At 63.2% G+C, this 109,862-nt stretch carries 118 protein-coding genes and 1 tRNA gene (2 of these 119 only partly in view); 53 read left to right on the forward strand and 66 right to left on the reverse strand.

Features of this window, described 5'->3' with window-relative positions; translation table 11 throughout:
- Together msrA and G6N73_RS01400 are read right to left on the reverse strand one after the other, a co-directional pair.
- Positions 1–75, reverse strand: partial view of a peptide-methionine (S)-S-oxide reductase MsrA gene (msrA, locus tag G6N73_RS01395; protein WP_165022198.1) — the 5' end (the start) only. 534 nt of this gene lie to the left of the window's left edge; only the first 75 of its 609 coding nucleotides appear in the window; the start codon lies at positions 73–75; its stop codon lies off the left edge, out of view.
- A gap of 99 nt (positions 76–174) precedes the next feature.
- Positions 175–1,161 carry an aldo/keto reductase gene (locus G6N73_RS01400; RefSeq protein ID WP_165022201.1) on the reverse strand — a complete coding sequence of 329 codons (987 nt, stop codon included), beginning with the start codon at positions 1,159–1,161 and terminating at the stop codon, positions 175–177.
- Between the two features lie 160 nt (positions 1,162–1,321).
- Here G6N73_RS01400 and G6N73_RS01405 point away from each other — a divergent pair, with 160 nt between their 5' ends.
- Positions 1,322–2,212 (forward strand): GntR family transcriptional regulator, encoded by an 891-nt coding sequence (locus G6N73_RS01405; RefSeq protein WP_165022205.1) that lies wholly within the window; start codon positions 1,322–1,324, stop codon positions 2,210–2,212.
- A 9-nt stretch (positions 2,213–2,221) separates the two neighbouring features.
- Here G6N73_RS01405 and G6N73_RS01410 read toward each other — a convergent pair whose 3' ends face one another.
- Complete coding sequence (locus tag G6N73_RS01410; RefSeq protein ID WP_165022207.1) at positions 2,222–3,754, reverse strand: UxaA family hydrolase; 1,533 nt, start codon at positions 3,752–3,754, stop codon at positions 2,222–2,224.
- Between the two features lie 107 nt (positions 3,755–3,861).
- On the opposite strand from G6N73_RS01410, the gene G6N73_RS01415 reads away from it, so the two are divergent.
- Together G6N73_RS01415 and G6N73_RS01420 are read left to right on the forward strand one after the other, a co-directional pair.
- Entirely contained in the window at positions 3,862–4,602 is a 741-nt protein-coding gene (locus G6N73_RS01415) for a GntR family transcriptional regulator (protein WP_165022210.1), read from the forward strand.
- Between the two features lie 17 nt (positions 4,603–4,619).
- Complete coding sequence (locus tag G6N73_RS01420; protein WP_165022212.1) at positions 4,620–5,156, forward strand: DedA family protein; 537 nt, start codon at positions 4,620–4,622, stop codon at positions 5,154–5,156.
- An 83-nt stretch (positions 5,157–5,239) separates the two neighbouring features.
- On the opposite strand, the gene G6N73_RS01425 is transcribed toward G6N73_RS01420, so the two are convergent.
- The 6 genes from G6N73_RS01425 to G6N73_RS01450 form a co-directional block, all read right to left on the reverse strand.
- Positions 5,240–6,019, reverse strand: coding sequence for a succinate dehydrogenase iron-sulfur subunit (locus tag G6N73_RS01425; protein WP_165022215.1), 780 nt, complete (start codon positions 6,017–6,019; stop codon positions 5,240–5,242).
- Between the two features lie 3 nt (positions 6,020–6,022).
- On the reverse strand, positions 6,023–6,841 hold the full coding sequence (locus tag G6N73_RS01430; RefSeq protein WP_165022218.1) for a glycosyltransferase family 25 protein: 819 nt from the start codon (positions 6,839–6,841) through the stop codon (positions 6,023–6,025).
- A gap of 9 nt (positions 6,842–6,850) precedes the next feature.
- Positions 6,851–8,698, reverse strand: coding sequence for a succinate dehydrogenase flavoprotein subunit (gene sdhA, locus G6N73_RS01435; protein WP_165022221.1), 1,848 nt, complete (start codon positions 8,696–8,698; stop codon positions 6,851–6,853).
- 3 nt (positions 8,699–8,701) lie between these two features.
- The gene (sdhD, locus tag G6N73_RS01440) at positions 8,702–9,085 is read right to left on the reverse strand and encodes a succinate dehydrogenase, hydrophobic membrane anchor protein (protein WP_165022224.1); all 384 of its coding nucleotides are present in this window, start codon (positions 9,083–9,085) and stop codon (positions 8,702–8,704) included.
- A gap of 9 nt (positions 9,086–9,094) precedes the next feature.
- Positions 9,095–9,502 (reverse strand): succinate dehydrogenase, cytochrome b556 subunit, encoded by a 408-nt coding sequence (gene sdhC, locus G6N73_RS01445; RefSeq protein ID WP_165022227.1) that lies wholly within the window; start codon positions 9,500–9,502, stop codon positions 9,095–9,097.
- A gap of 234 nt (positions 9,503–9,736) precedes the next feature.
- A complete protein-coding gene (locus tag G6N73_RS01450; RefSeq protein ID WP_165022230.1) occupies positions 9,737–10,105 on the reverse strand; it encodes a hypothetical protein in 369 nt (122 codons plus the stop codon).
- 188 nt (positions 10,106–10,293) lie between these two features.
- On the opposite strand from G6N73_RS01450, the gene G6N73_RS01455 reads away from it, so the two are divergent.
- The 3 genes from G6N73_RS01455 to G6N73_RS01465 all read left to right on the forward strand — a co-directional run bounded on the left by G6N73_RS01455 (position 10,294) and on the right by G6N73_RS01465 (position 12,871).
- The gene (locus G6N73_RS01455) at positions 10,294–10,647 is read left to right on the forward strand and encodes a hypothetical protein (RefSeq protein ID WP_165022233.1); all 354 of its coding nucleotides are present in this window, start codon (positions 10,294–10,296) and stop codon (positions 10,645–10,647) included.
- 86 nt (positions 10,648–10,733) lie between these two features.
- Positions 10,734–12,047, forward strand: coding sequence for a hypothetical protein (locus G6N73_RS01460; protein WP_165022237.1), 1,314 nt, complete (start codon positions 10,734–10,736; stop codon positions 12,045–12,047).
- A complete protein-coding gene (locus G6N73_RS01465) occupies positions 12,044–12,871 on the forward strand; it encodes a COG3904 family protein (protein ID WP_246251559.1) in 828 nt (275 codons plus the stop codon). The genes G6N73_RS01460 and G6N73_RS01465 overlap by 4 nt, the downstream gene beginning before the upstream one ends.
- Positions 12,872–12,884: 13 nt before the next feature.
- Here G6N73_RS01465 and G6N73_RS01470 read toward each other — a convergent pair whose 3' ends face one another.
- Positions 12,885–14,072: a GGDEF domain-containing protein gene (locus G6N73_RS01470; protein ID WP_165022240.1), complete on the reverse strand. Its 1,188-nt coding sequence runs from the start codon at positions 14,070–14,072 to the stop codon at positions 12,885–12,887.
- 190 nt (positions 14,073–14,262) lie between these two features.
- Between G6N73_RS01470 and G6N73_RS01475 the strand changes: the two genes are divergently transcribed.
- On the forward strand, positions 14,263–14,583 hold the full coding sequence (locus tag G6N73_RS01475; RefSeq protein WP_165022243.1) for a hypothetical protein: 321 nt from the start codon (positions 14,263–14,265) through the stop codon (positions 14,581–14,583).
- A 12-nt stretch (positions 14,584–14,595) separates the two neighbouring features.
- Here the strand turns inward: G6N73_RS01475 and G6N73_RS01480 are convergent, their stop codons facing one another.
- From G6N73_RS01480 to rimM, 11 genes are all read right to left on the reverse strand, one after another.
- Positions 14,596–15,789 carry a GGDEF domain-containing protein gene (locus G6N73_RS01480; RefSeq protein WP_165022246.1) on the reverse strand — a complete coding sequence of 398 codons (1,194 nt, stop codon included), beginning with the start codon at positions 15,787–15,789 and terminating at the stop codon, positions 14,596–14,598.
- Between the two features lie 120 nt (positions 15,790–15,909).
- Positions 15,910–17,319 carry a 3-isopropylmalate dehydratase large subunit gene (gene leuC / locus G6N73_RS01485; protein ID WP_165022249.1) on the reverse strand — a complete coding sequence of 470 codons (1,410 nt, stop codon included), beginning with the start codon at positions 17,317–17,319 and terminating at the stop codon, positions 15,910–15,912.
- 277 nt (positions 17,320–17,596) lie between these two features.
- Positions 17,597–18,175, reverse strand: coding sequence for an MgtC/SapB family protein (locus G6N73_RS01490; RefSeq protein WP_165022251.1), 579 nt, complete (start codon positions 18,173–18,175; stop codon positions 17,597–17,599).
- 59 nt (positions 18,176–18,234) lie between these two features.
- Positions 18,235–18,870, reverse strand: a complete 636-nt coding sequence (locus G6N73_RS01495) for a class I SAM-dependent DNA methyltransferase (protein ID WP_165022253.1) — start codon at positions 18,868–18,870, stop codon at positions 18,235–18,237.
- Positions 18,867–19,676 carry an amino acid ABC transporter permease gene (locus G6N73_RS01500; protein ID WP_165022256.1) on the reverse strand — a complete coding sequence of 270 codons (810 nt, stop codon included), beginning with the start codon at positions 19,674–19,676 and terminating at the stop codon, positions 18,867–18,869. Before G6N73_RS01500 ends, G6N73_RS01495 begins: the two co-directional genes overlap by 4 nt.
- A 93-nt stretch (positions 19,677–19,769) precedes the next feature.
- Positions 19,770–20,564 carry a transporter substrate-binding domain-containing protein gene (locus tag G6N73_RS01505; protein WP_165022258.1) on the reverse strand — a complete coding sequence of 265 codons (795 nt, stop codon included), beginning with the start codon at positions 20,562–20,564 and terminating at the stop codon, positions 19,770–19,772.
- Between the two features lie 83 nt (positions 20,565–20,647).
- Complete coding sequence (locus G6N73_RS01510) at positions 20,648–21,178, reverse strand: GNAT family N-acetyltransferase (RefSeq protein ID WP_165022262.1); 531 nt, start codon at positions 21,176–21,178, stop codon at positions 20,648–20,650.
- A gap of 6 nt (positions 21,179–21,184) precedes the next feature.
- The gene (locus G6N73_RS01515; RefSeq protein ID WP_165022265.1) at positions 21,185–22,000 is read right to left on the reverse strand and encodes a class I SAM-dependent methyltransferase; all 816 of its coding nucleotides are present in this window, start codon (positions 21,998–22,000) and stop codon (positions 21,185–21,187) included.
- Positions 22,001–22,057: 57 nt separating this feature from the next.
- Complete coding sequence (rplS, locus tag G6N73_RS01520) at positions 22,058–22,612, reverse strand: 50S ribosomal protein L19 (RefSeq protein ID WP_165022786.1); 555 nt, start codon at positions 22,610–22,612, stop codon at positions 22,058–22,060.
- A gap of 257 nt (positions 22,613–22,869) precedes the next feature.
- Entirely contained in the window at positions 22,870–23,574 is a 705-nt protein-coding gene (trmD, locus tag G6N73_RS01525) for a tRNA (guanosine(37)-N1)-methyltransferase TrmD (protein ID WP_165022268.1), read from the reverse strand.
- Positions 23,571–24,167, reverse strand: a complete 597-nt coding sequence (gene rimM / locus G6N73_RS01530; RefSeq protein WP_165022271.1) for a ribosome maturation factor RimM — start codon at positions 24,165–24,167, stop codon at positions 23,571–23,573. The genes trmD and rimM overlap by 4 nt, the downstream gene beginning before the upstream one ends.
- A 102-nt stretch (positions 24,168–24,269) precedes the next feature.
- On the opposite strand from rimM, the gene G6N73_RS01535 reads away from it, so the two are divergent.
- From G6N73_RS01535 to G6N73_RS36270, 4 genes are all read left to right on the forward strand, one after another.
- Positions 24,270–25,208, forward strand: a complete 939-nt coding sequence (locus G6N73_RS01535; protein ID WP_165022274.1) for a tyrosine recombinase XerC — start codon at positions 24,270–24,272, stop codon at positions 25,206–25,208.
- A 74-nt stretch (positions 25,209–25,282) separates the two neighbouring features.
- Positions 25,283–26,350: a TraB/GumN family protein gene (locus G6N73_RS01540; protein ID WP_165022279.1), complete on the forward strand. Its 1,068-nt coding sequence runs from the start codon at positions 25,283–25,285 to the stop codon at positions 26,348–26,350.
- Positions 26,351–26,435: 85 nt separating this feature from the next.
- Positions 26,436–26,633, forward strand: coding sequence for a hypothetical protein (locus tag G6N73_RS01545; protein ID WP_165022282.1), 198 nt, complete (start codon positions 26,436–26,438; stop codon positions 26,631–26,633).
- 140 nt (positions 26,634–26,773) lie between these two features.
- Positions 26,774–27,226: a hypothetical protein gene (locus tag G6N73_RS36270; RefSeq protein ID WP_206078590.1), complete on the forward strand. Its 453-nt coding sequence runs from the start codon at positions 26,774–26,776 to the stop codon at positions 27,224–27,226.
- A gap of 79 nt (positions 27,227–27,305) precedes the next feature.
- Here the strand turns inward: G6N73_RS36270 and lpdA are convergent, their stop codons facing one another.
- From lpdA to G6N73_RS01600, 10 genes are all read right to left on the reverse strand, one after another.
- Positions 27,306–28,712 (reverse strand): dihydrolipoyl dehydrogenase, encoded by a 1,407-nt coding sequence (gene lpdA / locus G6N73_RS01555; protein ID WP_165022286.1) that lies wholly within the window; start codon positions 28,710–28,712, stop codon positions 27,306–27,308.
- Between the two features lie 83 nt (positions 28,713–28,795).
- A complete protein-coding gene (locus G6N73_RS01560; RefSeq protein WP_246251571.1) occupies positions 28,796–29,215 on the reverse strand; it encodes a hypothetical protein in 420 nt (139 codons plus the stop codon).
- Between the two features lie 275 nt (positions 29,216–29,490).
- Positions 29,491–30,792, reverse strand: coding sequence for a 2-oxoglutarate dehydrogenase complex dihydrolipoyllysine-residue succinyltransferase (gene odhB, locus G6N73_RS01565; RefSeq protein ID WP_165022289.1), 1,302 nt, complete (start codon positions 30,790–30,792; stop codon positions 29,491–29,493).
- A gap of 57 nt (positions 30,793–30,849) precedes the next feature.
- A complete protein-coding gene (locus G6N73_RS01570) occupies positions 30,850–33,837 on the reverse strand; it encodes a 2-oxoglutarate dehydrogenase E1 component (protein ID WP_165022293.1) in 2,988 nt (995 codons plus the stop codon).
- A 115-nt stretch (positions 33,838–33,952) separates the two neighbouring features.
- Entirely contained in the window at positions 33,953–34,858 is a 906-nt protein-coding gene (gene sucD, locus G6N73_RS01575) for a succinate--CoA ligase subunit alpha (RefSeq protein WP_165022297.1), read from the reverse strand.
- Positions 34,858–35,052, reverse strand: a complete 195-nt coding sequence (locus tag G6N73_RS01580) for a hypothetical protein (RefSeq protein WP_165022300.1) — start codon at positions 35,050–35,052, stop codon at positions 34,858–34,860. The genes sucD and G6N73_RS01580 overlap by 1 nt, the downstream gene beginning before the upstream one ends.
- Positions 35,053–35,058: 6 nt before the next feature.
- On the reverse strand, positions 35,059–36,252 hold the full coding sequence (gene sucC, locus G6N73_RS01585) for an ADP-forming succinate--CoA ligase subunit beta (RefSeq protein ID WP_165022303.1): 1,194 nt from the start codon (positions 36,250–36,252) through the stop codon (positions 35,059–35,061).
- A gap of 9 nt (positions 36,253–36,261) precedes the next feature.
- On the reverse strand, positions 36,262–37,230 hold the full coding sequence (gene mdh / locus G6N73_RS01590) for a malate dehydrogenase (RefSeq protein ID WP_165022306.1): 969 nt from the start codon (positions 37,228–37,230) through the stop codon (positions 36,262–36,264).
- Positions 37,231–37,433: 203 nt separating this feature from the next.
- On the reverse strand, positions 37,434–38,633 hold the full coding sequence (zapE, locus tag G6N73_RS01595) for a cell division protein ZapE (RefSeq protein ID WP_165022309.1): 1,200 nt from the start codon (positions 38,631–38,633) through the stop codon (positions 37,434–37,436).
- Between the two features lie 21 nt (positions 38,634–38,654).
- Positions 38,655–39,188, reverse strand: coding sequence for an AprI/Inh family metalloprotease inhibitor (locus tag G6N73_RS01600; RefSeq protein WP_165022312.1), 534 nt, complete (start codon positions 39,186–39,188; stop codon positions 38,655–38,657).
- 236 nt (positions 39,189–39,424) lie between these two features.
- Here G6N73_RS01600 and dapF point away from each other — a divergent pair, with 236 nt between their 5' ends.
- The 6 genes from dapF (at position 39,425) to G6N73_RS01630 (ending at position 44,944) form a co-directional block, all read left to right on the forward strand.
- Complete coding sequence (gene dapF, locus G6N73_RS01605) at positions 39,425–40,306, forward strand: diaminopimelate epimerase (RefSeq protein WP_165022315.1); 882 nt, start codon at positions 39,425–39,427, stop codon at positions 40,304–40,306.
- Positions 40,306–41,589, forward strand: a complete 1,284-nt coding sequence (gene mtaB, locus G6N73_RS01610) for a tRNA (N(6)-L-threonylcarbamoyladenosine(37)-C(2))-methylthiotransferase MtaB (protein WP_165022318.1) — start codon at positions 40,306–40,308, stop codon at positions 41,587–41,589. The genes dapF and mtaB overlap by 1 nt, the downstream gene beginning before the upstream one ends.
- Before the next feature lie 12 nt (positions 41,590–41,601).
- On the forward strand, positions 41,602–43,251 hold the full coding sequence (ftsY, locus tag G6N73_RS01615) for a signal recognition particle-docking protein FtsY (protein WP_165022321.1): 1,650 nt from the start codon (positions 41,602–41,604) through the stop codon (positions 43,249–43,251).
- Between the two features lie 55 nt (positions 43,252–43,306).
- On the forward strand, positions 43,307–43,954 hold the full coding sequence (locus G6N73_RS01620; protein ID WP_165022323.1) for a septation protein A: 648 nt from the start codon (positions 43,307–43,309) through the stop codon (positions 43,952–43,954).
- A 22-nt stretch (positions 43,955–43,976) separates the two neighbouring features.
- A complete protein-coding gene (locus G6N73_RS01625; RefSeq protein ID WP_165022327.1) occupies positions 43,977–44,591 on the forward strand; it encodes a pyridoxamine 5'-phosphate oxidase family protein in 615 nt (204 codons plus the stop codon).
- Between the two features lie 185 nt (positions 44,592–44,776).
- Entirely contained in the window at positions 44,777–44,944 is a 168-nt protein-coding gene (locus G6N73_RS01630) for a hypothetical protein (protein WP_165022330.1), read from the forward strand.
- A 10-nt stretch (positions 44,945–44,954) separates the two neighbouring features.
- Here G6N73_RS01630 and G6N73_RS01635 read toward each other — a convergent pair whose 3' ends face one another.
- From G6N73_RS01635 to ccmA, 5 genes are all read right to left on the reverse strand, one after another.
- Positions 44,955–46,022 (reverse strand): DUF2332 domain-containing protein, encoded by a 1,068-nt coding sequence (locus G6N73_RS01635; protein ID WP_165022334.1) that lies wholly within the window; start codon positions 46,020–46,022, stop codon positions 44,955–44,957.
- Between the two features lie 27 nt (positions 46,023–46,049).
- Complete coding sequence (locus G6N73_RS01640; protein WP_165022337.1) at positions 46,050–46,631, reverse strand: DsbE family thiol:disulfide interchange protein; 582 nt, start codon at positions 46,629–46,631, stop codon at positions 46,050–46,052.
- Positions 46,628–46,798 carry a heme exporter protein CcmD gene (gene ccmD, locus G6N73_RS01645; protein ID WP_165022340.1) on the reverse strand — a complete coding sequence of 57 codons (171 nt, stop codon included), beginning with the start codon at positions 46,796–46,798 and terminating at the stop codon, positions 46,628–46,630. Before ccmD ends, G6N73_RS01640 begins: the two co-directional genes overlap by 4 nt.
- A 138-nt stretch (positions 46,799–46,936) precedes the next feature.
- Positions 46,937–47,602 carry a heme exporter protein CcmB gene (gene ccmB, locus G6N73_RS01650; protein ID WP_165022343.1) on the reverse strand — a complete coding sequence of 222 codons (666 nt, stop codon included), beginning with the start codon at positions 47,600–47,602 and terminating at the stop codon, positions 46,937–46,939.
- A gap of 34 nt (positions 47,603–47,636) precedes the next feature.
- Positions 47,637–48,242: a heme ABC exporter ATP-binding protein CcmA gene (gene ccmA, locus G6N73_RS01655; protein WP_165022346.1), complete on the reverse strand. Its 606-nt coding sequence runs from the start codon at positions 48,240–48,242 to the stop codon at positions 47,637–47,639.
- A gap of 264 nt (positions 48,243–48,506) precedes the next feature.
- Between ccmA and acnA the strand changes: the two genes are divergently transcribed.
- The gene (gene acnA, locus G6N73_RS01660; protein WP_206078615.1) at positions 48,507–51,212 is read left to right on the forward strand and encodes an aconitate hydratase AcnA; all 2,706 of its coding nucleotides are present in this window, start codon (positions 48,507–48,509) and stop codon (positions 51,210–51,212) included.
- Between the two features lie 17 nt (positions 51,213–51,229).
- On the opposite strand, the gene G6N73_RS01665 is transcribed toward acnA, so the two are convergent.
- Positions 51,230–51,940 (reverse strand): ceramidase domain-containing protein, encoded by a 711-nt coding sequence (locus G6N73_RS01665; RefSeq protein WP_165022352.1) that lies wholly within the window; start codon positions 51,938–51,940, stop codon positions 51,230–51,232.
- Between the two features lie 124 nt (positions 51,941–52,064).
- Between G6N73_RS01665 and G6N73_RS01670 the strand changes: the two genes are divergently transcribed.
- The 4 genes from G6N73_RS01670 to G6N73_RS01685 all read left to right on the forward strand — a co-directional run bounded on the left by G6N73_RS01670 (position 52,065) and on the right by G6N73_RS01685 (position 54,847).
- Positions 52,065–52,820: a DUF1223 domain-containing protein gene (locus G6N73_RS01670; RefSeq protein ID WP_165022355.1), complete on the forward strand. Its 756-nt coding sequence runs from the start codon at positions 52,065–52,067 to the stop codon at positions 52,818–52,820.
- A gap of 404 nt (positions 52,821–53,224) precedes the next feature.
- The gene (locus G6N73_RS01675) at positions 53,225–53,611 is read left to right on the forward strand and encodes a DUF2794 domain-containing protein (RefSeq protein WP_165022358.1); all 387 of its coding nucleotides are present in this window, start codon (positions 53,225–53,227) and stop codon (positions 53,609–53,611) included.
- Between the two features lie 113 nt (positions 53,612–53,724).
- Positions 53,725–54,381 (forward strand): TetR/AcrR family transcriptional regulator, encoded by a 657-nt coding sequence (locus G6N73_RS01680; protein WP_165022361.1) that lies wholly within the window; start codon positions 53,725–53,727, stop codon positions 54,379–54,381.
- A 193-nt stretch (positions 54,382–54,574) separates the two neighbouring features.
- Positions 54,575–54,847 (forward strand): hypothetical protein, encoded by a 273-nt coding sequence (locus G6N73_RS01685; protein WP_165022364.1) that lies wholly within the window; start codon positions 54,575–54,577, stop codon positions 54,845–54,847.
- A gap of 101 nt (positions 54,848–54,948) precedes the next feature.
- Here G6N73_RS01685 and rpsP read toward each other — a convergent pair whose 3' ends face one another.
- The 5 genes from rpsP to G6N73_RS01710 all read right to left on the reverse strand — a co-directional run bounded on the left by rpsP (position 54,949) and on the right by G6N73_RS01710 (position 59,794).
- Positions 54,949–55,341, reverse strand: coding sequence for a 30S ribosomal protein S16 (rpsP, locus tag G6N73_RS01690; protein ID WP_165022367.1), 393 nt, complete (start codon positions 55,339–55,341; stop codon positions 54,949–54,951).
- Positions 55,342–55,387: 46 nt separating this feature from the next.
- Positions 55,388–55,726 carry a chorismate mutase gene (locus tag G6N73_RS01695; RefSeq protein ID WP_165022370.1) on the reverse strand — a complete coding sequence of 113 codons (339 nt, stop codon included), beginning with the start codon at positions 55,724–55,726 and terminating at the stop codon, positions 55,388–55,390.
- Positions 55,723–57,312 (reverse strand): signal recognition particle protein, encoded by a 1,590-nt coding sequence (gene ffh / locus G6N73_RS01700; protein ID WP_165022373.1) that lies wholly within the window; start codon positions 57,310–57,312, stop codon positions 55,723–55,725. Before ffh ends, G6N73_RS01695 begins: the two co-directional genes overlap by 4 nt.
- A 322-nt stretch (positions 57,313–57,634) precedes the next feature.
- On the reverse strand, positions 57,635–58,309 hold the full coding sequence (locus G6N73_RS01705) for a DUF1236 domain-containing protein (protein ID WP_165022376.1): 675 nt from the start codon (positions 58,307–58,309) through the stop codon (positions 57,635–57,637).
- Positions 58,310–58,555: 246 nt separating this feature from the next.
- Entirely contained in the window at positions 58,556–59,794 is a 1,239-nt protein-coding gene (locus tag G6N73_RS01710; protein ID WP_165022379.1) for a flavin monoamine oxidase family protein, read from the reverse strand.
- 168 nt (positions 59,795–59,962) lie between these two features.
- Here G6N73_RS01710 and G6N73_RS01715 point away from each other — a divergent pair, with 168 nt between their 5' ends.
- Positions 59,963–60,784 (forward strand): lytic murein transglycosylase, encoded by an 822-nt coding sequence (locus G6N73_RS01715; RefSeq protein ID WP_165022382.1) that lies wholly within the window; start codon positions 59,963–59,965, stop codon positions 60,782–60,784.
- Positions 60,785–60,866: 82 nt separating this feature from the next.
- On the opposite strand, the gene G6N73_RS01720 is transcribed toward G6N73_RS01715, so the two are convergent.
- Positions 60,867–61,385 carry a hypothetical protein gene (locus tag G6N73_RS01720; RefSeq protein WP_165022385.1) on the reverse strand — a complete coding sequence of 173 codons (519 nt, stop codon included), beginning with the start codon at positions 61,383–61,385 and terminating at the stop codon, positions 60,867–60,869.
- 5 nt (positions 61,386–61,390) lie between these two features.
- Positions 61,391–62,614 carry an argininosuccinate synthase gene (locus G6N73_RS01725; protein WP_165022388.1) on the reverse strand — a complete coding sequence of 408 codons (1,224 nt, stop codon included), beginning with the start codon at positions 62,612–62,614 and terminating at the stop codon, positions 61,391–61,393.
- A 156-nt stretch (positions 62,615–62,770) separates the two neighbouring features.
- On the opposite strand from G6N73_RS01725, the gene G6N73_RS01730 reads away from it, so the two are divergent.
- Both G6N73_RS01730 and G6N73_RS01735 read left to right on the forward strand, forming a co-directional pair.
- Positions 62,771–63,718, forward strand: coding sequence for a hypothetical protein (locus G6N73_RS01730; RefSeq protein WP_165022391.1), 948 nt, complete (start codon positions 62,771–62,773; stop codon positions 63,716–63,718).
- A gap of 77 nt (positions 63,719–63,795) precedes the next feature.
- The gene (locus G6N73_RS01735) at positions 63,796–64,437 is read left to right on the forward strand and encodes a LysE family translocator (protein ID WP_165022394.1); all 642 of its coding nucleotides are present in this window, start codon (positions 63,796–63,798) and stop codon (positions 64,435–64,437) included.
- 16 nt (positions 64,438–64,453) lie between these two features.
- Here the strand turns inward: G6N73_RS01735 and rlmN are convergent, their stop codons facing one another.
- From rlmN to G6N73_RS01750, 3 genes are all read right to left on the reverse strand, one after another.
- Positions 64,454–65,686: a dual-specificity RNA methyltransferase RlmN gene (gene rlmN, locus G6N73_RS01740; RefSeq protein ID WP_165022396.1), complete on the reverse strand. Its 1,233-nt coding sequence runs from the start codon at positions 65,684–65,686 to the stop codon at positions 64,454–64,456.
- A 141-nt stretch (positions 65,687–65,827) separates the two neighbouring features.
- A complete protein-coding gene (locus G6N73_RS01745; protein ID WP_165022399.1) occupies positions 65,828–66,331 on the reverse strand; it encodes an invasion associated locus B family protein in 504 nt (167 codons plus the stop codon).
- A 282-nt stretch (positions 66,332–66,613) separates the two neighbouring features.
- Positions 66,614–66,979 (reverse strand): YkvA family protein, encoded by a 366-nt coding sequence (locus G6N73_RS01750; protein WP_425484032.1) that lies wholly within the window; start codon positions 66,977–66,979, stop codon positions 66,614–66,616.
- A gap of 171 nt (positions 66,980–67,150) precedes the next feature.
- Between G6N73_RS01750 and G6N73_RS01755 the strand changes: the two genes are divergently transcribed.
- Entirely contained in the window at positions 67,151–67,666 is a 516-nt protein-coding gene (locus G6N73_RS01755) for a low molecular weight protein-tyrosine-phosphatase (protein ID WP_165022402.1), read from the forward strand.
- On the opposite strand, the gene thpR is transcribed toward G6N73_RS01755, so the two are convergent.
- Together thpR and G6N73_RS01765 are read right to left on the reverse strand one after the other, a co-directional pair.
- The gene (gene thpR, locus G6N73_RS01760) at positions 67,573–68,166 is read right to left on the reverse strand and encodes an RNA 2',3'-cyclic phosphodiesterase (protein ID WP_165022405.1); all 594 of its coding nucleotides are present in this window, start codon (positions 68,164–68,166) and stop codon (positions 67,573–67,575) included. The two genes, G6N73_RS01755 and thpR, sit on opposite strands and share 94 nt — an antisense overlap.
- 127 nt (positions 68,167–68,293) lie before the next feature.
- Positions 68,294–68,938, reverse strand: coding sequence for an arylesterase (locus G6N73_RS01765; protein ID WP_246251560.1), 645 nt, complete (start codon positions 68,936–68,938; stop codon positions 68,294–68,296).
- Between the two features lie 64 nt (positions 68,939–69,002).
- On the opposite strand from G6N73_RS01765, the gene G6N73_RS01770 reads away from it, so the two are divergent.
- From G6N73_RS01770 to G6N73_RS01785, 4 genes are all read left to right on the forward strand, one after another.
- Entirely contained in the window at positions 69,003–69,698 is a 696-nt protein-coding gene (locus G6N73_RS01770) for an ATP-binding cassette domain-containing protein (protein ID WP_165022411.1), read from the forward strand.
- Positions 69,698–72,247 carry an ABC transporter permease gene (locus G6N73_RS01775; RefSeq protein ID WP_165022414.1) on the forward strand — a complete coding sequence of 850 codons (2,550 nt, stop codon included), beginning with the start codon at positions 69,698–69,700 and terminating at the stop codon, positions 72,245–72,247. The genes G6N73_RS01770 and G6N73_RS01775 overlap by 1 nt, the downstream gene beginning before the upstream one ends.
- Before the next feature lie 213 nt (positions 72,248–72,460).
- Positions 72,461–73,240 carry a Bax inhibitor-1/YccA family protein gene (locus G6N73_RS01780; protein ID WP_165022417.1) on the forward strand — a complete coding sequence of 260 codons (780 nt, stop codon included), beginning with the start codon at positions 72,461–72,463 and terminating at the stop codon, positions 73,238–73,240.
- Positions 73,241–73,345: 105 nt separating this feature from the next.
- Positions 73,346–73,915 carry a GNAT family N-acetyltransferase gene (locus tag G6N73_RS01785; protein WP_165022420.1) on the forward strand — a complete coding sequence of 190 codons (570 nt, stop codon included), beginning with the start codon at positions 73,346–73,348 and terminating at the stop codon, positions 73,913–73,915.
- 163 nt (positions 73,916–74,078) lie between these two features.
- On the opposite strand, the gene G6N73_RS01790 is transcribed toward G6N73_RS01785, so the two are convergent.
- Genes G6N73_RS01790 through G6N73_RS01800 form a run of 3 tightly spaced genes read right to left on the reverse strand, consistent with a single transcriptional unit; the run spans position 74,079 to position 79,841 of the window.
- Positions 74,079–77,456, reverse strand: a complete 3,378-nt coding sequence (locus tag G6N73_RS01790; protein WP_165022423.1) for an error-prone DNA polymerase — start codon at positions 77,454–77,456, stop codon at positions 74,079–74,081.
- Positions 77,453–78,886 carry a DNA polymerase Y family protein gene (locus G6N73_RS01795; RefSeq protein WP_246251573.1) on the reverse strand — a complete coding sequence of 478 codons (1,434 nt, stop codon included), beginning with the start codon at positions 78,884–78,886 and terminating at the stop codon, positions 77,453–77,455. The genes G6N73_RS01790 and G6N73_RS01795 overlap by 4 nt, the downstream gene beginning before the upstream one ends.
- Positions 78,879–79,841 carry an ImuA family protein gene (locus G6N73_RS01800; RefSeq protein ID WP_165022426.1) on the reverse strand — a complete coding sequence of 321 codons (963 nt, stop codon included), beginning with the start codon at positions 79,839–79,841 and terminating at the stop codon, positions 78,879–78,881. Before G6N73_RS01800 ends, G6N73_RS01795 begins: the two co-directional genes overlap by 8 nt.
- Before the next feature lie 248 nt (positions 79,842–80,089).
- On the opposite strand from G6N73_RS01800, the gene G6N73_RS01805 reads away from it, so the two are divergent.
- Positions 80,090–80,524, forward strand: coding sequence for a metallopeptidase family protein (locus G6N73_RS01805; protein WP_165022429.1), 435 nt, complete (start codon positions 80,090–80,092; stop codon positions 80,522–80,524).
- Between the two features lie 105 nt (positions 80,525–80,629).
- On the opposite strand, the gene G6N73_RS01810 is transcribed toward G6N73_RS01805, so the two are convergent.
- Both G6N73_RS01810 and G6N73_RS01815 read right to left on the reverse strand, forming a co-directional pair.
- Entirely contained in the window at positions 80,630–80,836 is a 207-nt protein-coding gene (locus G6N73_RS01810; RefSeq protein WP_165022432.1) for a DUF1737 domain-containing protein, read from the reverse strand.
- Positions 80,833–81,723, reverse strand: a complete 891-nt coding sequence (locus G6N73_RS01815) for an HpcH/HpaI aldolase/citrate lyase family protein (RefSeq protein ID WP_165022435.1) — start codon at positions 81,721–81,723, stop codon at positions 80,833–80,835. Before G6N73_RS01815 ends, G6N73_RS01810 begins: the two co-directional genes overlap by 4 nt.
- Positions 81,724–81,821: 98 nt before the next feature.
- Here G6N73_RS01815 and G6N73_RS01820 point away from each other — a divergent pair, with 98 nt between their 5' ends.
- The 3 genes from G6N73_RS01820 (at position 81,822) to G6N73_RS01830 (ending at position 84,074) form a co-directional block, all read left to right on the forward strand.
- Positions 81,822–82,991 carry an NAD(P)/FAD-dependent oxidoreductase gene (locus G6N73_RS01820; protein WP_165022438.1) on the forward strand — a complete coding sequence of 390 codons (1,170 nt, stop codon included), beginning with the start codon at positions 81,822–81,824 and terminating at the stop codon, positions 82,989–82,991.
- 94 nt (positions 82,992–83,085) lie between these two features.
- Positions 83,086–83,691 (forward strand): 3-isopropylmalate dehydratase small subunit, encoded by a 606-nt coding sequence (leuD, locus tag G6N73_RS01825; RefSeq protein ID WP_165022441.1) that lies wholly within the window; start codon positions 83,086–83,088, stop codon positions 83,689–83,691.
- A complete protein-coding gene (locus G6N73_RS01830) occupies positions 83,688–84,074 on the forward strand; it encodes a RidA family protein (protein ID WP_165022444.1) in 387 nt (128 codons plus the stop codon). The genes leuD and G6N73_RS01830 overlap by 4 nt, the downstream gene beginning before the upstream one ends.
- Positions 84,075–84,078: 4 nt before the next feature.
- On the opposite strand, the gene vapC is transcribed toward G6N73_RS01830, so the two are convergent.
- Positions 84,079–84,465 (reverse strand): type II toxin-antitoxin system VapC family toxin, encoded by a 387-nt coding sequence (vapC, locus tag G6N73_RS01835; RefSeq protein ID WP_165022447.1) that lies wholly within the window; start codon positions 84,463–84,465, stop codon positions 84,079–84,081.
- Positions 84,462–84,674, reverse strand: coding sequence for a type II toxin-antitoxin system VapB family antitoxin (locus G6N73_RS01840; RefSeq protein WP_165022450.1), 213 nt, complete (start codon positions 84,672–84,674; stop codon positions 84,462–84,464). The genes vapC and G6N73_RS01840 overlap by 4 nt, the downstream gene beginning before the upstream one ends.
- A 152-nt stretch (positions 84,675–84,826) precedes the next feature.
- Between G6N73_RS01840 and leuB the strand changes: the two genes are divergently transcribed.
- The gene (leuB, locus tag G6N73_RS01845; protein ID WP_165022453.1) at positions 84,827–85,939 is read left to right on the forward strand and encodes a 3-isopropylmalate dehydrogenase; all 1,113 of its coding nucleotides are present in this window, start codon (positions 84,827–84,829) and stop codon (positions 85,937–85,939) included.
- Between the two features lie 16 nt (positions 85,940–85,955).
- Here the strand turns inward: leuB and G6N73_RS01850 are convergent, their stop codons facing one another.
- The gene (locus tag G6N73_RS01850) at positions 85,956–86,432 is read right to left on the reverse strand and encodes a DUF2214 domain-containing protein (RefSeq protein WP_165022456.1); all 477 of its coding nucleotides are present in this window, start codon (positions 86,430–86,432) and stop codon (positions 85,956–85,958) included.
- A gap of 5 nt (positions 86,433–86,437) precedes the next feature.
- A complete protein-coding gene (locus G6N73_RS01855; RefSeq protein ID WP_165022460.1) occupies positions 86,438–86,830 on the reverse strand; it encodes a DUF6152 family protein in 393 nt (130 codons plus the stop codon).
- 376 nt (positions 86,831–87,206) lie between these two features.
- Here G6N73_RS01855 and G6N73_RS01860 point away from each other — a divergent pair, with 376 nt between their 5' ends.
- Both G6N73_RS01860 and G6N73_RS01865 read left to right on the forward strand, forming a co-directional pair.
- A complete protein-coding gene (locus tag G6N73_RS01860; RefSeq protein WP_165022463.1) occupies positions 87,207–88,241 on the forward strand; it encodes an aspartate-semialdehyde dehydrogenase in 1,035 nt (344 codons plus the stop codon).
- A 15-nt stretch (positions 88,242–88,256) separates the two neighbouring features.
- Positions 88,257–88,691, forward strand: a complete 435-nt coding sequence (locus tag G6N73_RS01865; protein ID WP_343044534.1) for a GNAT family N-acetyltransferase — start codon at positions 88,257–88,259, stop codon at positions 88,689–88,691.
- A 200-nt stretch (positions 88,692–88,891) separates the two neighbouring features.
- Here G6N73_RS01865 and G6N73_RS01870 read toward each other — a convergent pair whose 3' ends face one another.
- The 4 genes from G6N73_RS01870 to G6N73_RS01885 form a co-directional block, all read right to left on the reverse strand.
- Entirely contained in the window at positions 88,892–89,122 is a 231-nt protein-coding gene (locus tag G6N73_RS01870) for a Trm112 family protein (RefSeq protein ID WP_165022469.1), read from the reverse strand.
- A gap of 22 nt (positions 89,123–89,144) precedes the next feature.
- Complete coding sequence (locus tag G6N73_RS01875; RefSeq protein WP_165022472.1) at positions 89,145–89,816, reverse strand: LON peptidase substrate-binding domain-containing protein; 672 nt, start codon at positions 89,814–89,816, stop codon at positions 89,145–89,147.
- A 116-nt stretch (positions 89,817–89,932) separates the two neighbouring features.
- A complete protein-coding gene (trxA, locus tag G6N73_RS01880) occupies positions 89,933–90,934 on the reverse strand; it encodes a thioredoxin (RefSeq protein ID WP_165022794.1) in 1,002 nt (333 codons plus the stop codon).
- 79 nt (positions 90,935–91,013) lie between these two features.
- Positions 91,014–91,511 carry a prolyl-tRNA synthetase associated domain-containing protein gene (locus G6N73_RS01885; RefSeq protein WP_165022475.1) on the reverse strand — a complete coding sequence of 166 codons (498 nt, stop codon included), beginning with the start codon at positions 91,509–91,511 and terminating at the stop codon, positions 91,014–91,016.
- 194 nt (positions 91,512–91,705) lie between these two features.
- Between G6N73_RS01885 and G6N73_RS01890 the strand changes: the two genes are divergently transcribed.
- The 7 genes from G6N73_RS01890 (at position 91,706) to G6N73_RS01920 (ending at position 97,618) form a co-directional block, all read left to right on the forward strand.
- Positions 91,706–91,780: transfer RNA gene (locus G6N73_RS01890), tRNA-Gly, on the forward strand.
- A 375-nt stretch (positions 91,781–92,155) separates the two neighbouring features.
- Positions 92,156–92,878: a hypothetical protein gene (locus tag G6N73_RS01895; RefSeq protein WP_165022478.1), complete on the forward strand. Its 723-nt coding sequence runs from the start codon at positions 92,156–92,158 to the stop codon at positions 92,876–92,878.
- 191 nt (positions 92,879–93,069) lie between these two features.
- A complete protein-coding gene (locus G6N73_RS01900) occupies positions 93,070–93,903 on the forward strand; it encodes a cytochrome c oxidase subunit II (RefSeq protein WP_165022493.1) in 834 nt (277 codons plus the stop codon).
- Between the two features lie 91 nt (positions 93,904–93,994).
- Positions 93,995–95,770, forward strand: coding sequence for a cbb3-type cytochrome c oxidase subunit I (locus G6N73_RS01905; protein WP_165022496.1), 1,776 nt, complete (start codon positions 93,995–93,997; stop codon positions 95,768–95,770).
- Complete coding sequence (locus G6N73_RS01910) at positions 95,767–96,471, forward strand: cytochrome c oxidase subunit 3 (protein WP_165022499.1); 705 nt, start codon at positions 95,767–95,769, stop codon at positions 96,469–96,471. Before G6N73_RS01905 ends, G6N73_RS01910 begins: the two co-directional genes overlap by 4 nt.
- Before the next feature lie 13 nt (positions 96,472–96,484).
- Entirely contained in the window at positions 96,485–97,207 is a 723-nt protein-coding gene (locus tag G6N73_RS01915; protein WP_165022502.1) for a heme-copper oxidase subunit III family protein, read from the forward strand.
- Between the two features lie 9 nt (positions 97,208–97,216).
- Complete coding sequence (locus G6N73_RS01920; protein WP_165022505.1) at positions 97,217–97,618, forward strand: cytochrome C oxidase subunit IV family protein; 402 nt, start codon at positions 97,217–97,219, stop codon at positions 97,616–97,618.
- 136 nt (positions 97,619–97,754) lie between these two features.
- Here the strand turns inward: G6N73_RS01920 and G6N73_RS01925 are convergent, their stop codons facing one another.
- Together G6N73_RS01925 and G6N73_RS01930 are read right to left on the reverse strand one after the other, a co-directional pair.
- The gene (locus G6N73_RS01925; protein ID WP_165022508.1) at positions 97,755–98,585 is read right to left on the reverse strand and encodes a DUF2189 domain-containing protein; all 831 of its coding nucleotides are present in this window, start codon (positions 98,583–98,585) and stop codon (positions 97,755–97,757) included.
- Positions 98,586–98,901: 316 nt separating this feature from the next.
- Positions 98,902–99,825, reverse strand: coding sequence for a heme o synthase (locus tag G6N73_RS01930; RefSeq protein ID WP_165022511.1), 924 nt, complete (start codon positions 99,823–99,825; stop codon positions 98,902–98,904).
- 205 nt (positions 99,826–100,030) lie between these two features.
- Here G6N73_RS01930 and G6N73_RS01935 point away from each other — a divergent pair, with 205 nt between their 5' ends.
- Positions 100,031–100,426 carry a c-type cytochrome gene (locus tag G6N73_RS01935; protein WP_165022513.1) on the forward strand — a complete coding sequence of 132 codons (396 nt, stop codon included), beginning with the start codon at positions 100,031–100,033 and terminating at the stop codon, positions 100,424–100,426.
- A 72-nt stretch (positions 100,427–100,498) separates the two neighbouring features.
- On the opposite strand, the gene G6N73_RS01940 is transcribed toward G6N73_RS01935, so the two are convergent.
- Positions 100,499–101,386 carry a DMT family transporter gene (locus tag G6N73_RS01940; protein WP_165022516.1) on the reverse strand — a complete coding sequence of 296 codons (888 nt, stop codon included), beginning with the start codon at positions 101,384–101,386 and terminating at the stop codon, positions 100,499–100,501.
- Positions 101,387–101,479: 93 nt separating this feature from the next.
- Here G6N73_RS01940 and G6N73_RS01945 point away from each other — a divergent pair, with 93 nt between their 5' ends.
- The 8 genes from G6N73_RS01945 (at position 101,480) to holA (ending at position 109,262) form a co-directional block, all read left to right on the forward strand.
- Positions 101,480–102,406: a LysR substrate-binding domain-containing protein gene (locus G6N73_RS01945; RefSeq protein WP_165022796.1), complete on the forward strand. Its 927-nt coding sequence runs from the start codon at positions 101,480–101,482 to the stop codon at positions 102,404–102,406.
- Positions 102,407–102,608: 202 nt separating this feature from the next.
- Positions 102,609–104,219 carry an ABC transporter substrate-binding protein gene (locus tag G6N73_RS01950; protein WP_165022519.1) on the forward strand — a complete coding sequence of 537 codons (1,611 nt, stop codon included), beginning with the start codon at positions 102,609–102,611 and terminating at the stop codon, positions 104,217–104,219.
- 28 nt (positions 104,220–104,247) lie between these two features.
- Positions 104,248–105,234: an ABC transporter permease gene (locus G6N73_RS01955; protein ID WP_165022522.1), complete on the forward strand. Its 987-nt coding sequence runs from the start codon at positions 104,248–104,250 to the stop codon at positions 105,232–105,234.
- Positions 105,231–106,061: an ABC transporter permease subunit gene (locus G6N73_RS01960; protein WP_165022524.1), complete on the forward strand. Its 831-nt coding sequence runs from the start codon at positions 105,231–105,233 to the stop codon at positions 106,059–106,061. The genes G6N73_RS01955 and G6N73_RS01960 overlap by 4 nt, the downstream gene beginning before the upstream one ends.
- Complete coding sequence (locus tag G6N73_RS01965) at positions 106,058–106,834, forward strand: ATP-binding cassette domain-containing protein (RefSeq protein WP_165022527.1); 777 nt, start codon at positions 106,058–106,060, stop codon at positions 106,832–106,834. The genes G6N73_RS01960 and G6N73_RS01965 overlap by 4 nt, the downstream gene beginning before the upstream one ends.
- Positions 106,831–107,625 carry an ATP-binding cassette domain-containing protein gene (locus G6N73_RS01970; protein ID WP_165022529.1) on the forward strand — a complete coding sequence of 265 codons (795 nt, stop codon included), beginning with the start codon at positions 106,831–106,833 and terminating at the stop codon, positions 107,623–107,625. The genes G6N73_RS01965 and G6N73_RS01970 overlap by 4 nt, the downstream gene beginning before the upstream one ends.
- On the forward strand, positions 107,622–108,140 hold the full coding sequence (locus tag G6N73_RS01975) for an L-2-amino-thiazoline-4-carboxylic acid hydrolase (RefSeq protein ID WP_165022532.1): 519 nt from the start codon (positions 107,622–107,624) through the stop codon (positions 108,138–108,140). Before G6N73_RS01970 ends, G6N73_RS01975 begins: the two co-directional genes overlap by 4 nt.
- Positions 108,141–108,212: 72 nt before the next feature.
- The gene (gene holA / locus G6N73_RS01980) at positions 108,213–109,262 is read left to right on the forward strand and encodes a DNA polymerase III subunit delta (RefSeq protein WP_165022535.1); all 1,050 of its coding nucleotides are present in this window, start codon (positions 108,213–108,215) and stop codon (positions 109,260–109,262) included.
- Between the two features lie 34 nt (positions 109,263–109,296).
- On the opposite strand, the gene G6N73_RS01985 is transcribed toward holA, so the two are convergent.
- Positions 109,297–109,862, reverse strand: partial view of a ParB/RepB/Spo0J family partition protein gene (locus G6N73_RS01985; RefSeq protein WP_165022538.1) — the 3' portion only. The gene runs 310 nt beyond the window's last position; the window shows 566 of its 876 coding nt (coding positions 311–876); the start codon falls outside the window, past its right edge; its stop codon occupies positions 109,297–109,299.

Consider the following 109,862-nt stretch of genomic DNA (forward strand, 5'->3'; position numbering starts at 1 on the left):
CGAGACGGCAAGCGCCGGCATGGACAGGCCGGCGGCAAGGGCGAGCAAGGCGGCGCTGAGCGATCTGGAAAACATCTGCGGGGGTCTCCTCTTCGCTGGAAGAGGTAGCGCATCCCTGCAACGTCTCAAAGTCAAGCCGCAACAATCCTGCGTGATCGTTAGGTCGACCGGTTTTCAGCGGATTGTGTAAGGCTCGAACTCCGCAAAGGCGGCCTCCGGAACCGCTATCGCCAATAGATCGAGATTGCGCTTGAGGGTTGCCGGCGAGGCGGTGCCGAGGAGCATGGTCGCAACGACCGGATTGCGCAGTGGAAACGCCAGCGCGGCGGCGGCCAGCGGGATGCCCCTGGCTTCCGCGACCCGCTGCATGCCGGCGACGCGCGCCAGAATGTCTGGAGAGGCCGGGCCGTAGTCGAAATTCGCACCCGCCACCGGCCCGGTCGCCAATATTCCGGAGTTGAACGCCCCGCCTATCACCAGCGACGTCTTCTGCTTCTCGCAAAGCGCCAGCAGTTCGGGTTCCGCCGAACGGTCGAGCAGCGAGTATCGTCCGGCGAGAAGGATGCAGTCGAGCGGAGCCTGCCGCATCACGTCGAGGCAGATCTGCACTTCGTTGACGCCCAGCCCATAGGCGGCGATCACGCCCGACGATTTCAGCTCGTCGAGCGCCTTCAGTCCCGAATCCATCAGTTGGCGGAAGTGGAGTTTCGTTTTCTCCACGCCATGCGTGTAGACGCCGATATCGTGGACGAACAGTATGTCGATCCTGTTCAGGCCGAGCCTGGCATAGCTGAAGTCCACCGACCGCATGATGCCGTCATAGCTGTAATCGTAATCGACGGCGAAGGGCAGCGGATCGACATAGCTGTGGTCCGGGATCTCGGCCTCTGGCACCGGCCGCAGCAGCCGCCCGACTTTCGTCGAGAGCACGTAATCATCGCGGGGTTTGTCGCGCAGAAAGTCGCCGAAGCGCCGCTCCGACAGGCCGAAGCCGTAGAACGGCGCCGTGTCAAAATAGCGGATGCCGGCGTCCCAGGCGCTTTGCAGCGTCTGCATCGCCGTCTCGCGCGGGCAGGAGCGGTAGAGGCCGCCGAGCGACGCCCCGCCAAAGCCGATCTCGGTCGTTTCAAGCCTGGTCTGCCCGATGCGCCTCTTATTCATTCGTCATCCTTGCGCGCCGGGCGTGGGGTCCGACAGCGATCTGTCACTGGACAATCGCCGGAAATGTCTTTTTATCGTCAAAAGACATTTGAGCGTCAACCGGTTTTGACGGCCCGAATGATCGTCAGCCGACTTGGGCGGCGCTGGACCAGGGCTTGGAATGTCTAAGCAGAATACCGTCTACAAGGACGCCTACAATCGCTGCCTGCGCCTGATCGAGGCCGGCGGCAGCCTGGCTTCCGAGCCCGAACTGGGAACGACGCTCGGCGTCAGCCGCACCACCGTCCGTACCATTCTGGCCAGAATGCAGGAGCGCGGCCTGCTCGAATGGGACAAGCGCAGCAAAATCGTGCTGCGCGATCCCACGCCCGGCGATTTTTTCCCCGACGAAGAGACGGATTCACTGTCGGAAATCATCGAGCGCAGCTTCATGCGCAAGCTGCTGGCCGGCGGCGCCAAGGCCGGCATGCAGATCAACGAGCTAGAATTGGCGCGCGAGATAGGCGTCGGCACCACCAGCGTCAGGGAGTTCCTGATCCGCTTCAGCCGCTTCGGCCTGATCGAGAAGCGCCCGAACAGCCATTGGGTGCTGAAGGGTTTTACGCGGGCTTTCGCGCTCGAACTCACCGAAATCCGCGAAATGTTCGAGCTACGTTCGGCGGCCGCCTTCACCGCGATCGAGCACGGCAATCCGGTCTGGGCCGATCTCGACGCTATGGAGCGCGAGCATCGCGATTTTCTCGACGCGGTGGCGACCCGCTACGCCGAATTTTCCGAGATGGACGAGCGCTTCCACCGGCTCATCCACAAGGCATCGCACAACCGGTTCATCGTCGATTTCTACGACGTGATCGCGATGATCTTCCACTATCACTATCAGTGGAACAAGACGAACGAGGCGCAGCGCAACGCGATCGCCGCCACCGAGCACCTGAACTACATCGCCGCGCTGAAATCCGGCGACCTGGCCGAAGTCGAGAAGGCCTGCCGTCGCCATCTGCAGTCCGCGCGCGAAACGCTGCTGCAATCCATCCCGGAGGGCTGGGCTTAGCAGCTGGCGCTACATCACCGCGCCGACCTGCCAGGGCACGAACTCATTGTCGCCATAGCCGAGTTGTTCGGATTTGCTGCGCTTGCCGGAAGCGACGGCGAGAATCTCGTCGAAAATCTCCCGGCCCTTGTCCTCGACCGTGACGCCGCCGAGGATATCGCCGCAATTGATGTCCATGTCCTCGACCATGCGCTCATACATCGGCGTGTTGGTCGCCAGCTTGATCGATGGCACCGGCTTGCAGCCATAGGCCGAGCCGCGGCCCGTGGTGAAGCAGAGCATGTTGGCGCCGCCCGCGACCTGGCCGGTCGCCGACACCGGATCGTAGCCGGGCGTGTCCATGAAGACAAAACCCTTCTCGGTCACCGGCTCGGCATATTCGTAGACCGCGTTGAGCGTGGTCGAGCCGCCTTTGGCTGCCGCGCCGAGCGACTTCTCCAGGATCGTGGTCAGCCCGCCGGCCTTGTTGCCGGGCGAGGGGTTGTTGTTCATCTCGCCGCCGTTGCGCTCCGTATAGGCTTCCCACCAATGGATGCGCTCGATGAGCTTTTCGCCGACTTCCCGGTTCTTTGCCCGGCGGGTCAGAAGGTGCTCGGCACCATAGATTTCCGGCGTCTCCGAGAGGATCGCGGTGCCGCCGTTCTTCACCAGTATGTCGGCCGCGACACCAAGCGCCGGGTTGGCGGTGATGCCGGAATAGCCGTCGGAACCGCCGCACTGCAGCGCCAGCGTGATCTCGGATGCGGGCGCCGTCTGGCGCTTCGCCCGGTTGACGACAGGAAGCATCTCCTTGATGCGCTCAAGCCCCTGCTCGATCGATTTGCGCGTTCCGCCCGTGTCCTGGATGGTCATAGTGCGGAAGGTTTCGCTTTCCTCGATGCCGTAGAGCTGCTTCATGCGGCCGATCTGGAACACTTCGCAGCCGAGCCCGACCAGCAGGACAGCGCCGAGGTTGGGGTTTGCCGAATAGCCCCATTGGGTGCGCTTGAGGATTTCGAATCCCTCGCCGCTGCCGGCCATACCGCAGCCGGTACCATGGGTGAAGGAGACCACGCCGTCGACATTGCCGAACTCTTCGAGGAGGCCGGACCGCGTCGCTGCCTCGGCCATGAAGCGCGCAACCGACGCCGAACAGTTCACGCTGGTCAGGATGCCGATATAATTTCGGGTTCCGACCCGGCCGTTGGCGCGGCGAAAACCCTCGAAAGTCGCCTGCTCCTCGACCGGCAGCACGTTTTCCGGACGCGCGCCCATGGCGTACTGATAGTCGCGCTCGAAATCATGCATCTCGACATTGTGTTCGTGAATCCAGTCTCCGGCCGCGATCGGGCAACTGGCGAAGCCTATGATCTGGCCGAATTTTACGATCGGCTCGCCCTTGGCGATCACGCGCGCAGCTATCTTGTGGCCGAAGGGAATGCGCTGCCTCGTCATCAAGCCGGCCGCGATCGGAAGCTCCTTCTCGATCTTTTCGGCTGCCACGATGACATTGTCTTCGCTGCTCAGCCTCAGCGTCCTGGCGATTGCCTGCTGTGAATTCATGATCCCGTTCCGGTAATTGAGAAAGCGCAAATCCCGAGTTGACGCGATCAGCACGCCAAGCATACTAACATGTCAGTACATTTCGCAAGGAGAAACACGCGACCGTCATGAACATCGGTTCGAAAATCGAGGCAGGCGGCCCCGCCAATAGCACGCGGCGCATCGACGGCAGCGCGACCGAACGCGTCGTCGAGGCGCTGAGGGAAGCAATCGTCACGCTGGAGATTCCGCCGGGCGCAACACTCGACAAGGCGGTGCTGACCGCCCGGTTCGGTGTCTCGCGATTTCCGGTGGCTGAAGCATTCACCCGGCTGAAGGCCGAGGGCCTGGTCGACATAAGGCCGCAGAGCGGCTCCACCGTTTCGCTGATTCGGCTCGCCGACGCTCGCGAAAACATGTTCCTGCGCCGCGCCCTCGAAGGCGAGGCGCTTGCGCTGCTGGCTACCCGCAACGATGCCGCGCTGCTGGCAGAGGTGGACAAGAACCTGCGTTTCCAGAAGTCGGCGATGGAAGCCGGCGACCGGCCTGGCTTCCACCGCCTCGATCTCGAATTCCACGACCTTCTGATCAGCGCCGTGGGCTTTCCCCGGATGCGCGCGACCGTCGAGCGTGCGCGCCTGGCGCTCGACAGGGTGCGGCGGTTGCTCGGCACGCCGCGCCGCCACGCTTTGACCTTCGCGGAGCATTGCGCCATCGTCGAGGCGCTGCGCAAAGCCGAGCCCGAAGCGGCGCGGGCGGCGATGGCCGCTCACATCGATTCCGTCATGATGGAACTCGAAGCCTTTGCCGTCGCGCAGCCCGAAGTCTTCGCCGACCGGGAGCCGACCACTGACCCGCTCCAGGTCTAGAAGACGGCGAGGGGGCAATGGAATTTCTTCGCGAGGCTGCTTCGTTTGTCGAACCCTACGTCTCCCAGTACGGCGTCGCGGCCCTGTTCGTCATCATTTACCTGGAATCGCTCGGAGCGCCGCTGCCCGGCGAGAGCGCGCTGATCGCGTCCTCGGTAATGGCCGCCAGCGGGGAGGATTTTTCGATCGTCCAGATGTTTATGGCGGTCTGGGCAGCCGCGGTCCTCGGCGACTGCACCGGCTATGCGATCGGCAGGATCGGCGGGCGCCCCCTGCTGCAGCGCTATGGCTGGGTGATCAGGCTCACGCCCGAACGCCTGTCCGATTTGGAAGAACTGTTCCGCAAAAGGGGCGCCATCATTGTCGTCGGCGCACGCTTCGTGGTGCTGCTGCGTCAGCTCAACGGCTTGGTAGCAGGCTCGGTGGCGATGCCCTGGCGCAGCTTTGTCGCCGCAAACGTCCTCGGCGCGGCGCTATGGTCGGCCGTCTGGTGCTTCGGACCCTACTATCTCGGCGAGGCGTTCAATCTGCATGGCATATTGCAGAAACTTTGACGGTCCTCAGACGCGCCGCTCGACGATCATCTTCTTGATTTCGGGCGCCGCGTCGCCGCAGGCGCGCAAAAAAAAATCGATCGCTAGACGCGCCGCTCCACCATCATCTTCTTGATTTCGGCGATCGCCTTGGCCGGGTTGAGGCCTTTCGGACAGGCCTGCGTGCAGTTCATGATCGTATGGCAGCGATAGAGCCTGAACGGGTCCTCGAGATTGTCGAGCCGTTCGCCCGCCGCCTCGTCCCTGCTATCGATCAGCCAGCGATAGGCCTGCAGCAGCACCGCCGGGCCGAGATAGCGCTCGCCGTTCCACCAGTAGCTTGGGCACGAGGTCTGGCAACAGAAACACAATATGCACTCGTAGAGCCCGTCGAGCTTCTGCCGGTCCTCGTAGCTCTGCGGCCATTCCTTGGCCGGCTCGGGCGAAACCGTCTTCAGGAACGGGTCGATCGAGGTGAGCTGCGCGTAGGGGACAGTCAAGTCCGGGACCAGATCTTTCACCACCGGCATGTGCGGCAGCGGATAGACCTTCACCGCGCCCGAAATGTCGTCCATGCCCTTGGTGCAGGCGAGCGTATTGCCGCCGTCTATGTTCATGGCGCAAGAGCCGCAAATGCCTTCGCGGCAGGAGCGCCGGAGCGTCAGCGTCGGGTCGACCTTGTTCTTGATCCACAAAAGCGCATCCAGCACCATCGGCCCGCAATCGTCGAGATCGACGAAATAGGTGTCGAGGCACGGGTTCTCGCCGTCGTCCGGGGACCAGCGGTAGATCCGGTATTCGCGCAGATTGGTGGCGCCTTCCGGCTTGGGCCAGGTCTTGCCCATGCGGATCTTCGAGTTCTTGGGCAAAGTGAGTTCTACCATGGCTCAGGCGCTCCGCTTGGCTGCATGATCGAGAATGGTCGGGCAGACCGCGATGGGACGTTTGACGCCGCGGGGCAACGTCCCGAGTTTACGCGCCGTCATGGCGAAATGCCCCGCCAGCCGCCGCAGCTTGAATTGCGGCCGCCGCACGAATGCATCGAGCCGTGACTGCTTGCTAGGCTGCGATATCGTCGTTTTGAACGCGCCGCGAAACCCGTCCTGCGCGCCTGCCGAAGCATAAAGCGGCGTGGCGAGCCCCGGCTCGGCCTGAAGACGCGGGATGCCGGCGAAATTGAGGAATGCGTCGGACGGCGCGGCGTAATGCTTCGCCCTCTGGAGGAGCCGATGCGCTGCTGCCGGACGCACCAGATATCCGCCCGATCCGCCGCGATCGACGAAGAGCCGATAATGCCGGATCCCGCTTTTCGGCGCCGAGGAGAACGGACGCCGGGAAACCCACTTTTCCGCTCCACGCGTCTCGAGATTGAGGATGTCGAGCAGGTCGATGTCGTCCAGTTCCGCCAGCCATGACGGCAGTTTTTCGGAGAGCACGACGTCATCCTCCAGCACCAGCACCGGCCGGTTGTTGTCGACGCAGTGCCGCCAGGCGCGGCTGTGGCTGTGCAGGCAGGCGAGCTCGGTGCGCGAAAGCGGGCGCATATAGGTGCCGCCGAGGCGGTCGAATTCATCGTCGCCTATCATCGTGGCGTCGGTCGCCCTCAGCCGCGTGAATACCAGCCCGAGCCGCTGCATCTGCGATGCGATGAATTCAAGCCGGTCCTGGCTTCTGTCCAGATTGATGACGAGGATTTCCGGCACCATGGCGAGGCCTCAGTACACCCGCGCCTTGGGCGCGATCTTGGCGAGGCTGATGCCGCCCTCGTCTTCGGCGAGCAGCGTTTCGGTGTGTACCGGACGATAGCCGAGCGTGACTTTTCCGGCTTCGTCGACCCAGGAAAGCGTATGCTTGCGCCAGTTCAGGTCGTCGCGGCTGGAGAAATCCTCGCGCGCATGCGCCCCGCGGCTCTCCTTGCGGGCCTCGGCGCCGTAGACGGTCGGGAGCGCATTGGCCATCAGGTTCTCCAGCTCCAGCGTCTCGACCAGATCGGAATTCCAGATCATCGAGCGGTCGAAGACCTTGAGGTCGGGCAGTTCGGCCCAGATGGCAGATATGCGCCGGCAGCCCTGCTCGAGCGTTTCCTGCGTGCGGAAGACGGCGGCGTCTTCCTGCATGGTCTTTTGCATCTTTTCGCGCAGGAACGCGGTGGGCGTTCCCCCGTTTGCATGGCGAATCCGGTCGAAGCGCGACATGATCTTGTCGACCGATTTCTCGTTGATCGCCGGAATTGGCGCGGTGCGGTCGACCACCTGGCCAGCGCGGATCGCCGCCGCCCGGCCGAACACGACGAGATCGATCAGCGAATTGGAGCCGAGCCGGTTTGCGCCGTGCACCGAGGCGCAGCCCGCTTCGCCGACCGCCATCAGCCCCGGCGCGACGGCGTCGGGATTTTCCGGTGTCGGCCGCAGCACCTCGCCCCAATAATTGGTCGGGATGCCGCCCATGTTGTAATGGACGGTCGGCAGCACCGGGATCGGCTCGCGCGTCACGTCGACGCCGGCGAAAATCTTCGCCGATTCCGAAATGCCGGGCAGCCGCTCGTGCAGGACCGCCGGATCGAGGTGGTCGAGGTGCAGGAAGATGTGGTCCTTGTTCTTGCCGACGCCGCGGCCTTCGCGGATTTCCAAGGTCATGCAGCGCGAAACCACGTCGCGCGAGGCGAGATCCTTGGCCGACGGGGCGTAGCGCTCCATGAAGCGCTCGCCCTCGGAATTGACGAGATAGCCGCCTTCGCCGCGGGCGCCCTCAGTGATCAGGCAGCCCGAGCCGTAAATGCCGGTCGGGTGGAACTGCACGAATTCCATGTCCTGCAGCGGCAGCCCAGCGCGCACGATCATGCCGCCGCCATCGCCGGTGCAGGTGTGGGCCGATGTCGCCGAGAAATAGGCGCGGCCGTAGCCGCCGGTCGCCAGCACCACCATCTTGGCGGCGAAACGGTGGATGGTGCCATCGTCGAGGTTCCAGGCGACGACGCCGGTGCAGACGCCGTCGTCGGACATGATCAGGTCGAGCGCGAAATACTCGATGAAGAACTGCGCATTGTGCTTCAGCGACTGGCCGTAGAGCGTGTGCAAAATGGCGTGGCCAGTGCGGTCGGCCGCGGCGCAGGTGCGCTGAACGGGCGGGCCATCGCCGTAATTCATCATGTGGCCGCCGAACGGGCGCTGGTAGATCTTCCCCTCTTCGGTGCGTGAGAAGGGTACGCCGTAATGCTCGAGCTCATAGACCGCGGCGGGCGCCTGGCGCACCATGTACTCCATAGCGTCCACGTCGCCGAGCCAGTCTGAGCCCTTGACGGTGTCGTACATGTGCCACTGCCAGCTGTCCGGACCCATATTGGACAGCGAGGCGGCGATGCCGCCCTGTGCGGCAACCGTGTGCGAGCGCGTCGGGAAAACCTTGGTGATGCAGGCGGTCTTCAGCCCCTGCTCGGCCATGCCGAGTGTGGCGCGCAGTCCGGCGCCGCCGGCGCCGACCACCACAACGTCGAATTTGTGGTCGACGAAAGTGTAAGCTTTGCCGGCTGACGCCGCGCCGTTGCCTGGTCGTTCCTTGGCCACAGGTCAGCCCCCGAATGCAATTTTGAGAATGGAGAACACGCTTGCCGCGCCCACCGCCACGGCAAAGAAGATGTTGAGCATGAGCAGCGTGACCTTCGCGCCCTCGCCGTGAATGTAGTCTTCGATAATGATCTGCATGCCGAGGCGCATGTGGTCGAGGCTGATCAGGATGAACAGCGACGCTGCAAGCGCAATCAGCGGCTGGGCAAGCGCTGCCCGCACTTCGCCGTAGCTGGCGCCGCCGACCGAGAGGATCCAGCCGAGAAGAAACAGCGAAAGCGGTATGAGCGCGATCGAGGTGAGCCGGATGCGCCAGAAATGGCCGGTTCCGTCCTTGGCCGAGCCGAGGCCGCGCACCTTGTTCAGGGGAGTTCGCATATCGGACATCGCTGGCTCCTATGCACCGAGCCAGAGATAGCCGGCCCAGATCAGCACCGTCAGCACGATGGAGCCGGCGAGCGTCGCCCAGGCGAGCTGGGTCGAAGTGTCTTTTTCCAGGCCGGTGCCGGTGTCCCAAATCAGGTGCCGAACCCCGCCGAGCATGTGCAGCATCATCGCCCAGGTATAGCCGACCAGCACTATCAGCCCGACCCATGAACCGAGAACCTGGTTGGCAAGGTTGAAGGCGTTCTCCGACGTCGCCGCCGCGATCAGCCACCAGGCGACAAGCAGCGTACCGAAATAGAGCGCGCCGCCGGTGATCCGGTGAAGGATCGACATCAGCATGGTCGCCGGCCAGCGATAGACCGTAAGATGCGGCGACAAAGGACGCGCATGCGGCCGGGTGGCTGGTGAGTGGCTCATGGCTCCCCTTTCGGCATCTGCGGGATCGCAACCGAATGCGGCATGAGGGCATCGGAATGCGACTTTTCAACCCGGCTTCTAAAGCGCTTTTTGCACCGCGTCAAAGCCGGAAAAGCCGTTTCGGCAAACACCTTTAGTCCTAATCGATTGAAGCTTGCGAAGCCTTATGCTGCGGTGCGTCACGCGCTTCGTATCGTCGCGTTGATGGAGTTTTTCGCCAGGCTGCCCCACGAATCAGCGCACGCAGGTGAGCGGCTCATGGCCGCGGCGCATGAACAGGGCCTCGCGGCCTTCGAGCACGATCGCATCCGAGGCTTCGCCGTAGCGGTTGCGCTGGGTCGCGGGAGACGCCGGGAGGTCGAGGCTTTCCCCTTCCGGACCGACCACCCGAACGGAGGAACCGAAATTTTCCACGGTGACCAGTGCGCCGCCGGCGCAGGTGTAGCTGGCCATGCGCGGCTGAGTTTCAGTTGTGCTTTCGGCCGGCGCGGCCGTCGCTTCCGTCTTCGCCCCACCGGACTGGCACGACGCGACAGCCAATGCACAGGCTGCGGCCAGGAGCGCGCCTGACAACCGGCCGCGGCGAATTCGTTCTTCTACCATGGCGTGCAAGCTACCCGCTTTGCCGCACGAAGATCAATCACCCTCGGCAGCCATGGCGGCCTGGCTACGCGGCCGTTAACCATATTCCTTAATTGGCCCGGCCGGGAATGAGCAAGCTCTTAACAAAGGTTAAGAAAGCGTTAACTTGAGGCGATGGAGGCAAATCACCTCAAGCAATGGAGACGCTTATGCGTTCCGCATCGTTGAGAAGCCTGTTCCTGGCGCTGACATTTGCAGGGCTTGCCTCGACCCCCGTATTGGCCGGCGGTCTTCACGACCACGTCTATGCCGACAGCTTCGGCAATCTGATCATTCATAGCCCTGCCGGCTACAAGCGCATCATCGTCGGCGAAGGCCATCTGGCTAAGGAGCTTTCCGAGTTCACGAGCGCCGGCGAGCCTGAAATCGTCTACCTCGATGAAGACGACCGGGTCGCCGATGTCGGGGAGTGCTATCGCCCGCCATGGCTGATCAAGGGCAGGAGCTACATGTACGGCTTCGACCAGGGCGAGATCCCGTTCCAGGGCGGCCCCTGCCAGTGAGCGCAAGGGCTGGCCCGGCGCCAGCCCTGATTTGGTCATCTTTCTCCCCGCCAATGATGGCAGGCGTTAACGATTGGTGAACCAAGATGAGCCAGGCCGCACTTCAGTCACGCCGGCTGAAGGATCACATAGCCTCCCTTGAGACCATGACGCGCTTCGTGCTGGCCACGCTGGCGCTCGGCAGCGGCGTCTATACCTATCTCGGCGTCCGCAGCCTGCTCGACGGTTCGGCGACCGTGGTGTTCTTCGCGGCGGTCATCTACTCGGTTTCCGTTTCGGTCGCCATGTACGGCTTCTGGACCTACCTGATCCGCTTCCTGCCGGAAATGCGCGACGCCGCCTCGCGGCTGGCGTTGGTCGGCATCATGGCGGTCGGTTCGCTGATGATCGTCGCAATGTCGTCCTGGCTGAACGCGGCGGCGCTTGCCGGCTCGGCGGCCGTGGAACAGCACCTCGCCATCACGCTTGAGGACTACACCGCCGATCTCGACCAGGCGCATGGCAACGCGCTCGGCGCACTGTCGCTGCTCCCCGACATCCAGCGCGCTTCCGAGCGTTTTGCGCGGCTGGCGCAGGACGAACAGAATTCCGGAGCACTTACCGGCACGTCGGGTTCGGGCAGCGTCGTGCAGTTGCTGAGCCAGATGTCGGCGCAGATGAAGGAGCTGGAAGCGACCATTGAGGGTTCGCGCGAGACCATCCAGACCGGATTCCAGCAAGGCCAGAAGCATCTCGCCGCCATGCGCGGTCTTGTTTCGGCGCCCGGCGCGATCGCCGAGCGCTCCGACAGGTTCGCAGCCGAAGCCGTGGCGCTCTCAGGCGTGATCGCTTCGCTGGAACAAACCTCGATCGCGCCCTCGGTCAGCCGCGCCGCCGCCGACCTTTCGGTCGGCTTCATCGCGCCGGTGGCGGATGGAAGCTCAGCCGATCTTGCCGGCCGCCAGGATGCGGTCATGGCGACCATTCGCGGCTCCGTGGAAGCTCAGTCGAAAGCGCTCTCGGATGCGGCCGCTGAAATCCTCGCCCAGCCAAAAGTGGCCGAGCGCCGCTATGTTCCCCTGACCTCGGCCGAAGCCGTGCTGCGCTACGCCTCCGATTTCATCCCGAGTTGGGCCGGCGCCATCTCGATCGACCTGCTGCCCGCCGTTTTGGTCGGCATCATGGTCGTGGTTCATGGCGCCATGCGTCGCGGCGAGGACCGGATGGAAGAGGCCGACCGCATCACCGCCGGCGACATGCTGCGCTCGCTAGACCTGCACGAAACGATGCTTGCCCGCCGCCACGCAGCGATCGCCGAGGAGCCTATAGCCGAACCGCATCCGGCATCGCCGGAGCAAAGGCCCGCCGCGGAAAACGTGACGCCGCTCACCCTGTCCGAACGCAAGCGGATCGACCCATGATACCGGGCGCCACTCCAGCGGCGAATTCCGAAACGCCGCGGCGCAACCTCGTGATGCGCTACTTCGCGCGCTTCGACGATGGCGAGGTCGTCCGCTGGGCATTCCGCGGCCTGCTCATCGGCGCGGTCGGCGTCCTCGCGTTGGATTTGCGCGACCTGGCCGAAACCAATGGCTGGAGCTCTCCCGAAGCTGCGCTGACAGCGCCCGAGCCTGTCCTGCCCCCGGCCGTGCAAACCAATGCTCCAACGCCATCCGCCGATCCCCGCGAATTTGTCACCGCCGACGAGGCCAGGTTGCGCCAGCCGATGGCGTTCACCCTCGGGGCGGGCGGCGTGATGACCGCTGAAGGCAGCATCGAGCCTGGCTCAGCAGCGCGCTTCGCGGCCGAGATCGAGCAACGCGGCGAATACGTGAAGACCGTCTCGCTGAATTCGCCCGGCGGCGCGCTCGACGACGCCATGGCCATGGCCGAGACAGTGCGCGAACTCGGCATCGCAACGGTGGTCGCAGACGGCGCGCTCTGCGCGTCGTCATGTCCGCTGTTCTTCGCCGGCGGCAAGACGCGCAGCGCCGGGGAAAAGGCGGCAATCGGCGTGCATCAGTTCTACGCCGCCACGCTGAGCGAAACCGCGCCCGAGCAGGCTATGGCCGATGCGCAGGCTACGACGGCCCGCATCTCGCGGCATCTCAGCGAAATGGGCATAGATCCGGCTCTCTGGCTGCATGCGCTCGATACGCCGCCGCGGGCGCTCTATTACCTCTCGCCGGACGAGCTTGCCGAATACAAGCTCGTCACAAAGGTTTCCTCCGTAGCGAGCAAATAGCCCTCGGGGTTTCTCAGCCTGCGACGTTGGATAGCCCGCGCTCTTGCGCCTCAAACACCCGGACGCAGTCGCGGCCGCCATTCTTGGCGTCGTAGAGCGCCTCGTCCGCCCTTCGCATGAGGTCTGAAATTCCCTCTCCACTGCGCAGTTCGGCAACGCCGAAGCTCGCGGTGAAGCGCCTGTCGTGCGGCAGGCCCTCGATCGGCAGGCCGGCAAAGGCGCTGCGAGCCCCCTCGGCAAAGAGCCTTGCGCCGGAAAGGTTGGTTCCGGGCAGAGCGATGGCGAATTCCTCGCCGCCGATGCGTCCAGCGATCTGATGGCCGCTTGTGGCGCGTCGTAGAAAGCCCGCAAACGCTTCAATGACGCGGTCGCCGGCCGCGTGCCCGAACGTGTCGTTGACAGCCTTGAAGTGGTCGAGGTCCGAAATCACCATCGTCACCGGCAGGCCCATGCGCGCGGCATCGCGCAGCGCCGCCTCGGCGTGGCGCTCGAAGCCGCCCCGGTTCAGCAGCCCTGACAGCGCATCGGTTTCCGATTTCGCGGTGACGTCGGCGAAGATGTCGCGCACCAGTATGACCAGCATCAGCAGGGCGATGGCCATCGCGAACACAGTTCCCATCGATTGGGAGAACAATGCGTAGTTGGTCTTCAGATAGTCCTGGGCGGTCGCGCCGGTGCCGCCGAATATCTGGAACAGAAATGCCTTGCTCAGAAACTGCAGGGCGCTCGCCGACTGCACCGCCATGAACAGATTGTCGAGCGGACGCCTCGACTTGGCCGACCAGACGATGCCGACGCCGACCGCCTGCATCAGGAAATAGGGCAATTGGTAGAGCAGCATCCGGCTGAATGAATTCCGCGGCATGTCCTGGATCAGATAGCAGGTCGCGATCGAGACAATGAAAACTACGCCCATCAGCCGCCACGGCACGGCAACCTCGTATTTCCGGGCGACGCCGGCGTTGAATACAGCCATGGCTGCGAGGAAGGCCGCAAAGGACGCGACCACGGCGGGCCGGGATGTTCCGAGCGAGGCGATAGCGAATTCGATACCGAAATTCGACATTGCGAGCGCAAAGCCGAACGCCATCCAGCGCGCCGCGTCGTTCTTCTTGTCGTAGACCGCGACCATGAGAAACGCGGCCGCCAGGAGGGCGGCCACCATCATGTTTATCGCCAGAATAAAACCTGCCCCGCTCATTTCGACTGCCTGCTCCGATCGGTTCGGACTCAACCACGATCGAGCCAAAAAGACGTTAACGACGGCGCAGATTCCGCTGCGTCAGTCCGACTGCGGAATGCGCGGACCATTTGACGCACAGCTTGCCGGAGCGGCTTGGAACCGCCGGCCCGGAGTCTTCGTTTCGGATGAGCGACACGGAGAGATTATTATGGCCAAGACGATCATGTTGACCGACCACGAAGCGATCCGCGACTGGGCGGCCGCCCGCGCCGGCGCGCCGGCCATCGTGGATGTCTCTCCGGCGGGCGGTACACAGCCGATGCTGCGGATCGTATTCGGACAGAATGCTTACGAGGACCAGGACCAGGCCGAACGCCCGGTCAATGCCGGCGGGCTTGAACTGGTCGAATGGGACGAATGGTTCAAGCTGTTCGAGGAGAACGAGCTGGCTCTCATCGTTGCGGAGGACATACCGGGTCTGCGCGACGAGTTCCACGAACTGGTGCGGCGCTTCTCGCCCGGCGACTGATCTTTTGGCCGCTCAGGCGAAGCGAATGCCGGCAGGCGCGACCGGCTCCTGTTGCGGGCGTCGATAGGAAATCCGCACGCTGTCACGGCCGTTCCTCTTGGCCTGGTAAAGCGCCTCGTCGGCTTGGCGCAGAAGCGCCGGGAGGGCTCCCTCGCCCGCCGCGACGCCAAAGCTTGCGGTGACCCTTGCCCTCGCTGGCAGCCCGCGTGAACCTTCCTGCGGAAATGAGGTCCTGACGCCTTCGGCGAACATCCGCGCTGCCGCAAGATCGCTTGCCGGAAGCAGCACCGCGAATTCCTCGCCGCCAAGCCGGCCGACAATCCCGCTCTTTCCAGCCGCCAAACGCAACTGCGATGCGAACGCCGCAATGACCTGGTCACCGACGGCATGGCCCAAAGTGTCATTTACAGCCTTGAAATGGTCGAGATCGGCGATCACCAGCGCGGCCGGCAAGCCGCTTTCATGCGACCGGCTCAGCATCGCGGTTGCCCGCTCCTCGAAGCCGCGCCGGTTGAGCAGGCCCGACAGCGGGTCGGTATGCGATTCCGCCTTGAGCGCCTTGAGAACGTCGAGCGCAGCCGCGGTGAACAGGCTGAGCGCGATCAGAAGCGACAGGAGCGCGTGCGACAGGAGTGCAGTGGTCCAGTAGATCGAATCGTGAAGTCCTTCATACGATACGAAGGGCCCGCTCATTTTGAGAGCGATGAGAGTGCGAACGAAGAAATTCAGCGCGGAAAGCAGCGACAGCACGAACAGAATCGCTTCCGTGGGGCCGTTTCCTCGAACCGTGCGCAGTTCCGCCGCCACGACGAGGCTGATGCCGCCGAAGGCAAAATTGATCGCGTAAATCCGCCATGTAAGCTCGGGCTGGACGAAAAGGAACCAGCAAAAGGCGATCATGCCGCCGAGGCCCAGGATGCCGAGCGCGACATACGGCACCTGCCTGCCATAGCGGGCCACGACGGCGCCGGCGAGGCAGATAGCGGCAAGCGTAAAAAACAGGATCGAGAGCAGCTTGGTCAGTTCCTGCCCGACGGGCAGAGTAAAATACTGCAGCAGAAAACCGACCGCGGAGGCGGAATAGGCCAGCACCATCACCGCCAGATAGAGCCTGTGCCGCTGGTGAAGCCACAGCGTAAGGAACGCCGATGCGAGAACAAGGGCAATCCCAGGATTCAGCAGCGCTATGAATAGGCGAGTGTCCAAACCGCTTCCCTGCCCGTCTTCCCCGACGGAATGTCTACCGGCAAGGCGCAAACAAGCGGTTAAGCCCGACCTGCCGCACGGATTTTCACTATGGCAGATCGGGCGACTGTCATAGCGCCGCTATTTCCAGTCGCGGATATCGACGAAGTGACCGGCGATAGCCGCCGCCGCCGCCATGGCCGGCGAGACGAGGTGCGTGCGGCCCTTGAAGCCCTGGCGTCCCTCGAAATTGCGGTTCGAAGTAGAAGCGCAACGTTCGTGCGGCTTGAGGCGGTCGTCGTTCATCGCCAAGCACATCGAGCAGCCCGGTTCGCGCCAATCGAAACCGGCGGCGATGAAGATCTTGTCCAGCCCCTCGGCCTCGGCCTGTTCCTTGACCAGTCCCGATCCCGGCACGATCATGGCGTTGACGCGCGGATTGACCGTCTTGCCTTCGACGACCTTGGCGACCTCGCGCAGATCCTCGATGCGTCCGTTGGTGCAGGAGCCGATGAAGACCCGGTCGAGTTCGATATCGGTGATCTTCGTTCCGGCCGTCAGCCCCATATAGTCAAGCGCGCGCTGCTTCGACGTCCGCTTGTTCTCGTCGGCGATTTCCGCCGGATCGGGCACGACGCCTTGGACCGAGACGACATCCTCCGGCGACGAGCCCCATGACACGATGGGCGGCAGGTTTGCTGCGTCGAGCACCACGACCTTATCGAAATGCGCGCCCTCGTCGGATTTCAGCGTCTTCCAGTATTCGAGCGCCATGTCCCACGCCTTGCCCTTGGGCGCGCGCGGCTTGTCCTTGACATAAGCGTAGGTGGTTTCATCCGGAGCAATCAGTCCGGCGCGGGCGCCGCCTTCGATCGACATGTTGCAGATCGTCATGCGCCCTTCCATCGACAGCGCCCGGATCGCCTCGCCGGCATATTCGATGACATAGCCGGTGCCGCCGGCCGTGCCGATCTCGCCGATGATGGCGAGGATGATGTCCTTGGCGGTGACGCCGGCAGGCAGCTTGCCGTCGACCCGCACCAGCATGTTCTTGGCCTTGCGCTGGATCAGCGTCTGGGTGGCCAGCACATGCTCGACTTCCGACGTGCCGATGCCGTGCGCCAGCGCGCCGAAGGCGCCGTGCGTCGAGGTGTGGCTGTCGCCGCAGACGATCGTCATTCCCGGCAGCGTGAAACCCTGCTCCGGACCGATGATGTGAACGATGCCTTGGCGGCGATCGGTCTCGGAATAATACTCGACGCCGAAATCGGCGGCATTCTTCGCCAGTGCTTCTACCTGGATGCGGCTTTCCTCGTTCTTGATCCCGAGCTTGCGGTCGGGCGAGGTCGGCACATTGTGATCGACGACGGCGAGGGTCTTTTCCGGATGCCGAACGGTACGGCCGGTCAACCGCAGGCCTTCGAAAGCCTGCGGGCTGGTCACTTCGTGGACCAGGTGGCGGTCGATATAGAGCAGGCAGGTACCGTCGTTCTGGCGGTCGACGACATGGTCGTCGAATATCTTGTCGTAGAGGGTGCGCGGTGCGCTCATTTGCGTAAATCCGTCGATGGGGAAGAGAAAAGGACTTCAGCCGAAGCCGTAAGCCGCCGGCCCGAGTGACAGGCTCAGATAAGTCGGCTGGTCAGTGCGCCGGAAATCCGCGCAAAGAACCGCGCCGGCAGGCGCTTCTTGTCCTGCAGCACGAAACCCTTGTAGGCCGGATTTCCGAACAGCTCTTCCATGCCGCGCTCTTATCAATGTTTTGGGAATTGGGCAATTGCCTCAGCCGACGGTGAAACACTGCGATCAATCACGCGGCGCGCACGGGCTAGCGATCGGATGGCTGCACATGCGAAGGATCGTCCGGCTTGGGTTCGACCGGCCGCTGGGCATCCTTGTCGCCCCTCGCCGGGTTGCTGAAATCCGGACCTTTGTTCAGGTCGAACCTGGCCTCGAGCGTTTGCAGCAGGCCCAGGACGATCAAGGCCAGCACCGTGCCGAAGACGGCGATCTGCCAGAGGCCAAGCCCCGCGGCGAGACCGATGGCCCCCGCCAGCCACATTCCGGCGCCCGTCGTCAGCCCGTGCACCTCGCCGCGCGCGAACAGGATCGTTCCGGCGGCGAGAAAGGCCACTCCCGCGGTTACCGCCTCGACCGCGCGGATCGGATCGAGCCGGACGGCGTTGCCGACGAACACCGGCGCGTGGACGATTTCAATGGTCAGGATGGCGAACGTTGCCGCCGCGACGCAAACCAGAATATGTGTTCTCAACCCTGCCGGCCTGCGTCGCCATTCGCGCTCGAAGCCGATGACCGCGCCGAACGCCGTCGCCAGCAGCAGCCGTGCCGCGATCACCGGAAACGGCGTAAATGTCCGGTGGCCGAATTCTTGCAGAAGCTGCTCCATGAAGCCCTCAAGCGACATGGCAGTAACGTGCCGGCTGGAAGGCGGTTCCCGCAGCCTGGCTACAGGATCTCGAATACGAACGCCTGCACCAGCACTTCCAGCTCGGCCACCGCGAAGGCGCGGAAAGGCGGGCTCTCCTCGACCGGCCGCCAGCGACCCGCCTTTTCCAATGCCGAGAATTGCTCGCGGAATTTTCCGCTCTGCAAAACAGTGTCGCGAACAGTGAAGATCGCATGGCCGCCGGGCCGGGTTATCCGCACCAGTTCGTCGAGGCTCGACGCCGGGGCGTGACCTTCGGTGAAGACGCCGGTCGAGAAGAACGCGGCGAAATGGTTGTCCCGCCATGGCAGCGTCTCACCGAGCGTCGCGCGCCGAAGTTCTCTATACGCGCCGCGCGCGGCGGCAAGGGCCAGCATCTCTTCGGAAAAATCGAGCCCATCGATATTCGTGTAGCCCAGCGCCCGCAGATAGGGGCCGGACAGGCCGGTGCCGCAACCGGCATCGAGCAGCGCGCCGGCGTCCCGAGGGACGTAGCGCGCAACCCAGCTTGCGATCATGAAGGGCAGGCAGTAACCGGAGGCAGCGGTCTCTCGGTCATAGGCGTTCGACCAGGCCGCATAGGCCTGCGCCAGTTCGTCCGCATTCCGCGCCGCATAGACCTGTTCAAGCGCCGATTTGTCGTGATCGGCGGTCATGCGGTGCGTCCCCTTCGCAGGCGCTGCTCCAGCCCTCGCAGCCCGAGCGAAAGGCCCACCGTCAGCACGAGATAGATATAGGCGACTATGGAGTAGGTCTCGAAGAAGCGGAAAGAACCGGATGCGTAGACTTTTCCCATCTGGGTAATGTCGGCGACGCCAAGCACCGAGACCAGCGAACTATCCTTGACCATGGCGATGAAATCATTGCCGTAGGGCGGCAGGATGGTGCGGAAAGCCTGCGGCCAGATGATATGGCGGAAGCGCCGGTAGCGCGACAGGCCGAGCGCCTTGGCCGCCTCGATCTGGCCTGCATCGACGGCCTGGATGCCGGCGCGGAAAATTTCGGCGATGAAGGATGAATAGGCGATGGTGAGCGCGATGATCGCGCGCCACATCAGCGAAACGTCGCGCACCTGCATCGGCTCGGTTATTCCGGCAGCCTGCAGCGGATAGGAAAGCCAGTTCCAGAGGACAACGAAGCCCGGCGCGCCGACGAAGGCGATCCAGAACAACAGCACCAGGATCGGAATGCCGCGGATAATCTCGACGTAGAAGCGCGCGGTCTGGCGCAGCCAGACCGAACCGGACAGGCCGAGAAGCGCTATCGCGAGGCCAAGCGCGGAAGCGAGCGTATAGCCGACCAGCGTGACGAACACCGTTACACCGATGCCCTTGGCGACGATGGAAAACACTTGCGAATAGAGATCGCTGGCCGCGACGAACAGCGCCGCCGCGACGGCAAGCGCCCCGGCGGCAGCCAGCCACCAGGGGAATTCCTTCTCAGGCTTGGCGGAAGGGGGCATCAGTCAGGACTGCGCGGCATCGGCGTGTGCGGCCGTTCTCGCCCGTTGCGAAGCAGCAAATCCCGGCAGCCATGTATCCTCAAAGGACCGGGCTCACTGCCCCATCTTGTAGTCGAGGAACCACTTCTTGTTGAGCGCGTCGATTGTGCCGTCTTCCTTCATCGCCGCGATCGCTGCATTGACCGGCGCGACTAGGTCGGAACCTTTGGCGAAGATGAAGCCGAAATCCTCGGTGCCGAGCGGCCCACTGATCACCTTGAGCTTGCGTTCCGACGCCTCGACATAGCCGTTGGCCGCAACACCGTCGGTCAGCACCAGATCGACGTCGCCCGATTTCAGCGCCTGCACGGACGCGCCGAAGGTCTCGAACAGCTTGATGCGCGGGTTCTGCTCGTTGCCGTCCAGCACCTCGTAGACTGCGACATAGAACGGCGTCGTGCCTGCCTGCGTGGCGATCAGGCCGTCGGTCATCGCCGCGAAGCTTTTTGGGTCGGTGAAGCGGTCCTCGTCGGCGCGCACCAGCATGCGCATTTCCGAACGCATATACGGATCGGAGAAGTCGACCTTCTCCTTGCGCTCGTCCTTGATGGTGATGCCGGTCATGCCGATCTGGTACTGGCCGTCGGAGACCGCCTGGATCATCGCGTCCCACGAGGTGTTCTGGTATTCGACCTTGAAGTTCAGCCGCTTGGCGATCTCGTTCATCGCATCATATTCCCAGCCGATCTGCTCTCCGGTCTTGGGATCGACGAACTGCAGCGGCGGATAGGCATTCTCGGTGACAACAACAACATTCTTCCCGCCGAGATCGGGCAATGCCTGGGCGAAAGCCAAGGCCGGCATCAGAAGCAAGGCCAGCAATCCGGCCAGAGAGAGTTTGGAGGTCATGTTTTGCTCCCAAGCTTTGCGGAAACAGAATTGGTTTGGCGGAGTTTAGCCGCCGCCCTGCGGCAAACAAGCCATGCAGCCGGCTATTTTGCGGGGCGCCGCAGATCCAGCACCAGCAATTCCTCGTCGAGAAAGCGGCCGTCCACGCATAACGCATCCCGCTCAAGACCGTAGGGCTGAAAACCGAGCGAGTGATAGAGCCGGCGCGCGGCGACATTTTCGGCTGTCACGGTGCATTGAAGCATCACGCCCAGCGCTTGCGCATGGGAGATGACTTTTTCGACAAGCTTTCGCCCCAGCTTGGCCGCTCGCCAATCAGGCGCGACATAGACCGCCACCATCGTGCCCTTGTGCCGCGTCTTCTCCCGGGTGTTCTGGATGTAGGTCGCCATGCCGACGAGCCTTTCGCCCACGAAAGCGCCAAACGTCGCGCTCGGGGCCTCCGGCACGGCGCGCCTCACCATCTCCTCATCGGACAGTGCTTCCTCCTCCACGACGCTCGCGCCGAAGGATTCCTGGCTGTCGCGCAGGGCCTCCAGCCTCAGCGCGCGATACTGACCGGCATCGGCTTCGACCAGCGGCCTGATAACGATATCGGAAGGCAGCGTGATCACGCCCGATTACCTCTTCGTCGCGCCGATCGAAAACGACATCGGGATTTTCGGCATTCCTTCGGGAAGCACGAACTGATCCTCTCCGGCCTCGACCACGAAGGGAAACGCCTTCCAGACGACGATATCGTGCTCGCGCAGAAAGTCGATCGACAGTCCGGCGCCGATCAGCGCGTTGACAATGTCGGAGAGCGGATGGATCCATTCATAGCAGCGCGTGCTCGTCAGCGCCCGCGCGTCGCCCGTATAGGTCTGGGCCTGGTCGAAGACCAGAGGCTCTGTCATAGGCGTGCGCCAGCCGAACTCCAATTCCAGCCTGCCTTCGCGCGCCTCGAACTGGTTCATCGCCGGATGCCCCTCCAGCAGATAGAGCTTGCCGTTGGGCCGCAGCAGCGCCGCAACGACCCGGGCCCAGGCAAAGATGTCGTCGAGCCAGTTGATCGCGCCCCAGGTGACGAACACCATATCGTAGGTCTGGCCGAGCGCCTCGGCGGCATCGAACACCGACGCCTCGACAAAGCGAACACCGGCGCCGGCTTTGGCGGCGAACCCGCGCGCCGCATCGATCGCCTTCGGCGAAAAGTCGAGCCCGGTAACGCTCTTCGCGCCGAGATGCTTCAGGCTGATCGTGTCGAGCCCGATATGGCATTGCAGATGGACGATATCCTTGCCGGAAAGATCGCCGATCTCGCCGGCTTCCAGCGCGTGCAGCGAGGAGCCGCCGGCCAGCACTTTGGCTATACGGTAGCTGCCGGTGGTGTCGCTCGAATGCAGTTCGGCGCGATTGTCCCAGTTGCGCAAATTCGCGGCTAAAAACTCGTTCATCTCTCTCCCCCAACAAAAAAGGCGGCCGAAGCCGCCTTTGAAGCATTTCCGCCAGACTTATTCGGCGGCGGTCTCGGCCGGCTTTTCGGCTTCCGCGGCGGCTGCTGCCTCGGCGGCGGCTTTCTTTTCAGCGGCCTCCTGGGCGGCCTTCTCGGCTGCCAGAGCCTCGGCGGCGGCGATCTTCTCGGCCTCGATGCGCGCCTTTTCGGCGTTCAGCGCATCGCGCTCGGCATCGTTGAGCTTGCGGGCGCGAACGCCGGTGTTTTCCGAAATGCGGGCCGACTTGCCGCGGCGATCACGCAGATAATAGAGCTTGGCGCGGCGAACCTTGCCGCGGCGGACGATTTCGACGCCTTCGACCATCGGCGAATACACGGGGAACACGCGCTCCACGCCTTCGCCATAGGAGATCTTGCGCACGGTGAAGCTTTCCTGGAAGCCGGCGCCTGAACGCGCGATCACCACGCCTTCATATGCCTGCACGCGGGTGCGGGTACCTTCGGTCACGCGCACCTGTACGCGCACCGTGTCGCCTGGCTGGAATTCGGGAAGCGTGCGTTTCGCTTCGATTTTCGCGGCCTGTTCGGCCTCGAGCTGACGGATGATGTCCATCGCCATTACCTCTTCTTGGTTCTCAACAGCCAGAGCGCCCGGCGCTCGCCTTGCAGTCCCATCGACCGCTCGGCTATGCCCTTCCTCCAGACGGAAGCGAGGCAGGGGCGAATTCACCGTCCTTGTTGACGGGTCCCGGTCGAAAGTTGCCGGTTGGGCTGCGCGCATACACGCTTCCTGCGCGTTTGTCACCTCTCGCCCATGTCTTTTTTGCCGCATGGACGCAATGCGGGCGGTCGGCCTGTTCCGGCTTTCTGCTATTTCACCAAAGGCTGATTCTTCGCCGCGAGCAGATCGGGGCGACGCGCCCTGGTCAGCCGCTCGGCCTGCTCGCGCCGCCAGGCCGCGATCTTCGCGTGATTGCCGGACGTCAGCACTTCGGGGATCGCCCGGCCCTCGAACTCCTGCGGCCTCGTATAGTGCGGATGCTCGAGCAGTCCGTTCTCGAAGCTCTCCTCGTCACCGGAAACCTCATTGCCCATGACGCCCGGCAGCAGCCGCACCACCGCGTCGAGCAATACAAGCGCCGCCGGTTCGCCGCCGGACAGGATGAAGTCGCCGATCGATATTTCCTCCAGCGCGCGCGCGTCGATGATGCGCTGATCGACACCTTCGAATCGTCCGCACAGGATCACCGCTCCCGGCCCGGCCGCGAGTTCGCGCACCCGCTCCTGCGTCAGCGGCTTTCCGCGCGGGCTCATCAGGATGCGCGGGCGCGGATCGCCCTTGGGCGATACGTGGTCGATCGCCCTGGCGAGAATGTCGGCGCGCATCACCATGCCCGCACCGCCGCCGGCCGGCGTGTCGTCCACCGTCCGGTGCCGGTCGGTGGCGAAGTCGCGTATCTGCACGGCTTCGAGCGACCAGGTTCCGGCTTCCACCGCCCGGCCGGCAAGCGACAGGCCGAGGTGGCCGGGAAACATTTCGGGGTGGAGGGTCAGCACCGTCGCGCGAAAACTCACCGGTTGCCTCCCGCGTTTCCAGGCCCGCGCGGTTGCTTTCCCGGATCGAAATCTTCGTCGTCCGGTTCTTCATCCTCGCTTTCGACCAGCCCGGCGGCGATGGTGTCAACGCCGACGAAGCGTCCTTCGATGTCGACGACCGGCACGGCTGCCTGCGTGAATGGGATCAGAACCTGCTTCCTCCCGCCTAGCGTAAGCTCCAGAATGTCGCCACCACCGAAATTCTGCACCGCCGCTACCTTGCCGATCTCCGCGCCCGTCTCGTCCCTCACCGCCAGGCCGACCAGGTCCGCATGATAATATTCGCTGTCGTCGCCCTCGTCGGGCAGGGCGGAGCGATCGACGAAAAGCTCCGTGCCGGTCAGCGCCTCGGCCGCATTGCGGTCCCTGACCTCCTTGAAGCGCACCACGACTACGGTGTTTGCCGGCCTGATATCGACGATCTCGAAGGATCGCCCATCCCTAGCAAAAAGCGGTCCGTAATCGCCCAGCGCCAGCGGGTCGGCGGTGAACGCCTTGACGCGCAACTCGCCCTTGATGCCGTGCGGCGCGCCGATGACGGCCATCTGGACGGGCTTCTTGAGCTTGGACATTTTCATTCCCTACTCGCCGCACCACTGCATTTCAATCGCAGCATTCTTCACCGCTTGCTAACCTTACCGCATCAGCATGCGTCGAATCGCCGGAAGCTCGCCATGCAGGAATTTCTCATCTCGGCCAAGCCAGACCTCCAGGCGGCGCGCGAAGCCTGGTTGAAGATGCTCGCCAGGGAGCGGCGACTGTCGGCGCTGACGGTCGAGGCCTATGAACGCGACACAAGGCAGTTCTTCCAGTTCCTGACGGGACATTGCGCAGGTCCGCCCGGCATAGCGGACATCAGCGACCTCCGGCCGACCGACCTGCGGGCCTTCATGGCATCACGGCGCTCGGGCGGCGTCGGCCCGCGCACCCTCGGACGCGGGCTCGCCGCCATCCGCTCATTCCTGCGCTTCCTCGAACGCCGCGGCCTGGTGAACGCCGCGGGGGCGGCGGCTCTTCGCGCGCCGAGGCAGCCGAAATCGCTGCCCAAGCCGCTGACGGCGTCGGATGCAAGACGCGTCGTATCGAGCGGCGAGCAATTGGCGGAAGAACCCTGGATCGCCGCCCGCAACGCGGCCGTGCTGACCCTGCTCTACGGGTCCGGCCTGCGCATCTCCGAGGCGCTCGGCCTTTGCGGCGGCGAACTTTCGGGCGAAGGCGACACGGTGCTTCGCATCACCGGAAAGGGCGGGAAGACCCGGCTGGTTCCGGTGCTGCCGATCGCCCTACAGGCGGTGGCGGAGTATCGCAGGCTGTGCCCCTACGATTTCGATCCGAAGGCGCTGCTATTTCGCGGTGCGCGCGGCCGCCCGCTGAACCCGGCTATCGTCCAGCGCGAAATGCAAAAATTGCGCGGCGCGCTAAACCTGCCCGACACGGCGACGCCGCATGCGCTGCGCCACTCCTTCGCCACGCATCTGCTCGGCAGGGGCGGCGATCTCCGCACCATCCAGGAGTTGCTGGGACATGCCAGCCTGTCGACCACGCAGGTCTATACCGGCGTCGACACTGCGCGCCTGCTGGAGGTCTACGAAGCCGCCCACCCCCGCGCATAGCCCATATCATCGATTGGACAATTTTAGAGCGCCGGTTAACCGTTTCGCCTCTATTTGTGGCTAACGATGCACCGATGAAACGCGTGATCGCCCTTGCCGACCGAAGCTCACTGCCGGCCTTGAAGCTGCTTGCCGCGGCCAATGTGCTGTTCCTGATCTCTTTCGCGGTCATGCTCGCACTCGCGACCGGCGAAGCTCGCGGCGAAATTCCAGCCTGCAAGGGCGTCGACATGCTTGCCGCCATCGAGCGGGACGACCCGGCGCTATTGGCCAGGATCAGGGAGGAGGCCGCGGCCACGCCGAATGGCGATTCGCTGCTGTGGAAACTGGAGAAAGCGGGCCAGGAGCCATCGTTCCTGTTCGGCACGATGCACATGACCGACCCGCGCGTCACCAGCCTTACGCCTGCCGCCGAACGGGCTTTCGACGCGGCGCAGACCGTGGTGATCGAGACGACCGAAGTCCTCGACCCGGCAAAAATGCTCGCCGGCATGATGAAGAAGCCCGAACTGACCATGTTCACCGACGGCACGACGCTCGCATCGCATATGTCGCCGGAAGACGCCGAAGCGGTCGAGAAGGCGCTCGACGAGCGCGGCATTCCGCCGACCACCGTCGCCAAGATGAAGCCGTGGATGCTGTCGGCGATGCTGGCGCTTCCCGCCTGCGAACTGGCGCGCAAGGCGGCCGGCGCGCCGGTCCTCGACGTCAAGCTGGCGGAAGATGCGAAGGCGACCGGCAAGAGGCTTGAGGGTCTCGAAACAGTGGCCGACCAGCTCGAAGCCATGGCGTCGCTGCCGATCGAGTTCCACATGCAGGGCCTGATCGACACGCTGAAGCTTGGCGACAAGACCGACGACGTGATCGAAACCATGATCGTGCTTTATCAGAGCGGCCAGACCGGCATGTACTGGCCGTTGTTCCGGGCCGTTCTGCCGGGCAGCGATGGGGATGAAGCAGGCTACGCCGCTTTCGAGGAAACCATGGTCACGGCGCGCAACCGGAACATGGCGGAGAAAGCCGCCCCGATTCTCGACGAGGGCAATGCCTTCATCGCGGTGGGCGCGCTGCATCTTCCCGGCCCCAACGGGTTGGTCGAATTGCTGCGCAAGGAAGGCTATGCCGTTTCCGCCGTGCACTGACACGCGTTCACGCAAAGCGTGATTTGTCCCCTGCGCCACTTCTGGTAGTCTTCATCTGTCCAATCGATTGCGAAGGATGACGATCATGACAAAATCGCTCCTGCTGGCCGCTGTTCTCGGCCTCTCGACTTCCGGGGCTTTCGCTTGCGAATTCCAAAGATCGGCCAAGGTCGACAAGACGGTCGTTGCAAGCGTCGCGACGACCGCGTCAGAGCAACCAATGTCGACGCCCGCACCGGTAGTCGTGCCGGAGCAGCCGGCCGCCGAGGAAGAGGCCGAGTAGCGCATACCGGCCGCCTTACCTACATTTCGCTATGAACCGACACCCGGATTCCGGGTGTCTTTTGGCGGTTTCCCATCGAAATGAAACCGAATCGGCCATTGCGCGTTGTCCCGTCAGCTTAACCAGACGGAGTACCGACTATGGCCGACCCATCACGCATACCGGATCCGCGCGTGAACGATCCGGACAACCCGTCTACGCCCGTCGGAGCCGATCCGCTAAGCTCCGATCCGCGGCTCAATCCAGCCAATTCACAAGATCCGCGCGTCGTCGACAACCGCAATGTCGTCCAGTCCAGAGGCGCCGGTAGCGGCGTCCTGATTGCCGCCGTGGTGCTTGTACTCGCCGTGATCGCCTATTTCGTCTTCGCACCGGGCACCGATACTGCCGTGACGCCGACAGGTGACGCGGTTACAACCGAACCCGCAACGCCGGCGCCTGATGCGACTGCTCCTGCGACGCCTGCTCCGGACGCAACCGCTCCTGCGCCTGACGCAAGTGCCCCGGCAACGCCGGCTCCTGATGCGACCGCTCCGGCTGAACCGGCTCCGGCGCCTGCCGAGCCTGCTCCAGCCCCCGCGCCTGCGCAGTAATAGTTGGAACAAAAAAACGGCCCGCTTTCGAGCGGGCCGTTTTGCGGTGCGTGCACGCCGGGTCGGGCAAGGAAGACTCTCACATATGGATCGGCTTGGAGAAGGTGGCGAGCGCCGCCTCCTTGACCGCTTCCGACATGGTCGGATGGGCGTGGCAGGTACGGGCCAGATCCTCGGACGAGCCCCCGAATTCCATCAGAACGGCGGCTTCGTGGATCATCTCGCCGGCGCCGAAGCCGACTATGTGAACGCCGAGCACCCGGTCGCTCGCCTTGTCGGCGAGGACTTTCACGAAACCGTCGGTATGCAGACTGGCCCGTGCCCGGCCGTTTGCGCTGAACGGGAATTTTCCCGCTTTGTACTCGATCCCGGCCTTCTTCAGCTCTTCCTCGGTCTTGCCGACCGCCGCGATTTCGGGGGTCGTATAGACGACGCCCGGGATCGCATCGTAATTCACATGCCCGGCCTGCCCAGCGATGATCTCGGCCACCGCCACGCCCTCTTCCTCCGCCTTGTGGGCGAGCATCGGACCGGCGATGACGTCGCCGATCGCGTAGATGCCGGCGACATTGGTCCTCAAATGCCCATCGGTCTTGACCCGGCCGCCCTCGTCGAGTTCGACGCCTGCGTCGGCCAGCCCGAGCCCATCCGTATAGGGCCGGCGTCCTGTGGAGATCAGCACGACATCCGCCTCGATCGTTTCCGCATCGCCGCCCTTAACCGGCTCGAATGTCACCGAAGCGCCCTTCTTCGTCTTCGCGACGGCCGTGACTTTCGAGCTTAGCTTTATGTCGAAACCCTGCTTGGCCAGCATACGCTGGAACTGCTTTGCGACTTCGCCGTCCATGCCGCCGAGGATGGTGTCGAGATATTCCACTACGGTCACCTTGGCGCCGAGCCGCGCCCAGACCGAGCCGAGTTCGAGCCCGATGACGCCGCCGCCAACTACCACCAGATGGCCGGGCACTTTTGCGAACTCCAGGGCGCCGGTCGACGAAACGATCACCTTCTCGTCGAAACCGACCTTGACGCCCGGAATGCCGGCAGCGTCGGACCCCGTGGCGATGACGATGTTCTTCGTCTCGATCTCTTCGGTCTTGCCGTCCTCGCCGACGATCGCGACCTTGCCTGCGCCGAGCACCTTGCCCGTCCCCCGGAACACGTCGATCTTGTTCTTCTTCATCAGGAAATCGAGGCCCTTGACGTTCTGCTCGACCGTCTGGTCCTTGTGGGCCAGCATGTTCTTCAAATTGAGCTTCGGCGTGCCGACTTCCACGCCCAGCGCCGCGAAGGAATGTCCGGCCTCCACGAACATCTCGGACGCATGCAGCAGGGCCTTGGATGGAATGCAGCCGACGTTGACACAGGTGCCGCCATGGGTAGGGCGCTTTTCAACCACCGCGGTCTTGAGGCCGAGTTGCGCCGCCTTGATCGCGCAGACATAGCCCCCCGGGCCGGTTCCAATCACCACGACATCGTAAGCCATTTTCCATCCTTATACGGTTTGAGCGGCCTCGCCCGCTCACTGAAATTATGATCCGGCGTGGCGGTTTGCCACGGCGGAGCCCCTCACTCCTGGCAACCCTTCAATGCAAAAACATCCCACGGCACCTTCGAAAGTTCGTCCGCATCAAAAGCAGCCGATCTCTGCAGCGAACGGGCGAGATCGGGAAAGATCAGCTTTGCCGGCGCGTCGGCACCCTCGGCCGGGAGAAGTTCGATATTGCCCTTGTCGTCGGACGTGTAGATGACACCCTGCCAGACCGTGCAAATGGCAAGCTCAGCCCCGGTCACGTCACCTTGCGGGCATTTGTACATCAGCATGCCGTTGGGCCGCGGTACGGCTTCCGTCCACATCACGATACCGTCGAGCACCACGTCACCTTCGATAAGCATGCGAAATGTGTTGGTGACGACCGCCCGGTTAAGCGTGGGCGTGAAGTTGATCTCGGCGACGCCGTCGCGTTCGCCATAGACGCTGAGTTCCATCGGGCAGGCGGCCAGCGCCGGCGCGGCCGACGACGCCAAAATGCCGAGCGCGGCAATGGTTCGCGCCACCCAGGCTTCGCCTCTAGCGCTAATGACCTTTTCATTGAACAGGCGGGGCACCTTCAAGGCATCAGCCTGATCAACGCAAGAACTGAAATTTCGGTCGATGCAGCAGCGGCTTCCATGGAACTCCCCCGGTCACATGTTCCGGAAGCGGAATTGCTTCCAGAGGGCGCTATCACAAACTCGCGGCTACAAAATTGGCAAAGCAGCGCCTAAAGGTCCAGCACCAGCCGTTCCGGATCCTCAAGGCTCTCCTTGACCCGCACCAGGAAAGTCACCGCTTCCTTGCCGTCGACGATGCGGTGATCGTAGCTGAGCGCCAGATACATCATCGGCCTAATGACGATCTGGCCGCCGACCACGACCGGCCGCTCCTGGATCTTGTGCATGCCGAGAATGCCCGATTGCGGTGCGTTGAGGATCGGCGTCGACATCAGCGAGCCATAGACGCCGCCGTTCGAGATGGTGAAGGTGCCGCCCTGCATATCGGCGACCGAGAGCTTGCCATCGCGCGCGGCGACGCCAAGCCGGCCGATTTCCTTCTCGATTTCGGCGATGCTCATCTGGTCGGCGTTGCGCACAACCGGAACGACGAGGCCCTTTTCGGTGCCGACGGCCACGCCGATATGGGCGTAGTTCTTGTAGATGATGTCGGCGCCGTCGATCTCGGCATTGACCGCGGGGATCTCTTTCAGAGCATGAACGATGGCCCTGGTGAAGAAACCCATGAAGCCAAGCTTCACCCCATGCTTCTTTTCAAAGACATCCTTGTATTTCGTTCGCATGTCCATGATCGCCTTCATGTCGACCTCGTTGAAGGTCGTCAGCATGGCGGCGGTGGACTGCGCTTCCTTGAGCCGGCGGGCGATGGTCTGGCGTAGCTTGGTCATGCGAACGCGTTCTTCGCGCGCTTCGTCACCGGCCGAAGATGGCGCGCGGGCAGCGGCCGGCGCCGCGGGCGCGGGCTGCGGGGTCGAAATCCCCTTGGCCAGGGCTTCGAGCACGTCGCCCTTCAGAACCTGGCCGCGCTTTCCGGTACCCTCGATCTGATCGACGGCGACATTGCTTTCGGCAAGCAGCTTGGCGGCTGCCGGCGCCGGCGGCATCTTCCGGTCGGTAATCGGCGTATCGCCGGCGATCACGCTCGCCTTCTCGACCGCTTCCTGGGCCGAGTCGGCGCCCGCCTTGCCCGCGGCCTGCGCGACTGCCTCAGGCCTGGCCGCCTCTTTCGCAGGCTCCGCTTTCGCCGGCTCTTTCGCGGCAGGCTTTGCGCCCGCGCCTGCCGAAATCGTGCCGAGCAACGCGCCGACCCCGACCGTCTCGCCGTCCTTGGCCGCAATTTCGGCCAGCGTGCCGGCGGCGGGCGCCGGCACCTCGATCGTCACCTTGTCGGTTTCGAGCTCGACCAGCGGTTCGTCGGCCGCGATCGCGTCGCCTGCCTTCTTGAACCATTTGCCGATGGTCGCCTCGGTGACGGATTCGCCGAGCGTGGGAACGCGGATTTCGGTAGCCATTTTATGCCTGTCCGTTTCTGAATGTCTTGGTTGCCATGGTCGTCCGAAACTACTTCGCTACTCGCCGAGCGCGTCGTCGAGGAATGCCTGCAACTGCGCCAGATGTTTCGACATCAGGCCCGTCGCGGGCGACGCCGCAGCCGGCCGCCCCGTATAGCGCACGCGCTGATGCTTGGCGTCGATATGCGCAAGCACCCACTCCAGATAGGGATCGATGAACGACCACGCACCCATGTTCTTGGGCTCTTCCTGGCACCAGGTCATTTCCGCGTTGCGAAAGCGCGACAGCTCGTTGATCAGCGCCTTGGCCGGGAAGGGATAGAGCTGCTCGACCCGCAAAAGGTAGATGTCGTTGATGCCGCGCTTTTCGCGCTCCTCGTAAAGGTCGTAATAAACCTTGCCGGAGCAGAGCACGACGCGGCGGATCTTCGAATCCTTGACCAGCTTGATCGGCTGGTCGGGCAGAAGCTGCGCGTCGTCCCACAACAGCCGGTGGAAGGCGCTTTCGCCCGACATCTCGGCCAGCGTCGATACCGCCCGCTTGTGGCGCAGCAGCGATTTCGGCGTCATCAGGATGAGCGGCTTGCGGAAGTCGCGTTTCAGCTGCCGGCGCAGGATGTGGAAGTAGTTTGCCGGCGTTGTGACGTTGGCGACCTGCATGTTGTCTTCGGCGCAGAGCTGCAGGAACCGTTCCAGGCGCGCCGACGAATGCTCCGGCCCCTGGCCTTCATAGCCGTGCGGCAGCAGGCAGACGAGACCGGACATGCGCAGCCACTTGCGTTCGCCCGACGAGATGAACTGGTCGAACACCACCTGCGCGCCATTGGCGAAGTCGCCGAACTGCGCCTCCCAGAGCGTCAGCGCCTTGGGATCGGCCAGCGAATAGCCATATTCGAAGCCGAGCACCGCCTCTTCCGAAAGCATCGAATTGACGACTTCGTATTTCGCCTGCGCAGCACTCAGATTGTTCAACGGTATGTAGCGGCTCTCGTCCCTCTGGTCATAAAGCACCGAATGCCGCTGGGAGAAGGTGCCGCGCTCCGAATCCTGGCCTGAAAGCCGGACCGGATTGCCGTCGAGCAGGATCGAGCCGAAGGCCAGCGCCTCCGCCGTCGACCAGTCGATGCCTTCGCCGGAATCGATCATCTTGCGCCGCGTATCGAGGAAGCGGCCGATGGTCCTGTGCGCCTCGAAGCCTTCCGGCACCTCGGTCAGCTTCTTGCCGATGTCCTTCAGCGTCTTGAGCGGCATGGCGGTCTTGCCGCGCCGCTGCTCGTCCTGATTGTCCGCGGTGCGGAGACCCGTCCAGGCGCCGTCCAGCCAGTCGGCTTTGTTGGGCTTGTAGGCCTGCCCGACTTCCCATTCGCTTTCGAGATGGGCCCGCCAGTCGGCCTTCATCTTTTCGAACTCGTCTGCAGTCAGATGTCCTTCGGCGATGAGCTTCTCGGCGTAGATCTGCACCGTCGTCTTGTGCGAGCGGATGGCGCGATACATGATTGGCTGCGTGAATGCCGGCTCGTCGCCCTCATTGTGGCCGAAGCGACGGTAGCAGAACATGTCTATGACGACCGGCTTGTGGAACTTCATCCGGAACTCGATCGCTATCTTGGCGGCGTAGACCACCGCCTCCGGATCGTCGCCATTGACGTGCAGGATCGGCGCCTCGATCATCTTGGCCACGTCCGACGGATATGGCGAAGAGCGCGAGAAGCGCGGATTGGTGGTGAAGCCGATCTGGTTGTTGATGATGAAGTGCAGCGTGCCGGCGACGCGATGGCCGCGCAGGCCCGACAGGCCCAATATTTCCGCAATCACGCCCTGGCCGGCGAAAGCGGCGTCGCCGTGCAGCAGCAGCGGCAGCACCTTGGCCCGGTCCTCCAGCGGGATGATCTCGTCACGGCCGCGGCCGTAGAGCAGATCCTGCTTGGCGCGCGCCTTGCCCATCACCACCGGATCGACGATTTCGAGATGCGACGGGTTGGCGGTCAGCGACAGGTGTACCTTGTTGCCGTCGAACTCGCGATCCGACGATGCGCCGAGATGGTATTTCACGTCGCCCGAGCCTTCCACGTCGTCCGGCGTGTAGGAGCCGCCCTTGAATTCGTGGAAGATCGCCCGGTGCGGCTTGGCCATCACCTGGGAGAGCACGTTGAGGCGACCGCGATGCGCCATGCCGAGCACGATGTCCTGCATGCCGAGCGAGCCGCCGCGCTTTACGATCTGCTCCAGCGCCGGGATCAGCGATTCGCCGCCGTCCAGGCCGAAACGCTTGGTGCCTTTGTATCTGACATCGATGAACTGCTCGAAACCTTCCGACTCGACCAGCTTCTGCAGGATGGCCTTCTTGCCCGCAGGGGTGAAGGCGATCCCCTTGTCCGGACCTTCGATGCGCTCCTGCACCCACGCCTTCTCTTCCGGGTCGGACATATGCATGAACTCGACGCCGAGCGTGGAGCAGTAGGTCCGCTTCAATATGTCGAGCATCTCGGGGATGGTCGCGTATTCGAGCCCCAGGACGCGGTCGATGAATATCTTGCGGTCGTAGTCCGCTTCCGTGAAGCCATAGGCCTCCGGCGACAATTCGTTGTAATCCTCCATCGGCTTGGCAATGCCGAGCGGATCGAGATTGGCGTGCAGATGGCCGCGCATGCGATAAGCGCGGATCATCATGATGGCGCGCACGGAATCGCGCGTCGCCTGCAGCACGTCGGCGTCGGAAAGAACCGCACCGCCAGCGACAGCCTTGTCTTTGACCTTCTTTTCGAGATGTTTCTCGACCAGGCCCCAATCGCCGTCGAGCGCCGAAACCAGCTCGCCATTGGCCTGCAGCGGCCAGCTCGGCCGCGCCCAGGACGCGCCCTTGGCGTTCTTTTTCACATCGCCGGCGTCATCCTTCAGCGCGCCGAAGAAATCACGCCATTCGGCATCCACCGAAGACGGATCGTCCTCATAAGCGGCGTGCAGCTGCTCGATGTAGTCGGCATTGCCGCCATAGAGGAACGAAGTGAGGGAAAATTGGTCGTTGGCCTGATCTTGTCGTGCCATGTGCGTCTCGGAGTTTTTGCTCCGTCTCCTTGCTGAGGGAGTAGGGCAGTAAGGGAGTAGGGCAATATGTGCCGCGCTTTTCCCTACTCCCCTACTGCCCTATTCCCCTACTCCCTTAACTCTTGATCGCCTCGACCAGCGTAGTGCCGAGCCGGGCCGGCGACGGCGATACGCGGATGCCTGCCGCTTCCATCGCCGCCATCTTGTCCTCGGCGCCGCCCTTGCCACCGGAAATCACCGCGCCGGCATGGCCCATCGTGCGTCCCGCCGGCGCCGTGCGACCGGCGATGAAGCCTGCCATCGGCTTCCTGCGGCCGCGCTTGGCTTCGTCGATGATGAATTGCGCCGCGTCCTCTTCCGCCGAGCCGCCGATTTCGCCGATCATGATGATCGACTTGGTCTCGTCGTCGGCCAGGAACATTTCCAGCATGTCGATGAACTCGGTTCCCTTGACCGGATCGCCGCCAATGCCGACCGCCGTGGACTGCCCGAGCCCTTCATTGGTCGTCTGGAACACCGCCTCATAAGTAAGCGTGCCGGAGCGCGACACAACGCCGACCGAACCCTTGCGAAAAATATTGCCGGGCATGATGCCGATCTTGCATTCGTCGGGCGTCACGATGCCCGGGCAGTTCGGGCCGATCAGCCGCGAATTCGAGCGGTCGAGCCGCGCCTTGACCTTGACCATGTCCATCACCGGAATGCCTTCCGTGATGCAGACGACCAGCGGGATCTCGGCCTCGATCGCCTCGATGATCGCCGCTGCGGCGCCCGCCGGCGGCACGTAAATAACCGACGCGTTGGCGCCCGTCTCTTCCTTGCCCTCCGCGACCGACGCGAAGATCGGCAATTGAGCACCACTTTCGACGGAGCCCCAGGTCTCGCCGCCCTTCTTCGGGTGGATACCGCCGACCATTTTCGTGCCGTGATAGGCGAGCGCCTGCTCGGTGTGGAAAGTTCCGGTCTTGCCGGTCAGACCCTGCACCAGGACCTTGGTGTTCTTGTCGATGAGAATGGACATTACTTCCGATCCTTCAGAATCTCTTTGATTTCGCGCAACTCAGCGACTAGTTGGCGATTGTTGACCAGGATCTCAGCATTGATGTTCTCAACGCGATCGACCTGCTTTCGGTAGGTGCGTGAACTCAAGATGCCCAGTCCAAGGAATCCAGCCAAAATCACGAACAGCGGCAGCCACGCACGGACTAAGTCCATCCCTCGCTACCCCTTCACCGCCGCGACGATCTTCTTGGCCGCATCGTCGAGATCGTCGGCGGAAATGACGTTCAGGCCGCTCTCATTGATGATCTTTTTGCCGAGTTCCACGTTGGTGCCCTCGAGCCGCACGACCAGCGGAACCTTCAGCCCGACTTCCTTTACCGCCGCAATCACGCCTTCGGCGATCACGTCGCAACGCATGATGCCGCCGAAGATGTTGACCAGGATGCCTTCGACGGCAGGGTCGGCGGTGATGATCTTGAACGCAGCCGTGACCTTTTCTTTGCTCGCGCCGCCGCCGACATCGAGGAAGTTGGCGGGCTCAGCGCCATAGAGCTTGATGATGTCCATGGTCGCCATGGCCAGGCCGGCGCCATTGACCATGCAGCCGATATTGCCGTCGAGAGCGACATAAGCGAGGTCGTGCTTCGACGCCTCGATCTCCTTCTCGTCCTCTTCGGTCGTGTCCCGCAGTTCCATGATGTCGGGGTGACGGAAGAGCGCGTTATTGTCGAACGATACCTTTGCGTCGAGAACGCGCAGGCGGCCGCTCTTCATGACGATCAGCGGGTTGACCTCCAGAAGGCTCATGTCCTTTTCGACAAATGCCTTGTAGAGCAGCGGAAACAGCGTTTCACCGTCTTTTGCCGCATCGCCGTCGAGTTTCAGCGCCTCGTTGAGCTTACGAACATCCGCCGGCGTAACCCCCGCTTCGGGGTCGATGGCGACGGTGATTATCTTCTCCGGCGTATCGTGCGCGACCGCCTCAATGTCCATGCCGCCCTCGGTCGAAACGACGAAAGCGACGCGGCCGACCGAGCGGTCGACCAGGATCGACAGATAAAGCTCGCGGTCGATGTCGGCGCCGTCCTCGATGTAGAGGCGATTTACCTGCTTGCCGGCCGGGCCCGTCTGCTTGGTGACAAGCGTGTTGCCGAGCATCTCCTTGACGTTGGCGACGACCTCTTCGACCGACTTCGCCAGCCTGACGCCGCCCTTTGCGTCGGGCGAAAGCTCCTTGAACTTGCCCTTGCCGCGGCCGCCGGCATGGATCTGGCTCTTCACCACATAGAGCGGTCCGGGCAGCTTCTTCGCCGCCGCCTCGGCCTCGCCTGCATTCATGATAGCGACGCCCTCGGCGACCGGCGCGCCAAAGCTCTTCAGAAGCTGCTTGCCCTGGTATTCATGGATGTTCATCGCAAAGCCTCACTTCTTGCCGAGGTTGGGGGCGATGCCGATGCAGGCATCGCAAAGTGCGGCGACCGATTCCACCGACTTGTCGAACATCTTCTGCTCGGCGCCGTTCAGGTCGATTTCGATGACGCGTTCGACGCCGCCGGCGCCGATAACCGTCGGCACGCCGACATACATGTCCTTCACGCCGTACTGGCCGGAAAGATAGGCGGCACAGGGCAGAACGCGCTTCTTGTCGCGCAGATAAGCCTCGGCCATCTGGATGCCGGAAGCAGCCGGAGCGTAATAGGCCGAGCCGGTCTTCAGCAGGCCGACGATCTCCGCGCCGCCGTCGCGGGTGCGCTGCACGATCTTTTCTAGCTTCTCCTTGGAGGTCCAGCCCATCTTGACCAGATCCGGCAGCGGAATGCCGGCCACTGTCGAGTAGCGGGTCAGCGGCACCATCGTGTCGCCATGGCCGCCGAGCACGAAGGCGGTGACGTCCTCGACCGACACCTTGAACTCCTCGGCCAGGAAGTAGCGGAAGCGCGCCGAGTCCAGCACGCCTGCCATGCCGACGACGTGGCTCTTGGGCAGCCCGGAGAATTTCTGCAGCGCCCAGACCATGGCGTCGAGCGGGTTGGTGATGCAAATGACGAAGGCTTTCGGCGCATACTTTTTAATGCCCGCGCCGACCTGCTCCATCACCTTGAGGTTGATGCCCAAAAGATCGTCGCGGCTCATGCCCGGCTTGCGCGGCACGCCGGCCGTGACGATGCAGACATCGGCGCCCTCGATGCCGGAATAGTCGTTTACGCCCGTGACCCGCGCATCGAAGCCCTCGACCGGCGAGGACTGGGCGATGTCGAGGCCCTTGCCCTGCGGAATGCCTTCGGCGATGTCGAACATCACGACGTCGCCGAGTTCCTTCAACCCGATCATATGGGCAAGGGTGCCGCCGATCATGCCGGAACCGATGAGCGCTATTTTATTGCGTGCCATTTGCGGAGATTTTCCCTGTGTCTGTGACAGGCGCGCGGCGGCGCCGAAGGAGAACTTTAGGCCAGAGCGAGGAGGACATGCTGCCAGGAATTTCGATGCTGGGAATAGCCTCACGGCCTGTATTTTTCAACCGATTATTTCTGTACTATAGATTTCAATCGGTTAGACCAAAGTGGATTTACGTAAACGTCAAAGTTTCCTGTCTATGCCGAGCTGACCGCCTTCGCCGACGGGTTTTTCTCCGCCTGCCGCGCCGCCCAGCCATCGAGCCAGTCACGGCTCTGCATCTCGATCAGCCGCGAGGCTGTGCGGTCGAACTCGAACGCTTCTGTGCCGCGCCGGCCGGCGTAAAGGTCCTGCGGCGCGGCGGCCGCACTGACCACCAGCCGAACGTGATGATCGTAGAACGTGTCTATGAGAAGAATAAGACGTTTCGCTTCGTTGCGTTTGCCCTCGGCAAGCACCGGCACATGATCGATGAAGATGATCGAAAAACGTCCAGCGATCTCCAGATAATCGCGCGCGCCGAGCGGATTTTCGCAGAGGTCGGCAAACGAGAAGCGCGCCGCGTCGCCCGCCGCGAGCGGCACGGCCACTTGCCGGCCCTTGACCGTCAGCGCGGTCGGGCCGGCCGGTTGGCCGTATGCCACGAGTTCCCATTCCTCGTCCATCAGGCGATCCGCCTCCGGGCCGAGCGGCGTGATGTAGACCGGCATTCGGTTCAGCTTTTCCAGCCGGTAGTCGGTCGGGGAATCGAGGGCGAGCACGTCGGCGTGACGCTTCAGCATGCCGATGAAGGGTTCGAACAGCCCGCGGTTCAGTCCATCGCGATAGAGATCGTCGGGCGCCACGTTCGAGGTAGCGACGAGCACGACGCCTTGTGAAAACAGCGCCGAAAACAGCCGCGACAGGATCATGGCGTCGGCGATGTCGGTGACGGAAAACTCGTCGAAGCACAGCACCCACGCCTCTTCGGCAAGCTGCCGCGCGACGGGCGGGATGGGGTCGTCTTCCTTGGCCTCGCCATTCTTACGCGCAAAGCGATGCTTCTGGATGCGGTCATGCGCATCGGCCATGAAGTCGTTGAAATGGACGCGCCGCTTGCGCTTCGCCGGCAACAGCTCGAAGAACATGTCCATGAGCATGGTCTTGCCGCGCCCGACGCCGCCATGGATGTAGAGGCCTTTTACCGGCGCCTGGGTTTCCCGCTTCTTTGCAAACAGCCAGCCGAGCGCGCTTGATTTCTGGGCCAGCCGCTTGGAGCAGATCTCGTCAGTCAGCCGGTCGAGCGCGGCGACCACCTTCTGCTGGGCCGGGTCGCGCTCTACCGCCCCGGTTTCGACGGCATGGGTATAGCGCTGCGCGACCGTGGCATGCGTCTGGATGCCGTCGCGCAGGTGCATGGCGTATGCCGCGAAGGTCGGTTAGCGGCTGAGCGAGATCGGCACGCCGCTTTCGGTCTGGCCGTCGAACTTCTCCGGTCCGGAAGCATAGAGGCGGGCAAGAGTGCCGCCGCTTTCATCATAGAGCGTCAGCTGCTTGCCGGCGACATTCCATGACTTCACCCCATCGATCGGAGCCGGGCAGCGCAGCGGTCCGGCGCGAAAGCCCTGGCCGAACTTGGTCTGCGGCGTGGCGACCTTGCAGCTTTGGCCCGAAACAGAGGCGTTCCAGACGCCTGCGACGCTGCCGGCGGTGAGATCGGGCGCGTTGGCGGCGGCTTCCGGCGGCAACGCGGCAACCTGCTCGCCCGCGCCGGGAGCAGCGGGAAACTGCGACGTGGCCGTACCGGGAGCAGCCGGAGGCGGTAGCGCTCCGGAGGTCACGGTGCCGGCGGGAGCGGCCTCCAGCGGAGCCGGCGGCTGCGTGTCGAGCGACGACATGCGCGAACTCTGGCACCCGCCCACCGCGAGAGCCATCAGCGATATGGCCACAAGGCCGGTTCTCGAAAATGCCATTCAAACCTCCGCCGGACGCTGTGCGCGCGCTGTCCGATCATTTCCTAGTCCCACCACAAAGATGGAGATGGTGGCCAAATTTCAACCGCCTATGGTTAAAATACCGTTTGCAGTAAAAAATGTTGCAAAAATGTCCCAGTAGCGATCGCCTGAGCAATTGCGCCGCGCCGCCTGGCGCACTGGTAATTTCCGGCTGGTTCCGCCATATAGGCGCCAACAGAACGAGACTTTGATCGATGGCACGCGAGGCGCCCTTTGCCAAGATGAACGGGCTCGGCAACGAAATCATCGTTGCCGACATGCGCGGTCGCGCGGACCGCGTCTCGCCGGCTGCGGCGATCGCGCTCAACGCCGACCCGGCGATGAAATTCGACCAGATCATGGCGATCCACGACCCGCGGACGCCGGGTACCGCCAACTACATCGAGATCATCAATTCGGACGGCACGATGGCGCAGGCCTGCGGCAACGGCATGCGCTGCGTGGTGCAGGCGCTGGCGGCAGAGAGCGAGCAGAAGCTTTTCACCTTCGAGACGATCGCCGGCATATTGAACGCGGAGGAACATGCCGACGGGATGATTTCTGTCGACATGGGCGTGCCGCGTTTCGATTGGCAGGAGATCCCGCTGGCCGAGGAATTCGGCGATACCAGCAGGATCGAACTGCAGATCGGCCCGATCGACGCCCCGGTCCTGCACTCTCCCTCGGTGGTCTCGATGGGCAATCCGCACGCCATCTTCTGGGTGGACCGGGATGTCTGGGACTATGAACTCGATCGTTTCGGACCGCTGCTCGAAAACCATCCTATCTTTCCAGAGCGCGCCAACATTTCCATCGCTCAGGTCACCGCGCCTGACGCGCTGACCTTGCGCACCTGGGAGCGCAGCGCCGGACTGACCAGGGCATGCGGCTCGGCGGCCTGCGCCGCCGCAGTCAGCGCGGCGCGCATCGGCCGCACAGGCAGGAACGTCACGGTTACCGTACCCGGCGGGCCGCTTGCGATCGAATGGCGCACCGACGACCATGTCGTCATGACCGGGCCGGCCGAGTGGGAGTTTTCCGGCACGTTCGATCCGGAAACCGGGGCGTGGACGCGCGACCGTCAGGACGTCGCCTGATGGCGGTGGAAGTGGTCACATTCGGCTGCCGGCTGAACACCTACGAATCCGAGGTGATGCGCCGCGAGGCGAACGCCGCCGGCCTTGGTGAACTGAAGAACGGCGCTGTGATCTTCAACACCTGCGCCGTGACAGCCGAGGCGGTGCGCCAGGCCAAGCAGTCAATCCGCAAGGCGCGACGCGAAAATCCGCAGGCCCGCATCATCGTCACCGGCTGTGCCGCTCAGACCGACCCGACGGCGTTCACCGCCATGGGCGAGGTCGACCTCGTGCTCGGCAATGAAGAGAAGCTCAAGGCGCACAATTACCGCGCTCTGCCGGATTTCGGCGTAAACGACACCGAAAAGGCCCGCGTCAACGACATCATGTCGGTGACAGAGACCGCGGGGCACATGGTCGATGCGATCGAGGGCCGGGCCCGCGCCTTCGTGCAGGTGCAGAACGGCTGCGACCATCGCTGCACGTTCTGCATCATTCCCTATGGCCGCGGCAATTCGCGCTCGGTGCCGATGGGCGCGGTGGTCGAGCAGGTGAAGCGCCTCGTCGGCAACGGTTATGCCGAGGTAGTGCTGACCGGCGTCGACATGACCAGTTTTGGCGCCGACCTGCCGGGAGCGCCGAAGCTCGGCAGGCTGGTCAAGACGATCCTGCGTCAGGTGCCGGATCTCCAGCGTCTACGCCTGTCCTCGATCGATTCGATCGAGGCTGACGACGATCTGCTTGAGGCCATCGCGACCGAAAACCGGCTGATGCCGCATCTGCATTTGTCGCTGCAGTCGGGCGACGACATGATCCTGAAGCGCATGAAGCGCCGGCACCTTCGAGATGATTCGATCCGCTTCTGCGAGGATGTGCGGAGGCTTCGTCCGGACATCGTGTTCGGGGCCGACATCATCGCCGGCTTCCCGACCGAGACGGAAAGAATGTTCGAGAATTCGGAGAAGATCGTGGAGGAGTGCGGGCTGACGCACCTTCATGTTTTCCCGTTTTCGCCACGCGAGGGCACGCCGGCCGCGCGCATGCCGCAGGTGGATGGCGGAGCAATCAAGCGCCGTGCCGCGCGCCTGCGCGCCGCCGGCGAAGCAGCCTACCGCCGGCATATCGACAGCCTGGCGGGCTTGCGTCAGTCGATCCTGATCGAGCGCGGCGGGCTTGGGCGTACGGAAGGCTTCACGCTGGCCGCGATCGAAGGGGGCGCGCCGGGAGAGATCGTCGAAGCGGTCATCACCGGCCATGACGGTGCGCGCCTGATCGCTTCGCCGCTGGCCCGGCAAGCCGCATAGACGGACCGACGCATGGCATTCGGCTTCATCAAGAAAGTTTTTTCCTTCGGCAAAAAGGAGGTCGTGGAGGAGCGACCGGCCGAAGACGCGCCCTTGCCGCCGATCGACTGGAAAGCGCTCGAGAGCTTAAAGGAAGGACAGGAGAGCGCATCTTCTGCCCTGCCTGACGAACCGGTTCCGACTCCTCCGGAAAAGCCTGCCCCCCGGCCGACTCCGGAAGAGCCTGCTCCCCCGCCAACGCCGGAAAGACCTGCTCCTGCGCCGACCCCGGAAGAACCTACTCCGCCGGCGAAGCCGGAGGAGCCTACTCCGCAGCCGACGCCCGCCGAGCCGGAACCAGCCCCGACGCCAGTCCCTCCGCCTGCGCCGCAGCCGCCTGCGCCGCAGCCGGTAGAGCCAGAGCCCGCGCCTGTGGAGATTCCGCCGCCGGCCGAACCGGTGCACGAGCCGCAGCCGTCGGTTCCGCCGGAAATCCCCGTGCAACCCCCGGAAACCCCGGGTACTCCGCCGCCCGAAGTGCCTGCGCAGCCCACGCCTGTCGAAATTCCGGTCCCTTCGCAGCCCACAGAACTGCCCCCGGCCGAAAGCCTGCCGCCGATCCGCCAGCCGTCGCCTCTCGAAACGGAGGTGCTGACCGAGATCGCGCCCGAGCTGGAGGCCGCGCCGAAGCCCGTCGCCGGCAAAGTCGTGGTGACGAAAAAGGTCGAGCAGAAGACCGAGCCCGTGGCGGCCCAGCCCGTGGCGAAGCTGAGCTGGTTCCAGCGTCTCAAATCCGGCCTGTCGCGCTCTTCGAGGGAACTCGGCGACAACATCTCCGGCGTGTTCACCAAGGGCCGGCTGACCGAGGACATTGTCGACGATCTCGAGGAAGTGCTGATACGCGCCGATCTCGGCATGGAAACGGCGATCCGCATCACCGATACGCTGTCTTCCGGACGCTACGGCCGCCAGACGACCGAGGCCGATGTGCGGCAGGTCATGGCGCAGGAGGTCGAGAAAGTCCTGGGGCCTGTGGCGATGCCGCTCGAACTCGATCTGTCGCACAAGCCGCATGTTATTCTGGTCGTCGGCGTCAACGGCACGGGAAAGACCACGACCATCGGCAAGCTGGCTGCAAAGCTGACGGCGGGCGGCCTGTCGGTGATGCTGGCGGCCGGCGACACGTTCCGGGCCGCGGCGATCGAGCAGTTGAAAATCTGGGGCGAGCGCACCAACTCGCCGGTGATCGCCTCGAAGCTCGGGGCGGATGCGGCAGGGCTCGCCTGGGATGCCTATGAAAAAGCCAAGGCGGCGGGCTCCGACGTGCTGATCATCGACACAGCCGGCCGGCTGCAGAACAGGACCGAGCTGATGGCCGAGCTCGAAAAGATCGTCCGGGTTCTCGGCAAGCACGATGCGGAAGCGCCGCATACAGTGCTGCAGACGGTCGATGCCACGACCGGCCAGAATGCGCTCAACCAGGTCGAGATCTTCCGCAATGTCGCCGGCGTCAACGGGCTGGTGATGACAAAGCTGGACGGCACGGCGCGCGGCGGCATACTTGTCGCAATCGCGGCAAAGCACAAACTGCCGGTCTATTTCATCGGCGTCGGCGAACAGGTCGACGACCTCGAACCATTTTCCGCAGGCGATTTCGCCAAGGCGATCGCCGGGGTAGCGTAAGGCATGGCCCAAAAAGTCCAGACTTTTCGGAACGACCATGCTTGAGAAGGACATCATGAACGAACCTATCCTCGAACGCGACCCGTCCGACCCGGAGAAGAAAGAGGTCAATCCGCTGCTGAAGCTGGCGCTGGAGCTGGGGCCGTTGATGGTTTTCTTCTTCGCCAATGCGCGCGGCGAATGGCTGGTCGAGAACTATCCCGCACTGGGCAATTTCGGCGGACCGATCTTCCTGGCCACCGGCCTGTTCATGATCGCCACCGCGGTCGCGCTCGCCGTCTCGTGGCTGCTTACCCGGACGCTGCCGATCATGCCGCTGGTTTCGGGCGTGGTGGTGTTCGTGTTCGGCGCGCTGACGCTCTATCTTCAGGACGACATCTTCATCAAGATGAAGCCGACCATCGTCAATTCGCTGTTCGGGCTGACACTGCTCGGTGGGCTTTGGTTCGGCAAGTCGCTGCTCGGCTATGTGTTCGACAGCGCCTTCAGGCTCGACGCCGAAGGCTGGCGCAAGCTCACCTTCCGCTGGGGACTGTTTTTCCTGTTCCTGGCCCTTGTCAACGAGATCGTCTGGCGCTCGTTTTCGACCGACGCCTGGGTGGCGTTCAAGGTCTGGGGCATCATGCCGATCACGCTGGTCTTCACGTTCAGCCAGATGCCGCTGATCATGCGCCACTCGCTGGACGAGCGGGTCAAGCGCTAGCTTTTTGCGGGGAGGGGAAGGCATGCAGTTCATCGAGAATCGTGAGGAACTGCGTGCGCTCTACAAAAGCCCTGGCGATGGCGCCGTGCGCAAGGAACTGCCGCGGCTCGACGGGCATTGCCGGAGCTTCATCGCCAAAAGCCCGTTCGTGCTGATCGGCTCGTCGGACGGCAACGGTAATGCCGACGTGACGCCGAAGGGCGACCGGCCGGGCTTCGTCGCCATTCTTGACGACAACAACATCGCCATCCCCGACCGTCCCGGCAACAACCGGCTCGACACGCTGGAGAACATTGTCGTCAACCCGGCGGTCGGCCTGCTGTTTCTCATTCCCGGCATGAACGAGACGCTGCGCATAAACGGCCACGCCCGCATCACCGCCGATGCCGCCTTGCGCGAAAGGCTGGCCGTGGACGGCAAGCTGCCGATCAGTGTGACGATCGTTTCGGTGAAAGCGGCTTATATGCACTGCGCCAAGGCCTTCATGCGCTCCGAACTGTGGAAGCCGGAAAGCTGGCCCGACCGCGCAACCCTGCCCACGCTCGGCGAAATCCTGCGCGACCAGCTGGCGCTCGCTCAATCGGCCGAGGCTACCGACAAATGGCTCGATGAGGGCTACCAAAAGACGATGTGGTGACAGCCCCCGCTATCTTTTTCAGAAAGCTCGGCGCTTGGCGCATAGCGTAGTATGCAGCCATGCACCCAACGCAATGCTGCATTGCAGCACGTCATGTTGCAATGCACACTAACTGTAGCAATCTATGGAGCGTCGGGAGGAACAACCAACGTCGCTGAACGCGACCGTTTAGTGGGGCCCTCACCATGATCTTTTCAAGCATCGTTGCCCGTACCAAAGACCGCATCGCCAAGCGCAGCCGTTACGTCCGCCTCGTGGCGGAGATTGAAAGCCTGTCGTCCCGCGACCTCGCCGACATCAACGGCAATCGCAGCGAAATGCTGCGGCACGCCTACCTGGAAGTCTACGGCTGACGCGCCAGCTCTACCCGAGCCACTCAATCCAGCGGCCATGATAATCGCATCTGGCGAGACGCCGTGTCTCGCCACCAGGCCACAGCGTCAGGCTCAGCGTCGCATATTTGTCGGTGGTCGACAGCGGCTCCATCCTGAGCCAGGCGATCGGCGCATCCGCAGTTGCGGCTTCCCCGGCATTTCGCAAATCGGCTGTGATCGACGCCTTCGTGTCTTTGGGCAAATACTGCCACATGATCGAATGGAACAGCACGTATGCCGCGCCGACTTGCCGTGAGGCCAGGCTTTGCCGCACGAAGGCTGCGGCATCGGCCTTTATCAGCTTGAACGGCTGGATGGCGGCGAGGCTCAGCGCCGCATCGAGCCGTTGAAGCCGCATCGCCTGGTCCGCCCAGATATAGGATCTCAGCCTCAGCCGGTCCTCGGCGGTCGCTACATCGACTGGAGCGATGTCCGAACCGGCGCGCTCCACGATTTCAAGCTGGCTATGGACGGGAACAGCATTTCCCCGGACTTCCGGCGCGAGGCGCACCGGCGAAGCCGCATCGCCCCATTCCGCGTCGCCGTACCGGTAGTGGAACCTGTCGAACAACAGGTTAAGCCCGGCGCTCGATCCGAGCTCGTGCAGCGCGAGCGGCAGCGCCGTCTCCCCCGTGATTTCTAGAAAACCGGGCAGCAGCATCGCCGAACGGGCGATCTCGTTCGTCTGCGGCGCGCTGTCGAGCGATTCGAACAATTCGAGATCGTGCCGGGCGATTGCGTTCTGCAAGGCGGCGCGGAGGTCCGCCTCGCTTGCCTCCTGCGGCGGATAGACCGCAGCAAGCCCGGCATCCCTGCCGGCCAGCACCAGAGCATGCAGCGCGCCGCAAAAACGAAGCGCCAGCGCGTCCTCGCGGGTATTGCCGGCCCAGTGCAAAACCTTTCGCCCGGTCCGTGTCGTCTCGTCGAGGCACTCCGCCAACGCCCGGCACAGGCGGGCGGTGAAGGGAGAGCCGAGCGATCCGCAGGATGCCGCCTGGTGAACGAAATGCTGACGGATGATGTTCGGTTCGGGAGGAGAAGGATGGACGTCGTTCATGCCGGCAACGTTAGTGCGCCGCCGCCGCTATTGCGAGGCGGCGAGCGCCTTCTCGATTTCCGGGAGAAGCATGCGTTGAGCCGCATCCACCGTAAGCGGCCCTACATGCTTGAACACGATCTTGCCGTCGCGGCCGACAAGGAAGGTTTCCGGCACGCCATAGACGCCCCAGTCGATCGCCGTGCGGCCCGCCTCGTCGATGCCTATCGCCGTGAATGGATTGCCGAGGTCGCCAAGAAAGCGGCGGGCGTTTTCCGGCCGGTCCTTGTAATTCAGCCCGGCGATTTCGAAGCGCTTGTCCTGGGCCAGCGCCATCAGCACGGGATGCTCTTCCCGGCACGGGGCGCACCAGGACCCCCAGACATTGACCAGCGTGACCTTGCCTTTAAAATCCGCCGAATTGAGCCCCGGCAGATTGAGACCGGGCAGCGGAGGCAGGCTGGTCTCGGGCGCCTGCTCGCCGAGCAGCGCCGAAGGCACGGTTGAAATGTCGCGGCCCGACAGAAGCTGCGCCAGGAAAATGCCGGCCAGCGCCAGGAAGATCGCCAGCGGCAGGAAAACGAACAGTTTGCTGACCGGGCGCTTATCAGGCTGAATTTCCGTCGTCATGCGGAACTCCCGCCGCGGTCGGAGCGGCGTCTTGCGCCGCTTGCCTCGAGTTCAGCCAGTTCGCGCCGCCTGGCGCGCTGGTCGAGAAAAATCCACGCCACAAGGCCGGCGATGGCCAGCGCCGAAACGGCATAGGCGGCCGTCACATAGAGCGCATGCGCCGTCATGGCCGGGACTCCGTCGCCGGACAGGTTCCGCGTTTGGTCGCCGTTGGCATCTTCATGATCCGTCTACATAGCCGCACGGTCTCGGCTCTGCAATCAAACGCCTATGCGGCGGATTTACGGTCGAGCGACCTGTGACGCTCAGTCGGTTGCCCATCGCAGCGCCAGCGCCGCCGCGACTGGCCCGAGCACAGCCAGAAACAGCGTCAGTGCGCACAGGATGAGAAAGGGCGGCAGGAACGGGTCGGGCTCGGCCACGGCGCCATAGCTGGCTAAGACGCCGAATATCAGCACCGGGATCGTCAGCGGCAGCACAAGCACCGATATCAGCAAACCGCCACGCGGCAGCGCCACCGCCACGGCCGCGCCTGCCGCCCCGATGAAGGTGATCGCCGGCGTGCCGACCAGAAGCGTCAGTGCGGCAGCACCTATGCCCATCGGCGGCATGTTCATGAACAAGCCGAGAAGCGGTGCGGCAACGACCAGCGGCAGGACGCTCGCCGTCCAGTACGCCAGGCATTTCACAAAGACCGTCAGCGCGGCCATGTGCCGATCGCCCGACATCACGAGGAGGTCGAGCGAGCCGTCGTCGCGGTCGGCCTGGAACAGCCGATCGAGGCCGAGAAGGCTGGCGAGCAGCGCGCCGATCCACAGAATCGCCGGACCGATGCGGGCCAGGAGGTTGAGATCCGGGCCGACGCCGAATGGAACCGTGGCGATTACCGCGAGGAAGAAGATGACGCCGGTCAGCGCCCCGCCGCCGGCTCGGACGCCGAGCTTCAGGTCCCGGACGTAAAGGGCTAGCATGGGATGCTCCGGAGGGGAGCCGGTGCAGAAGGAATCACGACCGTTCCATCGCTAAAGTCTGCGCCCCCTCCAGCCCGAGCGGCTGATGCGTTGCGGCCACGACGATCCCGCCATCATCGAGATGCGCCTTCATCAAGGCTGCGAACTGGTGTTCGGAGGCTTGGTCGAGCCCGGCGGTCGGCTCATCGAGCAGCCAGACGGGACGGTAGCTGACGAGCAGCCGGGCGATGGATGCGCGACGCCGCTGGCCTGTCGACAGGTAGCCGAAAGGCAGGTGCCCTATATCGCCGAGCCCGACGATCTCCAGCGCCTCGCTGCATTCCAGATGCGGCTCTCCCAGAAATTCCCGCCAGAAGCCGAGATTCTCGGCCACGGTCAGCGCCGTCTTCATCGCGTTTTCATGGCCGAGATAGTGGCTTGCCGCCGCGACGGTCGGAAAGATCTCGCCGCCCCCCTCAATCCTGACCGCCCCGGAGGAAGGCGGCAGCAAACCCGCCATAATGCGAAGCAGAGTCGATTTTCCGGCGCCGTTCGGGCCTGTGACGACAAGGCTTTCGCCGCCTTCGAGCGCAAACCCGACGCCGGAGAAAACCTGCTCGCCGCCGCGCTCGCCGCTCAGATTGTCGGCGATCAACCGCATCTGCCCCCGTCTCCGATTGTTCGCCGCGCGTGCGTCGCAGCAATTTTACCTATCGTCGGTCTAGAACTATTCTAGGAAATTCTCTATACGCCGGACAACCGGGCCAGCGGTCGGCCCGGAAACCGAATTTGCGCCGAACCAACGAACTCGCCGCCTTGAACGGCAGGACGCGGGGGACGGACAGCGGAAATGACCGTACCCGCACCTTTGCGCGTGATTCGCATGCCACAGGATTCCGTTCCCGTTTCGGCTGAACAGACCAAGATGGGATCGCACGTGTCAAAATCTCTCGACAGCTTCAATTGCCGCAGAACGCTTCGGGCGGGCGGTTCGGAATACACCTATTACAGCCTGATCGAGGCTGAAAAGAACGGCCTGACCGGCATAGCGCAGCTGCCCTATTCGATGAAGGTGCTGCTCGAGAATCTGCTGCGCAACGAAGACGGCCGCTCGGTCACCAAGGCGAGCATCCAGGCGGTGGCCGGCTGGCTGACTGATAGGGGCTCGGCCGGTGTCGAGATCGCCTACCGCCCTGCTCGCGTGCTGATGCAGGATTTCACCGGCGTTCCGGCCGTGGTCGACCTTGCCGCGATGCGCGACGCCATGGTGTCGCTCGGCGGGGATCCGCAGAAGATCAATCCGCTGGTTCCGGTCGACCTTGTGATTGACCATTCCGTCATTGTCGATGAATTCGGCACGCCGCTGGCTTTCGCCCGCAATGTCGAGCTCGAATACGAGCGTAACCAGGAGCGCTATAAATTCCTGAAATGGGGTCAGCAGGCCTTCCGCAATTTCCGCGTGGTGCCGCCCGGCACCGGCATCTGCCATCAGGTCAATCTCGAATATCTCGGACAGGTCGTCTGGACCAACACCGAGGAGGGCGAGATCACCGCCTATCCCGATACCTGCGTCGGCACCGATTCGCATACCACCATGATCAACGGCCTCGGCGTGCTCGGCTGGGGCGTCGGCGGCATCGAGGCCGAGGCAGCCATGCTCGGCCAGCCTGTCTCCATGCTTCTGCCCGAAGTCGTCGGCTTCCGCCTCACAGGCAAGCTCAAGGAAGGCGTGACCGCCACCGATCTGGTGCTCACCGTCACGCAAATGCTGCGCAAGAAGGGCGTCGTCGGCAAGTTCGTCGAATTCTTCGGCTCGGGCCTCTCCAACATGACGCTCGCCGACCGCGCCACTATCGGCAACATGGCGCCGGAATATGGCGCGACCTGCGGCTTCTTCCCAGTCGACGCCGAGACCATCCGCTATTTGACCATGTCCGGCCGCGCGGAAAGCCGCATCGAGCTCGTCGAGGCATACAGCAAAGCGCAAGGGATGTGGCGCGAGAACGCTTCGGCCGACCCGGTCTTCACCGACCTGCTCGAGCTCGACCTCGGCGATGTCGTTCCCTCCATGGCTGGCCCGAAGCGCCCGGAGGGCAGGGTCGCGCTGGAGGGCATTCCCGCCGGCTTCGCCAAAGCGATGGAGACCGAGTACAAGAAGACGGTCGACGTGGCCAAGCGTTACCCTGTCGAGGGCGAAGAAGGCTTCGATCTCGGACATGGCGACGTGGCGATCGCCGCGATCACTTCCTGCACCAACACGTCCAACCCGAGCGTGCTGATCGGCGCGGGATTGCTTGCCCGCAACGCCAATCGGCTGGGCCTAAAGCAGAAGCCTTGGGTCAAGACCTCGCTCGCGCCGGGCAGTCAGGTGGTCGCCGAATATCTGGAGAAGTCCGGCCTGCAGAAGGAGCTTGATCAGATCGGCTTCAATCTGGTCGGCTTCGGCTGCACCACCTGCATCGGCAATTCCGGCCCGCTGCCGGCGCCGATCTCCAAGACCATCAACGACAAGGGCCTGATCGCCGCGGCCGTACTTTCCGGCAACCGCAATTTCGAAGGCCGTGTCTCCCCCGACGTGCAGGCAAATTATCTCGCCTCGCCGCCATTGGTGGTCGCCTACGCGCTCGCCGGAACGGTGACCCTCGACCTGACTACCGAACCGCTCGGCGAGGACCGCGATGGCCGTCCGGTTTTCCTGAAGGACATCTGGCCGACCTCGCAGGAGATCGACGCCTTTATCGCCGAGCACGTCACCCGCGAACTCTTCGCGCGCAAATATGCCGATGTCTTCAAGGGCGACGAAAACTGGCAGAAGGTGCAGGCGCCGGCAGGCCAGACCTATGCCTGGGATGACGGCTCGACCTATGTGCAGAACCCTCCCTATTTCGTCGGCATGCGCACGCGTCCGGGCGAAATCGGCGAAATCAAGGGAGCGCGGGTGCTCGGCCTGTTCGGCGACAAGATCACCACCGACCACATTTCGCCGGCGGGATCGATCAAGGCAGCGTCGCCAGCCGGGAAATACCTGACGGAGCACGGCGTCGGCGTGGCGGACTTCAACCAGTACGGCACGCGCCGCGGCAATCATGAGGTGATGATGCGCGGCACCTTTGCCAACATCCGCATCCGCAATCACATGCTTGGCGAAAACGGCCGCGAAGGCGGCTACACGATCCACTACCCGTCCAAGGAAGAAATGCCGATCTACGACGCGGCGATGCTCTACAAGCAGGAGGGTGTGCCGTTGGTCATCTTAGCCGGCATCGAATACGGCAATGGTTCGTCGCGCGATTGGGCGGCCAAGGGCACCAACCTGCTCGGCGTCCGCGCAGTAATTGCTCAGTCCTTCGAGCGCATCCACCGCTCCAATCTGGTAGGCATGGGTGTCATCCCCTTCGTGTTCGAAGAGGGCGACAGCTGGGCTTCACTCGGCCTGAGGGGCGACGAAACCGTCACCATCGAAGGGCTCGAATCCATCCGCCCGCGCCAGAAGATGGTGGCGACGATCAGTTTCGCTGACGGTACGATCAAGAACGTGCCGATCCTCTGCCGCATAGATACGATCGACGAACTGGACTATTTCCGCAATGGCGGCATTCTCCAGTACGTGCTGCGGGATCTCGCGGCCTAGTTATCATTTGAGCGCATTCAGACCGCCGGAGACAATCTCTCCGGCGGTCTTACTTTGAGGGCCAGCGGGCGCGGCGCACCGTAGCGCGCCGTGGCGGCAAGCAGGATTGCCAGCATCAGCCCGTTCAGCGTGTGCCACAGGAAGTGCGTGCCGAGCGGAAACTCGTCGCATATCTTGAGGTCGATCGCCCGGAAGGTGACGGAGGCGACGAATACTCCGGCTGCGGCGAAATTGTACCAGCCTGCCCGGCTGCCGCTTGCAAGAACCAGCGCCCCGAAGAACAGGAGCGCCAGGAAGGGCGGCAGGTAGCCTGTCGAACCGTTGGTGGCTTCCCGCAGCCAACCGGGCACGAGGAAGGTGATCAGGCCGGCAGCGGCATAGAAGGCGACGAAAATCGGCGCTGCCCTTTGCCAACTCATCCCCATGAAGCCGCGCAGATTCATCAGCGTGTAGGCCAGCGTGAAGCCTGCGATGGGCAGGATGTCGGCCCATTTAGTCAACTCGTTGGCGAATGTGTGAAACAGCACCGAACCGGCGCCAATGGCCACGACCCACCACGCCAGGACTTCTGCGAAAGTGCCTGCGCCACATCTGCGGACCTCGCGAACGCCCCAGAGGCCGGCGGCGGCGAACGCCAGATTGCTCAGTGCATTGACCGGCTCCGCCCACAGGGCGGGCGAGGTCCGTTCGCAATAGAGGTCGATCTGGCTCATCAGCGCTTCGAGCATGATTTTTCCTGTTCGCACTGCATCGTTTCACCGCAACGTGACTTCCCGTTGAAGCTGCCGTCTGCCTATTCTTTCGGCAATCACAAGAAATCCGGTTCCGCCGGCAATAACAAGTTGGACGGCAATGACATTCCGATTCTTTTCCACGCTTGCGGCGGCGGCGTTGGCGCTGTCCGCGTTGGTCGGCGTCGCGCCGGCGGGGGAAGTGACACGGCCAGCCGGCGTGGTTGAGCTTTTCACCAGCCAGGGCTGCAGTTCATGCCCGCCGGCGGATGCGCTTTTGGCGGAACTTGCCGCGCGGGACGACATTGTGGCTCTCGCCTACCACGTCGACTATTGGGACTATCTCGGCTGGCGCGACACGCTCGGCAGCCCTGAGAACACGGCTCGCCAGCATGGATATGGCAAGTCGTTCGGCATCCGCTCGGTCTATACGCCGCAGGCAGTCATCAACGGGCGCATCCATGTCAACGGTTCGAGCCGCGCCAAGGTATGGGACGCAATCGAAGAGCTGAAAGGATCGGGCGATGGCCTTGCTGTCGGACTGACCATCACCCGCGCCGGCGAAAGCGTCGTGATCGACGCCGAAGCAGCAAAGGGTGAAGCGAAGAACGCTCACCTGGTGGTCGTCTATTTCGAGCCTACTCAGCCGGTCGTGATCGATCGCGGCGAAAATGCGGGGCGCACGGTGACCTATTGGAACGCCGTGTCGGATGTTCAGACCGCCGGCATGTGGCACGGCAAGGCGGCCCGTTTCGAATTGCCGGCAAGTGAAGTGTCGAAGAAGGCCGGTTGCGCCGTGCTGCTCCAGTCGGTCAGCAAGGACGGCCTGCCGGGTCCCATTCTGGGCGCCGCGATGATCCGCAATCCGGGGAGTTGAGGGCCGGAATAAAAAACCGGCGCCAGCCAGGAGCTAACACCGGTTTAATTTCAATATTGGGATCGTCGCACTCGGCTTTAAATTGAAAGCCGAGGTTGGTTCGATCCGACGCTGACCCGTGGGCGGGGGGCTTGGGGTTACGAGCCGGTGCCGGACCGAACCGTCTCAGGCAACGAGGCTAAGTTCGTCGGACATTGGGGCCGTAGCTGGGATAAAAAACGGCAGTAATGTGGCGAAGAATCACCAATCAATTCAGCCTGTACACATTTGTGATTCCATTCGTACGAATTCGGGACTGGACAAATCCAGCCCTGAATTTGGCCCGAATCAAACGGTTCGGGCTTGCATTTTTAAGGTGAACGCGCGACCTTTCCTTCGCAAAACCGTCACGAAAGGCCGTTTGCATGACTGATCGCGGTAATGGAGCGGAGGGTAGGGAAGACACGGCCATACTGATCCCGCTCCATGAGGCAAGACGCGAGCGGCTCGACCTTCCGGTAAGCTTCGATCGGCGCGAAATTGACCAGTTGCTACGGCTCTATGGACGAATGGTTGCTGCCAATGAGTGGCGCGACTATGCGATCGACCACCTCAACGACCGCGCCGTCTTCTCGGTTTTCCGCCGCGCCAGCGAAACCGCCCTTTTCCAGATCGTGAAAAACCCTAAGCTGGCCCGCAAGCAAGGCACCTTCAGCGTCGTGGCAGCGGGCGGCGTCATCCTCAAGCGCGGCCATGAACTGGCCCGTGTGCTCGGCGTGTTCGACAGGGCGCTGAAGCTGGTCAAGGCCTGATTTCCCGAATTTGGACCTGTTTTTCCGATTCGGCGACCCGGATCGGAAACGGTCCGTCGCTTGATGGGTAGCCGTACACTGTATAGAGATCATGCGATCTGTGGATATCGTACATGAACGACCCAAAGCCGTTGAGCGCGCAAGATCGCCGCGAGCGTCAGAAGGCGGAAGTCCGCGCGGAACTCTTGGCAGCCGCGCATGAGCTGGTGCGGGAAGAAGGCTATGAAGGACTGACCATCCGCAAATTGGCCAAGCGGGTCGGCTACGCACCGATGTCGGTTTACTCCTATTTCGCCGACAAGCACGCCATTCTCCATGCCATTGCCGACGATGCCTTCGAGTCCCTGGCGCGCCGCCTGGAGGCGCAGGCGCCGAAGGAGCCCTTGGCCGCACTCCGCAAGATGATGACGGAATACGCGGCTTTCGGGCTGGAAAATCCCAACGAATACCGCACAGTCTTCATGACCGACGATCACACCCATGATCCCGGCCAGAGCATTGCCGAGCCTGAGAAACGCAATCCCGCACTGCAGCTACTACTCAAGCGTGTCCAAGCCTGCATGGACGCCGGCATATTCCAGGGCGACGTGCACGCCTTCGCAACGCTGTTGTGGTCGTTCGGGCACGGTACGGTCTCGCTGCTGATCACGTTTCCGCACTATCCCTTCGGCGATCGCCAGAAATTCCTGGAGATGTCAATGGACGTAGCATTGGCTGGCTTGAAGGCGCACCCGGTCGATCCACTGATGCCGCCGGAAGCACGCTGCTGATCCACCGGAGCGGGCGATCGTGTTTCTCTCGCCCCGCCATGTGTAGCTCTGGTGGCAGAGTTCGCCTGATTTGAAATCCGCGTTGGGATCGAAAAGTATTTTCGTACGTGTACGAATTCACTCTTGAATCGCGCTGCCGCTGCTCGTATCTGTACATTGCAACGTACGTGTACGCTGACAACGGAGAACGACAATGAAGAAGATTGCCCTCGCGCTGGCCGGTATTCTGGCTCTGTCCGGCAACGCATTTGCCAATGACTTCGCCGCTACGCTGCATTATCCGGAATCACCACGCAGCGAGCCGCAGCCGACCAGGAAAGCGCTGGACAGCACCGTCACCTATTCGATCAAGCCGGAGATTTCGCGCAAGGTCGCGCCCCGCCGCGCCAACGATGCGCCGGGCGCGGTAAAGGACCGGCGCAGCGGCGTCACGGTCGACCCGTGGATCGTGCCGAACTTCCGTTGACTGTGGGACTACCGGCCGAACGAGCCGATCCGGGCGTCCGGCGACGGCCAACAAAAACGGCGGGCTTTGAGCCCGCCGTTTTCATTCGGTGTTGCGCCAAATCAGCTGGCGGCGGCTTCCTCGGCGGGGGCCGGCGCGGCCGCGGCGGCGGCAGCCTCTTCCTGCGCCTTCTTGATCGCATCGATGCGTTCCTGGGCCTTCTTGCCCGGCAGCGCCTTGTTCGGGTTCAGACGTGCTTCGCGCTTCGACAGGCCGGCCTCGTCGAGGAAGCGGGCGACGCGATCGGTCGGCAGCGCGCCGTGGCCGAGCCAATGCTTGATGCGATCGGCGTCGAGCTTGACGCGCTCGCCGCCTTCACGCGGCAGCAGCGGGTTCCAGGCGCCGACGGTCTCGATGAAACGGCCATCGCGCGGCGAGCGCACGTCGGCGATAACGATGTGGTAGTAGGGACGCTTCTTGGAGCCCGCGCGGGCCAGGCGAATTTTCAGTGACATTTTCTTCTCCTAAAAGTGCAGTTCGCTTGATCTGAGGGTGGGTATTCTATTCGCCGATCTTCACGGCTGAATTTCTGGTCTCGCCGCCATTGGCCGCGAGCATTTCGTGATGGCGGATGACCTCGCGGATGATGAAGTTCAGGAACTTTTCCGCGAAATCGGGATCGAGCTGGGCATCGTCGGCAAGCCGGCGCAGCCTTGCTATCTGGGCCTGCTCCCGCGCCGGATCGGCCGCCGGCAGGCCGTGCGTGGCTTTGAGGACGCCGACCGCCTTGGTGCAGCGGAAGCGCTCGGCGAGCATATGGATAAGTGCGGCGTCGATATTGTCGATCGAGGCGCGCAGCTCTCCGAGCTGCGCCTGAGGGCTGTCGTTCATCGCGCTCATTTCTTCTTCCCCAGACCAGGCAGGCCGCCTCCGCCAAGGCCCGGCAGTTTAGCGCCGCCAGGCAGCCCGGGCAGACCGCCGCCCCCCAATCCTGGAAGCCCGCCCGGCAAGCCTTTGCCGAGGCCCGCCGCCTGCGCCTGCTTCTGCAGCGCTTCGAGCTGCTTCGGATCCATCTTGGAAAGATCCGGCATGCCTCCCATGCCGCCCATACCGCCTGCAAGCCCGCCGAGCCCCATCTTTGAGGCCAGCCCGCCCATCATGCCGCGCATCATACCGCCGCCCTTGCCCTTGCCGCCCATGGCCTTCATCATGTCGGCCATCTGGCGATGCATCTTCAGGAGCTTGTTGATTTCGGCTGCGTCCGTGCCGGAGCCCGCAGCGATGCGCTTCTTGCGCGAATGCTTGAGAATATCCGGGTTGGTGCGCTCAGCCTTGGTCATCGAGCGGATGATTGCGATCTGCCGGCCGAACATCCTGTCGTCGAGACCGGCGGCGGCCATCTGGTCCTTCATTTTGCCCATGCCGGGCATCATTCCCATGATGCCGCCCATGCCGCCCATCTTCTGCATCTGGCCGAGCTGGTCGGCGAGATCGTTCAGGTCGAACTTGCCCGACTGCATCTTCTTGGCCATCGCCGCGGCCTTTTCCGCGTCGATGGTTTCGGCGGCCTTCTCGACCAGCGAGACGATGTCGCCCATGCCCAGAATGCGGTCGGCGATGCGCTTGGGATGAAATTCCTCCAGCGCATCCATCTTCTCGCCGGTGCCAATGAGCTTGACCGGCTTGCCGGTCACGGCGCGCATCGAGAGCGCGGCGCCGCCGCGCCCGTCGCCGTCCATGCGCGTCAGGATCAGGCCCGTTATTCCGACCCGCTCGTCAAAGCTCTTGGCAAGATTGACGGCGTCCTGGCCGGTCAGGCTGTCGGCGACGAGCAGAATCTCGTGCGGCGACGACACCCGCTTGATATCGGCCATTTCGACCATCAGCGGCTCGTCGATATGGGTGCGGCCGGCCGTGTCGAGAATGACGACATCATGGCCGCCGAGCCTGCCTGCCTGCACGGCGCGCTTTGCGATATCGACCGGCGACTGGCCGGCGACGATCGGCAGCGTCGCCACTTTCGTCTGCTCGCCGAGCTGGCGAAGCTGTTCCTGGGCGGCCGGGCGGCGCGTGTCGAGCGACGCCATCAGCACCTTCTTGCCCTGGCGCTCGACAAGACGCTTGGCGATCTTCGCGGATGTCGTGGTCTTGCCCGAGCCCTGCAGGCCGACCATCATCACGACCACCGGCGCCGGCGCATTGAGATCGATCGTCTGGCCTTCGCTGCCCAGCATCTCGACCAGCTCGTCATGGACGATCTTGACGACCATCTGGCCAGGCTTGATCGATTTGACGACCGCAGCGCCCACAGCCTTGGCGCGAACCTTGTCGACGAAGGAACGTACGACATCGAGCGCCACGTCGGCTTCGATGAGCGCACGACGTACCTCGCGCAGCGCCGCCGACACATCGGCTTCCGACAGTGCGCCACGGCCGGTGAGGCCGTTTAGAATTGAACCAAGTCGCTCTTGCAGCGATTCGAACATTGTTCTTCCTTGTGTCTCTGAGCGGTTTCCCCGCCCAGAGGTAATGTCTCCGCGCATGAGAGCCAAGCTATAGCCAAAGCCAAAAAGCACCCGGGGGCGCATCGCGCTGCCGGGTGTTGGCCTCCAGGATCGATTTATACCTCTAAGGGTCCCGGTCGGCTGCTCGGAGTCTGTACTCGTCGCGGAATTTGCAGCGCAAGAACATCATGCAGCGCCAAATGTCAAGGTAGTGACGGGAACGACCTCGCCAGCGAGACATCGCATTTAGATGAACGAACGCCGGGCTATGTGCCCGGCGTTCCGGAAAGAAAGTCTTCGGCTGCTACTGCCGCATGACGTAAACGATCCTGCGAGTACCTGGCTCGACGAGCACCGGCTGGTTGTTCACGTTGACGTAGCGGTACTCGTAGTTCGGGATTTCGCGAAGTTCGACGGTTTCGGGCAGGCTGGCGCCGACCACGACCTCGCCTTCGAGAAAGACCGGTTCGACCCGGTTGGACGTTATGAAGGTGCGCACCTCGGCCGGCGGCTCGGCGGCAGCGCCCGTGGCGCCACCGATGGTCGCGCCGGCAACGCCGCCGACAGCTGCGCCCACAGGTCCGCCGATGATCGCTCCGGCAACAGCACCGGTGGTGCCGCCCACAACAGCGCCTTCCGCGCCGCCATCACCGGACGGGGCAGTGACCACCTCGACGGAACCGGCAGGACGTTCTGTAATCACCACCTGCTGGCCGCCGAAATTGCCTGTCAGATAGTCTGAATAGACCCAGCCCTGGCCACCGGCTTCGGCGACGGAGCACCATTTACTGCCCTCGATGCAGCCATTCAGCGTCGTCGCCTGTCCGGCGGCCAGAACGCCGATGACAGGATGCTGCGGACCGGGGCCGGCGCGGACGTTGAGGTCCGTCGTAGCGGTGACGGATGTCTGGGCGAGTGCCGATGCCGACATTGCAAGCAATGCACTGGCAGCAGCGGAAATCAGGAGATTGGGTTTCATAGTAATGCTCCGTGGATTCGTTGTCCCGTCGGTCATAAACGGAGCCAAACCGGTTCTGTTCCGGCCCAAACCATTCGGCGGCCTGACGGTTTGTTACACTGTCTTGCAGAAGCAACGGATCAGCGCCGAGCGAGGAGTTCACCCACGAACGGTCAGATTTTCGCAGTTCAGCTCCACACGACGCCAGCGAAATTGTGTGTCCCAGCGCAAAACCCTCGCGGCCGTACTCGCTTCCAATTTGCAGACTTATTTCGCGCCGAGTTGCGCGGCCACCTGCCGGGCTACCGCTTCGCCCGAAAGCCTTGCGCCGCCGCAGGTCTGGATCAGCGATCCAGCCAGGGCCTCGCCGGCGAACCAGATGCGTTCAGCGATCGGCTCCATGAGCGTGGCGCGCGCAGCCGCCCTGCCTGGACGGGCCGCCGCATAGGCGCCGCGCACGAAGCGTTCGCCACCCCAATTGGTCATGGCGGCACGGCCGACATGCTTCCTGACATCGTTGCCGAATATCCCACAGAGCCTGTCGGTGACGAAATCGACGCCCGCCGCCTCGCCCGCCGCCGACATTTCCCACGCAAAATCTCCGCCGACGAAGCCGACCATGAGATCGGTGTCGAACGGAAAGCACAGGAAATAGATGTCGTGACGTGCGGGCCGTTCGATCAGGAGGTCGTCGAACGGGGCAAGGCCGAGCCGAGCGCCCCTGATCTCGATCGGCAGCTTGGTGAGCATGCCCATCGGCAGATCGAAGAACGCCTCGACGACGGCGACGGGCAAAGCGGGCGAGAATTCGATCTCCTCGAATGCCAGCACCGCCGGCGAAGCGGTGACGATCACCGCTCTGGCGCGGATCGTCCCGCGATCGGTGACGCAGGCGACGCCCGGCACGTCCCACAGAACTTTCCGGACCGGAGTCGACAGTTCGACGGGTACATCGGCCCCGTATTGCGCCACCAGCGCGCCAAAACCTTCCCTGGTGAAGTAATTCGGATCGAGATCGGCGGCCGCGCGAAAGTCTTCTATCGAGACCTCGTCGTAATCCTTGCCGAAATCCATAGGCCCGGCAAAGGTAGCGGCGGCGCGCGGCGCATGGCCGGAGGCAAGAAGCAACGAGACGTTGCCGTCGGTCCCGCTCCATTCTTCCAACGCCGCCGACATCTCGTAGTCGGCGCGCTTCATCTCCGCTTCTTCTTCTTCCGAGGCCTTGCGCTTGCCGTAGTAGAGATGGTCGACGTTCATGTCGTGATGGTGAAGGGTCCAGCCGGCGGCTTCGGCTTCCGCAAAATAGGGATTGCGGTCGGCCGCGTGGATCCAGGCGCAACCGATGTCGAAGGGGATGCCGAAATGCTCGGTAGAGGTCCAGGCGCGGCCGCCGACGCGGTTCATCGCCTCCAGAACGGTGAAGCTCAACCCTGCCGCGCGCAGGGTCTTGGCTGCGGCCAAACCAGCCGAACCCGCGCCGACGACCACGACATCAACGTCTTTCATGACTTATTCAGCCCCTTGCCACATTATATACTTGATCGTAGGGAAGTTCTTCGGCGTTCGCCAGCGGCCCGAATGTCATCACGTTTGACCGTTTGGCAGTCACAAATAGGGCGATTCGCCGGCGGGCTCCCTTCGGGGGATCAATTCAGGTAGCCAGGAGAGAGCAGCATGGCATCTTTTGCCAAAGGAACGATTTTAGCCGCTGCCGTATGCGCAATGCTCGGCGTCGGGGCAGGGGCCGCGCAGGCCGCCAGATGCGGCAACAATGCGGCCGGCTTCGAGAACTGGAAACAGGAGTTCAAACAGGAGGCGGCGGCCCGCGGGATTGGCGGCAGGGCGTTGGGCGCACTGGACAACGCCAAATACGCGAGCAAGACGATACACGCCGATCGCAACCAGAAAAGCTTCAAGCTGTCGCTCGGCCAGTTCATGGCCAAACGCGGCGGCAAGCAGATCGCCTCAAAGGGCAAGAGCCTGAAGAAGCAGAATGCCGCGTTGTTCGCCAGTATCGAGCAGCGTTACGGCGTCCCGGCCGGCCCCCTGCTCGCGATCTGGGGCATGGAAACCGGCTTCGGCGGCTTCCTCGGCAACCAGAACACCGTCTCGGCCGTGGCGACGCTCGCTTATGACTGCCGCCGCACGGAATTCTTCACCAACCAGCTTTATGCGACATTGCAGCTCGTCCAGAACGGCACGCTGAGCCCTTCGGCGATCGGCGCGGCGCATGGCGAGATCGGGCAGACGCAGTTTCTGCCGGTCAATGTGCTGAAATACGGCGTCGACGGCGACGGCAATGGCAGGATCGACATGGTCAAGTCGAAGGCCGACGCGCTCGCCTCGACGGCCAATTTCCTGCGCGGCCATGGCTGGCGAGCCGGCGGCGGCTACCAGCCGGGCCAGGCAAATTTCGGCGCGATCCAGGGCTGGAACTCGGCCAGCGTCTACCAGCAGGCGATCGCCATCATCGGCGCGGAAATCGACGGGCAGTAAGCTTGACTATCGCTGCAGCGCCGGGCCACCGCGCCCGGCGCTTCAAGGCTTGTGATGCGCCACCAGTGCGGCCGCACGCGGCCTATCGCACTTCGATCCTGTAGGAGCACCCGGCAAGCGTCTTGCCCGGATGGGAATCGACGGTGGACACGTTGAGCGTGATCCGTGTCTCGAAGACCATCCCAAGATCCTCCTCCTTCGCCTCCAGGACGACTTTCTCGCCCAGGAATTTGCCGGCTGTGGCGATCTCGGGCGTGATTGCGAGCTTCTTCGCCAGCTCGTCCGGAGCGACACCGTCGAGCACCGCCATCGGACCGGACGCGGTGAAAGCAACCCGGTCGGCGTTGTAGCCGAAGATGCCGATCGCGGCAGGCAGGCGATACTCCTTCAGGAACGGATTGTCAGAGGCGACTTCCTGCCAGCCCAATGCCTCAGCGGCTGCCGGCTCGCCGGTCAGCCACAGGGCAAAGCTGTTATAGGTCCGAGCCTCCTCGCGGCACTCGATCAGCGATACCAGATCGACGGCGAAGGGGTCGAACTCGCCCGCCGATGCGGCACCCGTCGAACAGACCAGCGCGACGATGCAGCGGCCGAGGCGCATGGACCTCAGCCTTTTCGATTGCGGGCGGCAAGCGTCCTGAGACGCAGCGCGTTGAGGCGGATGAACCCCTCGGCGTCCTTCTGGTCGTAGGCGCCGCGGTCATCCTCGAAGGTGACCAGCGCATCGGAATAGAGCGACTTCTGCGAGCGGCGGCCGGTGACGATGACGTTGCCCTTGTAAAGCTTCAGCCGCACTTCGCCCTCGACATCCTGCTGGCTCTTGTCGATCAGCGCCTGCAGCATCTCGCGCTCGGGCGAGAACCAAAAGCCGTTGTAGATCAGCTCGGCATAGCGCGGCATCAGCTCGTCCTTCAGGTGCGCCGCACCGCGATCGAGCGTGACCGATTCGATCGCGCGGTGTGCGGCGATCAGGATCGTGCCGCCGGGCGTCTCGTAGACGCCGCGCGATTTCATGCCGACGAAGCGATTTTCCACGAGGTCGAGCCGGCCGATGCCGTTGTCGCGGCCGAGATCGTTGAGCGCGGCCAGCATCGTAGCCGGCGACAATTTTTTCCCATCGAGCGCGATTGGATCGCCATTCTTAAATTCGATGGTGATCTCGGTCACGGCGTCCGGCGCGTCCATCGGCGAAATGGTGCGCTGATGGACGAATTCCGGCGGCTCGCTCCACGGATCCTCAAGCACCTTGCCCTCGGAGGATGAGTGCAGGAGGTTGGCGTCGACGGAAAACGGCGCGTCGCCTCGCTTGTCCTTCGGCACCGGGATCTGGTGCTGCTCGGCAAAGTTCAGGAGGTCGGTGCGCGACTTGAACGACCAGTCGCGCCACGGCGCGATGACCTTGATGTCAGGGTTGAGCGCGTACGCGGAGAGCTCGAAGCGGACCTGGTCATTGCCCTTGCCGGTGGCGCCATGGGCGATGGCGTCGGCGCCGGTTTCCCTGGCGATGTCGACGAGATGCTTCGAGATCAGCGGCCGCGCGATCGACGTGCCGAGGAGATAGGTGCCCTCATAGACCGCGTTGGCGCGGAACATCGGGAAGACAAAGTCGCGGACGAACTCCTCGCGCACATCCATGACGCGGATGTCCCTGATGCCAAGCATCTCGGCCTTCTTGCGCGCCGGCTCCAGTTCGCCGCCCTGGCCGAGATCGGCGGTGAAGGTCACGACCTCCGCACCCAGCTCCGTTTGGAGCCATTTCAGGATGATGGAGGTGTCGAGACCGCCGGAATAGGCGAGCACGACCTTTTTCACGTCTTTCCACTTCGACATTTTTACCCCGAGGCTTTGCTGAGCAGCACTTCGTTTAGGCCGCGTCTCGGGCGCGACTTTTAGCAGGAATGCCGGGCCGGACAAGGCCCGGCCTGTGCGTAGGTCAAAGCGACATTCAATAAACTTTTAACGAATCTGGCGAAGACTTCGCGCCCGATGGCTCAACTCACCGAAATCATTGAAGGGGCTGCCGAACCGGCCGGGAACCGGATTGCCGGACGTGGGTGGTTGGGTTTTTGCGCCGCCGCCTTCCTGCTGGCTGGAGCGCCGCCGGCCATGGCCGGCGACCGCTGGGAGGAAGCTGGAAGCGGCGCCGTCGCCATACTGCCGGTTCCGCTGAAGGCAACCGCAATCACCGGCGGTTCGTTTTCCTGTGCCGAACAGCGCTGGAGCTTTCGCCTGCGCGTCGAGGCCACATCGGCGGCGCCCCGTCAGGTAACGGATGCGGTGGTCGCGATAGATGGGGTCGACCTGCCCGCCAAGGCAAGCCTGAGTTCCGGCGTTGCGACGATCGCCATTCCGTTCGAAACGCTCGAACTTCTGAAGGCGGGCAACAGGCTCTCCTTCGCATTCAACGGGGAGCCCGCCACGATGTTTTCGCTGAGGGGGTCGCGCGCAGTGCTCGACGCGGTCGCGCCACGTTGCAGCGAAGTTGACATGTCGGCATATCAAAGCGTCGCTCTCTCGGAAACGGATCAGGCCATCGGAACCGCGGCAAAACTCATGGCCGAAGAAGCGGCGTTGTTTCGCAAGGCGACGGGCAAGCAGCCGGTGTTGGCGGCTGCCTCGGTCAAGGTCGCGCCGGACGCCGAGATGGTCTTTGCCTCGCTTTGCGGCTCCAGCCGCTATTACGGCGAGTCCGGCTGCACGCTGAGCGGCTTTGCCCGACAGGGCGCGAGCGGAGATTGGCGCGAGGTTTACAACAGCGAAGGCATGGCGCTTTACCTCGACCCGAAAACCTCGGCTGACGGCTGGCCCGACCTTGTCACGCTGGCCCAGGGTGGCGGTGCGGAGCCGAGTCACTGGATGTGGAACGGCCTTGCTTACGAGATCCGCGAGTCTGCTATCGCGAAGGATGCCGAATTGCGGGGCGCGGTCCAGTAGCCAAACCTGCGATCAATACGCTGGAGTGTCGGCGGAGATTCGTATATTGAACGCCGTCGCCGCGCGAGGTCCGCACCATGCCGTTCATTCCGGAAGCCAGCATCATCGTCCAGTTCGCGGTCGCGACCTTCATCATCGCGATCACGCCCGGGCCGGATATGACCCTGTTCGTCGGACGCGCGCTTTCGGAAGGCCGCGCCGCAGGTTTTGCCTGCATGTTCGGCGCGATGACCGGCGTCATCATTCACACCGCACTGGTTGCGCTAGGGCTTTCGGCGCTGATCGTCGCCTCGCCGCAGGCATTCCTGGTGCTGAAGATCTTTGGCGCGGGTTATCTGGTCTGGCTGGCTTATCAGGCGATCCGCAACGGCTCGGCTTTCTCGCCTGAAAAGAAGGCCGGCTCGGGCCGCAGCCTGTTCCAGAACTGGGCGACCGGGCTCGGCATCAATCTCATGAACCCCAAGGTCATCCTGTTCTTCATGACGTTCCTGCCGCAATTCGTCTCGGCAAGCGACCCGAACGCGCCGGCAAAACTGCTTTTCCTCGGCCTGCTGTTCATCCCGCTGTCGTTGCCGGTGACGGCGCCGATGGTGATCGCCGCCGATAAGTTCGCCGGGCTTCTGAAGAAGAACCCTACGGTGACGCGGGTGGTCGATTATCTGTTCGCCGGCGTGTTCTCGGCCTTCGCGCTCAAGATCTTGTCGGCGCAGGCGAAATAGCCCGGCTGGCCCCCGGTCACGCCTCGCCGTGGCCGCCGATCATCATGGCTTCGAGCGCCAGGCGGTCGACCTTCTTCATGCGCTCGGATTCCGATTTGAGCTGGCCGCAGGCAGCGAGAATGTCGCGGCCGCGCGGAGTGCGGATCGGCGAGGCGTAGCCGGCGTTGTTGATGTAATCGGCGAACTTCTCGATCGTTTCCCAGTCCGAGCACTGGTAGTTGGTGCCGGGCCACGGGTTGAACGGGATCAGGTTGATTTTTGCTGGAATGCCGCGCAGCAGTTTTATCAGCGCCTTGGCGTCTTCGATGGAATCGTTGACGTCCTTCAGCATCACATATTCGAACGTTATTCTCTTCGCATTCGATAGGCCGGGGTAGGCGCGGCAGGCGGCGATCAGATCCTTCAACGGATACTTCTTGTTGATCGGCACCAGGAGGTCGCGCAGGTCATCATTGGTCGCATGCAGCGAGATCGCCAGCATGACCCCGATTTCGTCGCCGGTGCGGAAGATTTCGGGCACGACGCCGGAGGTCGACAGCGTGATGCGGCGCTTCGACAGGGAAAGCCCGTCGCCGTCGGAGGCGATCAGCAGCGCCTTCTTGACCTCCTCGAAATTGTAGAGCGGCTCGCCCATGCCCATCATGACGATATTGGTGACCTTACGGCCTTCGGCCGGCACGATGGCGCCGTCCGGCGTGCCGCGCTCGGGAAAATCGCCGAGCCTGTCGCGCGCCGTCATCAACTGGGTGAGGATTTCTTCCGCCGTCAAATTGCGCACCAGTTTCTGCGTGCCTGTGTGGCAGAAGGAGCAAGTCAGCGTGCAGCCAACCTGGCTGGAGATGCACAGCGTGCCGCGGCCTTCTTCCGGAATATAGACCGTCTCGATCTCGACCGGCCGGCCTGCGCCGCGCGGCGGAAATCGAAACAACCATTTGCGCGTGCCGTCATTGGAGATCTGCTCCTCGACAATTTCCGGGCGGGCGATTGTAAAATGCTGCTCCAGCGTCGCGCGAAGATCCTTGGAGATGTTGAGCATTTCGGAGAAATCCGAAACGCCGCGCACATAGAGCCAGTGCCAGAGCTGCTGGACGCGCATCTTCGCCTGGCGCTCGGGCACACCGGCCGAAATCAGCGCCTCGCCGAGTTCGGCGCGCGACAGGCCGATCAGCGACCCTTTTGCCGGCATGGCGGCGCGGGCGCGCAACGCATCGCGCGTAGGATTGGCGGTGAGATCAAGCGAAAGGGTCATGGCGACGCCATATGGGGGGCCGAAGCCGATTTGTCTAACTTTGCCGCGCACATATCACGGCGAGGCGGCTGCGTCACGCCGGAGCGGAAACGCGAAAGGGCCGGACGATGGTCCGGCCCATCTGAACCAAACTGGCGTCCGTTATTTGCAGCTGGCGATCGAAGAAAGCGCAGCCGAAATGCCCTTCAGCGAGAATGCGTAATTGGTCGGATTGCCGCGTCCGGACTTGGCCGCGACCTTCATGTCGGATCCGGCCTTCATCGCCGCGATCAGCAACGGCTCTTCCGCGGCATTCTCCACCCAGGCCGACTTGCCGCGGGTGAACATGGAAAAGGACTTGTCACCGACGGTGACCGAAACCTTGGAATTTTCCTGGAAATCGTACGAGGCGATGAATTGCGGCTCGAAAGAGACATCCTGTCCCGGCCGCTGGCTGACGAAGAAGAAGATGTCGCCATGGTCGAGGTTGGCAGGCTGCTTGTCGGTCGGCACGGTCAGCACATAGCAAACCTTGCCGTTGTTTGCCTGATAGCTGTAGGTGCCCCAGGCGCTGTGCTGGCCGATCTTGGTAGCCGACTGGGCCAGCGCCGGCATGGCGCTCGCAACCAGGATCAGGCTTGAAATCGTCGCAATCAATCCGCGCATTATTACCGTTTCCCTGTCTTTTCGCATGGTATGCGGGGGCAGGCCGGATCCGGGCCCTGCCGTTCGGTTCATTTTGATTTAATCTGGGTTACCAAATGGTGAACCGCGTTCCAAAAAAGGATCCGTTTCGGCCATTTTGGCACTACCGCCATCCAGACGCCACGACCGTTCGCACGGCCCGACGCTCGTCCCATATACTGTTCAAGACGGGAAAAACGGCAAGAGTTTGACTTTTCGTTTCAGCGTGAAACCGTGCGTCAGCGCCGGAATGGCAAAAATCGTTCAATCCAGTTCGGCCAGCGCTCTGCGGGCAGCAAGCCGATGAGCCGGGGTGACGTGCGCCTTCACGGTGGCGATCGCGGCGGTCAACACCGCAACGTCGTCGGTGAAGCCGAGGCCGAGGATGAAATCGGGAATGGCGTCGGCCGGCAGAACGAAATAGGCAAGCGCCGCCAGCAGTGTGCCCTTGGCCCGCAACGGCGTCCGGCTATCAAGCGCGCAATAATAGGCAGCGACCACTTCGTCCATGAACGGCACCTGTCGTGCTGCCCGCTTGGCGGTTTGCCAGAACCTTGCCCGGACATCGTTCTCGGGATTGTCGTTGCCCCCGCCGAACATGCGGAAGCCGAAATTGTTTGCCGTAGCCATGCCCTTTGCCTCCTCGACAGCGGAAATGTGGGAAATGGCACGGGCTTTCGCAAGATGCGCGCCGCGCAAGAGCGCCGGCGCAGCGGTTCATCTCCCTGGCAAGTTTTCACTCTGGCCATTTTCCGCCACCGTGTTAATCGAGTTCCGTCCTGTCATCACAGCGGACGATCGATGATCGCAAAGGCGCATACCAGCATACTTTTCGTCTGCCTCGGCAATATCTGCCGCTCGCCGCTGGCTGAGGGCGTGTTCCGCGCCGTAGCGGCTTCGCGCGGCACCGAAAGCGCCTATCTCATCGATTCCGCTGGAACCGGCGGGTGGCATCACGGTTCCGCCCCCGATCCGCGCTCGATTGCGATCGCGGCCAGCCACGGCATCGACATTTCGGCGCAACAGGCGCGCAAGGTCGTACCCGAGGACTTCCACCGCTTCGACCTCATCCTCGGGATGGACAGGTCAAACGTCGAAGACCTGAAGGCACTGGCGCCGCCGGATGCCAAAGGCCAGATCCTGCTGTTTCTCGATTTCGCCGAGGGCGCCGCAAGCGAGGTGCCGGACCCCTATTACGGTGGGGCCGACGGCTTCGCCTCTGTCTACCGCATGGTCCGCCAGGCTTCGGAAAAGCTGGCCGACAGGCTGGAGCGCGAGTCGGCGCCAATAAGCGGCCAGACTTCTTCGACCACATAGGGCCCGCCACCGACGGAATCGCGCGACGACATCAAGACGAAGCGGGTGGCCTTAAACGGCATCGTCGAAAAGTTGCCGCGCGCCGAGAGATATTGCGCGACATCGACCGGGTTGGGATTCCTCAACCGGGCGAGGGTGACGTGCGGCATGAATTTGCGCGGGTCGGCGGCTACGCCGACGCGTTGGCAGATGCGCTCGATTTCCGCCTGTAAGGCGTTGAGATCGGGCGATGCGGTGACGCCGGCCCAGATAGCGTGCGGCTTTTTCGAGCCGAACGCTCCAACGCCGGACAGGGCCAGCGAGAAGGAGGGCCGCCGCACCCGGTCCAGCGCATTGGCGATTTCGTCGGCGACATGGCCTTCGACATCGCCGATGAACCGAAGCGTGATGTGGTAATTCTCGACGTCGGCCCAGCGCGCTCCGGGCAGGCCGCCGCGGAGCAGGGAGAGGGACAATGCGGCATCGCGGGGAATTTCGAGGGCGGTGAAAAGTCGCGGCATGGCCAGGCTCCCTTCATCGAATCGAAATCTCGAGACCAGCGAATCACCGATCCGGACGGGCCGCAAGCTGTTTATTGGTTACATTCGCTCAACATTTACGGCGGGCGTTGTGTTCTAGCACGCAGCATCATGTGCCGTCCGGCCGCTCCACTATCAGCTTTTCCACCGTGGGCAGGAAGCGCTCGACCATGCGATCGATGCCGGCCGCATTCGGATGCATTCCGTCTTCCAGCAGAAAGCTGCGGTCGGCAGCGACGCCGTCGAGAAAGAACGGATAGAGCGGAAGACCGTGCTTTTCCGCCAGCCGCGAATAGATGCCGTTGAAGGCGGCGGCATAGTCCGGTCCGAGATTTGGCGCGGCGCGCATGCCGGCCAGTAGAATGGTGACGTTGCGGGCCTTCAACCGTGCAATCATCGCGTCGAGGTTATTTTCGGTGATCTTGGGTGAGACGCCGCGCAGCATGTCGTTCGCGCCAAGCTCCAGAATGACCAGGTCGGTACCGTCCGGCACCGACCAGTCGAGCCGCGCAAGGCCGCCGCTGGTCGTGTCGCCCGAAACTCCGGCATTGGCGATCACGACATCGTGACCTCTGGCGCGTAGCGCCTTTTCAAGCTTTTCGGGAAAGCTCTCGCCGGGATTGAGGCCGAAGCCGGCCATCAGGCTATCCCCGAAGCCGACGATCTGGTGCGGCTCGGCCATAACCGGAGATAAAAATGCGAACCAGACGAGAATGACGACGAGCAAAGCCGGAGCCGGACGTTTGAATGCCATGACCAACAACCCATATGACGAAAGCGCTTCCGGCTTCGTCTCCTCCATATAGGACAGATTTTCCGTGACAGAACCCGTCATCCATCTGAAGGACGTGTCGCTAACGCTCGGCGAAGGCGCTTCCTCCGTCCATGTCCTGAAGGGCGTCAGCCTCGACGTCACCGCCGGTGAGGCGACCGGCATCGTCGGGCCGTCGGGCTCGGGAAAGTCGACCCTGCTGATGGTGCTTGCCGGGCTGGAGCGGGTCGACGCCGGCATAGTTCGCATCGCCGGCGAAGTTCTGAACGGCAGGAGCGAAGACCAGATCGCAGCTTTTCGCGGCCGTAATATCGGCATTGTGTTCCAGTCCTTCCATCTGATCCCCAACATGACCGCGCTGGAAAATGTTGCCGTGCCGCTGGAGCTTGCCGGCCGCAAGGACGCATTCGCCATAGCCGCGCACGAACTGGAGGCCGTCGGCCTTGCCGACCGCGTCACCCACTATCCCGGCGAATTGTCGGGCGGCGAGCAGCAGCGCGTGGCGATCGCCCGGGCACTGGCGCCCGAACCGCGCATCCTGATTGCTGACGAGCCTACGGGAAATCTCGACCAGGCGACCGGCCGGCAGGTGGCGGATTTGCTGTTCGCCAAAGCGCGCGAGCGCGGCATGACGCTGGTTCTGGTGACGCATGACCCGGCGCTTGCTTCCCGCTGCGCGAGGCAGGTGTCGATGCGCTCCGGTCGTATCGAAGCTGCTCCGCTGATCGCGGTGTCGGCCTGATGCCGCTCTCGCAAACGCTGAAGCTCGCCATTCGTTTCTCGCTGCGGGAAATGCGCGGCGGGCTTTCCGGCTTCATGATCTTCCTGACCTGCATCGCACTTGGCGTCGCTGCGATCGGCGGCGTCAATTCGGTCGCCCGCGCCATTACGGCAGGCGTCGCCAATGAAGGCCAGACTCTGCTTGGCGGCGACATCCGCTTCGAACTGAACCAGCGTGAGATGACGGAGGCGGAACGCGCCTTCGTCACGCAACTCGGCACACTCGCCGAAAGCGCCAACATGCGCTCGATGGCGCGGCTCGAGGACGGCTCCGACCAATCGCTCGCCGAGGTCAAGGCGGTCGACGAAGCCTACCCGCTCTACGGCGCCTTGCTGACCGAGCCGGTACTATCGCGCACAGAACTGTTCGGCGAAAAGGCTGGCGCTTTTGGGGCCGCGGCGCCCGACATATTCTTCGAGCGGATGGGCATCGAGCTTGGCGACCGGATCAAGCTCGGCGGCGCGACATTCGAACTGCGCGCCAGGATCGTAACCGAACCCGACGCCGTGTCGGACGGGTTCGGTTTCGCGCCGAGGCTCATGGTGTCGCTCGATGGCCTGCGCGCGTCTGGTCTGATCCAGCCGGGCAGCCTGGTCGAGCATGCCTATAAGGTTCGGCTTCCCGCCAATTCGACCGAGGCGGATCTCGCGGCGATCCGGGACGAAGCGGCGGAGCGCTTTCCGGAGGCGGGATGGAGCGTCAGGACACGCAGCAATGCCGCGCCTGCGCTGGCGTCCAACATAGAGCGGTTCTCGCAGTTCCTGACGCTGGTCGGGCTAACGGCGCTTGTCGTCGGCGGGGTCGGGGTCGCCAACGCGGTCAGCGCCTATCTCGACGGCAAGCGTGGCGTGATCGCCACCTTCAAGAGCCTCGGCGCGTCCGGCGGCTTTGTTTTTGCCGTCTATCTCGTGCAGATCCTGATCATCGCCGGTATCGGCATCGCCGCCGGCTTGGCGCTCGCCGCGCTGATGCCTTTCGCCGCCGGCGCTGCGCTGTCCTCGGTTATCCCGGTGCCTGCCGAAGGCGGGTTTTATCCGATGGCGCTCGCCATGGCGGCGCTGTTCGGAGTGCTGGTTACGTTGGCTTTCGCCATATTGCCGCTTGGAAGAGCGCGCGACGTGCAGGCGACCGCGCTGTTTCGTGAGATGGGCTTTGGCGGCCGCGGCCTGCCGAAGCTCGCCTATGTCGCCGCTTCGCTCGGCCTTGCGGTTATTCTAGCACTCCTGGCGATCTGGTTTTCCGGCGACAGGCGGATTGCCGCGATCTTCGTCGGTGCGACTGTCTTTGCCTTCATTGTGCTGCGCAGCGTCGGCATCGCCGTGCAGTGGCTGGCAAAAAAGTCGCCGCGCGTGCGCTCCACCGCGCTCCGGCTGGCGATTGGCAACATTCACCGGCCGGGCGCGCTGACGCCTTCGGTCGTGCTGTCGCTGGGACTTGGCCTGACGCTGCTGGTCACGCTGGCGCTGATCGACGGCAATCTCAGGCGGCAGATCGCGGGCAGCCTGCCCGAGCGCGCGCCGAATTTCTTCTTCGTCGACATCCAGGCCAGCGAGGTCGACGCATTCGCGACGCTCGTGCAGGAGGCGGCGCCGGCCGGAAAGCTGATGCGCGTGCCGATGCTGCGCGGTCGCATCATGGCGCTGAACGGCGTCGACGTACAGACGATGCAAGTGCCCCCGGAAGGCGCATGGGTGCTGCGCGGCGACCGGGGCCTTACCCACTCGGCGACCGTTCCCGAAAACGCGACGCTGTCGCAAGGGGAATGGTGGCCGGAGGACTACGACGGCGAACCTCTGGTGTCCTTCTCGGCGGAAGAGGCCCGCGAGATCGGCCTGGAAATCGGCGACACCGTGACCGTCAACGTGCTTGGCCGCAACGTCACCGCCAGGATCGCCAATTTCCGCGAAGTGCAGTGGGAATCGATGGGCATCAATTTCGTCATGGTGTTCTCGCCCAACACATTCGCCGGCGCGCCGCATTCCTGGCTGGCTACGCTGTCGGTTGAAGGCGCTACAGCGGCGGACGAATCTCGCATCCTCAATCTGGTGACGCGAGCTTACCCCACCGTAACCACGGTCAGGGTCAAGGACGCGCTGGACGTGGTCAACCGCATCGTCGCGCAACTGGCGACCGCGATACGCGCCGCCGCCAGCGTGGCGCTGATCGCCTCGGTGCTGGTGCTGGCGGGAGCGCTGGCGGCGGGCAACCGCGCCCGCATCCACGATGCGGTGGTTCTGAAGACGCTGGGGGCGACACGGCGTACCCTGATCGCGGCCTTCTCCTTCGAATACCTGCTGATCGGGCTGGCCACCGCGCTTTTCGCGCTTTTCGCCGGCGGCATAGCCGCCTGGTTCATCGTGGCGCGGATCATGACGCTCCCCTCCAGTTTCCTGCCGGAAGTCGCGGTATCGACGATCCTGTTCGCCCTGGTTCTGACGGTCGGCATCGGCCTGGTCGGAACATGGCGGGTGTTGGGCCACAAGGCCGCGCCGGTTCTGCGCAATCTGTAGGAACGCAACCCAAGCGTTTGGGTTGCTGCCCCGGCTGGATTCGGCGTTTTGCTTGTCGATTTGGACGTTCACGCCGGGTTGCGGCGTGTAACGGGTCTTGTCCTAACCCGAAAGAAGCATCATATTCCGCCACAGGCATGCTGGAGTCCCCGCCAGCGGCGCCTGGGTCGGCGACGACCTGACACCGGACGGGGCAAAGCAATAGAGGAAATCATGGCTGACCTTCGCAATTATCAGGCACGCGCCGGGGTAGCGGGCTCCCGCGCCGGCGCCGCTATCGACGAGGGCCTGCGCGCCTACATGCTCAAGGTTTACAACCTTATGGCGCTTGGCCTCGCAATCACCGGCCTGGCCGCGCTCGGCACCGTCATGGTGGCGACCACCAACGATCCCGCGAGCGCGGTGGCCACGCTTGCCAACGGCAAGATGCTGACCAATGCAGGGGCGCTGCTCTATGGCTCGCCGTTGCGCTGGGTGGTCATGCTGGCGCCGCTCGGCATGGTCTTCTACCTGAGCGCCCGCGTCCACACGATGAGCGTTTCGGCCGCCCAGACCACATTCTGGATCTTCGCCGGCCTGATGGGCCTGTCGTTGTCGTCGATCTTCCTGGTCTACACCTCGGCAAGCATCGTGCAGACCTTCTTCATCACGGCGACCGCGTTCGGCGCGCTGTCGCTCTGGGGCTACACCACCAAGCGCGATCTGTCCGGCATGGGCACGTTCCTCGTCATGGGCGTGTTCGGCCTGATCATCGCCATGGTGGTCAACATCTTCCTGCAGTCCTCGGCCCTGCAGTTCGCCATCTCGGCGATCGGCGTGCTGGTCTTTTCGGGCCTGACCGCCTACGACACGCAGAAGATCAAGGAGATGTATTTCGAGGGCGACGACGTGCTGGTCGCCGGCCGCAAGGCCACCATGGGCGCGCTGACGCTCTATCTCGACTTCATCAACCTGTTCGCCTTCCTGCTGTCGTTCCTGGGCAACCGCGAATAGTTCGTCTTGGACCAGCAAACCAATCAAGGGCGGCCCAACGGCCGCCCTTTTCTTTTGCGCCCGCCCCTGCTTCAATTGGAGCAGAAGATCGGGGCTGCACAATTTATGGGCATTTTCATTAGAGCCGCGGTGGAGACTGACCTCGACCGGATTACCGAAATCTACGCCGACGCGGTGGAGCACGGCACGGCGAGCTACGAGCTCGAACCGCCGACGAGGAGCGAGATGGGCGCGCGCTTTGCGGCGCTGACCTCGTCCAGCTACCCCTACATCGTCGCGGAAGCCGACGGCGAAATTGTCGGCTATGCCTATGCGAGCGCCTTCAGGCCGCGGCCGGCTTACCGCTTCATCGTCGAGGACTCGATCTATGTGGCGCCGGAGGCGAAGGGGTGCGGGGTCGGCAAGGCGTTGCTCGAGCGGCTGATCGCCGACACGAGAGCGCTCGGCTTTCGCCAGATCGTCGCGGTGATCGGTGACGGCAGGCCCGACAGCCCGTCGGTGAAACTGCATGAGAGGATGGGGTTTAGCCACTCCGGCAGGCTCGAGGGGTCCGGCTACAAGCATGGCCGCTGGCTGGACACGGTGTTCATGCAATTGGCGATGAATGGCGGCTCGGATACGGATCCCGATCCGGATTCACTGCCGGAGCGCCGGTTCCGGGCGCCGTCGCGCTGAAACTTATGAGCAGGGCCTGGTCTGGCAATCCTTCGGGTCCGCTCGACCGGGCTGGCCACGCCTTCGCCCAAGAATCAACCTGCTCCGGTGGATCCCTACCCTTCGCGGCCTCGATTCCATTGACCGATAGCTTTGTCCGCGCAGACCATTGACTAAGACTCAGCTACTGGAAATTGCGCCCCTTGGGCATGACGCTGCTCGCCCTCCGCGACAGCTCCTCATGGTCGTTTGCGGCTGACGGCGTCTTTTTTTCCCGTTGCGTGAGAAAATTGCGCCCTGGCGGCTCCCGGCCATTTCGCCCGCCCGGACCGGCCGCGGCCAATTGGGCTTCCTCTGAGAGCTCGGCCAGCCAGTGGGAAAGATCCTCGATCTTCTCCGCCACAATATGGATGACGCCCGATTCCGATTGCAGCCGGCCGCTGACGCGGATGAAACGTGAACTCATGACGACCGCGCGGAACCGATCGAAAATCCTCGGCCAGACGATGATATTGGCGACCGCCTCTTCGTCCTCGAGCGTCAGGAAAATCGCATTCCCCGTGCCCGGCCGCTGCCGAACAAGCACAAGGCCGGCCACCGAAACCCGTCTGCCGTCGGCCACATCCTTGAGACGGGCATTGGGCGTTATGCCTGCTTTGTCGAGGGACCCGCGGAAGAAAGAAATCGGATGCGCCTTGAGCGACAGGCCGAGCGACCGGTAGTCGTGAATGACATGCTCGCCAAGAGGCATCACGGGCAGCCTTGTTTCGGGTTCGTTGTCGCGCAGGCGGATTTCGGGACGATCGAACAGCGGCAGCTTTTCGGCGGCGCTTTTCCCGTCGAGCGCGCGCACGGCCCACAGAGCGTCACGCCGATCAAGGCCGATCGAGCGGAATGCGTCGGCTTCGGCGAGCCGCTCGATCTCCCCCACATTGAGGCCGGACCGCAGCCAGACATCGCGCACCGAATCGTAGCCGAGTCCGCGCCTATCCACGAATTGCTCCATGCTCTCTTCCGATAGCCCTTTGACCTGCCGGAAACCGAGCCGGACCGCATGACGAGCCTTGATCACACCTCGCATTTCAGCGTGACGCGCGCCGATTCGCGAGGTATCGAAGGGAGCCTCCTCCAACGTACAATCCCAGCCGGAATGGTTGATGTCGACTGGCCTGATCTCGACGCCGTGCTCCTCGGCGTCGCGCACGAGCTGCGCCGGCCTGTAAAAACCCATGGGCTGGGAATTCAGGATCGCCGCACAGAAAACATCGGGAAAATAGGTCTTGAACCAGCAGGAGGCGTAGACCAGCAGCGCGAAGGACGCGGCATGGCTCTCTGGAAAGCCGTATTCGCCGAACCCCTCGATCTGCTTGAAACAGCGCTCGGCGAACTCCTGCGGATAACCGCGAGACACCATGCCCTTGATCATTCTTTCGCGATAATTGCCGATTGTTCCCGTGCGCTTGAACGTCGCCATGGCGCGCCGCAACTGATCGGCTTCGCCGGGCTCGAACCCGCCGGCGACGATTGCGATTTTCATCGCCTGTTCCTGAAACAAGGGCACGCCGAGCGTCTTGTGCAGTATCTGCCTAAGTTCCGGAGTGTGGTACTCGATGCCTTCCTTGCCCTGTCGCCGACGCAGATAGGGATGCACCATATCTCCCTGGATCGGGCCGGGTCGCACGATCGCCACCTCGATGACGAGATCGTAGAATTCACGCGGGCGAAGCCGCGGCAGCATCGACATCTGCGCGCGGGACTCGATCTGGAAAACGCCGATCGTATCGGCGCGGCAGATCATGTCGTAGACATTTTTGTCCTCGGTCGGGATGGTCGCCAATTCGACCGGCCGCCCGTGCGCGTCGCGGACATCATACCGGCGTTCGAGAATGTCGAAGGCACGGCGCAGGCATGACAGCATGCCGAGCGCCAGAATATCCACTTTCAGAATGCCGACGGCATCGAGGTCGTCCTTGTCCCATTCGACCATCTTGCGCTCGTCCATGGCCGTCTTCATGATCGGGACGATTTCGTCGAGGCGGTCTCTCGTGATGACGAAGCCGCCGACATGCTGCGACAGATGCCGCGGAAAACCCAGAATGTCATTCGCGCGGGCGATCACATGCCGGGTCCGCAGGTCGGACTTGTCGAGGCCGGCCGCCCTGGCTTCCTTCTCGCTGAGCTCTGAAGAGGACCAGCCCCATATCGAACCCGAAAGGGCTGACATGACGTCGTCGGACAGGCCGAGCGATTTCGAGACTTCCCTGAGCGCAGAACGGCCGCGATAGGTTACAACCGCTGCGGCCAGCGCCGTGCGCTTCTCGCTGTATTTCTTGTAGATGTACTCGATGACCTCATCACGTTTCTCGTGCTCGAAATCGACATCGATGTCGGGCGGCTCATTGCGCTCGACCGAAATGAATCGTTCAAAGAGATGGTCGATGATGTCTGGCCCAACATCGGTAATCCGAAGACAGAAGCAGATGACGGAATTGGCGGCGGAGCCCCGGCCCTGGCAGAGTATCTTCTGCGAGCGGGCGAATTTCATGATGTCGTGGACCGTAAGGAAATAGCGGGCGTAATTCAGCTTCGAGACGATGGCGAGTTCGTGCCGCAGCAGTTGTTCGATCCTTTCAGGCACGCCGTCCGGATAGCGGTCCCGGGCCCCTTCCCAGCTCAGCCGTTCGAGTTCCGCCTGTGGAGGAAGTCCGGATTCCGTCGGCTCGTCGGGATAATTGTGTTTCAACTCCGTCAGCGAAAACCTCAGCGTTTTCGCAAAACGCACCGTCTCGGCCAGCGCTTCAGGATAACGGCGGAAAAGACGCGCCATCTCTGCCGGCGGCTTCAGATAGCGTTCGGCATTGGCCTTCAATTCCAGACCGGCTTCGGCGACCGGAACATTCAGCCGGATAGCGGTCAGCACATCCTGAAGCGGGCGGCGCTCCGGCACATGATAGAGGATATCGTTGATCGCCATCAGCGGCAGGCGCGCCGCCGCCGCCATGTCGGCCGCCTGCTCGATGCGAAAGCGGTCATTGCCGCCATAATCCGGCGAGACGGCGAGCCATACCAATTTTCTGAAACGCTTTCGGAGCAGGTGCAGGAAATTCAGCTCAGCTGCCGTTTCTTTCGCAAGGTCGGGAATGACGGCAAGCGACATGCAATCCCCCCATTCGAGGAGATCGTCCCGATAGACGAGCGGCGCGCCCTTCTCGCTTTCATCGCGCATGTTGGCCTGGGTGAGCAGACGGCAAAGGTGCCCCCAGCCTTTCCTGTCCTGTGGATAGGTGAGCACATCCGGCGTGCCGTCGGCAAAAACGAGCCGGCAGCCAGGATGGTAAGGGAACTGGATGGAATCGGCGTTTTCCGAAAGTTTGATATGCTTGGATTGGCTCCAGGCGCGCACCACGCCGGCGACCGTATTGCGGTCCGCAAGACCCATTCCGGCATGACCGAGAAGACAGGCGGTAAGGACAAGCTCCTCTGGTTTGGAGGCGCCGCGCAAAAAGGAAAAATTCGATTGGACGGCAAATTCGATATAAGTGGGAGCGGCAGAAGCGTTCATGCGGAAAATCCCTGCATGTACCAGCGCGGCGGATTTGACCCCGGAACGCCGTAAAGCCCTTCCCGGTAAAGCCAGTAACGATGGCCGTTTGAATCCTCGACGCGAAAATAATCCCGGGTCTCGGCGTTATTTTCCTGCCGCCACCATTCCGGCGCGATGCGTTCGGGTCCTTCCGCGCGTGCGACCCGGTGCAGGGCGCGCCGCCAATGGAAATGCGGCGGCGCACCTTCCGGTACTTCGGTCATCGGAACGTGAATCGGCTCGGGGCGGATAAAGAGGCGGAGCGGGCGTTCAGGAAAAGAGTTGCAGGATGCCGGCAAATTTTTTCTGTCGGACCTGGAAGGCTCGACCCTCTTGGGTCTCATTTCGTCGAACGGAAGCAGCGATGCCGCCCGTTCGGGCAGATGGCTCTCGACGAGCATCGGTTTCAGCAGGGTGTTTCTGCCCAAGCGCGCCCGGACGCGATCGGCGAACAATGCGATATCCTCGTCATTGGATGCCGTTTCGCCGGTGAGATCGCCTTGCTCTGTTTCGAACAGCGTGGTGGAGAAGGCCGAGAGGCGGACGAGATCAAAACCATAGCCGACCTCGATGCTTGTTTCGAGCGCGGCAAGCCTTTCGTGAAAAAGCTTGCCGATGAGACGCGGCTCGCGAATGGGCATCGAGGCGCTGACCGCGACACGGCTGACGGCCCCATCCACCCGGAAAAGACAAAGCTCGAGCGTCCGGGCGCCTTCGCCGCGACGTTCAAGATCCCGCTTGAGACCCGCGGAAAGCATCAGCACAAGGCGCTCGATGTCCTCGATCAGCACTATGGGCTCGGCGAAATGCCGCTCTACCGAAAGCGACGCCACGGGCAGGCGCGGCGATATCGCTTCTTCGATCCTGCCCAGCGCCTGATCGAGCCGGACGAGCAGCACCGCGCCGAAGCGGCGGACAAGCGGAGCGCGGGACGCCGCCATTATCGATCCGACGCTCCTCAGGCCAACGCTCTCCAGACCGGCACGGACGCCGGGATCGAGACGCAGGGCTGAGAGCGGGAGCGGCTCCATAAAACGTTTCTCCTGCCCCTCGGGGAGAATGCCGCTGCCTGATGAAAACCGCGCCGCCGCCCAGGCGGCGCCTGCCGTAGAGGCGAGGCCGGCGCGGGCGTCGAAGCCTTGCTGGAAAAGCCGCGCCAAGAGATCGTCGAGCAGCGCCTTTTCGCCGCCGAAGAGATGTGCGCAGCCGGAGATGTCGAGAAAAAGCCCATCCACTCCGTCCAATGCCACCAGCGGCGTGTAGCGATCGCACCAGTCGGCCAGGCTTTCGAGCAGCCTCAGATCCGCCGCCGGCTCCGCCTCGATAATCTCAATCGAGGGATACATCGCGCGGGCATCCGCAATGCCCATCCCGCGTTTCAGCCGCGACGCCTCAGCCTGTTCATCCAAGGCGGCGATGCACTGGGAGTTCTTCTCCTGGCGGCTGATGACCAGCGGCGAGTTCTTCGGGCCGGAACGCCAGAACCGTCCCAGTCTTTTGCGCAATATGCGTTCCGTGCTGAGATACGGGAACCATAGGGACAGGATTCTCCGCCCGTCTTTCCTTGAAACTGTGCTCATGGGGGTTCCATTCCAACGTGAATTGCGTTGGCGGCGAGGTTCGGTTCTTGCTGATGGCGATTGTAAAGCCCGGGGGGCCGATCGAGCCGGCGAGCGGACCAGAGAAGGTGCGCCGCAGCCCGGAGGGCGCGGACGACACCACAAGCCGGACTGGCGCCGCTGTCGGCTCGGGCCGGGCGGCCTGGCGCAGCAGAAACACGGGGCGGCCTGCTTCCCGGGCGCGAAAATGCAGCCGCCGTGTCGTCGCAAGATCCAGATGTGAAGGGTTGCCGCGAATTTCGAGGAGGACCGCCGAGAACCCCTTCAGCCGTGCGGCTTCCTCGGCGATCCAAAGCGCGTCCGCAAGCTTCGGCGTCTGCGCAACCATGAGCTCGGCTGTATCGATATTGTATAAGGAGAGCATTCCAGGCGCGTAGGGGAAACCAGCCTCCCGGAAAACTTCCGAGGTTCCGATCCACAGCATCGGTGCTGCGACCGGGCCAAGAGAAACGGACATGACCGCCAGGGCAAAGCCGGCCGCGGCGGCGGCATCGCGTGTTGCCGGGCCGTGAACTTCCGTCAGCGCAGCCTCCGGCAGGCCGCCGCCGAGCGCTGCATCGAACCGTTCGGCGCCGGTGGCTAAAAAGCCCCGCTCCCGCCGGACAAGCCCGTGGCGGCGAAGCAGAGCCTCGCCGGTCGCATCTTCTTCAACCTCACCAAGATGCTCGGCAAGCCGCCCTTCGATCTTCGCGATTTTCCGGCGCAGGGCAAAAACGGTCTCCTGCGCCAAGGCGGATGTCGCCATGACGGTCTGCCTTCCCGGCTCTCTTGTTCCTGTTATGTTCCTATTGATTCCAGAGGCTGACTGGAGAGTCAAGCGAGTCGTGAGGAGAATTTATTCCTCAAGCATAGATATAGAAAGTATGGGCTAGCGCTGGAAGCCGCCGTTGCGCGGCCTGACGCATCGCTGGGTATCGGCAAATTTATCCATCACCCCGCAAAGCTCTCGAAAGCCGCCGGCCAAACGGCTATATGCCGTCAAAAGGAAAAAGAATGGCCCGCATCTACAAGACCCGCGCCTGGCACGACCAGCTTTCGCCGTCGATGGAGGAAATGGAGTTCCTGGCGCTCGAGGCTTACGCCCATCTGCCCGAGGATTTTCGCAAGCTGACCGGCGAAGTCATCATCCAGATCGCGGAATTTCCCACCGACGAGATCATGGACGATCTGTCGCTGGAGACGCCCTTCGACCTGCTCGGCCTGTTCGAGGGGCGCGGCATTGCCGAGCGATGGAACCCGCAGACCGGCGAGGGTCCCAACCGCGTGACGCTCTACCGCCGCGCCATCCTCGACTATTGGGCCGAGAACGAGGAGACGCTTGGCGACATCGTCACCCATGTGCTGATCCACGAAATCGGCCACCACTTTGGGCTCAGCGACGACGACATGGAAGCGCTGGAGGCCGCCGCAGACCAGGCGCAGACGTGATCGGCGCATCGACGCGTCGGGCGTTTCTGTTTTCAGTGGAGGCAACTATGCCCCACCCTGCCCTCTCCCCGTGATCCTTCGACAAGCTCAGGAGAGGAGTGCCGATCAATAATCGCTCAGTTTTATTCCCGGCTCGTAATCCACGCCGTCGACATCCTTCACCACCGCCTGCCCGCAGCGCATCGTCTTGGTCTCGGCATCGAAAGCATAGGTCGGCGAGCCGAACAGATGCCAGCCCTTGCTCACCGCATCGGTCACCTTATGGCAGAAGCTCGCATCGTCGGGTCCGGTGAGAAAGCGGTAGAGTTTCATTCGTTTGCTCCTTTGATCGCCGCTGCTTTCGCCAGCAGTTTTTCCGCCTGGATGAGATGAAGCCGTTCGACCATGCGGCCGTCCAGCGCTAGTACGTTTTTTCCGGCATTTTCCGGCAGTTCGAACGCCGCCACTATTTCAGCAGCCTCGGCCAGCGCCTCCGGCGACGGCGAAAACACGGCATTGGCCTGCTCTATCTGCGAGGGATGAATCAGTGTTTTGCCATTAAAGCCCATGGCCGCCGCCTCGCCGCACTCGCGGGAAAACGCCTCGGCGTCGCGGAAATCATTGGCGACGCCGTCCAGAATGTCGAGGCCGCCGGCGCGCGCCGCCAGAACCATCTGCATCAGCCAGGGCGTGAGGTAGCGCCGGTCAGCCGTAGGCAGTATGCCGGTTTCCTTGACCAGATCGTTGGTTCCGGCGACGAGGCAGGAAAGCCGCGCGGCCAGGTCGCGGCCGAGTTCGGCGATGGCCGCGATGTTGACGAGCGCGCGCGGCGTCTCGATCATCGCCCAGAGCCGCACGCTCTCGGCCGCATCTTTGTCGTCGAGCAAATCGCCGGGCTCCAGCACGTCGCGTGGCGTGTCGACCTTCGGAAGCAGGATGCCGTCGGGCGCGCAGGCGATGGCCGCCAGGAGATCGTCAGCTCCCCATTCGCCGGCCAGCGGATTGATGCGGATGACGATTTCGGGCGGGCCGGCGGGGCGGTTGGCGAATATCGCTTTCAGGCTCTCGCGGGCCAAGATCTTGTCTGCGGGCGCCACCGAATCCTCAAGGTCGAGGATGACCGCGTCGCAGGCGAGCGAGGGAATCTTTGCCACGGCCCGCGCGTTGGAGGCGGGGACATAAAGCACCGAACGGCGCGGTGAAAAATTCGGTTGCGGCATTTGGACTTCATGCCCGCCAATCTTGGCCCTTGCAAGTCCTTGCCCGGCAGTGCTTGAAGCGGGTTTCTTCATTACGGCTCGACATTCGAGGATAGCGCATGGCGCGGTATGATGTGGTGATCATCGGCGGGGCGATCGTCGGAAGCTCGATCGCCTATTATCTGCGCGAGGAGGGGTTTTCCGGCTCGATCGCGCTGGTGGAGCGTGATCCGCAGTTCACCCATTCGGCGACGACGCTGTCCTGCGCCTCGATAAGGCAGCAGTTTTCCATTCCCGAGAACATAAGGCTGTCGCAGTTCACGCTGGCGCTGTTCCGGCGGCTGGAGCAGGAATTCGGCGCGGACGCCGATATCGGCTTTCGCGAAGGCGGCTATCTGATTCTGGCGGGCGAAAACGGGCTGCCCATCCTCGAGCAGAACCACAGGGTGCAGATGGCCGAAGGCGCCGACATCGTGCTGGAGGATGCGGCTGCGTTGGAGCGGCGGTTTTCATGGCTCTCGACGGAGGGCATAACCGCCGGAGCATTTGGGCGAACGGGCGAGGGCTGGTTCGACGCGCATGCCATGCTGATGCTGTTTCGCAAGGCGCTGCGCGCGAAGAACATCGATTTTATCGGCCAGGCAGTGACCGGCATCGAGCGCCAAGGCGGGCGCGTGACAGCAGTCATGCTCGACAATTGCGACAGGCTGGAGGCGGGCACAGTCGTCAATGCGGCGGGGCCGTCGGCCGGCAAGGTAGCTGCGATGGCGGGGCTTGCGCTGCCGGTCGAGCCGCGCAAGCGCAGCGTCTTCGTTTTCGAGGCGATGGAAAAATTCGCCGACATGCCGCTGCTGGTCGATCCAAGCGGCATCTATGTCAGGCCGGAGGGCTCGGTCTACATCACCGGCGGCGCCGAGCCTGAAGAGCGCGACGGCCCCGCCGACCCGGCCGATTTCGACCCGGACTGGCCGCTTTTCGAGGAGGCGATCTGGCCGGTGCTGGCGACGCGTATCCCCGCCTTCGAAGCGATCAAGCCGACCCGCGCCTGGGCCGGCCACTACGACTACAACACGCTCGACCAGAACGCCGTGATCGGGCCACATCCGGAGGTGGGGAATTTTGTCTTCGCCAATGGGTTCTCCGGTCACGGCCTGCAGCAGGCGCCGGCGGTCGGCAAGGCGATCGCCGAACTCATCGTCCATGGCGGATACAGGACGATCGACTGCTCGGCCTTCGGCTATGCGCGGGTCGCCGAGGGCAGGCCTTTCCGCGAACTCAACGTGATCTGAGGCGGAGCGGCAAAAACGCCGCCCTTTGATTCGGCGCGCGATTTGTGTAGAGCGATGGCGAGGAATTTCCGGAACGATATTCAGGCCGAAAATCATGGAAAAATTCACAAAGCTCACCGGCGTCGCCGCGCCCTTGCCGATTGTCAATGTCGACACCGACATGATCATTCCCAAGGATTATCTGAAGACGATCAAGCGCACCGGGCTCGGCACCGGCCTGTTCGCCGAGATGCGCTACAATGATGACGGTTCGGAGAACCCGGATTTCGTGCTCAACAAACCGGCCTACCGCAAGGCGCAGATCCTGGTCGCCGGCGACAATTTCGGCTGCGGCTCGAGCCGCGAGCATGCGCCCTGGGCGCTGCTCGACTTCGGCATACGCTGCGTCATCTCGACCAACTTCGCTGACATTTTCTACAACAACTGCTTCAAGAACGGCATTTTGCCGATCACCGTCAGCCCCGATGATCTGGAAAAGCTGATGGACGACGCCTCGCGCGGCTCCAACGCCACGCTCTCCATCGACCTCGAGGCCAAAGAAATTCGCGGCCCTGATGGCGGCGTGGTGAAGTTCGACCTCGACGAGTTCAAGCGGCACTGCCTCTTGAACGGCCTCGACGATATCGGGCTTACGCTGGAAAAGGCCTCGTCGATCGACAGCTTCGAGAAGAAGAACGCCGAGAGCCGCCCCTGGGCATGACGCGAAAGCTCATCTCCACCGGCTCGCCCTTCGAGAAGACTGCCGGCTATTCGCGCGCCGTGGTGCAAGGCGACTGGTGTTTCGTTTCCGGAACGACCGGCTACGACTATGCGACCATGACGATGCCGGAGAGCGTCGAGGCGCAGGCCCGCAATTGCCTGGCGACGATTTCCAAGGCCCTGGAAGATGGCGGCTTCTCGTTGGAAGACGTGGTCCGCGCGCGTTACTACATCACCGACGCGGCGTTCGTGGATCTCGTGTTCCCCATACTCGGCGAGGCGTTCGGCGAGATCAGGCCGGCCGCGACGATGATCGTCTGCGGCCTGAACAAGCCCGAAATGAAGATCGAGATCGAAGTGACTGCGCTCAGGCGGAGAAGCTGATTTCTTAGACGAGCCGAAGGCCGAGATGTTTGGTCATCGGCGTGAAATCGCGATCTTGATGAAGAAGTGCGTGACCGTGCAAAATACAATACGTCGCGATTATCAGATCGATCGTTTTGCGCACGGTAACGCCATGCCCACGCAAGACCCGGAAGTTACGCGCTGTCTCAAATGCCACGTTGCGATTCAGCATTTCGACTGTCGGGAATTGGCCCAATTGGCTTTTTAGGAGATTGGCGTGGCGCTCATCTCGGGCACCCTGCAAAACCTCTAAAAGAATCAGGTCTCCTAACAGGACTCTCTGTTGGACGACAGCGGCTCTGAAGGCCCGGACGGAACCGGAATCCTGACCGCGCAGCTCCGCGATCAATACCGAGCTGTCGACGATCATGAGGCCTCGTCGAAGAATCGGCCTTCACGCATTTCGTCGAGATCGCCAATCCACCCGGTCCCTCGAATCGCGTCGAGCGCCTGGAGTTGCTTGTTTGCGCGAACCATGCGCTGCAAAGCTTCTTCAACCGTAGCTTTCTTGCTTGACTTGCCGGCGATCTTCATGGCTTCGGCCAGCAGCTTATCGTCAATGTCGATATTGGTGCGCATGGCAGCCTCGATGTGTATCTCTTGAACAAAAGATACACATTTAAGCGCAAGCCATCAAGTGTGCTGTGACCCGGCCCGGCATTCTCCTTGCGTCCGAACGGCTCTGCCGCTAGCAAAGCCGCGATCCTTTTGCATTCAGGAGACGTCAATCCATGGCATCGCGCAAACTCCTCCTTCTCCCCGGCGACGGCATCGGCCCCGAAGCGATGGCGGAGGTGCGAAAACTGATTGCGGCGATAAACGAGAATTTCGGCTCGGGCTTCGAGACCGAGGAAGGGCTGGTCGGGGGCTCGGCCTATGACGCGCATGGCGCGGCGATTTCGGATGCCGACATGACCAAGGCGATGGCCGCCGACGCCGTGCTGTTCGGTGCGGTGGGTGGCCCGAAATGGGATGCCGTTCCTTACGACGTTCGCCCCGAAGCCGGTCTTTTGCGCCTGCGCAAGGACATGCAGCTTTTCGCAAATCTTCGCCCTGCCATCTGCTATCCGGCGCTGGCGGCATCTTCTTCGCTGAAGCCTGAAGTGGTCGAGGGCCTCGACATACTGATCGTGCGCGAACTGACCGGTGGCGTCTATTTCGGCGAACCGAAGGAAATCATCGACCTCGGAAACGGCCAGAAGCGCGGCATCGACACGCAGGTCTACGACACGTTCGAGATCGAGCGCATCGCCGGCGTCGCCTTCGAACTGGCACGGACACGGCAGAACCGCGTCACCTCGATGGAAAAGCGCAACGTCATGAAATCGGGCGTGCTGTGGAACGAGGTGGTGACGCAGGCGCACAAGGCGAAATATTCGGACGTAAAACTCGACCACATGCTGGCCGACGCCGGCGGCATGCAGCTTGTCCGCTGGCCGAAGCAGTTCGACGTGATCGTCACCGACAATCTGTTCGGCGACATGCTGTCGGACGTGGCGGCGATGCTGACGGGCTCGCTCGGCATGTTGCCGTCGGCCTCGCTCGGCGCGCCGGACGCAATAACGGGCAAGCGCAAGGCGCTCTACGAGCCGGTGCATGGCTCGGCGCCGGACATTGCCGGCCAGGGCATCGCCAACCCGATCGCGATGATCGCGTCGTTCGCGATGTGCCTGCGCTACTCGTTCAACATGGCGGCGGAAGCTGACCGGCTGGAAGCGGCGATCTCAGCCGTACTCAACGAGGGACTGCGCACGAAGGACATTCTTTCGGCCGGAATGACGGAGGTCGGCACCGCTCAGATGGGTGACGCCATCATTTCGAAGTTTCTGGCGCTTTCGGCATGAATTCGCGCTGACCACTTCACAGAAAAGCGATCCAGCGCCCGGCGAGCAGCGCCGCGATCCAGATCGTCAATGACAGAAGCGCCCCGGCCCTGAGGCCGGGGCTGGCAATGCCGCTCTCCAATACCTTTCGCCATCCGGCGCTGAAGCGGATAATGATCGCGTTGATCGTGCCCAGCGCCACCAGCGAAATCTTGGTCAGAAAAGCCGTATTGGCTGCGTATTCCAGCGGCTGGACCGAAAACAGCAGGAAACCGGTTGCGACCGCGAGCACCAGGCCACCTGCCGAAATCGCCGTCATCACCCTGAGGAACGGACCCGCTGGAAGGCTGGGGAACAGCCCGAGGATCCGGAGATCCGCAGGCAGGATCGTGCCGATCAGGAGCGTCAGCGCGAAGATGTGCGTCGCATTGAGGAGCGGATATGCATAGATCGAGCGGCGGATGAGCGCCGCGACTTCCCAGTTGTGCAGCGCATGCAGCCACTCCACCAGCATGCCGGTCAGGCGCCCGGCACGCGGTTCGGATAGACGTCGAATGTGTTGCCGTTGATGATAACGCGCGCTGCTTTCATGCTCCGTTGGGCATGATCGCGCGAGCGGAAGCCGATGCAGGTCACCGTATCACCTGTTTTTGCGGCGCTCTCGTCGAAACCGGCGCGGGTGGTCGGCGCCAGCGGCGCCAGGTCGACGTGCCACAACCCATCCTCGGCATGTACTTTCAGCGTCACATGCGGATTGCCGATATAGATGTCTTCAATGACGCCGGTCAGTTCGAACGGTTCGTCTTCGGTCCACGCCCATCCATGGTGGGCAAGCGCCGGCGTGATCGCCGTCAAACACAGCAAGGCGGCGAGAAGCGTCCGCCGGCAAATATTCGTGTCGGCACGGTCCATCATGGCATCCGTTCCTTCCTTGTCTGTCCATCAAGGGTATGGCCGGGCGGCGGATGGTCAAGTCACAAGCTGCTGATCGCGCCTTACATTGACTCTTTTCCCGAACCGGGTAAAAGGCAGCCGCGAACAGGATTTCCATGATGCGCGGCCTCTTGATGGCGCTTTTTGCATTCGACTTTCCCGGCCACGATTGCGATCGTGCCGGACGCGAACGCGCATCCTTCCGTTCCACCAAAACCACGGCCAAAGCGACCACCAAAACGGTCTGATCTCCCTTGGCCTGCTCACCCTCTCCCGGGCTCGGCCCGGGGGATGGAACCTGCTCCGGCCGGCGGGTTTTCTCCAGAAGCGAGCGGAGAGGGACAGGAGAACTAACATGGGTTTCAAGGTTGCGATCGTCGGCGCCACGGGCAATGTGGGCCGGGAAATGCTCAATATTCTCGAGGAGCGCGGCTTTCCCGTCGACGAGGTCGTGGCGCTTGCGTCGCGCCGCTCGCTCGGCACCGAAGTGTCGTTCGGCGACCGCACGCTGAAGGTCAAGGTGCTCGACACCTACGACTTTTCCGATACCGATCTCTGCATCATGTCTGCGGGCGGCAACGTCTCGAAGGAGTGGTCGCCCAAGATCGGAAAGCAGGGCTGCGTCGTCATCGATAATTCCTCGGCCTTCCGCTACGACCAGGATGTGCCGCTGATCGTGCCGGAGGTCAATCCGGACGCCATCTCGCTTTTCACGCGGAAAAACATCATCGCCAATCCGAACTGCTCGACGGCCCAGCTCGTCGTGGCGCTGAAGCCGCTGCATGACCATGCCAGGATCAAGCGCGTTGTGGTGGCGACCTACCAGTCGGTTTCGGGCGCCGGCAAGGAAGGCATGGACGAACTGTTCACCCAGACGCGTGCGGTGTTCGTGGCCGACCCGGTCGAGGCCAAGAAGTTCACCAAGCGCATCGCCTTCAACGTCATCCCGCATATCGACGTGTTCATGGATGACGGTTTCACCAAGGAAGAGTGGAAGATGGTCGCCGAGACCAAGAAGATGCTCGACCCGAAGATCAAGCTGACCGCGACCTGCGTGCGCGTGCCGGTGTTCATCGGCCACTCGGAAGCCGTCAACATCGAGTTCGAGAATCCGATCACCGCCGACGAGGCGCGGGAAATACTGCGCGACGCGCCGGGCTGCCTGGTCGTCGACAAGCAGGAAGACGGCGGTTACGCGACGCCGATCGATTCGGCCGGCGAGGACGCGACCTACATCTCCCGCATCCGCGAGGATTCGACGGTCGACAACGGGCTTTCGATGTGGATCGTGTCCGACAACCTGCGCAAGGGCGCGGCGCTCAATGCGGTGCAGATCGCCGAGCTGCTGGTCGAACGCGGGCTGATCACGCCGAAGAAGAAGGCGGCCTGATTGCCATCCGCCGATGTGGCGCTGCGTCCGGCCACCGGGTCGGACGCTCGCGACATCGCACGGATCATGCGGGCGGCGCTCGGATCGTTCGCGTGGATGCCGACGGTGCACACGCCGGACGAGGATCTGGCCTTCATCAGCGGGACCGTTCTGCCGCTGCAACGCGTGACGGTCGCCGAAGCCGGCGAGGGCATCGTCGGCTTCATTGCCGTCCATGGCGAATGGGTGGAGCAGCTTTACATCGACCCCGCCTGGACCGGTCGCGGCATCGGCAGCCGGCTTCTCGAACAGGCAACCGCCGGCATGACGGAAGTGAAACTGCACTGTTTCCAAGCCAATTCCGGTGCGCGACGTTTTTATGAACGACACGGATTCACGGCCGCAAAGTTCGGCGACGGCTCAGGAAATGAAGAGAAGCTTCCCGATATCGAGTATCTGAGGCGGCGCTGACGCGCGCTTCGCGCTTGTGCCGCAGGGTCCCGCAGGCACCTGCCGGAACCGTCAGGGGCTGGCCCAAACCCCGTGGTTCGACAGGCTCACCATGAGGGGGTTTGGGCTCGCCGCGCCATGTTCTTAAACACCGAAGACGAATCGGGGCATCAGTAGCCCTCATGGTGAGCTTGTCGAACCACGAGGGCGCTTGGCACGCTTCATTCCCGGCGTGAGCGGGGAGCGCGGGCAGGTTCGGCGTCCGGATCGACGGTGCGCGCCTCCGAAGGCAGCATTACCGGTATGCCGTCGCGCACGGGATAGGCGAGCTTGGCCAGCCGCGAATAGAGCTCGGATTTCTCCTCATCCCAGACCAGCGGCCCCTTGGTCAGCGGGCACGCGAGCAGCTCCAGCAGCTTGGCGTCGATTTTCGGCTTTTCTTCCTTACGCATCCACTTCCCCCGGTCGGCGTGGCTATTGCAGGCTGGAGCCGAACTCGTCGTCTTCGCGCGCCAGCGCCATTTCGGTGATCGCGATCAGCGTATCGGCGCGCGTCTTCAAGTCCGGCGCCTCGAGCAGCGCTTGCTTTTCGGCCGCGCCGTAAGGCGCCATCATCGACAGCGCGTTCACCAGCATGGCGTTTTCGGCGCGGCTGACGCTGTCCCAGTCGGCTTCCAGATCGTTGGCCTGCAGATAGGCGCGGAAGGCCTTGAGGAGCGCCGGCCGGTTGACGTCCCCGGCGGTCGGGTCCTCCTTCAGATCGGCCAGGAAGGGCGTTATGCGGCACTGCCTGAACGGCGTCTTCACAGCCATCTCCTCGGCGATCCGGTAGCGGCAGACGCCCTGCAGCGAAATCAGATAGCGTCCGTCGCCGGTCTCGGCGAGCGACGTGACTCGGCCGAGGCATCCGACCTCGCAAATCTCCGGTTCGCCATCGTCGCGCATCGACCCGTCGAGGGCCGGCTGCACCATGCCGATAAGCCGCGTTCCCGACATGACCTCGTCGACCATCTGCAGATAACGCGGCTCGAAGATGTTGAGCGGCATGCGCCCTCCCGGCAGCAGCAGTGCGCCGGACAGCGGGAACACCGCGACTACGGTAGGCAGATCGGATGGGAGCCGGTAATGGGCGTTTCCCGCCTGCATCTCATTCTCCGTTCCGGCGATAGCCCTGAATTTGGAGTATCTGCCGGAATCCGCAAGTCAATTAAGTCCTTCGAACGGAACAGCCGAAGCGTGCTCCATTCAAAACGGGTAAGCCGCTACGAAAACAGCAGCGACGACAGCTTGCGCCGCGAAGCCAGCGTCACTTCGTCGGTCAGGCCCCAGGCTTCGAAGAACTGCAGAAGCTGGGCGCGTGCGCCGTCATCCTTCCACGTCCGGTCGGCCTTGACGATGGCCAGCAGATTGTCGGCGGCCTCCTGGCGCTGGCCCAGCGCGTTCTGGATCATGGCGAGGTCGAAGCGCGCCTGATGATCGTTCGGATCGGCTACGAGGCGGCGCTCCAGTTCGCCCGGATCGCCGAGCGCGGCGGCCTGTTCGGCGAGAGCGAGCTTGGCGCGGATGGCGGCGAGCGCCGGGGCATTCTTCTTGTCTTCCGGCGCGCGCGCCAGAACTTCCTGCGCAGCCGCGCTGTCTCCGGCCTGGAACAGAATGTCGGCAAGGCCGGCGATCGCGTCGACATTGTCGGGAGCCTGCGCCAGAACCGCGTCGTAGATCTGCGCCGCACCCTGCAGGTCGCCCGCCTCGCGGGCTTCCGCCGCCGCGGCCAGCGCGTCGGCAACCTCCGCCTGGCCGCCGCCCTTGCCGGCGACCTTTTCGATGAAATCGCGGATCTGGCTTTCAGGGATGGCGCCCATGAAGCCGTCGACCGGCTGCCCATCCTTGAAGGCGATAACGGCCGGGATCGACTGGATGCCGAGCTGGCCGGCAATAGCCGGGTGCTCGTCGATGTTCATCTTGACCAGCTTGACCCGGCCGCCGGCGGCCTGCACCACTTTTTCGAGGGCCGGCGCGAGCTGCTTGCACGGGCCGCACCAAGGCGCCCAGAAGTCGACCAGCACCGGCTGTCGGCGCGATTCCTGGATCACGTCGGCGGCGAAGCTCTTGGTAGAGACGTCCTTGACTACGAAGGGTTCAGCCACCAGCGGCGTTCCAGTCGCCGGACCGGGCGCGGGCTCGCGCGGCGGCTGGCCGTTGCCGTATTGCACGCTGGTGGAATACTGGCTTCCCATCCCGCCGAACGGATTGTCCTTGGTGTTCATTGCTGCCCTTTCGGTCGCTGCCGGCCCGCCGTTGCGGCGCTGCCACCATTGCCGGCGGCCCTGCGCCACCATGTGGCATTCATGCCGATACTTTCAAGATATGAGCCTCGTGTCCGGTCGCCTCTACGAAGGCCAGAAGGTCGCCGCCGGCGATCGAGGTGGTCGCCTCGTTAGTGAGGGGATGCGCGTTGACGATCTCTTCCCGCATCAGCGCCTCGTCAATGACAAACTTCACCCGGCCGGCCGTGTCGTTGATCAGGCCGAAGGCGGTGACCGCGCCGGGTGTAACGCCCAAATATTCCATCAGCGGCTCCGGCTTGCCGAAGGAAACCCGGCCGGCCGCGCCGATGACGTGGTGGATCTGCTTCAAATCCACTTCCGCCTCTTCGCCTACGGTGACCAGGAAAAAATTGTCCTTCTTGTCCTTGAGGAACAGGTTCTTGGTATGCCCGCCGGGAATCTCACCGCGGAGCGCCTGCGAATCGGCGACCGTGAACAGCGGCGGATGCGACTTTGTCCGGACCGAAATACCGAGACCGTCGAGATAGGCGAAAAGGTCTTCGGGCGATTTCGGCATGGCAGCAGATTCCGGAGCGAACGCGGGTCGGCACCGGTTTATGACCAAAGCCGGCCGCAAGACAAGACCGGAAGTGGCGAGCGCAGCCGAAGCCGAGGACGGGCAAAATCGTCGCACGAAGACCCGCCATTTCCCTGTTGCAATCGGCTCGCTCTTCGGCCATATAGGCGCGGCTTGCGGCCGACGCCGTGCGAGCGGGTGTAGCTCAGGGGTAGAGCACAACCTTGCCAAGGTTGGGGTCGAGCGTTCGAATCGCTTCACCCGCTCCAGTTTCTTCCAGGAAATCAAGCAACCGAAAAGCCGCGGAATTCCGCGGCTTTTTCGTTTTGGAACCAATGTAAATCGCGACCGGCCGAGAGGTGTTCGGCTTTAGGTATGCCCGCTTCCTGCTCGTTGTGCGCGCTTTCGTCGACCTGGCGAGGCCCATCACAGTCAGATGTCGACTGTCACAAAAAGTTCATAAAAGTTTCACAAAAGGCCGTGCCGGTGTGGAGCTTTTTCGGTACTCAATAGTTCTCGCCGGATGGCTCACCGCCGAACAGATTTTGACCTGGCTCTAAGCGCGACCCTTCTCGCGGTAGCGTTTGCCCTTTTTGTGCTGGTCGTTTGGTTCGATGTCGAGATGGTATTGCCGAGAGGGTGACATGGCTGCTTTCGTCGAAAAGTCTTCGCTGCCGGAAGCGCGATCTTTCGAAACATGGAAAGCCGGGCTTGCGATCGTCGCGGGACTTTCCTTGTTGCTTCTTTGCGCCAGCATCGGCCAGGACCTGACGTTATACGTTGGGTCGAATCCGGACTTGTCGGCCAAGGTTTGGCTTCTCGATGTGGATGTGGAACAAAGCGCATTCACCTGGATCTCGGTCTTGTCGCTCTTTTTTGCGGCAGGCCTTCTTTTCGTCGCCGCAGCCGACGCGTCCTCGCGCCGCGACCCCTTCAAATGGCATTGGTATTTTCTGGCTCTGCTTTTTCTGCTGCTTTCTTTCGACGAATTCTGTGGCATCCACGAAAAAGTCTCTTCCGCATTGGGTTCCCGGATGAACAATTCGGGGCTTTTGTATTTTGCCTGGGCGGCTCCAGCCGGTGTCCTCAGCCTGGCCGGTTTGATCGCCTACATGCCCTTTATTCGTGCGCTCCCGCCCAAGATCGGCATGTTGTTTCTTTTATCGGCAGCGCTCTTTCTGAGCGGCGCCGTCATCCTCGAAATGTTCGGAGGCAGCGTTGCGGAAGCGGAAAGCGTAGAGTCGGTCCGCTACCGGATCCTCACCAACATGGAAGAAGGGCTCGAACTCGCCGGCATACTAGCCTTCATCTATGGGCTTCTGCGGTATCGCGAAGGCCATTTCCGATCCCGCCGCCACACCTTCTGATCGCATTGCTCGGCGGGCCCAGGCTGCCTTGCTGACAATAGCCTGGTCCTGGCATTCGGCGAATTCCGCGGTTTTTTTTGCGTCTGCCCGCGACAAAACCGCGCAATGGAATTTTCGCGGCAAATCACGATATGATGCTCCGGCATTCCGCGGGATAGGAGGTTTCCCCCGGATTGCGGAGGAATCGGGGCATGGCGATTGCGCTTGTACTCGTTCTGGTGGTGGTGGGCTCGGTCCTGTTCCACGCCCTCAGCCCTTGGTGGTGGACGCCCATCGCCTCGAATTGGGGCTATATCGACTCGACGCTGATCATCACATTCTGGATCACCGGCGCGGTGTTTGCCGCTGTCGTGCTGTTCATGGCCTACTGCGTCTGGCGTTTCCGTCACAAGGAAGGCAACGTCGCCCACTACGAGCCGGAGAACAAGCGGCTCGAATGGTGGCTGACCATCCTGACCGGGCTCGGCGTCACCGCCATGCTCGTTCCCGGCCTGTTCGTCTGGAACCAGTTCATCACCGTCCCCGCCGACGCCACCGAGGTCGAGGTCATCGCCCAGCAATGGCAGTGGAGTTATCGGCTACCGGGCGCAGACGGAAAACTCGGCACCTCCGGCAGTCATCTGGTCAGTCCCGAAAATCCGCTGGGCGTCAATCCGGACGATCCCAACGGCCAGGATGACGTGGTCGTCGAGGCCGCCGACCTGCATTTGCCGATGGACAAGCCGGTGAAGATGCTGCTGCGCTCGATCGACGTGCTGCACGATTTCTACGTGCCCGAGTTCCGCGCCAAGATGGACATGATCCCCGGTTCGGTCACCTATTTCTGGTTCACGCCGACGCGGACGGGAACCTTCGAGGTGCTGTGCGCGGAGCTTTGCGGCACCGGGCATGGATTCATGCGCGGCATAGTCATGATCGATACCGCGGAAGACTACGCCACCTGGCTCGGCGAGCAGTCGACATTCGCGCAATTGTCGGCGCCCGAACAGGTCGGCGCGGCCGAACAGGCAGTGGTGCGGCCTTGAACGGGGAGGCCGTGGGGTAGGGGCAGGGACTTTCGAGCGGCCGGGCCTGAACAAGCGCGGGCCTCGCCGGAAGGAACAAGGAGGCGAACCGATGGTCGATGTCACACCTGGCGCCGTGGATGTCATTCCGCCTGCGGAAGTTCCAGAGGTCGAACTCTACCATCCGCATAGCTGGTGGACGAAATACGTCTTCTCGCAGGACGCGAAGGTCATAGCCATCCAGTATTCGGGCACCGCGATAGCCATCGGCATGGTGGCGCTGGTGCTGTCCTGGCTGATGCGGCTGCAGCTCGGCTTCCCCGGCACCTTCGACTTCATCACACCCGAAGCCTATTACCAGTTCATCACCATGCACGGCATGATCATGGTGATCTACCTGCTCACCGCGCTCTTCCTCGGTGGCTTCGGCAATTACCTGATCCCGCTCATGGTCGGCGCGCGCGACATGGTGTTCCCCTATGTGAACATGCTTTCCTACTGGATTTATCTGGTCGCGGTGCTGGTGCTGGTCGCGAGCTTCTTCGCCCCCGGCGGCCCGACCGGCGCCGGCTGGACGCTATATCCGCCGCAGGCCATCCTCGGCGGCACGCCGGGCGGCCAGCAGGCCGGCATCATCCTGATGCTGGTCTCGCTGATCCTGTTCATCATCGGCTTCACCATGGGCGGCCTGAACTACGTCGTCACCGTGCTGCAGGGCCGCGCCCGCGGCATGACCCTGATGCGCCTGCCCTTGACCGTGTGGGGCATCTTCACCGCCACGGTGATGGCGCTGCTGGCCTTCCCGGCGCTGTTCGTCGCCAGCGTGATGATGCTGTTCGACCGTGTGCTCGGGACCAGCTTCTTCATGCCGGCCCTGGTCGAGATGGGCGAGCAACTGAGCTATGGCGGCGGCAGCCCGATCCTGTTCCAGCATCTGTTCTGGTTCTTCGGCCATCCGGAGGTCTATATCGTCGCGCTGCCGGCCTTCGGCATCGTCTCCGACCTCATCAGCACCCACGCGCGGAAAAACATCTTCGGCTACCGCATGATGGTGTGGGCGATCATAATCATCGGCGCGCTCTCCTTCGTCGTGTGGGCACACCACATGTATGTCTCGGGCATGCACCCTTATTTCGGCTTCTTCTTCGCAACAACAACGCTGATCATCGCAGTGCCCACCGCCATCAAGGTTTACAATTGGGTTCTGACGCTGTGGCGCGGCGACATCCACCTGACCCTCCCGATGCTGTTTGCGCTGGCCTTCATCGTCACCTTCGTCAATGGCGGGCTGACAGGGCTGTTCCTCGGCAATGTCGTTGTCGACGTGCCGCTCTCTGATACGATGTTCGTCGTCGCGCATTTCCACATGGTGATGGGCGTCGCGCCCATCCTGGTGATCTTCGGCGCGATCTACCACTGGTACCCGAAGATCACCGGGCGGATGCTGAACGAGGCGATGGGCCAGTTCCATTTCTGGGTCACATTCGTTGGCGCCTATGCGATCTTCTTCCCGATGCATTATGTCGGGCTGGTCGGAGTACCGCGGCGCTACCCCGAAATCGGCGAGCCGGCCTTCATCACCGCACCGGTGGAAAACCTCAACGCCTTCATCTCGGTGGCCGCGCTTGTCGTCGGCTTCGCGCAGCTGGTGTTCCTCTTCAACCTGATCTGGAGCATCTGGAACGGCCGCGAGGCGGGCGGCAATCCGTGGCGCGCCACCACGCTCGAATGGCAAACGGCTGAGACGCCGCCGACGCACGGCAATTTCGGCAAGGAACTGCCGGTCGTCTATCGCTGGGCCTATGATTACAGCGTGCCGGGAGCAAGAGAGGATTTCATCGCCCAGAACGATCCCGGCACCGGCAAGGCCGCCGTGGGGCTGGCATGAGCGTCATACTGGTATTCCTGCTCGTGATCGCCGGCATCGCCGGCTGGTGGCTTTCCCACCAGGGGCTGATGTCGAAGCCCTGGCTCGAGCACGGACCGGCGGCCGCTACGCCGGAAATGGACGTGACCGGCATGCCGACCGCCAAGGTGGGGCTCGGCGTGTTCCTCGCCGTCGTCGGCTGCCTGTTCGCGCTGTTCGCCAGCGCCTACTTCATGCGCATGGAGCTGTCGGACTGGCAGCCCCTGCCGATCCCGCCGCTGCTGTGGCTGAACACCGGGGTGCTGATGCTTTCCAGCGTGGCGCTGCAATGCGCCGTTGTCGCCGCCCGCCACGGGCAGATCGACATGGTGCGGCTCGGCCTCGTCACCGGCGGGCTGACCGCATTCGCCTTCCTCGCCGGGCAACTCGTTGTCTGGCGGGATCTTGCGGCCAGCGGCTACTTCCTGGAAGCCAATCCGGCCAACAGCTTCTTCTACATGATCACCGGCATGCACGGGCTGCACATTCTGGGCGGCCTGGTGGCGCTGGCGCGGACGACTGCGGGAGCCTGGGGACGTTACCAGCCCGAGCGGCTTCGGCTCAGCGTCGAGCTCTGCGCCATGTACTGGCATTTCCTGCTCTTCGTCTGGCTTGCGGTATTTGTGCTGCTCGCCGGCTGGGCGGCCGACTTAATCGACATTTGCCGACAACTGCTGACCTGAAGGACAAAAGCGGATGGCAGAGACGACGCTGACGAACACGACCGGGATCGGGCCGCGGCCGGACGGGTGGCGGGGCATCGCTTCGGACTGGTCTTCCGACCAGCGGGCGTTCAAGAACGTCTCCTGGGGCAAGGCCATGATGTGGATCTTCCTCCTGTCCGACACCTTCATCTTCGGCTGCTTCCTGCTCGCCTACATGAGCGCGCGCATGTCGACGGTGGTGCCGTGGCCCAATCCGAGCGAGGTGTTCAGCCTGCATATCGGCGATGTCAGCGTTCCGCTGCTGCTGATCGCCATCATGACCTTCGTCCTGATCTCGTCTTCCGGCACCATGGCGATGGCGGTGATGCAGGGATACAGGCGCAACCGCAAGATGTCGGCGATCCTGATGCTGGCCACCGCCGCGCTCGGCGCGACCTTCGTCGGCATGCAGGCCTTCGAATGGACAAAGCTGATCAGCGAGGGCGTGCGGCCATGGGGAAATCCGTGGGGCGCCGAGCAGTTCGGCGCGACCTTCTTCATGATCACCGGCTTCCATGGCACCCACGTCACGATCGGTGTGATCTTTCTGCTCATCGTGGCGCGGAAGGTCTGGCGCGGCGACTACGATGTCGGCGAGCGGGGCTTTTTCACAAGCCGAAGAGGTAATTACGAGAGCGTCGAGATCATGGGCCTCTACTGGCACTTCGTCGATCTCGTCTGGGTCTTCATCTTCGCATTTTTCTATCTGTGGTGAGAGGCGGACATGGCTGAAGCAACGGCACACAGCTCGGGACATTCCCATGGCGCGCATGCGCACGGGCACGACGCGGCGGCGGCGACGGCGCATGCGGAGGTGCACCAGGAGCACCCGATCAGGCTCTATCTCATAGTCTGGGGCTGGCTGTTCATTCTCAGCGCCTGCTCCTATCTCGTCGACTATGTTGGCTTCGAGGGCTACCTCAGATGGACCCTGATCCTGATCTTCATGGTGCTGAAGGCGGGGCTGATCGTCGCCGTGTTCATGCACATGGCTTTTGAGCGGCCAGCGCTGAGCTACGCCATCCTGCTGCCGCCGGTGGCGGTGCTGGTGTTCGTGGCGCTAATGGTCTTCGAGGCCGACTATACGGCCCTGACGCGCCTGAACTTCTTCGGCACGGGCGGATAGGGCCTGTTTCAAACAGATTGAAGCAGGCAGCGCACGACATGGGATGCGGTGACATGCCCCCTCGGCTCGCACGCCGCCACCTCTCACCCGCTTCGCAGGGGAGAGGAAACAGCGATCAACCAACGCTCCGATTCGCTCAGCGCTGAGCGCGCCGCCTTTTGGCCGGCGGGGTTTCGACCACCTTGCGGTAAAGGTGCCAGGTGGAGTGGCCGAGCACCGGTATAACGATGGCCAGGCCGACGAAAAGCGGCAGCGACCCGGCAACCAGCGCGATCGCCACGATCAGACCCCACAGGACGATCGGCACCGGGTTTGCGATCATCACGCGGGCCGAGGTCTCGATGGCCGCGTATGCGCCGACATCCCGATCGAGCAGCAGCGGAAAGGCAACGACAGTGGTGCTGAGCACCACCAGCGCGAACAGGAAGCCGATCGCGTTGCCGAGCAGGATCAGCGTCCAGCCACGTTCGGTGGTGAGCACGTCGGACACGAAGGCCGTGATCGACGTCGGCACGTCGGCCCCGTAGAGCCAGTTGAACAACGCTTGCGCGGCAAGCAGCCAGGCGACGAACAGCCCCAGGAGCAGGACACCGACAGCGATAATCGACGGGATGGCCGGTGAGTTCCGCACCTCGAGCGCATGCGTCCAGGACGAGTCGAGGTTGAGTTCCCGCCGCCGGCTGATTTCATAGAGGCCGAGCGCGGCCAAGGGTCCAAGCAAGGCGAAACCGGTGATGAGCGGATAGATGAGCTGCAGGGCATTGCCGCCGGACGTCCATGTGATCAGGATCACACCGATGACGGGGTAGATCAGGCACAAAAAGACATAATGCGACGGCTTTTCCCAGAAATCGTCGAACCCTCGACGCAACGCATCGAAGACATCCGCGATTTTTATCTGGCGAACCGTGGGTTGAGCCACGGCCTTCTTCTTGTTGGAGCCTGCAAGCACGTGAAAATTCGCCATGACCATTTTCCTCCTGGACCAGGTCCGGTGGGGTCGCGATTCACGGTGCTGCCGTCCAGCGTGACTGGGTCACGCAAAACCGCGACCTGCACCGCCGTCAACATAACTTGCCCGAGACGATTTGTCGCCCCCATCTGCGCACGGCCAACTGCTCTTCTGGCCTTTACGACTTTTCTTGGGTACTCTGGCCAAACGGCTTGGGGGGCAGGTCATGGACGCAAAGACGGTGTTCATTCTCGGCCTGGGCATAGCCATTCTGCTGTTGCTCGGCTTCTGCGGAATACCATTGTGAGCGCGGAGAACGGCTCCAGCCGACTTAACTGAGCGCGCGCGCCGCAATGCTGTCGCCAAGCAGCACGGCGAAAATCGCGAAAAGATAAACGATCGAATAGTCAAACAGCGCCTTGGCGTTCCTCATGCCCGCATCGGGTGCGGCGAGCGCCTTCCACGCATACCAGACAAAGCCCGCGCCGAGGGTCGCCGACGCCAGCCCGTAGACGCCGCTTGCAAAGCCGGACAACCAGGGCGCCACGCCGACGGGCGCCAGCAGCAGCGAATAGGCGAGGATCTGCTTGCGGGTCGAGGCTTCGCCTGCGACGTTCGGCATCATCGGTATCCCGGCGGTGGCGTAGTCGCTCGCCTTGAACAAAGCGAGCGCCCAGAAATGCGGCGGCGTCCAGAAGAAGATGATGAGGAACAGGATCACGCTTTCCAGTCCGACCGAGCCGGTTGCTGCGGCCCAGCCGATCACGGGCGGCAGCGCGCCCGCCGCCCCGCCGATCACGATGTTCTGCGGCGTCGAGCGCTTCAGCCACATCGTATAGACGACGACATAGAAGAAGATGGTGAAGGCGAGCAGCGCAGCCGCCAGATACCCGGCCAGCATGCCGAGCGCCAGAACCGACAGGGTGGAAAGAACGAGGCCGAAGCCGAGCGCTTCGGCCGGCATGACGCGGCCAGACGGAATCGGCCGCCGGGAGGTCCGCGACATCACGGCATCAATGTCGGCGTCGTACCACATGTTGAGCGCGCCGGCAGCGCCCGCGCCGAGCGCGATGGCGAGAATGGCGGTGACCGCCACGGCGGGGTTGATGATTCCGGGTGCGGCCACCAGCCCGACAAAGGCGGTGAAGACGGAAAGCGCCATGACGCGCGGTTTCAGGAGAGCGAAGAAATCGCCGGCTATCGCCCCGGCGAGGCGGACGCCGGCGTCGTTGAGACGGCTTTCCTGGTCCGACATGGCTTCAGACGACCACCGATTGCATCGGTCAGCCTAGCAGCCCACGCCTCATTTGCAATCTGAAGCAGCCTCTATACTGCCCCGAACGGGAGACCTTGCCGCTGCACATCGTCGCACCCTGGAACCGGCTGGCCTTGCACGTCTTTAGTCGGTAACCTCGCCCGGATTGGCTTTGCTCGCTTTGCTCACGGAGGAAAACCGCATCATGAAATCGACCATTAGCTTTGCCTCGGCATTTCTTGCCGCAGCCGTCCTTGCCCCGCTGCCCGCTTATGCGCAGGACGCGGCCGCGGGAAAAACGGTCTTTAACAAATGCAGAGCGTGCCACAATGCCGATGTCGAAAAGGACAAGATCGGACCACATCTTGTCGGCGTGGTCGGTCGCACGGCTGGCACGCTCGAAAGCTTCCAGTCCAAATATTCCGCGAACATGAAGGAAGCAGGTGCGGGCGGGCTGGTCTGGGACGATGCCAACCTCACCGAATATCTGCGCGATCCGAAAGCGGTAATCCCCAAGGGCAAGATGGCGTTTCCGGGCCTGAAGGATGACGCCGACATCGCCAACGTCATCGCCTATCTGAAAGCCGATCCGAAACCCTGAGCGAAAGCACCGGCAGCCAGCCCGGTCCCTGACCCATTTCGATCAAGTCGGAACGGGCTCCAATCGTTTGTTTCAGCGCCGAAGGTTGACGATGGCCACGCCGCCGAGCGCCAGCGCGCCGCCCAGGATTCCGAGGCTGGTCGGGACTTCGCCGAGCCAGAGAAAACCGATCAGCGTCGCCACCGGCGGTACGCAATAGAGGAAGTTGGAAGCGCGGGAGGCAGGCAGGCGCGACAGCGCCACCGCCCAGCTGGCGTAGGCGACAAGGCCCGGCACGATGCCGAGATAGATCGCGGCCATCAGGCCTTCCGTGCTCGCCGCCGACGCCTGCGACAGCGCGCTGGACAATGCCGGCGACAGGCACAGCGCACCGAACACCATGTTCCACGCCGACACGGTAAGCGGCTTGTGGCGGGTAAACAGTGGCTTCTGCACGATCGTGTTGGTGGCGGTGCAGACCGCCGCGCCGAGGATCAGCAGCGCGCCGCGGTCGAAGCTCAGGCCCTGCCCTTCGCCGAGCGCGATGATGCCGATGCCGGCGAAGGAGAGAAAAGTTCCGGCCCAGGCCAACGCCGAGAACCGCTCGCCAAGTACGATCATGGCGAAGCCGGCGGTCATGATCGGGCTGACATTGATGATGAAGCTTGCGGCTCCGGCTGACACGGTCAACTCGCCATAGTTGAGAAGCGCCGTGTAGATCGCCACGAAGACCAGCCCGCCGGTCGCGAAGCGCCACACCTCCTTCAGCGCCGGAAGCGGCGGACGTGTGACGAGCAGGAAGATCGCGGCAGGTACAGCCGCGATGGCGAAGCGCAGCGCGCCAAGTTCCAGCGGGCCGAAGGCGGCGAGACCGGCGCGTATCGCCGGAAATGCCGATGCCCAGGCGACGACGGTCACCGCAACCGCGGCTATCGTGATCGGATCGACCGGGCGAGCGAGTGCGACGGTACTGGCGGTCATAGTCTGCCTCTTCATGCGGTGCGAGATTTCGGCCACAGAAAGCGCCCGGCGCAGCCTGTTGACAAACGAATAAATCGAGGTTCAGCTGTGAGCATGGATCACAGCTCACAACCGATACTGCCGCTCGAAACACTGCGCGCCTTCGAGGCGGCCGCGCGCATGGGCAGCTTTTCCTCCGCCGCCGAATGGCTGAACCTCACGCACGGCGCGGTCAGCCGCCAGATCGCCAAGCTGGAAGCGTGGCTCGGCCTGAAGCTGTTCGAGCGCGGCGCGCGCGGGGTTTCGCTGACGCTGGAGGGCCAACGGCTTTACCTGCGCACCAATGAGGCTTTCGCGCTGATCGCCGACACGACCGACCGCTGGAGCGAGCCGCGCGGCGCGGCGGTGGTGCGGCTGACCTCGATCCCGTCGATCTGCGCGCTGTGGTTGATGCCCCGCCTTTCGGCGCTGGAAAACGGCCCGACGAAACTGCGCATCGTGCTCGACATCGATATTCATCAAACCGATCTCGACGAGGAAGGCATCGACATTTCCATACGCTGCGGGCGCGGGCGTATACCCGGCCGGGTGTCGGTCAAGCTGTTTGAGGAATGGTGTTTTCCGATCGCTTCGCCCGAACTCGCGGACCGGATCGGCAGCGGCCGTCCCGAGCGCCTTCTCGACTATCCGCTGATCCATGATTCGGATGCTTCGGGCTGGCGCGCCTGGTTCGGCGAGCAGGGCATCGACTACCGGCCCCGTCCCCAAGACCGGCGTTTCGAGGATTACAATCTCGTGCTTGCCGCGGCCGCGCACGGGCTGGGCGTCGCGCTGGCCAGGCCGCCGCTGACGGCGAGCCAGATCGAAGCCGGCCGCATCGTGGCTGCCGATGATCGCCGCGTGCTCAACCCGGTTTCCTACTGGATGGACCGGCCCATCGGCCGATTGCGGCCCGCGGCAGCCGAGCTGGCGAAGCGCATCGGAAGCGCCGCCGGACTCAACCCGCAGGCGGTAGAGGATTTCCTTCAGGCGGAGAAGTAAGCGGCAGCTTACCGACAGGCAAGTTGCGAAGCAGACGGAAACCGGCCGCAGATTGGACGGCGATTCCGCTTTGCCGCCGCGCAACAATATTTCCTTCTCTGGCCCAGTTGCCGGGACCGTGGATATGCTGAATTGTGAAGCGTCCTAGGGCAGAACGGCCAGTGCATGGCCGCGTTGTGCGACGCTGCAATGGAGTGGTGCCATGTCCGATTTTGCGATTTCCAGGCGCGGCGTTCTCGCCGGGTCGACCTTCCTGCTGGCCTCGACGGCGCTGCCTGCTGCACTTCGGGCGCAAACGCCCACCAATGGCGGCCGGCTGATCGCCGCCGCCGATTCCGAGCCCCGCAATCTGAACCCGGCGATTATCGCGTCCAACGGCGTCTTCTTCGTCGCCAGCAAGATCGTCGAACCGCTGGCTGAAGCCTCCTTCACCGGCAAGGACGGCCTGGAGCCGCGGCTCGCGACAAGCTGGGAAGGCTCGGCCGACGGACTGACCGTCACTTTCAAGCTGCGCGAGGGGGTCACCTGGCACGACGGCAAACCGTTCACCTCGGCCGACGTCGCCTTCTCGGCGCTGCAGGTCTGGAAGCCGCTGCAGAATCTCGGCCGCGTCGTGTTCAAGGACCTGGAAGCTGTCGACACGCCGGACGACCACACGGCGATATTCCGCTTCGCCAGGCCGACGCCGTTCCAGCTCATCCGCAACGCCCTGCCGGCGCTGACCAGCGTCGTTCCCAAGCATCTCTACGAAGTAAGCGAGATCGCCGACAATCCGGCCAATACTGCTCCGGTCGGCACCGGGCCGTTCAAATTCGCCGAGCACAGGCCGGGCGAATATTACCGGCTGGAGAAGTACGATGCCTATTGGGGCGAGGATCAGCCGAGGCTCGATGAAATCATCTACCGCGTCCTGCCCGACAGGGCGGCGGCTGCTGGCGCGCTGGAGGCGGAGGAGATCCATCTGGCGGCTTTCTCGGCAGTGCCGCTCGCCGATCTCGAGCGCATCTCGAAAGTGCCGGGCATAGGGGTGATCTCGAAGGGCTACGAGACGCTGACCTATCAGCTCGTCGTCGAGATCAACCACCGCCGCAAGGAGCTGGCCGACCGCAAGGTCCGGCAGGCGATCGCGCATGCGATCGACAAGGAGTTCGTCGTTAAGACGATATTCCTCGGCTATGCGACCGCCTCCACCGGGCCGGTGCCACGCAACGACGTGCAGTTCTATTCGAGCGATGTGCCGACCTATGCTTTCGACGTCGCCAAGGCCAATGCGCTGCTCGACGAAGCTGGTTACAAGCGCGGCGAAGGCGGCACACGCTTCGCGCTGAAGCTTTTGCCGGCGCCCTATTTCAATGAGACGAAGCAGTTCGGCGATTATCTGCGCCAGGCGCTGGCCGAGATCGGCATCGACGCCGAGCTGGTCAACAACGATGCCGCCGCACATCAGAAGGCGGTCTACACTGACCACACCTTCGACCTTGCGATCGCTCCGCCTGTCTTCCGCGGCGATCCGGCCATTTCGACGACCATTCTGGTGCAGAGCGGCATTCCGGACGGCGTGCCGTTCTCCAACCAGGGCGGCTACGCCAATCCCGAACTGGACGCGCTGATCGCCAAGGCGGCCGAAACGCTCGACCCCGACCAGCGCATCGCGCTCTACGTCGACTTCCAGAAGATGGTCGCGGAAGATTTGCCGCTGATCAATGTCGCCGAATGGGGCTTCATTACCGTGGCGCGCTCCTCGGTGAAGGAGGTGTCGAACAATCCGCGATGGGCGGTCTCGAATTGGGCCGACACCTGGATCGAAGGATGAGGCTGGCGGGGGAGACGCAGCCGACGTCATGAACCGCGCCCTCCGTCTCATACGCCGCCGCCTGATCGGCAGCATTGCTGTTCTGCTGATCGTGATCACAGGCACGTTCCTGCTGCTTGAGGCTGCGCCCGGCGATGCGGTCGACGCCTATGTCGTCTCGGTTGGCGGCGATGCCAGCATGATCGAGGAGTTGCGGCGGCGCTGGGGGCTCGATCAATCCGCGGCGACCCGCTTCGCCGTCTACATCTCATCGCTGGCGCGGCTCGACCTCGGGCACTCGGTGGCCTTTTCGCGGCCGAACCTCGACGTGATACTGGAGCGGCTGCCCGACACCCTGCTCCTGATGGGCAGCGCCACCGCGCTTTCCTTCTGCCTTGGAACCTTTCTCGGCATCGTCGCCGGTTCGCGGCCAGGCAGCTTCCGCGACCGGTTCCTGTCGATCGGCTCGCTCGCGCTTTATGCCGTGCCCGGCTTCTGGTTGGGCCTCGTGCTCATCGTCATCTTTTCGGTGCAGCTGCGCTGGCTGCAGCTCGGCGGCATCGAGACGATCGCCTCGGGCAAGACCGGAGCCCCGCGCGCGCTGGACATTGCCCGCCATCTCGTCCTGCCGGTGGCGAGCCTCGGCTTCATCTATCTGGCGCTCTATTTGCGCATGATGCGGGTCGGCATGGCCGAGGTATGGCGCATGGATTTCGTGCTTGCCGCGCGGGCAAGGGGGATTGGGCGGCGGCGCATCGTGCTGCGCCATGTCGCGCGCAACGCGCTGCTGCCGCTGGTGACGATGCTCGGCCTGCAATCGGCGGCGATGCTTGGCGGCAGCGTCGTTATCGAAAGCGTGTTTTCCGTTCCCGGGCTTGGCCGGCTGGCGCAAGAAGCGGTCGCCGCGCGCGATACACCGTTGCTGCTTGGCATCATCCTTGTCAGCGCAGTGCTGGTGATCGCCGTCAATCTGGCGGTCGATCTTCTCTACGCCGGGCTCGACCCACGCGTCGGCTCGAGCGGGGAGGCGGCATGATCGCGCTCCGCCGCTTCCTGCGCACGCCCGAGGCGGTTGCCGGCGCGCTCATTCTGGCGGCGTTGCTGGCCATGGCGCTCTCGGCGCCGTGGTTTTTTCCACGCGACCCGCAATCTATCGCCGGGCCGGCGCTGCTTCGGCCTTTCCAGGATTGGACGCTGCCGCTCGGCACCGACAGGCTCGGTCGCGATGTGATGGCGGGGCTGTTTCACGGCGCGCGCGCATCGCTGGCCGTCGGTCTGGCCGCCGCCGCAGGCGCGATCCTGATCGGGGCGGTGGTCGGCACGCTGGCCGGCTTCGCGGGCGGTCTTTTAGACGAGATCTTGATGCGGATCACAGACGCTTTCCAGACCGTGCCCGGCTTCCTGCTGGCGCTCGCCTTCGTCAGTGTGGCCGGTCCTTCGCTCGCCACCGTCATTGTCGCCATCACGCTAGGCGCCTGGACCGGGCCGGCGCGAATCGCCCGGGCCGAAGTGCTTTCGATCCGCGAGCGCGACTATGTCGCCGGTGCGAGGGTGATCGGCATGCACCCGCTGGAGATCGCCTTCCGAGAAATCCTGCCCAATGCGCTTCCGCCGGTGCTGGCGCTGTCGTCGGTGATCGTCGCCGCGGCGATCCTGACCGAGGCAGCGCTTTCTTTTCTGGGCCTTGGCGACCCCAACCGCGTCACCTGGGGCGGCATGATCGCAGAGGGTCGCGCCGTGCTGCGCTCTGCTCCCTATCTGTCGATCATTCCGGGAGTGGCCCTCGTGCTAACCGTGCTCGGCGTCTACTTAGCCGGCGAAGGGCTTGTAGAGACCAGCGCAACCAGACGGATGAATGCGTGACGACCCGGCTTTCAATCGGCAATCTCGGCGTGCGCTACAGACGTGACGGGCAGGGGGTCGAGGCGCTGAAACATGTCGACCTCGACATGGAAGCCGGCAAATGCCTGGCGGTGATCGGCGAGAGCGGTTCCGGCAAGAGCACGCTGGCGCTCGCAATCGCGGGCCTGCTGCCCGCCGGCACGAAGTTCGACGGAAGCATAGCCTGGCCGGGTCTTGGCCACGCTCCGCTGAACGGACGCGACATCGGTTTCGTCTTCCAGGATCCGTCGGCGAGCCTCAACCCAGTGCTGCCCGTCGGCGAGCAGGTCGCCGAGGTGGCGCGGACGCATCTGGCGCTGACCTGGCGCGAGGCCTTTGGCCTCGCCACCGACCTGCTCGGCCGCGTCCGCCTGCCCGATCCGGAGGCGGTCGCGCGAGCCTACCCCCATCAGCTCTCCGGTGGCCAAAAGCAGCGCGTTGCGATCGCAGCGGCAATTGCCGCGCGGCCCAGCCTGCTGATTGCCGACGAGGCGACCAGCGCGCTCGACACGATCGTCCAGGCAGAGATCGTCGCGCTGATCGGGCGGCTGGTGACAGAGGATTCAATGTCGCTTCTGTTCATCAGCCACGATATCGCGCTTGCCGCGCAGCTCGCCGATCGCATCGCGGTGTTCCGCCACGGCCGTCTCCTCGAAATCGGAGAGACGGGCGAGCTACTGCGCTCGCCTGCGCATTCGTATACGCGCTCGCTGATCGAGGCGAGTTTTGGTCCGGCGGCTGAGGAGCGCGGATGAGCGAGCCGCTGCTTGCCGTATCCGGCCTTTCCAAACACTATCGGCGCGCGGGCCGGACGATCACGGCGCTCGATGGCGTCTCATTCCAGGTCAACCGCGCCGAGACCTTTGCGCTGGTCGGCCCATCCGGCAGCGGCAAGTCGACGGTGGCCAGATTGCTGCTGCGGCTTGCTGATGCCGATGCTGGCAGCATCCATTTCGAAGGACAGGATCTCATGGCGCTGCGCGGCGAAAAGCTGCGGGCGATGCGGCCGCGGCTGCAAATGGTTTTTCAGGATCCGCGCTCTGCGTTCAATCCGCGCGCGACGGTCGGCCGGGTCCTCGACGACCCGTTGCGCATTCACGGGCTGGCCGGACGCGACGAGCGGCCTCGCGCGGTTGAGACGCTGCTGGAGCGGGTCGGCCTTTCGCCGGCGCTCACCCTCCGCGCCATCCACGAAATCTCCGGCGGCCAGCGCCAGCGCGTGGCGATTGCCCGCGCCATCGCGACAAAACCATCTCTGATCGTGCTCGACGAAGCGCTTTCGGCGCTTGATGTGTCCGTGCGCGCCGACATTTTGGACCTGCTGGTCTCGCTGCAGCTAGACGAGGGCATCTCGTACCTGTTCATCTCGCACGATCTCGGCGTGGTGGCTCGGGTCGCGCACCGCGTGGCCGTTATGGATGCGGGAGCGATTGCCGAAACGGGCGAGGCGCGACAGATTATCGCCGCGCCCAGTTCGCCGATAGGCAAGGCGCTGGTTGCGGCCATGCCAAGCCTCGCCCAGCCGGTTTCGAAGGAGGCGGAATGATCGATAAACTTTCGCAAAGGGCGGAAAGGCTGAGCCGCGAACTCGATGCGGCCTTCCGCAATCGGGCCGACCTCTACCGGCTGTTCTATGCCGAGCTGGAGGCGGAGTTCGGCGCGGCAAAGGCCGAAGAGATCATGGTGCGGGCAGTCGGGCGGCGCGGCCGCGAGGTGGCGGAAGCGGCGTTCGCCGATTTCGGCCCGAACGACGCGCGCGCCATCGGCGAGGCATTCCTGTCCGTCAGTCCGGATGATGGCCGCATGTACCCGACAGACGTGCTGCGCAGCGAAACCAGCATAGAATTCAAGGTGAAGCGCTGCCCGCTCAAGGATGCCTGGGTGGAAGCCGGCGTCAGCGACGAGAAGCTCGCCACGCTTTGCCGCATTGCTGGCGCCTTCGACCGCGGATTGTTCGAGGCGACCGGCGTGCGTTTCGCCAATGTCACCTGGAAGCCGGGCCACGGCGACGGATGCTGCCACATCCGTCTGACCGACAGGGAAGCGGCGGACCGGGAATGAACGCCGGCCATGACCTGGAACAACCGCGAATTCGGGCTTCGCCGTAGCGAAACGCCATGCTAACCGGAAGCGATGGCACAGAAGAAAGCCCATGAAGTCGACGCGTGGCTGGCCCGGCCAACCGGGGCTACGATCGTCTTGTTCTACGGTCCGGACCGCGGGTTGGTGGCCGAGCGGGCGAGGGCTTTTGCGGAAAAGACTGGACTGCCGCTTGATGACCCATTCTCGGTGGTGCGCCTCGACGGGGCCGAGATCGAACGCGAGCAGGGCCGCCTGCTCGACGAGGCGCGCACCGTTCCGATGTTTTCCGAACGGCGGCTGCTCTGGGTGCGCAATGCCGCAGGCCAGAAATCCCTGGCTGAGGACGTCAAGGCCCTGTGCGCCGAACCGCCGCGCGACGCCATCGTGCTGATAGAAGCCGGCGACCTGAAAAAGGGCGCGGCGCTCAGGACCGTCGTCGAAGCAAGCGTCGGCGCTATGGCGCTCCCCTGTTACGCCGACGAAGCGCGCGGCATCGACGCCATCATCGACGACGAGATGCAGAAAGCGGGGATGTCGCTGACGCTCGAGGCGCGGCAGGCGCTGCGCCGCAATCTCGGCGGCGACCGGCTCGCTTCGCGCGGTGAAATCCAGAAGCTTGTCCTTTACGCGCAGGGGCAACGGGAAATCGGCCTGGATGATGTGAAGGCGTCGATCGGCGACGTTTCCGGCCTCTCCTTCGACGATGCGGTCGACGCCGTGCTCGAAGGCAGAATCGACACGTTCGACGTGGTTTTCACCCGCCAGGTCCTTTCCGGAAGCCAGCCTTTCCTGGTGCTGGCCGCCGCCATGCGCCAGTTTCAGGCTCTGCACCTGATGCGCGGCGCGATGGAGGCTGGCGGGCGCAACGCAGCTGCAGTTGTCGCCGGAGCGCGGCCGCCGGTCTTCTTTTCGCGGAGAAAGACAGTCGAGACGGCGCTGGAGCGCTGGCACACCGAGGCCCTGGCGCGGGCTTTGGCAAGGCTTCAGGACGCAGTGCTGCAAACCCGCAAGCGTCCGGACCTTTCCACCGCGATCGCGCGTCAGGCGCTTCTGGGCATCGCCGTTGAAAGTGCCCGGCTCGCGCAGCGAAACCGCACCTGATTAGCCGGCTAATCTCACCCGGCTTCCCTCGTCTTTAGTGCTTCAGTCGCCGGCATAAATCGTCAAGCTGTTCCAGTGTCTTGTAGCCGATGCGCACCTCACCGCCGCGGTCGCGGTGAGCAATCGCGACCTTCAGCCCGGTCACATCGGACAGCAGTTTTTCCAGAGCCAGCGTGTCGGCATCCTTGTCGCGCGAAGCAGCGGGAGGCGACGGTTCGCGATGGCTTTCGGCTGGCAGCTGCGCCAAGGCCTCGGCCTGGCGCACCGAAAGACCGTCCTCAACGATGCGCTTGGCAAGGCCCGCCGGGTCGGCAGCGGAAACGAGCGCGCGGGCATGGCCTGCTGACAAATCGCCATTGATGAGCATGTCGCGGATGACATCGGGCAGCTTGAGCAGGCGCAGCGTGTTCGCGACATGGCTGCGGCTCTTGCCTATGACCTGGCCGAGATCGGCCTGCGTGTAATTGTGCTCCTCGATCAGTTGCTGGTAGCCGAGCGCCTCCTCGACCGGGTTAAGGTCGGTACGCTGGACGTTTTCGATGATGGCGAGTTCGAGCGCGGTACGATCATTGACGTCGCGCACAATGACCGGGATCTGGG

Source organism: Allomesorhizobium camelthorni (genome assembly GCF_011045125.1).
GTDB lineage: Bacteria > Pseudomonadota > Alphaproteobacteria > Rhizobiales > Rhizobiaceae > Allomesorhizobium > Allomesorhizobium camelthorni.

Bases quoted from the DNA above. Each gene is read 5' to 3' on its own strand.
- G6N73_RS01400 (WP_165022201.1), bottom strand. From the start codon at position 1,161: ATGAATAAGAGGCGCATCGGGCAGACCAGGCTTGAAACGACCGAGATC.
- G6N73_RS01405 (WP_165022205.1), top strand. From the start codon at position 1,322: ATGTCTAAGCAGAATACCGTCTACAAGGACGCCTACAATCGCTGCCTG.
- G6N73_RS01410 (WP_165022207.1), bottom strand. From the start codon at position 3,754: ATGAATTCACAGCAGGCAATCGCCAGGACGCTGAGGCTGAGCAGCGAA.
- G6N73_RS01415 (WP_165022210.1), top strand. From the start codon at position 3,862: ATGAACATCGGTTCGAAAATCGAGGCAGGCGGCCCCGCCAATAGCACG.
- G6N73_RS01420 (WP_165022212.1), top strand. From the start codon at position 4,620: ATGGAATTTCTTCGCGAGGCTGCTTCGTTTGTCGAACCCTACGTCTCC.
- G6N73_RS01425 (WP_165022215.1), bottom strand. From the start codon at position 6,019: ATGGTAGAACTCACTTTGCCCAAGAACTCGAAGATCCGCATGGGCAAG.
- G6N73_RS01430 (WP_165022218.1), bottom strand. From the start codon at position 6,841: ATGGTGCCGGAAATCCTCGTCATCAATCTGGACAGAAGCCAGGACCGG.
- sdhD (WP_165022224.1), bottom strand. From the start codon at position 9,085: ATGTCCGATATGCGAACTCCCCTGAACAAGGTGCGCGGCCTCGGCTCG.
- sdhC (WP_165022227.1), bottom strand. From the start codon at position 9,502: ATGAGCCACTCACCAGCCACCCGGCCGCATGCGCGTCCTTTGTCGCCG.
- G6N73_RS01450 (WP_165022230.1), bottom strand. From the start codon at position 10,105: ATGGTAGAAGAACGAATTCGCCGCGGCCGGTTGTCAGGCGCGCTCCTG.
- G6N73_RS01455 (WP_165022233.1), top strand. From the start codon at position 10,294: ATGCGTTCCGCATCGTTGAGAAGCCTGTTCCTGGCGCTGACATTTGCA.
- G6N73_RS01460 (WP_165022237.1), top strand. From the start codon at position 10,734: ATGAGCCAGGCCGCACTTCAGTCACGCCGGCTGAAGGATCACATAGCC.
- G6N73_RS01465 (WP_246251559.1), top strand. From the start codon at position 12,044: ATGATACCGGGCGCCACTCCAGCGGCGAATTCCGAAACGCCGCGGCGC.
- G6N73_RS01470 (WP_165022240.1), bottom strand. From the start codon at position 14,072: ATGAGCGGGGCAGGTTTTATTCTGGCGATAAACATGATGGTGGCCGCC.
- G6N73_RS01475 (WP_165022243.1), top strand. From the start codon at position 14,263: ATGGCCAAGACGATCATGTTGACCGACCACGAAGCGATCCGCGACTGG.
- leuC (WP_165022249.1), bottom strand. From the start codon at position 17,319: ATGAGCGCACCGCGCACCCTCTACGACAAGATATTCGACGACCATGTC.
- G6N73_RS01490 (WP_165022251.1), bottom strand. From the start codon at position 18,175: ATGGAGCAGCTTCTGCAAGAATTCGGCCACCGGACATTTACGCCGTTT.
- G6N73_RS01495 (WP_165022253.1), bottom strand. From the start codon at position 18,870: ATGACCGCCGATCACGACAAATCGGCGCTTGAACAGGTCTATGCGGCG.
- G6N73_RS01500 (WP_165022256.1), bottom strand. From the start codon at position 19,676: ATGCCCCCTTCCGCCAAGCCTGAGAAGGAATTCCCCTGGTGGCTGGCT.
- G6N73_RS01505 (WP_165022258.1), bottom strand. From the start codon at position 20,564: ATGACCTCCAAACTCTCTCTGGCCGGATTGCTGGCCTTGCTTCTGATG.
- G6N73_RS01515 (WP_165022265.1), bottom strand. From the start codon at position 22,000: ATGAACGAGTTTTTAGCCGCGAATTTGCGCAACTGGGACAATCGCGCC.
- rplS (WP_165022786.1), bottom strand. From the start codon at position 22,612: ATGGACATCATCCGTCAGCTCGAGGCCGAACAGGCCGCGAAAATCGAA.
- rimM (WP_165022271.1), bottom strand. From the start codon at position 24,167: ATGTCCAAGCTCAAGAAGCCCGTCCAGATGGCCGTCATCGGCGCGCCG.
- G6N73_RS01535 (WP_165022274.1), top strand. From the start codon at position 24,270: ATGCAGGAATTTCTCATCTCGGCCAAGCCAGACCTCCAGGCGGCGCGC.
- G6N73_RS01540 (WP_165022279.1), top strand. From the start codon at position 25,283: ATGAAACGCGTGATCGCCCTTGCCGACCGAAGCTCACTGCCGGCCTTG.
- G6N73_RS01545 (WP_165022282.1), top strand. From the start codon at position 26,436: ATGACAAAATCGCTCCTGCTGGCCGCTGTTCTCGGCCTCTCGACTTCC.
- G6N73_RS36270 (WP_206078590.1), top strand. From the start codon at position 26,774: ATGGCCGACCCATCACGCATACCGGATCCGCGCGTGAACGATCCGGAC.
- lpdA (WP_165022286.1), bottom strand. From the start codon at position 28,712: ATGGCTTACGATGTCGTGGTGATTGGAACCGGCCCGGGGGGCTATGTC.
- G6N73_RS01560 (WP_246251571.1), bottom strand. From the start codon at position 29,215: ATGGAACTCAGCGTCTATGGCGAACGCGACGGCGTCGCCGAGATCAAC.
- odhB (WP_165022289.1), bottom strand. From the start codon at position 30,792: ATGGCTACCGAAATCCGCGTTCCCACGCTCGGCGAATCCGTCACCGAG.
- G6N73_RS01570 (WP_165022293.1), bottom strand. From the start codon at position 33,837: ATGGCACGACAAGATCAGGCCAACGACCAATTTTCCCTCACTTCGTTC.
- sucD (WP_165022297.1), bottom strand. From the start codon at position 34,858: ATGTCCATTCTCATCGACAAGAACACCAAGGTCCTGGTGCAGGGTCTG.
- G6N73_RS01580 (WP_165022300.1), bottom strand. From the start codon at position 35,052: ATGGACTTAGTCCGTGCGTGGCTGCCGCTGTTCGTGATTTTGGCTGGA.
- sucC (WP_165022303.1), bottom strand. From the start codon at position 36,252: ATGAACATCCATGAATACCAGGGCAAGCAGCTTCTGAAGAGCTTTGGC.
- mdh (WP_165022306.1), bottom strand. From the start codon at position 37,230: ATGGCACGCAATAAAATAGCGCTCATCGGTTCCGGCATGATCGGCGGC.
- zapE (WP_165022309.1), bottom strand. From the start codon at position 38,633: ATGCACCTGCGCGACGGCATCCAGACGCATGCCACGGTCGCGCAGCGC.
- G6N73_RS01600 (WP_165022312.1), bottom strand. From the start codon at position 39,188: ATGGCATTTTCGAGAACCGGCCTTGTGGCCATATCGCTGATGGCTCTC.
- dapF (WP_165022315.1), top strand. From the start codon at position 39,425: ATGGCACGCGAGGCGCCCTTTGCCAAGATGAACGGGCTCGGCAACGAA.
- mtaB (WP_165022318.1), top strand. From the start codon at position 40,306: ATGGCGGTGGAAGTGGTCACATTCGGCTGCCGGCTGAACACCTACGAA.
- ftsY (WP_165022321.1), top strand. From the start codon at position 41,602: ATGGCATTCGGCTTCATCAAGAAAGTTTTTTCCTTCGGCAAAAAGGAG.
- G6N73_RS01620 (WP_165022323.1), top strand. From the start codon at position 43,307: ATGAACGAACCTATCCTCGAACGCGACCCGTCCGACCCGGAGAAGAAA.
- G6N73_RS01625 (WP_165022327.1), top strand. From the start codon at position 43,977: ATGCAGTTCATCGAGAATCGTGAGGAACTGCGTGCGCTCTACAAAAGC.
- G6N73_RS01630 (WP_165022330.1), top strand. From the start codon at position 44,777: ATGATCTTTTCAAGCATCGTTGCCCGTACCAAAGACCGCATCGCCAAG.
- G6N73_RS01635 (WP_165022334.1), bottom strand. From the start codon at position 46,022: ATGAACGACGTCCATCCTTCTCCTCCCGAACCGAACATCATCCGTCAG.
- G6N73_RS01640 (WP_165022337.1), bottom strand. From the start codon at position 46,631: ATGACGACGGAAATTCAGCCTGATAAGCGCCCGGTCAGCAAACTGTTC.
- ccmD (WP_165022340.1), bottom strand. From the start codon at position 46,798: ATGACGGCGCATGCGCTCTATGTGACGGCCGCCTATGCCGTTTCGGCG.
- ccmB (WP_165022343.1), bottom strand. From the start codon at position 47,602: ATGCTAGCCCTTTACGTCCGGGACCTGAAGCTCGGCGTCCGAGCCGGC.
- ccmA (WP_165022346.1), bottom strand. From the start codon at position 48,242: ATGCGGTTGATCGCCGACAATCTGAGCGGCGAGCGCGGCGGCGAGCAG.
- acnA (WP_206078615.1), top strand. From the start codon at position 48,507: ATGGGATCGCACGTGTCAAAATCTCTCGACAGCTTCAATTGCCGCAGA.
- G6N73_RS01665 (WP_165022352.1), bottom strand. From the start codon at position 51,940: ATGCTCGAAGCGCTGATGAGCCAGATCGACCTCTATTGCGAACGGACC.
- G6N73_RS01670 (WP_165022355.1), top strand. From the start codon at position 52,065: ATGACATTCCGATTCTTTTCCACGCTTGCGGCGGCGGCGTTGGCGCTG.
- G6N73_RS01675 (WP_165022358.1), top strand. From the start codon at position 53,225: ATGACTGATCGCGGTAATGGAGCGGAGGGTAGGGAAGACACGGCCATA.
- G6N73_RS01680 (WP_165022361.1), top strand. From the start codon at position 53,725: ATGAACGACCCAAAGCCGTTGAGCGCGCAAGATCGCCGCGAGCGTCAG.
- G6N73_RS01685 (WP_165022364.1), top strand. From the start codon at position 54,575: ATGAAGAAGATTGCCCTCGCGCTGGCCGGTATTCTGGCTCTGTCCGGC.
- rpsP (WP_165022367.1), bottom strand. From the start codon at position 55,341: ATGTCACTGAAAATTCGCCTGGCCCGCGCGGGCTCCAAGAAGCGTCCC.
- G6N73_RS01695 (WP_165022370.1), bottom strand. From the start codon at position 55,726: ATGAGCGCGATGAACGACAGCCCTCAGGCGCAGCTCGGAGAGCTGCGC.
- ffh (WP_165022373.1), bottom strand. From the start codon at position 57,312: ATGTTCGAATCGCTGCAAGAGCGACTTGGTTCAATTCTAAACGGCCTC.
- G6N73_RS01705 (WP_165022376.1), bottom strand. From the start codon at position 58,309: ATGAAACCCAATCTCCTGATTTCCGCTGCTGCCAGTGCATTGCTTGCA.
- G6N73_RS01710 (WP_165022379.1), bottom strand. From the start codon at position 59,794: ATGAAAGACGTTGATGTCGTGGTCGTCGGCGCGGGTTCGGCTGGTTTG.
- G6N73_RS01715 (WP_165022382.1), top strand. From the start codon at position 59,963: ATGGCATCTTTTGCCAAAGGAACGATTTTAGCCGCTGCCGTATGCGCA.
- G6N73_RS01720 (WP_165022385.1), bottom strand. From the start codon at position 61,385: ATGCGCCTCGGCCGCTGCATCGTCGCGCTGGTCTGTTCGACGGGTGCC.
- G6N73_RS01725 (WP_165022388.1), bottom strand. From the start codon at position 62,614: ATGTCGAAGTGGAAAGACGTGAAAAAGGTCGTGCTCGCCTATTCCGGC.
- G6N73_RS01730 (WP_165022391.1), top strand. From the start codon at position 62,771: ATGGCTCAACTCACCGAAATCATTGAAGGGGCTGCCGAACCGGCCGGG.
- G6N73_RS01735 (WP_165022394.1), top strand. From the start codon at position 63,796: ATGCCGTTCATTCCGGAAGCCAGCATCATCGTCCAGTTCGCGGTCGCG.
- rlmN (WP_165022396.1), bottom strand. From the start codon at position 65,686: ATGACCCTTTCGCTTGATCTCACCGCCAATCCTACGCGCGATGCGTTG.
- G6N73_RS01745 (WP_165022399.1), bottom strand. From the start codon at position 66,331: ATGCGCGGATTGATTGCGACGATTTCAAGCCTGATCCTGGTTGCGAGC.
- G6N73_RS01750 (WP_425484032.1), bottom strand. From the start codon at position 66,979: ATGGCTACGGCAAACAATTTCGGCTTCCGCATGTTCGGCGGGGGCAAC.
- G6N73_RS01755 (WP_165022402.1), top strand. From the start codon at position 67,151: ATGATCGCAAAGGCGCATACCAGCATACTTTTCGTCTGCCTCGGCAAT.
- thpR (WP_165022405.1), bottom strand. From the start codon at position 68,166: ATGCCGCGACTTTTCACCGCCCTCGAAATTCCCCGCGATGCCGCATTG.
- G6N73_RS01765 (WP_246251560.1), bottom strand. From the start codon at position 68,938: ATGGCATTCAAACGTCCGGCTCCGGCTTTGCTCGTCGTCATTCTCGTC.
- G6N73_RS01775 (WP_165022414.1), top strand. From the start codon at position 69,698: ATGCCGCTCTCGCAAACGCTGAAGCTCGCCATTCGTTTCTCGCTGCGG.
- G6N73_RS01780 (WP_165022417.1), top strand. From the start codon at position 72,461: ATGGCTGACCTTCGCAATTATCAGGCACGCGCCGGGGTAGCGGGCTCC.
- G6N73_RS01785 (WP_165022420.1), top strand. From the start codon at position 73,346: ATGGGCATTTTCATTAGAGCCGCGGTGGAGACTGACCTCGACCGGATT.
- G6N73_RS01790 (WP_165022423.1), bottom strand. From the start codon at position 77,456: ATGAACGCTTCTGCCGCTCCCACTTATATCGAATTTGCCGTCCAATCG.
- G6N73_RS01800 (WP_165022426.1), bottom strand. From the start codon at position 79,841: ATGGCGACATCCGCCTTGGCGCAGGAGACCGTTTTTGCCCTGCGCCGG.
- G6N73_RS01805 (WP_165022429.1), top strand. From the start codon at position 80,090: ATGGCCCGCATCTACAAGACCCGCGCCTGGCACGACCAGCTTTCGCCG.
- G6N73_RS01810 (WP_165022432.1), bottom strand. From the start codon at position 80,836: ATGAAACTCTACCGCTTTCTCACCGGACCCGACGATGCGAGCTTCTGC.
- G6N73_RS01815 (WP_165022435.1), bottom strand. From the start codon at position 81,723: ATGCCGCAACCGAATTTTTCACCGCGCCGTTCGGTGCTTTATGTCCCC.
- G6N73_RS01820 (WP_165022438.1), top strand. From the start codon at position 81,822: ATGGCGCGGTATGATGTGGTGATCATCGGCGGGGCGATCGTCGGAAGC.
- leuD (WP_165022441.1), top strand. From the start codon at position 83,086: ATGGAAAAATTCACAAAGCTCACCGGCGTCGCCGCGCCCTTGCCGATT.
- G6N73_RS01830 (WP_165022444.1), top strand. From the start codon at position 83,688: ATGACGCGAAAGCTCATCTCCACCGGCTCGCCCTTCGAGAAGACTGCC.
- vapC (WP_165022447.1), bottom strand. From the start codon at position 84,465: ATGATCGTCGACAGCTCGGTATTGATCGCGGAGCTGCGCGGTCAGGAT.
- G6N73_RS01840 (WP_165022450.1), bottom strand. From the start codon at position 84,674: ATGCGCACCAATATCGACATTGACGATAAGCTGCTGGCCGAAGCCATG.
- leuB (WP_165022453.1), top strand. From the start codon at position 84,827: ATGGCATCGCGCAAACTCCTCCTTCTCCCCGGCGACGGCATCGGCCCC.
- G6N73_RS01850 (WP_165022456.1), bottom strand. From the start codon at position 86,432: ATGCTGGTGGAGTGGCTGCATGCGCTGCACAACTGGGAAGTCGCGGCG.
- G6N73_RS01855 (WP_165022460.1), bottom strand. From the start codon at position 86,830: ATGGACCGTGCCGACACGAATATTTGCCGGCGGACGCTTCTCGCCGCC.
- G6N73_RS01860 (WP_165022463.1), top strand. From the start codon at position 87,207: ATGGGTTTCAAGGTTGCGATCGTCGGCGCCACGGGCAATGTGGGCCGG.
- G6N73_RS01870 (WP_165022469.1), bottom strand. From the start codon at position 89,122: ATGCGTAAGGAAGAAAAGCCGAAAATCGACGCCAAGCTGCTGGAGCTG.
- G6N73_RS01875 (WP_165022472.1), bottom strand. From the start codon at position 89,816: ATGCAGGCGGGAAACGCCCATTACCGGCTCCCATCCGATCTGCCTACC.
- trxA (WP_165022794.1), bottom strand. From the start codon at position 90,934: ATGAACACCAAGGACAATCCGTTCGGCGGGATGGGAAGCCAGTATTCC.
- G6N73_RS01885 (WP_165022475.1), bottom strand. From the start codon at position 91,511: ATGCCGAAATCGCCCGAAGACCTTTTCGCCTATCTCGACGGTCTCGGT.
- G6N73_RS01895 (WP_165022478.1), top strand. From the start codon at position 92,156: ATGGCTGCTTTCGTCGAAAAGTCTTCGCTGCCGGAAGCGCGATCTTTC.
- G6N73_RS01900 (WP_165022493.1), top strand. From the start codon at position 93,070: ATGGCGATTGCGCTTGTACTCGTTCTGGTGGTGGTGGGCTCGGTCCTG.
- G6N73_RS01905 (WP_165022496.1), top strand. From the start codon at position 93,995: ATGGTCGATGTCACACCTGGCGCCGTGGATGTCATTCCGCCTGCGGAA.
- G6N73_RS01910 (WP_165022499.1), top strand. From the start codon at position 95,767: ATGAGCGTCATACTGGTATTCCTGCTCGTGATCGCCGGCATCGCCGGC.
- G6N73_RS01915 (WP_165022502.1), top strand. From the start codon at position 96,485: ATGGCAGAGACGACGCTGACGAACACGACCGGGATCGGGCCGCGGCCG.
- G6N73_RS01920 (WP_165022505.1), top strand. From the start codon at position 97,217: ATGGCTGAAGCAACGGCACACAGCTCGGGACATTCCCATGGCGCGCAT.
- G6N73_RS01925 (WP_165022508.1), bottom strand. From the start codon at position 98,585: ATGGCGAATTTTCACGTGCTTGCAGGCTCCAACAAGAAGAAGGCCGTG.
- G6N73_RS01930 (WP_165022511.1), bottom strand. From the start codon at position 99,825: ATGTCGGACCAGGAAAGCCGTCTCAACGACGCCGGCGTCCGCCTCGCC.
- G6N73_RS01935 (WP_165022513.1), top strand. From the start codon at position 100,031: ATGAAATCGACCATTAGCTTTGCCTCGGCATTTCTTGCCGCAGCCGTC.
- G6N73_RS01940 (WP_165022516.1), bottom strand. From the start codon at position 101,386: ATGACCGCCAGTACCGTCGCACTCGCTCGCCCGGTCGATCCGATCACG.
- G6N73_RS01945 (WP_165022796.1), top strand. From the start codon at position 101,480: ATGGATCACAGCTCACAACCGATACTGCCGCTCGAAACACTGCGCGCC.
- G6N73_RS01950 (WP_165022519.1), top strand. From the start codon at position 102,609: ATGTCCGATTTTGCGATTTCCAGGCGCGGCGTTCTCGCCGGGTCGACC.
- G6N73_RS01955 (WP_165022522.1), top strand. From the start codon at position 104,248: ATGAACCGCGCCCTCCGTCTCATACGCCGCCGCCTGATCGGCAGCATT.
- G6N73_RS01960 (WP_165022524.1), top strand. From the start codon at position 105,231: ATGATCGCGCTCCGCCGCTTCCTGCGCACGCCCGAGGCGGTTGCCGGC.
- G6N73_RS01970 (WP_165022529.1), top strand. From the start codon at position 106,831: ATGAGCGAGCCGCTGCTTGCCGTATCCGGCCTTTCCAAACACTATCGG.
- G6N73_RS01975 (WP_165022532.1), top strand. From the start codon at position 107,622: ATGATCGATAAACTTTCGCAAAGGGCGGAAAGGCTGAGCCGCGAACTC.
- holA (WP_165022535.1), top strand. From the start codon at position 108,213: ATGGCACAGAAGAAAGCCCATGAAGTCGACGCGTGGCTGGCCCGGCCA.